Genomic DNA, 115,343 nt, shown 5'->3' on the forward strand with positions numbered 1-115,343 from the left:
CACCCGAGAGTGGCGCTGCTGAAAATGCATTAAGTCACCACGGGTCGCAAAAACGTGCCCGACCCGCCCTTGCGCTAAACGGCGCAGCAAATAGAACAGGCGGAATTTCAAGCTCTTGGCATCTTCATATAAATCAGCGCCCCAAACATGCCAATAGACCTGCTGTGGCTTGATTTTCCCACTTAACAACGCCAGCCATAACGTGGCATTAAACTGCCCATGCCAGAAAAAGCGCGTATTTCTGTCTGCTTGTGCACGGGCGATCACCGCGTCAGCCAAGGTTTTTTTATTGCCGTGGATTTCGATATCCAACAGCGGGAAAGACGAAAATGGTGCAGTTTCTTTTGCTGCTACCATGAAGTGCTGCACCTGTTCAGCGGGCACTTGCGTGCTTAGCACGTCATTAAAGAAGCGCAATACAGTCAGATTATGGTGCGGGATATCAGATCCCAATACATGAATCAGGGTTGTCATTTTTTTCTACTGTAAAGAGTGTCTACGGTGATGAATGTCTACGATACATAATGAATACGCAGCTACAGAGCGCAAAATAGACGATATAAGTGGCCATATAAGCCTGTGCCGCGCCCAGTGAGCCATTTAAAGGGATCAGCCAATGTGCAAATCCGGTCAACAGTAAGAACTGACTCACTTCCGTCAAAATGTAAAAACGTAAAGAGGCTTTGGCAATCACCAGATAACCAAAGACATACGACCCAACTTTCAGTACGTCACCGACCAGTTGCCAGGCGAAAAGATCACGCATCGCGATAAATTGGTGCGAGAATAGCAGCCAGATGGCGAAATCACGTAATAACCACACGACCAAGCTTGCGGTGGCAACCGCTGGCAACACAAATTTCAGTGAGCGCAGAATTTCACGGGAAATGTCTGCTTTGGCTTTGAGCCTTGAAAGTGTCGGCAGTAGATAAACCGTAAATGACGCTGTAATAAATTGTAGATAAGCATCTGAAATGCTGCTTACCCCTTGCCAAATCCCGACAGCATCCCAACCATAACGATCAGCCAGCAGGTTACGCATCATCACATAAGCCACTGGTAAGGTCACCGAAGTAATCAGCGCCATGATGGTAAACTTGCCTAAATGACTGGCCAGCGCTTTATCCCAGCTAAGTTTAAGATAGCTTAACGGAATGGTTTTGCGCCAAATTAGCATCACTGCCGCAGGAATAACCACCAGCGCAGGAACTAATGCCAGGCCCACCAGCGCGCCGGGATAACCGCCGAAGCGGAAACAAATATAGTACGCCACCACACCAATCAGGCTGCCGCCAATCACCGCCAGCGCATTCCCCATCGCATCGCGATAACCTTTGAGAATAGCCAGGAATAGATTGGCGTAGGCAATTCCCATCTGGATAAGCGCCACTGCCCGCACCACATTCTGGTAATCAGCATGGCCAAATAATGCGATGCTGACCGGCCTGGCCGCCAGCAGGAAGATCAGTGCCAACAGGGTTGAGAAACCCAGCACAATCGCCGATGAAGTTCCCAGCACGGCTCGCAAACGTTCAGGTTGCTGATGGTATTCAGCAACATATTTAGTAATGCCGTTAAAGATACCCGCGCCAGAGAGCACGCCTAATACCGTAATTAGCTGGCGGAAATTACCCGCCTGCCCAACACCGCTAGGGCCAAAGGTCACCGCCAGCAGTTTAACCACTAACAGCCCTACGCCGATCTTAATCAGCGTAGAGCCAGCAGTCCAAATCGATGCTTTTGCCAGAGACATATCAGGCGAAGAAACTCAGAACAGTGTTAATCACCGTTCTCTGATTCACATCAGTCAGGTTATAGAAGATAGGCAAACGCACCAGACGCTCACTTTCCTTGGTGGTAAAGCGGTCTTCACCCGCCATACGGCCAAATGCCTCACCTGCCGGGCAACCATGCAACGGAATATAATGGAATACCGCCATAATCTCAGCTTCTTTTAAGTAGCTGATAAAATTAGAACGATCGTCAATATCGCGCAGTTTGATATAAAACATATGCGCATTTTGCACCACATCACCGGGGATCACTGGCAAATCGATGCGCCCGGCATCTGCCAGTGGCTTGAACGCATTGTAGTAGGTGTGCCACAGCGCCAAACGACGTTCATTAATTTGTTGTGCTGCTTCCAACTGCCCCCATAGATATGCGGCTTGTAAATCGGACATCAAATAACTGGAGCCAATATCACGCCAGGTATATTTATCAACCTGACCACGGAAGAACTGGCTGCGGTTAGTGCCTTTCTCGCGAATAATTTCTGCCCGATCAATCAGTGACGGGTCATTGATAAGTGTCGCCCCGCCTTCACCGCCCGCGGTGTAGTTTTTGGTTTCGTGGAAGCTAAAGCAGCCAATATGACCAATCGTGCCCAGCGCTTTACCTTTGTAAGTCGACATCACGCCCTGCGCGGCATCTTCCACCACAAATAAATCATGCTTTTTCGCCAGCGCCATGATGGTGTCCATCTCACAAGCTACGCCTGCATAATGAACCGGTACAATAACCTTGGTTTTATCGGTGATGGCGGCTTCAATCTTGGTTTCATCAATATTCATGGTGTCCGGGTGAATATCAACGAACACCATCTTGGCACCACGTAGCACAAAGGCATTGGCGGTCGACACAAAAGTGAAACTTGGCATGATAACTTCATCGCCAGGCTGGATATCCAGCAGCAACGCGGCCATTTCCAGTGAGGCAGTGCAAGATGGCGTCAATAATGCTTTTGGACAGTTGAAGCGCTGCTCCATCCACTGCTGGCAGCGATGGGTAAAGCCACCATCGCCACATAATTTACCGCTGGTCATAGCCGCCTGCATATAACCCAGTTCTGTGCCTACTACCGGTGGAGCGTTAAATGGAATCATCTCATCCCCTGCATAACCAATACGCGGTGCTCTCAATCGAAGCACCACTGCGAATATAGAGGCGCAAAGCAGCAATATTGCTCATCTGTGTGGCTACCCGTAACCGCTGTAACCCATGATGCTGGCACCACTGCTTTGCCGCCGACATTAATAATGAACCTATGCCTTTACCCTGTGCGTCAGGAAATACCGCTAATAGGCCAATACGCGCGCTGCCATCTTGCAAGTCGCGTAATGTCACAAACCCCGCAGGCTGACCACATACATCCATCACCAACAAGCATTGATGGTCAAAAGTACCCAGCACAGCCTTTTCAGCCCATAAGGCATAAAATCGTCCGCTGTCCTGTGGGTCATACCACGGCGCACGAAAACGGCTTAATGCAAAGGTGCGAGCAGCCACGCTGCGCAGAAGCGGGATATCGGCGGTTGTTGCCAGCCGCTGTTGATAGGTTCCACTATCTGTCTCAGATGTAGCATTTTTCGTGCCAACTACAGTCTTGCCCTCAACTGGTAGCGCCAGATCAACCTCACCTTCAACTAACTTGAAACCAAGCTGGCCGAGGGAGTCAATGAGGTCAAGGCGATGGGTCGGGACTTTGGCTTGGGTAAGGGTAAAAGTATCCAACTCAGCCGGGTTAAGTTGCGGGGCTGAGTCGGAGAAATGAAGTTTTGCACTGTGGCGCTGGAAAAATTCACTTTCCCAGGCCAGCGGCTCAATACTGGCGTGGACGGGCATGGAGCAAGTCCAACAGATATTTGCCGTAACCGGTTTTCGCTAACGCCGTGGCAGCACGTCTTACACCGTCGTCGTCTAACCAGCCATTGCGCCAGGAGATCTCTTCCAGACAGGCTATCTTGAAACCTTGACGTTTTTCAACGGTTTGCACAAAGGTACTGGCTTCAATCAAGCTGTCATGAGTGCCGGTATCCAGCCAGGCAAAGCCACGGCCTAATAATTCCACCGTCAGTTCACCACGCTCTAAATACATCTGATTGATGCTGGTTATTTCCAACTCACCACGGGAAGATGGTTTAACTTGTTTTGCAAAGTCAACCACTTGGTTATCGTAAAAATAAAGCCCGGTAACTGCCCAATTAGATTTTGGCTGACTCGGTTTTTCTTCGATAGATAGCGCGCGGAAGTTGTCATCAAACTCCACTACGCCAAAACGCTCTGGATCCATAACCTGATAGCCGAAAACAGTCGCACCTTGCTTACGTTCCACAACAGTTTTCAGTTTCGGGCTAAAGCCCTGACCGAAGTAGATATTATCACCAAGCACCAAGCAGCAAGGTTCATTACCGATAAACTCTTCACCGATGATAAAAGCCTGCGCTAGCCCATCTGGACTCGGTTGCGCGGCATAACTCAGATTGATACCAAACTCATCACCATTACCCAGCAAGCGCTGGAAGGACGGCAAATCCTCAGGAGTAGAGATAATCAGGATGTCACGAATTCCGGCCAGCATCAAAACTGACAGCGGATAGTAAATCATCGGTTTATCATACACCGGAAGCAGTTGCTTAGAGACGCCACGGGTGATGGGGTGCAGCCTCGTACCGGAGCCACCTGCCAGAATTATGCCTTTCATTCGATCTCCTGAGACATACAATGTCTTGAAAACATCATGCAAAATATTGAATGATGCCATCCCAATGATTAATAAACTTCGAACCTATCGTCAATCACCCAACGAAATACGCTATAGATTTCAAGGTGCAGGAAAGCGGCAAGCAAGGAAATCCCGATGAGCTGACATAAGTCAGTGATTCGAGTGACCGAGCGCAGCCAACACATCTGCAACTTGAAAGATGAAGAGTATCAGTCACTCAAGCCCAGACGCTCACCGGCGTAAGAACCATCCTGAACACGCTGCCACCAAGATTTATTATTCAAATACCATAATACGGTCTTGCGGATGCCACTTTCGAAGGTTTCCTGTGGCCGCCAGCCCAGCTCCCGCTCAATTTTGCTGGCATCGATGGCATAACGCATATCGTGGCCTGGGCGGTCTTTGACAAAGGTAATCAAGTTGCGATAGTGAGCAATGCCTGCCGGTTTTTCCGCAACCAATTCATCCAATAACGCGCAGATGGTTTCCACCACTTCAATATTCTTGCGCTCGTTATGGCCGCCAATATTGTAGGTTTCCCCCACCACACCTTCGGTCACCACTTGGTACAAGGCGCGGGCGTGATCTTCAACAAACAGCCAATCACGAACCTGCGCGCCATTGCCATAGACTGGCAGCGGTTTGCCCGCCAGCGCATTCAAAATCACCAGTGGGATCAATTTCTCAGGGAAATGATATGGGCCGTAGTTATTGGAACAATTGGTCACCAAAGTCGGTAAACCGTAAGTTCGCTGCCAGGCGCGCACCAGATGGTCACTGGATGCCTTAGAGGCTGAATAGGGGCTACTTGGTGCATAAGGGGTTGTTTCAGTAAACAGGTCATCCGTACCATGCAGATCGCCATACACTTCATCCGTTGAGATATGATGGAAGCGAAACGCCAATTTTTTCTCAGCATCCAGCGGTTGCCAATAATGGCGCGCGGCCTCCAACATCTGGTAAGTACCGACCACGTTGGTTTCGATAAAAGCAGCCGGGCCATCTATAGAGCGGTCAACATGACTTTCTGCGGCCAGATGCATTACCACATCTGGCTGATATTGCGCAAAAACACGATCCAGTTCAGCACGATCGCAAATATCAACCTGTTCAAAAGCGTAGCGCTCACTGTGAGCGACAACCGCCAGTGACTCCAGATTGCCAGCGTAGGTGAGCTTATCCACCACCAACACGCTATCTGAGGTGCCATCAATAATATGTCTTACCACGGCGGAGCCGATAAAACCGGCTCCGCCGGTGACCAGAATACGTCTCAACGCCATACTCCTTTGGTGTCAACAATCCAGGATTGCTTCACATCTTCAGGTTTGATTGCTTTAAATTGGCTATGATCCACCAGCATCACCAGCACATCCGCTTGCTGCAAGGCAGTGGCGGTATCTTTTAGGGTGACATGGCCTGCCAGCGACTTCGGCAGTTGTTCCACATTAGGCTCAACCACCAATGTTTCACCGGTGTGCCATTCTGCAATCAGATGGGCGATTTCAACCGCTGGGCTTTCACGCAAATCATCAATATTAGGTTTGAATGCCAGGCCGAAACAGGCAATTTTTACTTCAGACGCACGTTTATCAGTGGCTGCCAAACAATCAGCAACGGCCGCTTTAACACGATCTACTACCCACAGCGGTTTGCCATCATTCACCAAACGAGCGGTGTGAATCAGGCGAGCCAGTTGTGGGTTTTGCGAAACGATAAACCACGGATCAACCGCGATACAGTGGCCGCCAACACCCGGGCCTGGCTGCAAGATATTGACGCGTGGATGACGATTCGCCAGGCGAATCAGCTCCCATACATTGATTCCTTGCTCATCACAAATCAGCGACAGTTCGTTGGCAAAAGCAATGTTAACGTCGCGGAAGCTATTTTCAGTCAGCTTGCACATCTCAGCGGTGCGGGAGTTAGTCACCACACATTCGCCTTCGAGGAAGATTTTGTACAACTCACTGGCGCGGGCAGAGCACTTCGGCGTCATCCCACCGATAACACGGTCGTTTTGAATCAGTTCAACCATCACCTGGCCTGGCAATACGCGCTCAGGGCAATAGGCGATGTTGATATCGGCCTCTTCACCGGCGTTCTGCGGGAAACTCAAATCAGGGCGAGCTTCAGCCAGCCATTGCGCCATTTGTTCAGTGGCACCCACAGGAGAGGTGGATTCCAGAATGACCAGGTCACCTTTTTTCAACACCGGAGCGATAGATTTAGCGGCTGATTCGACATAAACCATATCCGGTTCGTGATCGCCTTTAAACGGTGTCGGTACGGCAATAAGAAACGCATCTGCTGCCAGTGGTTTGGTTACGGCTTGTAGGTAGCCGCCTTCGACAGCAAGCTTCACCACTTTATCTAAATCCGGTTCCACAATATGGATGGCACCGCGATTAATGGTTTCAACTGCATGGGCGTTGACGTCCACACCAACGACTTTCTTCTTACGCGAGGCGAAAGCAGCAGCCGTTGGCAGGCCAATATACCCAAGACCGATAACAGAAATAGTTTCAAAACTCATAGCGTCACCTGATGATTCTTTAAAGCTTCAAGGATGCGTTGACAGGCCTGGCCGTCACCGTAAGGATTATGTGCCCGTGTCATCTGATGATAGGCAGTTTCATCAGTCAGCAAACGGGTCACTGCATCGACAATTTTATTAATATTAGTGCCAACCAACAAAACCGTACCGGAATCGACTGCTTCCGGGCGTTCAGTGGTATCACGCATCACCAGTACCGGCTTACCTAACGAAGGGGCCTCTTCCTGAATACCACCGGAATCCGTCAGGATCAGGTAAGCGTGGTTCATCAGATAAACAAACGGCAGGTAATCTTGCGGGTCGATCAGAATAATATTATCGATACCCTTCAGAATACGATTGACCGGCTCACTGACATTCGGATTGAGATGCACCGGATAAACCACCTGCACATCAGGGTGTTTAAGGGCAATTTCAGCTAACGCACTGCAAATTCGCTCAAAACCACCGCCAAAGCTCTCACGACGGTGGCCGGTAACCAGAATCATTTTCTTATTGGTGTCGAGGAACGGATAATTCTGTGCCAGGCTCGCTTTTAGATCTGGGTTATTCATCACCCGATCACGTACCCAGAACAGCGCATCAATCACCGTATTGCCGGTAACGAAGATGTGGTTATCCGGCACCATCTCACGCAATAGATTTTGGCGCGAATTCTCGGTCGGAGCAAAGTGGTACGTTGCCAGGTGACCGGTCAACTGGCGGTTGGCTTCTTCTGGCCACGGAGAATAGAGGTTCCCGGTACGTAAACCCGCTTCAACATGACCAACAGGAATGCGGTGATAGAATGCGGCCAGACTGGTCGACAACGTGGTCGTGGTATCGCCATGTACCAAGATGACATCCGGCTTAAACTCCGCCAAAACAGGCTTTAACCCTTCCAGAATACGGCAGGTTATTTCCGTCAAATCTTGTCCCGGCCTCATGATATTCAGGTCATAGTCCGGTTGAATCTCAAATAAACGTAATACCTGATCCAACATCTCACGATGTTGAGCGGTTACGCAAACTCTTGATTCAATGGCTTCATCCTGAGCCAAAGCATGCACCAGAGGAGCCATTTTAATGGCTTCAGGCCGGGTGCCAAAAACAGTCAACACTTTCACAGTGAATCTCTTTAGGTCAGTTAGCCGCAGACAACGCCTGCAAGTGGGTACACGATGTACCCATACTGTAATTTATAGAATGCGCCCGATTACGATTGTATCGCAGTGCGACGTGCCAACACTACACCAGCACCGACCAAGGCTCCAATCGCGCCCCACATAATCAGCAGGAAAACACGACGTGGGCTATCACGCGTTACCGGGTCTTCCGGGGTACGTAAATAGCGATAAGCCTGGAATGTTTTATCCAGTGTCGGGCCGACGTTCAAAGTTGCCAGCATGGCGCGATTCTGATCGTAATCAATATCAAAACTCGGGCCAGTCGCCTGTAATGTTTCCAGGCGGGCTTCAAGCATCGGTTTACCCAACATAAACATTTTAGAATCAGGCAACTGCTCCGCAGGGGTATCCGTTTGATTGCGGTTAATCCCTTGCTGCCCTGCCACTTTCAATGCCTGCGTCACCGCAGCGACTTCACGGTTGAATACCGCTTGGGCCACCGCTTCCTGCCGCTTGACTTGGGCTTTCATTGACTGAGTACGAGCAGCCCATGCGCCTTGAATTTCATCATTCAAATGGCTGGCCGCACGTTGACTGGCAAAATCGATGTAACTACGCAGTAGTTTATTTGAATCAGAGGCGGTTTCCGCCGTCAACTTAATGCTGTCGTTCAAAACTTTTTTATCATCGCGCGGCGTGAAAACAATATTGTTCACCAACTCATCCAGTAATGCCGCATCGGCTTTAGCATCACCTTCCAGACGTTGCTTGTAGTAATCAGTTTGTAGCCAAAAATCACGACGGGTATCGTAAGCCGCAAGTTGGATAATAAACTCACCATAGGCTTCATCAGCAATACCTGGCTGCTCGCTGGCAACGCCGCTATTAATGCGGGTGTCCAAGTTACGCAAGAATTGCTGCTGGGAATAATAGCCGCCCAAATTATTGACGGTTGGCCTGTCAGTAATAGCCGCCGCGCTCCACTGCTGTTTCACCAGGTAGGAAACACCCAGCGCTATTGCAGCAAAAAGAATTGCCATCCCGATAATCCACACCTTGCCACGCCAGAGGGTGCGAAACAGGCTACGGATATCTAACTCGTTATCCACAGCAGGCTCATTATGGGTAGATCCTGTTTTATCAGTCGACATAGATTCTGGTTTCATCACTGCCTAAAAGCCTCAGGTTAAGATTCATGCTTATTTTGCGATGCCCGGCGCATCCGACGTTTGATACGCTTGATAAAACGTGCGACTCGCCATGCCCGTTTTATGCAGTAGCCATACAACAGAAATGCAAGCAAGAATAATGCCAACATGACCCATTCAGGGATAAATGTTAGTCGTTCACCGATAACACCAACAGCGGCCAATAGGGCGGCGGCCAGCGTAATCAAGACAAAAGCCTGCCGTGAGGTAAAACCGGCACGCATGATAAGGTGATGAATGTGCTGGCGGTCAGGAGAGAAAGGGCTCATCCCTTTGCGCAGACGCCGATACATGATGGCAATCATATCCATCAAAGGAATGGCAATAATCCATAAAGCGGTAACCGGATTAATAGGGCGTGAATTCCCCTGCGTCGTTTGCAACAGCATCCAGATTGCCGTAAAACCAATCAAAGTACTGCCGGCATCACCCATAAAGACTTTATATCTGCGCCCTAACAACCCGAGATTCAACAAGATATAAGGCAGGATGGCGGCAATCATGGCAAAACACCATAACGCCAGAGCCATCTGCCCGCCCTGATACAGTAAAATCCCCATTGCGCCGAAAGAGACGCAAGATAAACCGCCCAGTAAGCCATCAATACCATCAACCATGTTGAAAGCATTTATCGCCGCCCAGACTGCAAACAGTGTGACAACATAGCCAAATGGCCCCAACACCATCTCCCACGGACCGAAGGCGTGCCCCAAACTGTGTAGGTAAAGCCCTCCGATTACCATCATGGCAATACCAACTAGCGCCTGAACAAAAGCACGAATTTTTACGCTGATATCGAAGCGGTCATCTAACGCACCCACAAACACTAATAGACCCGCGCAACCGAGATAGAGGCGGAAATGAGGAATTTGTTGATTAGTAATCAGAAAAGTAAAACAGATACCTGCAAACACAGATATTCCACCCACTAATGGGATCAAACCTTGGTGACGTTTGCGATAATTAGGTTTATCAACTAATCCAATTTTCTTGGCAACCTTGCGAGCAATAAATAAAAATGCCAGAGAAAACAGGAAAATAATAAATATTTCAGTACTCATAGTGAGTAAGTTCACGTTTAACCGCTCTCTGCAAAAAGATATGACAGCTTAACATGTGGTTTGGCACTTACCATGCCCGCCACACGCTTTCAGTTATTTCTGAATATGATGACAGCCTTATTTGTTATTCCCAACTCTATTTTGATATTTTCTCTCCGGTGTTGAGAATGGATACCAAAATAAGCATCGGTTGGTGCTGTTGCCCACTTAATGGATAACAAACTCCGCTATCGTATAGCCCAAAAACAAAAAACGCCACGGCTAAGCGTGGCGTTTTTTTCTGATTTTCTAAACTTACGAACGTCTCATGTTATCAAAGAACTGATCGTTAGTTTTTGCTGTCGCCAGCTTGCTGATAAGGAACTCCATCGCATCAATTTCACCCATTGGGTGAAGAATTCGACGCAGAATCCACATTTTTTGCAATTCTTCAGTGGTGGTCAACAGCTCTTCTTTACGCGTACCAGAGCGGTTGAAATCGATGGCTGGGAACACACGTTTTTCGGCAATTTTGCGCGATAAATGCAGTTCCATGTTACCGGTACCTTTAAATTCTTCATAGATAACTTCATCCATTTTAGAACCGGTATCAACCAACGCGGTGGCAATGATGGTCAGACTGCCGCCCTCTTCAACATTACGTGCAGCACCAAAGAAGCGTTTTGGACGATGTAAGGCGTTAGCATCAACACCACCGGTCAATACCTTGCCTGAAGCCGGTACCACGGTGTTGTACGCACGCGCTAAACGGGTAATAGAGTCCAGCAAAATAATAACGTCTTTTTTATGCTCAACCAGACGTTTTGCTTTCTCAATAACCATTTCAGCGACCTGAACGTGACGCGATGCCGGCTCATCAAAGGTAGAAGCGATAACTTCGCCTTTAACCAGACGCTGCATCTCAGTCACTTCTTCCGGACGCTCGTCAATCAGCAATACCATTAATACGCAATCAGGGTGGTTATATGCGATGCTGGTTGCAATGTTCTGCAACAGCATGGTTTTACCCGCTTTTGGCGGTGCCACAATCAAACCGCGCTGGCCACGACCGATTGGCGAGGCCAAATCCAGCACACGGGCCGTTAAGTCTTCTGTCGAACCATTACCTCGTTCCATGCGCAGACGAGAGTTGGCATGTAATGGGGTTAAGTTTTCGAACAGGATTTTGTTACGGGCGTTTTCCGGCTTGTCGTAGTTAACTTCGTTAACTTTCAACAGTGCAAAATAACGCTCACCCTCTTTAGGCGGACGAATCTTACCGGCAACGGTATCACCAGTACGGAGGTTGAAACGGCGAATTTGGCTTGGGGATACATAGATGTCGTCGGGACCGGCGAGGTAGGAGCTGTCTGCTGAACGGAGGAAACCAAATCCGTCCTGCAATATCTCCAATACACCGTCACCGAAGATATCTTCTCCACTTTTGGCATGTTGCTTCAAAATAGAGAAAATAATGTCTTGTTTACGCATCCGGGCCAGGTTTTCCAGCCCCATATTTTCGCCAAGTGTTATCAGATCAGAAACCGGCGTGTTCTTTAATTCGGTAAGATTCATAATGGTGGGTTCTTAAACTCGGGGTATGTCTCGAACTATGGTCGTGAATGGTATGGCAGCGTCATACGTGCCTGTTTAATGGGACATTCAATCACCGGCCTTAGACAAGCTACGTAAGTAATGACTTACGCCAGATTGCGCGACACAACGGTAAAAAGATTGAAGGTGCCTTAGACTGATTTTGTAAAGCCGTCAGACTGTCAAAAAACCGATTGAGTTCATAATCATTCTCAACACACATTATTTCGACATAGAGTAAAACGTTAGATTCAAACTATTAAGATGCTACAGACTATTTCTTAGGTACTAAAGAATAAGCTAGATGCTACAAACCCGGACTCAATACACAGGAATGTTCTATACGCAGTGAAGTAAACTTAACACGCTTCTTTGCAGGCGTCTAGCGGTCAGTGTGAGAAATCACAACTGCCGCTAAACATACCCTACGGCCTTGAAGCCACAGCTGTGTTAGCGACTCTTACTCACCCGAATCACTGACCTGAGTCAGCTCATCGGGATTCGCTCGTTTGCTGCCTTGCTGCAGCTTCAATGACTTTGGGTATTGTGACGGCTAACGCCGCTTACAGATTTGCATCCAAGAATGCTTTGAGCTGACCTTTAGATAAGGCACCTACCTTGGTGGCGACAACTTCACCGTCACGGAATAACAACAGTGTAGGGATACCACGGATACCGTATTTTGGTGCCGTGCCCTGATTGTCATCGATATTCAGTTTAGTGATAGTCAGTCTGCCTTCATACTCGTCAGCAATTTCATCCAAAATCGGAGCAATCATCTTGCACGGACCACACCATTCAGCCCAGAAATCGACCAGAACCAGGCCGCTGGCTTTTAGCACGTCAGTGTCGAAGCTGTCGTCACTCAGGTGAATAATTTTATCGCTCATGTTCTACTCCAAAGGATTGTGTCTACCTCGTTGGTGTAGCATTAACCAACAATAGGATGACTTTATTTCACCGGATACGCTTTCGTAAAGCAATAGTTAGCTGATATTCTACCACACTATGAGCAAAACACACTTGACCGAACAGAAGTTTTCCGACTTCGCCCTGCACCCGCAAGTTATTGAAGCCCTTGAAAACAAAGGATTTCAGTATTGTACGCCGATTCAGGCGTTAGCATTGCCACTCACCCTCTCGGGGCGTGATGTAGCGGGTCAGGCGCAAACAGGAACCGGCAAGACGCTGGCATTCTTAGCGTCTACATTCCATTATTTGCTTTCTCACCCGGCTGAAGAGGGTCGTCAGACCAATCAACCGCGCGCGTTGATTATGGCACCGACACGTGAATTAGCAGTGCAAATTCACTCCGATGCTGAATCACTTTCTCAGATGACTGGCCTGAAATTAGGCTTGGCTTATGGCGGCGACGGCTACGACAAACAGCTTAAAGTGCTGGAAAGTGGCGTCGACATTCTGATCGGCACAACAGGCCGTTTAATCGACTACGCAAAACAAAATTACATCAACCTTGGTGCGATTCAGGTCGTGGTATTGGATGAAGCGGATCGGATGTACGATTTAGGCTTTATCAAAGATATCCGCTGGCTGTTCCGCCGGATGCCTTCCGTTGATAAACGTTTGAATATGCTGTTCTCTGCCACTCTCTCGTATCGGGTACGTGAATTAGCATTCGAACAAATGAACAACGCCGAATATGTTGAAGTGGAACCGTTACAAAAAACTGGCCACCGCATTCAGGAAGAGCTGTTCTATCCTTCAAATGAAGAAAAAATGCGTCTGCTGCAGACGTTGATTGAAGAAGAGTGGCCAGACCGCTGCATTATTTTTGCTAATACCAAGCATCGTTGTGAAGAAATCTGGGGCCATCTGGCTGCCGATGGTCATCGTGTTGGCCTGCTTACCGGCGACGTTGCACAGAAAAAACGTCTGCGCATTCTGGAAGATTTCACCAAAGGCGATTTGGATATTCTGGTTGCCACCGATGTGGCTGCACGCGGCCTGCATATTCCGCTGGTCACCCATGTCTTCAACTATGACCTGCCAGATGACTGCGAAGATTATGTTCACCGCATTGGCCGTACTGGTCGTGCTGGCGAAAGTGGTCACTCCATCAGCCTGGCTTGTGAAGAATATGCGTTAAACTTACCGGCGATTGAAACCTATACTGGTCATAGCATTCCAGTAAGCAAATATAATAGCGATGCGCTATTAACAGACTTGCCGGCACCAAAACGTTTGGCCCGCACCCGCACCGGGAATGGTCCACGACGTAACTCTGCCCCACGTCGTAGTGGCGCACCACGGAATAACCGTAAGCGACCGAGCTGATAAAACAATGCTAAGTTCCACCTCACTTTATGCTGCCATCGATCTTGGCTCCAACAGTTTCCACATGTTGGTGGTACGTGAGGTGGCAGGCAGTATCCAAACGTTGGCTCGCATTAAACGAAAAGTTCGTTTGGCTGCCGGTTTGGATAGGCAGAACCACTTATCGCAAGAAGCGATGGAGCGTGGCTGGCAATGCCTGAAACTTTTTTCAGAACGTTTGCAGGATATTCCTTTGGATCAGATCCGCGTGGTGGCAACAGCAACCCTGCGTCTAGCTTCCAATGCTGACGAGTTCCTGCGCACAGCAACAGAGATCCTCGGTTGCCCCATCCAGGTGATCAGTGGTGAAGAAGAAGCACGACTAATTTATCATGGCGTGGCGCATACCACTGGCGGGCCAGAGCAACGTCTGGTGGTCGATATTGGTGGCGGCAGTACAGAACTGGTGACGGGCAACGGCGCTCAAGCCAATATACTTGTCAGTTTATCAATGGGTTGCGTTACCTGGCTGGAGCGTTATTTCAGTGACCGCAATCTGGCAAAAGACAATTTTGAACGCGCTGAACACGCCGCCCGCGAGATGATCAAACCGGTCGCGAAGCGTTTTCGTGATCACGGGTGGCAAATTTGTGTCGGAGCATCTGGCACTGTGCAAGCTCTGCAAGAGATCATGGTCGCTCAGGGTATGGATGAACTGATCACGCTGGCCAAGTTGCAGCAGCTCAAACAACGAGCAATTCAGTGCGGCAAGCTGGAAGAGCTGGAAATCCCCGGTTTAACACTGGAGCGAGCACTGGTTTTCCCCAGCGGCCTATCTATTTTGATCGCCATATTCCAGGAACTGGCAATTGAAAGCATGACGTTAGCTGGCGGCGCACTGCGCGAAGGGCTGGTGTATGGCATGTTACATCTGCCGGTTGAGTTGGATATTCGCAGCCGAACAGTACGTAATTTGCAGCGCCGTTATTTGCTGGATACTGAGCAAGCCAAGCGTGTCAGTCAACTGGCTGATAACTTTTTACTGCAAGTGGAGAAAGAGTGGCATCTCGATAACCGATGTCGTGAGTTACTGCGAAATGCCTGCTTAATCCATGAAATTGGTTTAAGCGTCGATTTTAAGCGTGCTCCGCAACATGCGGCCTATCTGATCCGCAATCTGGATTTACCCGGTTTCACTCCCGCTCAAAAACTACTGCTCTCTGCTCTGCTGCAAAATCAAAGCGATACGCTCGATTTATCACTATTAAACCAACAAAATGCCTTGCCAATGGCAATGGCACAACACTTGTGTCGTTTACTGCGTCTGGCGATTATTTTCTCCAGCCGCCGCCGCGATGACACTCTGCCAGCGATCAGGCTGCGGGCCAAGGGTGAAACACTGACTGTTTTGCTGCCGCCAGGCTGGTTGCAACAGCATCCATACCGTGCTGAAGCGCTAGAGCAAGAAAGTCACTGGCAGAGCTATGTCCAGTGGCCACTATTATTAGAAGAATTTAACTAAATTCTTTGCTGTTGGGCGGCCAAGGCCGCCCCATCTCCCTCCTTCGCACTGAAATTCCGATAAAACTATCAGACTGTAATCGCCCCCAGTCTTACAAATAAACATCGTATGTATTTTTATAAGATGATGTTTTTTAAAGGGATGACAGTGCATGTACTGCTTCAACACCTCTATACCGCAGGTATACTGGCGAATCTGGAAAATCATAATGTGGTTGCCAACGAATTGATCCACCAAACATATGATGCAAATAACGTCTTTGATACCGGCGACGGCTGCATTAACTTCGCTGCCCGTTACTGTTTCTTTGCATTCGCTAGCTGGGCACGAATATTGGCCAGATGACTCTGGCCTTTTTGCATCCGCTCTTCCGGGCTGACCGCTTTGCGCTCGTTTTCCCAATTAAGATCATCCTGCGGCAGTTCCATCAGGAAACGGCTGGGTTCTGGCCGAATCAGCTCGCCGTATTGCCGCCGCTCTTTGCATAAAGTGAAAAATAACTCACGTTGAGCGCGGGTAATACCCACATAAGCCAAACGCCGTTCTTCATCCACATTATCTTCATCAATGCTACTTTGGTGCGGCAACAACCCCTCTTCCATTCCGACTAAGAAAACATAAGGGAATTCCAGCCCTTTCGAGGCGTGCAGCGTCATAAGTTGCACTTGATCTAACTCCTCGTCACTTTCTCCCCGATCCATCATATCGCGCAGGGTAAAACGCGTAACCACTTGAATCAGTGTCATCGGTTCATTCAGCTCAGACCCTTCCAACATCTCGGTCATCCAACTGAATAATAGATTCACGTTCTTCATGCGCATTTCAGCGGCTTTCGGGCTGGGAGAGGTTTCGAACAACCAGCTTTCATAATCGATACCGTGGATCAAATCCCGTACCGCAGCCACTGGTTCACGTTCCACTAACCGAATAATACCGTCCATCCAATGGGTAAAGCGCTGTAACGACTCCAGACCACGGCCTTTGAGATGTTCGCCCAACCCTAAATCAAAACTGGCTCGAAACAGGCTTTTATTACGCACATTAGCCCATTCACCCAGTTTTTGGATCGTTGCTGAACCAATCTCACGTTTTGGCGTATTCACAATACGTAAGAATGCGCTGTCATCTTCCTGATTGGTCAACACCCGCAAATAAGCCAGTAAGTCTTTGATTTCTGGCCGCGAGAAGAACGAATCACCACCAGAGATACGATAAGGGATGCGGTTTTGCATCAGCAGCTTTTCGAACAACCTTGACTGATGGTTACCACGATACAAAATGGCATAATCGCCGTATTGAGTCTTTTTGACAAAGTGATGCGCGATCAGCTCGCCAACCACCCTTTCCGCTTCATGATCTTCATTATTGGCGGTAATAACTTTCAACTCATCGCCATATTCCAGCGCTGAAAACAGTTTCTTTTCGAAAACATGCGGGTTATTGGCGATCAGGATATTGGCCGCTTTCAGGATTCGGCCAGATGAGCGGTAATTCTGCTCCAGCTTGATCACTTGTAACTGTGGGAAATCTTCATTCAATAAAACCAGGTTCTGTGGACGCGCACCGCGCCATGAATAGATGGATTGGTCATCATCACCCACCACGGTAAAGCGCGCCCGGCTGCCCACCAACAACTTAACCATATGATATTGGCTGGTATTGGTATCTTGGTATTCATCCACCAGCAAGTAACGCAAGCGATTCTGCCAACGCTCACGCACTTCGAGGTTTTTTTGCAGCAACAGCGTCGGTAGCGAGATCAAATCGTCAAAATCCAGCACGTTACAGGCTTTCAGATGAGCATCGTATAAACCGTAGCAATGGGCGAATAGCTTATCGCGCTCAGATCGTACCTGTGCCGCAGCACTCGCCGGATCGAGCAGATCATTCTTCCAATTGGAGATCTGGGATATTAACTGTTGCAGTAACGTTTTATCGTCTTCCAACCACTTGTGGGTCAAATCTTTCAATAAGCCCAGTTGATCCTGCGCATCAAACAGGGAGAAGTTCGATTTCATCCCCAGCGCTTTGTACTCTTTTTTGATGATTTCCAGCCCCAAAGTATGGAAAGTGGCAATCATCAAGCCCCTGGCCTCTTTGCGACCGAGTGTTTGAGCCACACGCTCTTTCATCTCGCGCGCCGCTTTGTTGGTAAAGGTGACCGCTGCGATATGTTTAGGCTGATAACCACACTGGCGGATCAGATGGGCAATCTTGTTTGTAATGACTCTGGTTTTACCCGATCCTGCACCGGCCAACACCAGGCAGGGTCCGGTGACAAATTCGACGGCTTGTTGTTGGCTGGGATTTAATTGCATGGCACTCGGAAACTCTGTGGGTGGACGAGGGGAACAGGATTGTAGCAGAAAGCCGCCAGTGAAAAAAAACTGCCTGCGCTTTTGATTTGTAAAACTCTAACAAGAGTGGCACTCATTGCCACCAAAATACGCTACACTGACGCGCTTCAAGGCCACCTTGAAAATAACCTTCGTTCAAATAACCCTAATAGACCCTATCAACGGGTGGTAATCGTGACTATGGCAAACAAAGCTTCTGCGCTGCACATTCTGGTTGATGATGAAAAGCAGGCAAACGATATTCTGGCACAGTTGAATAACGGTGCAAATTTCCAAGAGTTAGCGAAAAAGTTCTCTAACTGCCCGTCAAAACGTAACGGTGGTGATCTGGGCGAATTCAATAAAGGGGATATGGTTCCAGCATTTGATAAAGCTGTGTTCAGTTGCGAATTGCTGCAACCTTATGGCCCGGTAAAAACCCAGTTCGGTTACCACATTATTAAAGTGTTATACCGTAACTAAATCAGTCGTGCGCCACCTTTAGGCGGCGCAAATAATTTAGTATTATGCCTATCGGTTATCATTTTATGTTATCCACATCAGATTAATGCTTTCAGTTACAATAGTATAAACACTATTGTAACAGTTATTTCTATATCTTCACATTTCACTAAAACGAATAATACACCCGAAAATAACATTAGATAATTCTTACTCCAGGCATCAGAAAATATTAACTAAAACGAGTATTTCAAAAAAAAACAACAAGAAAGATCTCATTAGCAATTCTAACGTTAATTTAAATTATAAATAAAACAATGGCTTAAATTAGTTTTGCTGCGGTATTATTTTTCGTAGGAATTATCCTACACAAATCAGTTAGTTTATCCTATGTAAAGTTAAGACAGAGTTCTATATTCTCTCAGCATCAAGTAATGGATGTGGAAAAATAGACACCATTAAATGACTTAATTAAAGAACATGTGGAAAGCTGACAAGTATAATCGAATAACATTCGCACATATAGTCATTACCCCACTTCATATTAATTAAACTAAATATTCAGTCGTATTTCAATATGACTGAGTATTTGGCTGATTTCTAATTATTATATTGGAGTTTTAAATGAATAAGATCACTTTGGCTATAGCGTTATTCTCTGCGTCCACGACTGCTGCACTGGCAGCCAGTAATAATACGATTACTTTCCAAGGGGAAGTCACAGCACAAACTTGCTCTGTAACTGTCAACGGACTTAATGCAAACCCAATGGTATTGCTGCCAACAGTATCGAGTGGCGAATTGAATACCTCAGGCAAAACAGCAGGTAAAACCACCTTTACGCTGGGCGTATCTGGCTGCACAATAGGCCCTGATGATCTTGATATAAAAACAGTTTTCGTTGGTAGTCAGGTAACAACTTCCGGTAACTTAAAAAATACGGGCACTGCCACGAACGTTGAACTTCAGTTACTGAAAGACGCAACAACAATAGCCGGCATCGATTTGAATAGCGGCTTGCCACAAGATGGTATAGTGTTAAAAGCAGGCGAAACAACAGCAGAGCATGATTTTGCGGTTCAATATTACTCAACCGGAATAGCAACTCCTGGTTCTGTGATTGCCTCTGTACAATACGCAGTTTCTTATCTGTAATATCTACCCTCCCAGAGTAGATATACTCTAATTAATTGACGCTGCAATCAGGCAAAGTTGTCAGAACTCGATAAACTTAGCAGTAAGTGAGTCGGATGACCTTCATAGCCCGCAGCGTCAAGTACCGACAAAAAGAACCATTCGGCCAGTTTCCTTTAGAGGACATACCCATCATGCTTAATATACAAAGCTACAGTTCTCGTTATCTGTTAATCACTTTATTAATTTTTATGGGTATATCTTCTGCCAAAGCCAGCGTGGTCATGAACGGCAGTCGTATTATATATTCGGCGGGGGAAAAAGAGCACAGTGTGCAATTGACCAATAAAGATAACTTCCCTAATGCTGTTCAGGTCTGGCTAGACAGTGGCGATGCCCAATCAACGCCAGAGACGGGTAAAGCGCCCTTTATTGTCACCCCTCCATTCTTTCGTATTGAAGCAAATGCGGGGCAAACATTGCGGCTGAAATATACCGGTAGCGGCCTGCCAACTGATAGAGAGTCTGTGTTCTACCTTAATTTTTTACAGGTACCTCCCGTCAATAAAGCAGAGAAAAATAATAAAATGTTAGTGCTGATGCGTAATCGCATTAAGATATTTTATCGGCCCGAAAGCATTACTGGTCGTATTGACCAGGTATCCAACGCACTGACTTTTAGTGTGCGCCAACAAGGTAAAGATGTTGTTATTACGGGAAATAATCCGACAGGTTTCTATGCCACCATCGCCAGTGGGGAAGTCGTTGGGGCAGGTAAAAAACTTAAAATGAAATCAGAGATGATCCCTCCGATGTCTCAAGCCAAGTGGGTTATTCCAAACTCATCTGCACCTTTTAAAGCTGTTGTTAATTTCCTGATAGTGAATGATTTCGGTGGACAAGATAGCGGCAGTTATACCCCATAGATTTCAATATGCAGGAACACGGCAAATGAGAGGCAAATCGGACAGAATCCGATTTTAAAGCATTTATGCTACCTCGCAGAGATGAGGCTCTCATTGAGCTAGAACCACTGATATCATTAAGTGATTCTATTTATTAAGTACAGCCAACACATCTGCAACTTTAAAATTGATAAATATGCCGTGTTTAGTAGTAACTTTCCGGTAAAGGAAGATCTATGGAGTTCGCACGCGTCGTTGCCAAAAAAGAATTCTCTGCCCGTAAGAAAGCATTAACATTATGTATTACCTTAATATTACATGTTGACGTTGTTCTGGCTCAAGAAGAACCACAAAGCCTCGAATTTGATGAGTCTCTCTTTTTAGGGACAAATTTTGCCTCAGGTTTGAATCAGCTTAATAAAGAGAATTCGGTTACCGCTGGCAATTACGAGGGCGTAGATGTCTTAGTTAATAACAAACAGTTTAAACGCACGGCCATTAAATTTGTTAAGAATGCGGATTCATCCGAAGTTTACCCCTGCCTGAGCGATGAGTTCTTAACGTCAATGGGTATTGAACTGATTGACAAGAACAGTACCGACACCAACGAACCCAGCCTCCAAGAGACAGAGCCAGTCTCAGATTCTGCTGCCGCGACATCTACAGAACAATGCGGGCCATTGGCTGAGCGGGTAAAAGGGGCATCTTTTCATTTTGATCAGGCAAAACTGCGCTTAGAACTGGCAATTCCACAAGCTTTGCTGCAAAACCGGCCCAGGGGCTATATCGAGCAGAGTGAATGGCAGGAAGGTGAAAAACTCGCGTTTATTAACTACAGTTCCAACTTTTATCGTAGCGACACTCAGTCGCAACAAAATAGCACCTCTGACTACGGCTTTATTGGCCTAAAAAGCGGCCTTAATCTTGGGTTATGGCAACTACGCCAACAATCAAACGTGCGTTATACCAGTAATAGTAATAACAGTGATACCCAATGGAATAATATCCGCACTTATATACAGCGCCCTATCCCACAATTAGATAGTCAATTAACGCTGGGCGAAACGTTTACCGACAGTACCCTATTTGGCACTATGTCATTTCGTGGCGTTAAAATGGCAACCGACCAACGTATGTGGCCAGAGTCAATGCGCGGTTTTGCGCCTGAAGTGCGTGGTGTTGCCAGCACCAATGCCAGAGTTGTTATTAGCCAGAATGGGCGTGAAATATATGAAACTAACGTTGCTCCTGGCCCATTTGTTATTAATGATTTATATAGCACCACCAGCCAGGGTGACCTCAATATTGAGGTTATTGAGGCAAATGGTAGCCGTTCGACATTTACTGTGCCATTCAGTGCCGTGCCGGATTCAATGCGCCCAGGAGTGAGCCGTTATAATGCCGTGGTCGGGGAATCTCGTGATTTCACTAATATTGATACCTATTTCACTGATTTCACCTATGAGCGTGGCCTTACCAATCAGTTAACGGCTAATAGTGGCCTTCGTTTAGCGCAAGACTATACGGCATTACTCGCCGGTGGTGTATTGGGTACGACAGTTGGTGCGTTTGGCCTTAATGCCACCTATTCTTATGCCAAAGTTGAAGATGACCAAACACAAGATGGCTGGCGGCTACAAGCCACCTATAGCCAGACATTTAGTGACACTGGGACGACATTATCATTAGCCGGATATCGCTATTCAACCAAAGGATATCGCGATTTAAATGATGTTTTCGGTGTGCGTTCAGTGCAACAAAATGGCGGTACCTGGGATTCATCGACCTATAAACAACGTAGCCAATTCACCACCACAATAAACCAAACTTTGGGTGGTTATGGGCAACTCGCAGCTTCCGCATCGACCAGTGATTATTATAACGATACGCAGAGAGATACACAGTTACAGCTAAATTATTCAAATAGCTACCGGGATATCAGTTATAACGTAGCAATCAGCCGCCAGCGTACTATTTATACATCTACCCAGTTTAGTTGGGAGGATGAGGATGCTAATGAGACAACAACACGCTATGGCGATACTGAAAACATTGCATCATTAACTGTGTCTATTCCTCTGAATATTGGCAGTAGGAATCAATATTTATCAATGTCTGCCAACCGTAACCCGAAAAGTGGCAATAACTATCAGACGTCATTATCCGGTACTGCCGGTGAACGTAATACGTTGAACTATTCTGTGAATGCTGGCTATGACGACAGCAATATCAGTGGCAGCTCAAATAATTGGGGGGCAAATATACAAAAACAATTCCCTAATGCGACTGTCAATGGCAGCTATTCTCGTGGCAATAATTATACCCAATATGGTGCTGGCGCTCGCGGAGCGGCAGTAATACATCGAAAAGGCGTGACCCTCGGGCCATATCTCGGCGAAACCTTTGGTTTAATTGAAGCGGATGGCGCTCAAGGTGCGACAGTACGAAATGCGCAAGGCGCGAGAATTGATAGTAACGGTTTTGCCCTAATACCGGCATTAACACCTTATAATTACAATACGGTTGGCTTGGATACCAAAGGCATTAATCGCAACACGGAGTTGAAAGAGAATCAGGGGCGCGTCGTCCCTTATGCCGGAGCCGCGGTGAAAGTGAAATTCGAAACCTTGACCGGCTACGCGGTATTAATCCAAACCCAGACCGCCGAAGGTGAAGGATTACCACTGGGCGCAGATGTGTATACCAGTGAAAATGAAATTGTCGGCATGGTAGGCCAAGGGAATCAGATCTACGTACGCGTGAAAGAGGACAAAGGTTCGCTCCATGTTCGCTGGGGTGAAAACAGCAACGAACAGTGTGAATTACCTTATGCTTTGGGTAGCCAGGATACTGAGCAAGAGATCATCCATATCACAGGCAGTTGCCGCCGTTAACAATTATGAGAACAATAATGTTAAGACCAACAGAACAACTCATATCTTACGACACCTCACGGCTAACCAAGTCTTGCCGTTACCACCGCGCGCGCACGGTGGTAAGCATGATATTACTTATTGGGCTATTTAGCCCATCAGCATGGTCAGCTTGCACTCGAATTACAGCACAGAATCAGCTAGGTGCAGGTGATGGTACGGCAGGTACGTGGGCCGGCTCCCTGGATAACAATAATGGATCACTCGGCTTACCGGGTGTTATTGACCTTAGTACTGCGGCCAATTTTCAACCCGACGGCACATTATTAGCCGCTGCGACATCTGACTTTACCACCTTTGCACTGAATACCGGTTATGACCCTGATCGGGTACTGTTCCGCTGTGCCGCAGCCGACGTCGATCAGCTTTTCGAGATGTATGCCACTAACGGGGATAACGATTTTGGCGGCAAGAATGAAGATGGTGCGATTGCAGGCAATGTACCCTCCGGCTTTGCGACTTATGTCCGTAATGTGGTTATCAGGCTGACTAACCTGTCCACGGGTGAATATTACTCACGCCTCTGGAAAGGCCGACGCTTAACCGGGTTGGATACCGACAGCACTGGCCGTATTTTGGTCAAAGCTAAGAACTTTAGTAACCTATATACCGAGCTATTCCGTATCGATTATGCCCGTTCCAGCACCAACAATGCCGCATCTTATACCTATGCTTACACTCAGCCAAATGCCTATATCGCCTTTAAGGGGCCGGGTGTTAGTGGCCCGATTGAAGGAACTGACTCGGTATCAAACTGGCCCGGTTGGTATTCGACCTGGCCTGCCTCTATCGGGTTGTACAATTATGTGACTTTTCGTCGCACTACAATTTGCGCGGTAACCAACTTTACGCCAACCGTCATATTACCCAGGATTTCTGTCGCAGAACTCAATAACGGCAATACCAGTTCGGCTGAGTTTAATGTGGATTTCCAATGCCAGACCGGTATCACCTCCGGCGTTAATGCAGGCGCTGTAGCAATGGGCTTTCTGGTGCCGGCAGCGAATGCGGCCAAAGCGCAGGCTTTGGGATTAATGAACGGCAGTGGTGGTATTAGCCATTTGGTATCAGATAATTATGGCACCGCGGGTATGGCAAGTGGCGTGGGGATACGTATCTACCGCAACAATAACCCGATTTATCTGCTATCAAAGAATGTGACTCAAACCGGAAATAGCGGTGGCTGGTATGGTATCTTCCAGGGCGCACAGCAGTTAACCGGTACGGTGAGTGGCGGGAACAGTTACACTGAGAACTTTCGGGCTGAGTTAAGCAAAATCAGCGGGCAAACCGTGACGCCAGGAGCAGTGAATGCACATGCGCAAGTGGTTATACGTGTCCAATAATCGCTTTTTCAAACGTGAAAGTCGCAAGTTTAGTGGCTTGCTGCTTTGGCTAATGATGGCCTGTAGTGTACCGGCGCAGGCAAGTGTGATTGCGGAAAAAACACGCGTTATCTTCAGTGAAGGCAACACTGAAGAATCACTGCAACTGGTTAATAGCAATAGCTATCCGGTGGCGGTACAGGTTTGGGTGGACGACGGCGACTTGATGGCAACACCGGAGAAAGCGATTTCTGCCGTATTAGTGTTACCTCCACTGTTTCGATTACAACCACAGGCACAACGCAGCCTACGATTAATTTTGTCGGGTGCCAGTAAATTACCGGTGGATCGGGAATCTGCATTTTGGCTCAATGTTTACGAGATCCCACCTAAAGCGGCACCTAAAGCCGAAGATGAATCTTTCGTTACGCTGGGCTTACGGCTGCAATATAAAGTTTTTTACCGGCCTAAAAACCTACCAGCACCGGGAAATACTCTTGGTACAGCGTTAGCTTTCACGCTTGAACGTAGCGGCGACACCACCTTGGTTAAGGTTAATAATCCGACCCCTTATTATGCGTCGTTAGCGTCTTTAACATTCGGTTCCGCTGAAGGGCTACCGGATATGGTTGCCCCCTATTCAAAGCTCGACTTTCTGCTAAACAGCTCACCAGTCCCAGGCAGTAAAATCGTCAATTTTGTTTTAATTGATGATTTAGGTAACCGTAAACCTTTTAGTTACGAGCTGAAGTAAAAAATTCATCAAAATCGACCGTCCAGAAAGGCGGTCTATATTATTACTCTCAATATTATTTATTCCTTAAACCCCGGCTTACCATTTTCGGCTCGCCATTTTTTATTTCTTTAACAAGCCCTTCTGGAGTATCTTCCTGATTAGAATTAGGGTAAAAAATTATATCAGTACCATCTGGATGTTCTGATAACCGAACAAATTCGCGCACAGCGTCATCGGCTTCGACTTCAGTTTCATAATCAACATTACATATTTTACAAGCGAATGCTAAAAACTCAGCCTCAGTATAATCTTCCAGCTTATTTTTACGTCAATTTTACTCTCTTCCTTTATATGAATGGATTTTAATATGTAACTTAGGTGTTACTATACGTAGATTGTCCATATCGTAAACTTCTCCGCCGTCTTTAATTGGGACGACATGATGAAGCTCAAATTTAGTCCTTCCACCTACCTGACTTTTCCCCCTGAGGATATGGTGCATAACCTCGTTTAAGAAACGTAATGTTACGTAAGCTAAACTGCCCAGACAGCTCAGACAGCTCAGACAGCTCAGGATCATTCGCCACCGCACGCCAAAACGCTTCCCTGAATCTATCAAAACTACTGAATTTCATGCCACGTAATTTATCCGCAATCTGTGCAGAAATGGCAGCTCCCTGCCCTCTACCTGCTTTCGCCAGCCAAATTCCAAAAATCCATTCGCCCTGACCTGTTACCTCACCCGGCTCATCCCGTGGGCTTTTAAAATAAACATACACCGGCTCCAGCCCCGACTCTGCTGGGAACCAGATGATGTAATCGTGGAAACTCACCTCCTCATGGGCAAGGAAAGTCAGCGTTCCCCTCGTCGCCAGAATCTTGATATCAGTGCCGGTATGCTGCGGGAAAACGGGTGTACTGGCAGGCTGCGGCATGGCCGAACTGATAACCGTGCCGGGGTAAAGGTGAAAGTACGTGGCGGCAGAGTGTCGGTGGTAAAAGTATAAACACCGTTACGAATGACGGCTTCGACTTCAATTTGGGCAAGCACGCCACAACTGGGGTCCACTGTTTCTACTGCTCGCTATCGCTCTGCTGCAAAGGTAGCTTCTATTGCCATCCGGGCAAGTGAAGACGTTGACTGACCGCGCACAATAAGCTCCAGCTCTTTTTCTCTTGAAGTTCGTTGTAAATTACCAATGATATTATCAAGCGCTAATCCGTCATTATCACAGCAAGAAGCAGCAACCTTGCCTCCTGCCACCAACCCCTTAAACCCATTGGCAATATGCGGATAATTAAGATGGGAACTCTCTCTGGCCCAAATACCCCATCGGGCCAGAGTAGTTTGAATATCACTCATTACTTATCTCATTTTATATTTAAAATCCTTCTCATGATGAGATTAATATCAGACAGAGTAATTTCATAAAACAAAAAGGCCTCACTAATTAGCGAGGCCTATTTATTATCAACAAAATTATTTTGTAATTCAGAAAATCAAAAAGCAGACATTATTGGTGAGGTGTTTAACCACGATTAGCACTTTGCAAGAGTTTATCGGGCCGTGATAGCATTAATTTACGAAATATCCCCCTGACCGAAACGCAGTTAATCTGAAATAAAAAAGCCCCCCGTTACTGGGAGGCTTAATATCAAATAACACACTACAGTCGGTTATTAGCCGGCAACCGCGATACGTTTCATATCGGTCATATAGCCACGCAGCTTATGGCCTACAGCTTCAATTGGATGATTACGAATAGCTTCGTTTACATCGCGCAGTTGGGCATTATCTACCGCTGTTCCGGCAACACTTTTGCCTAAATCGCCCGCTTGCAGAGAATCCATAAACTTACCTTTCAGCAATGGCACTGCTGCATTGGCGAATAGATAGTTACCATATTCTGCGGTATCAGAGATAACCACATTCATTTCATACAGGCGCTTACGGGCAATGGTATTGGCGATTAATGGCAGTTCATGCAAGGATTCGTAATAAGCAGATTCTTCAATGATACCTGAATCAACCATCGTTTCGAATGCCAGTTCAACGCCCGCTTTGACCATAGCAATCATCAATACGCCGTGGTCGAAATATTCTTGTTCAGAGATTTTGCCTTCAAACTGGGGCGCGTTCTCAAATGCTGTTCTGCCGGTTTCTTCGCGCCAGTTCAACAGTTTAACGTCGTCTTCCGCCCAGTCTGCCATCATGCCACTGGAGAAAGCGCCGGAGATGATGTCATCCATATGTTTTTGGAACAACGGAGCCATAATCGCTTTCAGTTGCTCAGATAACGCATAAGCCCGCAGTTTAGCTGGGTTAGACAGGCGATCCATCATCAGCGTAATCCCGCCTTGTTTCAGCGCTTCGGTGATGGTTTCCCAACCGAATTGAACCAGTTTCTCAGCGTAAGCGGCGTCAGTACCTTCAGAAACCAGTTTATCGAAACACAGCAGTGAACCGGCCTGCAACATACCACACAGAATAGTCTGCTCGCCCATCAGGTCTGATTTAACTTCCGCAACGAAAGAAGATTCCAATACACCGGCACGGTGGCCACCCGTTGCTGCTGCCCACGCCTTGGCAATCGCCATGCCTTCGCCTTTAGGGTCGTTTTCCGGGTGAACGGCGATCAATGTCGGCACACCAAAACCACGTTTATACTCTTCACGCACTTCCGTGCCAGGGCATTTTGGCGCAACCATCACCACGGTGATGTCTTTGCGCACTTGTTCACCCACTTCTACGATATTGAAACCGTGGGAATAACCCAGTGCCGCGCCCTCTTTCATCAGTGGCTGAACAGCCTTAACGACGGCGGAATGCTGTTTGTCTGGCGTCAGGTTAACCACCAAATCTGCTTGCGGGATCAACTCTTCGTAAGTACCTACTTTAAAACCGTTTTCAGTTGCTTTACGCCATGAAGCTCGCTTCTCGGCAATGGCCTCTTTACGCAGGGCGTAAGCCACATCCAGACCGGAGTCACGCATGTTCAAGCCTTGGTTCAAGCCTTGTGCGCCACAGCCGACGATCACCACTTTTTTCCCTTTCAGGTAGCTTGCTTCATCGGCGAATTCGTCGCGGGTCATAAAGCGACACTGACCTAATTGCGCCAACTGCTGACGCAGGTTCAAGGTGTTGAAATAGTTAGCCATGATATTACTCCGTTCGGGTTCTGTTTTATGGGTGCAGCTATTTATTCTAGTTACTGCCAGCGAATAATGTGTTTGCGTGACGAATATTGTGTTTGTTAATAGCTATTGTGTGTTGCTGTTTTCTCACATCCCCTGTCGGTGTCGGGGATTGCCTTGAACTCACTATATGACAGGAAACTCATTGCTGAAATTGATATATTAACAATGTGATATTGCAGATTCTGCAATGTGGGCTATTTTTCGAACAATACACTGCATCTTCTCACCCCAGAGGCACTCTGTTATGGATTTACGTGACCTGAAGTTGTTTCTACATTTGGCTGAAAGCCGCCATTTTGGTCGCACCGCCAAAGCGATGCATGTGAGTCCATCCACCCTATCGCGCCAAATCCAGCGTCTGGAAGAGACTATCGGCCAACCGCTGTTTTTACGCGATAATCGCACAGTACAGTTGACGGATGCCGGTACTCAATTGAAAGCCTTCGCTCAGCAAACATTGCTGCAATATCAGCAATTGCGCCATGCCTTGGGCCAACATGGGCCATCGCTGAGTGGTGAGCTACGGCTATTTTGTTCGGTGACCGCCGCCTACAGCCATTTGCCGCCGATTCTCGACCGCTTTCGGGCGCGCCATCCGTTGGTTGAAATCAAGTTGACCACCGGTGATGCCGCCGATGCAGTCGATAAAGTGCAATCTAATGAAGCTGATCTGGGTATCGCTGGCCGCCCTGAAGTGCTACCGACCACCGTGTCCTTTACTCAAATTGGCGAGATACCGCTGGTTTTGATTGCTCCCGCACTGCCTTGTGCAGTGCGCTCACAGGTATCAATTGAACAACCCGATTGGGCCACTATTCCATTTATTTTGCCCGAGCACGGCCCATCGCGAAAACGCATTGATTTATGGTTCCGCCGCCAGCGCATCAGTAACCCATTGATTTATGCTACTGTTTCCGGCCATGAGGCCATTGTCTCGATGGTGGCACTAGGGTGTGGGGTGGCGCTTATTCCATCGGTGGTGGTAGATAACAGCCCGGAACCGGTGCGTAATCGCATTTCTCTGTTAGATGATGTTTCGCTGGTCGAGCCATTTGAGCTGGGAGTTTGCGTGCAGAAAAAGCGGCTCAATGAACCGCTTATTGACGCATTTTGGAGACTATTATAGTTTCCATAATGAATATCTCTTAGCAAAGAGGGCATCTGCTAATGAGGTGAAACATAATTCATAACAGGGATAAGACTTCTCTTCCCCAGAGTAGCACTAATAATAGTTTCCTCAGGGGCTGGTGTTTTCTCTTGAGTAGGGAAACTGCTGATTGAATCGGCCAACTGGCGGGTATCACTAAGCGAGTTATTCGTAATATTTTTATCAATCGGCCTATATTTTGTTTCGTAACTTATTTCATTATTTTCTTCAATCGTGCGAATCATATTACCATTAGTATCAAACTCATCTACGACCTTTTTAGTGATCTCACCAGTAGAATCAAATACTTCTACAATCTTTCCAGTTATCTTACCCATAGTAGAGAAATTCAGTTCAATCTTACGCGTTAAATTGATACCATCTTTATAATACTGAGTAATACGTTTACTCCCTTTGCCATTAGCATGAATATATTGCTCTGTACTTTTCTTTAGTATTCCATCCATAGAATAATTTAATTCTGTCTTCTTAATTAGTTTACTATTGGTAACATCGTATTCTTTCTCAATGCGTTGACGAAGATTACCGCCAAATGAATACTCATCATTGATTATTTTACTCACTTTACCATTAGAGTAATGACGTGATTCAACATCTTTGGCATTCTTGCTATTGTAGTTTATTTTACCAGACCAGGATAACTCACCATTTTTATGGTAACCAAACTCCTCTTTACTCGTTAAATCACGGTTACTATTGAAAATCAATTTTCTACACAGCCCCTGCCCTCTACTCTTATACTCAAATACCGTTCTTTCAATAAGGCTACCGTCTGAATTACATTCATCACTTTTAATAACACGGCCGCTGAAGTCATAATGTAATTTAGTTCTTGAATTAATGTCTCCATTTAGGTTGTAGATCTTTTCATCTATTACGGAGCCATCGGCTTTATAGCTGAAACTTTCAGACTTTATTAACTTGTCACGAATATTAAATTGCTCTTTCTCTGTTTTCTGACCGAGAGGGTTGTAGGTAGACTTTGTGCGCCCAGTAAATCTATCCCCCGAATATCTAAACGACTGGCTTTCGATTAACTTGTTGTCTAAGCCATATCTGAAGTAGCTAACTACTTTAGTATTATTTTTGTTCACAGAGATAAAGTAAATTATATTACCGGCAGAATCACTCGCAGAAATGGAGTCCAGATCGACTGTCTTTTGCATTTTACTAAAACGAGTGTAATATCCCGAATCTTTATTCTCTTTAGTTGCCTGAGTGACTTTTTGAGTGAAACATCTTGTTTCACCGCTAAAAGGCGTATCATCAGCATGGGTCTGAAAGATGCTTCCGGTAGTATTATGATAAATATCATCCCAATAAAAGTATGACAAGCCAGCAGGTATAGAGGCTCGAGGCTGTACTAATAACTCACTCATAGATAAACTCCACTGTATTATTTTAAGTTTGGATGATTCAATAAAAATTAAATCATTCAATCACGCAATATTAACTACGACATCATTCATCAGTATTAACAATGTCGATAATTATATTACGCTGCAATAACACAGCATTTTATTTATAATACTTATTTTTGAGAGTATATAAGAAGATAAATATAATTAAATTACCAATAAAAAACTCAGAGAGCTTCACTCTGAGTTTTTGTCGACAATAATATGTATTTACAGCCATATCACGGTCTAAGGCTTAGCCCGCTAAGAAGAATTTAAACGCCGGATTGTTAGTTTCATCATGACAATCGTAACCCAAGGCGGTCAGATGCTGTTCAAATTGCGGTTCAGAATCCGATAACTCAAACCCTGCCAGCACCCGACCAAAATCAGTGCCGTGGCTGCGATAATGGAACAAAGAGATATTCCAATGCGTGCCCAAAGTGTGCAGGAATTTCAGCAATGCGCCCGGTGATTCTGGGAATTCAAAACTGAATAAGCGCTCACGCAGCGGCTTGGAAGGACGCCCACCCACCATATAACGCACATGCAGCTTGGCCATTTCATCATCAGATAAATCTACCACCTGATAACCTTTATCCTGTAGCTCGGACAGGATCTCCGCCCGTTCAGCATAACCGCGCGTTAAACGCACCCCAACGAAAATACAGGCATTATCGGCATCAGCATATCGGTAGTTAAACTCGGTGACCGAGCGGCCCCCCAGTAATTCACAAAATCGCAGGAAGCTGCCTTTTTGCTCAGGGATAGTCACGGCCAGCAAGGCTTCGCGCTGCTCGCCTAACTCGCAACGCTCTGATACATAACGTAATCCGTGGAAGTTGACGTTAGCACCCGAAAGCACATGGGCCAGACGTTCGCCCTTGATATTATGCTGCTGGACATATTTTTTCAGCCCCGCCAGCGCCAAAGCACCTGATGGCTCAGCAATAGCGCGTACATCTTCAAATAAGTCTTTGACTGCCGCACAGATAGCGTCACTGTCGACGGTGATCACCTCGTCCAGATACTCCTGACACAGGCGGAACGGCTCGTCACCAATACGCTTAACCGCAACACCTTCAGCGAACAGCCCAACACGGGCCAGATCGACGGGTTGCCCTGCATCCAATGCGGCACGTAAGCACGCTGAATCCTCGGCTTCAACCCCAATCACTTTAATCTGCGGCATTAGCTGTTTAATCAGTACCGCCACACCGGCCACCAGCCCGCCGCCACCGACCGGAACAAACACCCGGTCAAGATGCGCGTCTTGCTGAAGAAGCTCCATCGCCAGCGTCCCCTGCCCGGCGATAACGGCCGGATGGTCGAATGGCGGCACAAAGGTGTAACCATGCAACTGAGACAATTCGATAGCTTTGCCTTTGGCTTCGTCGAAATTGGCACCGAACAACAGCACCTCACCGCCAAAACCGCGCACCGCGTCCACTTTGATGTCAGCGGTTGCCACCGGCATCACGATCAGCGCCTTGATCCTCAACTTGCTGGCGGAGAGCGCCACCCCCTGCGCATGGTTACCGGCAGAAGCGGTAATCACGCCACAGGCTTTCTGCTCTTCTGTCAGGCCAGCCAGCATCGCGTAAGCGCCACGCAGTTTAAAACTGTGCACCGGCTGCCGGTCTTCACGTTTCACCAAAATGGTGTTACCCAAGCGGGCGGAAATTTTTTCCATCACTTGCAGCGGGGTGACTTGCGCCACCTCATATACCGGCGCGCGTAATATCGCCCGCAGATATTCGGCCCCACAAGGGGCAGCAGATAAGGGTTGTGATACCGCCATGAGAATTAGCCTCCCAGCTTACTTTTGTCGCGCACCGCACCTTTATCGGCACTGGTTGCCAGTAAAGCATAAGCACGTAGCGCATAAGAGACCTGACGTTCGCGAGCTTTAGGCGACCAGGCAGCATCGCCACGAGCCTCTTCTGCATCACGGCGGGCAGTCAACTCAGACTCACTCACATCCAATACAATGCCGCGATTTGGAATATCGATATCGATAAAATCGCCATCTTGTACCAAGCCAATCAGACCACCACTGGCCGCTTCCGGCGAGACATGGCCAATCGACAACCCAGACGTTCCGCCGGAGAAACGGCCATCAGTCAGCAAGGCACAGCTCTTGCCCAATCCCATCGATTTTAAATAGGTGGTTGGATAGAGCATTTCCTGCATCCCCGGCCCGCCTTTCGGCCCTTCGTAACGAATAACCACCACGTCGCCCGCCACCACTTGGCCACCAAGAATCGCGGCTACTGCATCATCTTGGCTCTCATAGACTTTTGCCGGGCCACGGAAGGTCAGGCTCTCTTTGTCCACACCTGCCGTTTTAACGATGCAACCATTTGCAGCAATATTGCCGTACAGCACGGCTAAGCCGCCGTCTTGACTATAAGCATGTTCGCGAGTGCGGATACACCCCTCTTCACGGTCAGTATCCAGCGATGGAAAACGGCAATCCTGCGAGAAGGCTTTAGTGGTACGAATACCCGCCGGACCTGCGGCATACATCTGCTTGACGCCTTCATCGCGGGTCAGCATCACATCATAGGCTGCCAGCGTTTGTGTCAGATTCAGCCCCAACACGTTGCGCACTTCGCGGTTAAGCAAGTCGGCCCTGTCCAGTTCGCCTAAAATCCCCATCACGCCACCCGCGCGGTGCACGTCTTCCATATGGTATTTCTGCGTGCTCGGTGCCACTTTGCACAAATGAGGCACCTGACGCGATAAACGGTCGATATCGCTAATATCGAAATCAATATCACCTTCTTGCGCCGCAGCCAGTAAGTGCAACACCGTGTTAGTCGAGCCGCCCATCGCAATATCCAGCGTCATGGCGTTTTCAAATGCGGCTTTGTTGGCAATGCTGCGCGGCAAGGCGCTGACATCATCCTGTTCGTAATAACGTTTGGTCAACGCCACAATATGCTTACCGGCATCGAGGAACAGTTGCTTACGGTCAGCATGGGTCGCCAACAGTGAACCGTTACCCGGCAACGCCAGTCCCAGCGCTTCATTCAGGCAGTTCATCGAGTTGGCAGTAAACATCCCGGAACAGGAACCGCAGGTTGGGCAGGCAGAACGTTCAATCTGATCACTGTCGGCATCGCTGACATTAGGATTTGCACCCTGAATCATGGCATCAACCAAATCCAGCTTGATGATTTTATCGGATAATTTGGTTTTACCGGCCTCCATCGGGCCGCCGGACACAAAGATAACCGGAATATTCAGGCGCAGAGACGCCATCAACATCCCTGGGGTAATTTTGTCGCAGTTAGAGATACAGACCATCGCATCCGCGCAATGGGCATTAACCATGTACTCAACCGAGTCGGCAATTAATTCACGCGAAGGCAGTGAATAGAGCATACCGCCGTGGCCCATCGCGATCCCATCATCCACCGCAATAGTGTTGAACTCTTTCGCCACACCGCCAGAGGCTTCAATTTGCTCTGCAACCAGCTTGCCTAAATCGCGCAAATGAACGTGGCCCGGAACAAACTGGGTAAATGAGTTAACTACTGCAATAATCGGTTTGCCGAAGTCATCATCGGTCATACCGGTTGCGCGCCACAACGCGCGGGCACCAGCCATATTGCGGCCATGAGTGGTGGTATGGGAACGGTACTTAGGCATTGTCTCTTCACTCCAATGTATTCTGTGTTGCAGGTGGCGAACGAACCACCTGCTGATTCTGTCTGTCAGTTTTTATTTATTATTGATTGATTGGGTCCAACCAACCGTACTTATCTTCAGTTGCACCGGTGAACAAGCCAAAGAACGCTTGTTGAATTTTGGTCGTGACTGGGCCACGTTTACCAATACCCACCTGAATGCCATCAACGCTGCGTACCGGGGTAATTTCTGCCGCAGTACCGGACATAAACACTTCATCGGCCAAATAGAGAGATTCACGCGATAGCACCTGCTCACGCACTTCCAGGCCCATATCTTTCGCCAGTTTAATAATTGCATCGCGGGTAATACCCGGCAAAGCAGAAGAGGTAAACGGCGGCGTGAACAGAATGCCATCTTTGACTTCGAACAGGTTCTCACCGGCCCCTTCAGACAAGAAACCATGAATATCCAGTGCAATCCCTTCCTGATAACCGTGACGGCGTGCTTCACTGCCCACCAGCAAGGAAGAGAGATAGTTACCACCGGCTTTAGCCGCTGTTGGAATGGTGTTGGGTGCCACACGGTTCCATGAAGAAACCATCGCATCAATACCTTGCTCCAGTGCTTCAGCCCCCAGATAAGCCCCCCACGGGAACGCCGCGATAATCACGTCAGTTTTATAGCCATCTGGCGGGTTCACACCCATACCGACATCACCGATAAACACTAGCGGGCGGATATAAGCGCTGGTCAGATTGTTTTTGCGCAGCGTTGCGCGGCAAGCTTCCATCAGCTCATCAACGGACTGAGAAACTGGCATACGGTAAATTTTAGCGGAGTCGTGTAAACGCTGCATATGTTCGCGATGGCGGAAAACGACCGGCCCTTTGTGGGAGTCGTAGCAACGCACACCTTCGAAGACTGACGTGCCGTAGTGTAACGCGTGAGACATCACATGAACTTTCGCCTCTGCCCACGGAACCATTTCACCGTTAAACCAAATAAAATCAGCTTTCTTCGTCATTCTTTTCTTTCCTTGTGGCGCATCAGGCGCGTATCTGTAATGAATTAGGTTGTAAGATCTCGACGCAGGCGACATCCATAAGCTTACTCAGCTGAGAAGACAGTAAATCGACAGGTCGCCCGCTGGCAACGGTCAATTCAATATTAACATTTTCGTAGTCAATCATTGGCGACATATTCATAGCACAAACCTGAAAACCGCGGTGCCGCACAACCCGCAAAACACGCTCTAACATCTCAGGGCGGAAGCGGGCTTGGATAGAGATTTGATGTTGGATAGAGGGTTGATTTGGCATCATGAGATTTTCTCCAGCATGGTTTCATTGCCTGCGCCTGGCGGCACTAACGGCCAAACATTTTCGAGTTCATCGATGGAAACCTGGAGCAGATAAGGGCCTTTGCTGTTAAACAGCGCATCCAGGGCGGCATCGACTTGGTCTTTACGGGTAATACGTTGGCCGGGGATGTTAAAAGCACTGGCCAGTGTGATAAAATCGGGGTTATCAGAAAGATTGGTTTCGCTATAACGTCCATCAAAAAACAGTTGCTGCCACTGCCGAACCATACCCAATCGCTGGTTATCCAATAAAACGATTTTCAGCGGTAACTGTTTTCGTTTTATCGTGCCCAGCTCCTGAACATTCATCATAAACGAGCCATCACCAGAAACGCAGATAACCATGTCATTCGGGCGGGCCATTTGCGCGCCAACAGCAGCGGGGACGCCAAAACCCATGGTGCCCAAACCGCTAGAGGTGATGAAGTTCTCAGGGCGGGTAAAACTCATATGCTGCGCCGTCCACATCTGATGTTGACCGACATCGGTAGTCACTATGGTCTGCGGCGCTTTACGTTCGGAAATCTGCTTGAGTAATAACGGAGCATAAATTGCCTGACCGGGGTGATCATAACGCCAGCGATGCTGTTGTTTTAATGCCATAACCTCATCACGCCACGGCTGGATATTCAGTGGCTGCTGCAACGCAGGCAGCAATACATTCAAATCCCCCTGCAACGCGACATGCGCCTGACGCAATTTACTCAATTCAGCCGGATCGATATCCATATGGATAACTTTGGCTTTCGCGGCAAATGTATTCAGCTTACCGGTTACGCGGTCATCAAACCGTGCGCCAACGGCTATCAATAAATCACAATCCTGCACCGCAAAGTTGGCGGCTTTAGTGCCATGCATCCCCAGCATTCCCAGGTAAAACGGGTGATCCGTATCCGGTGCGCCCAAACCTTTCAAGGTAGCCACCGCAGGAATACCGGTCACCTCGATAAACTTGCGTAACGCCGGAACGGCCTGCGCCATACCAACCCCGCCACCGACATACAACATCGGTTTTTGCGCGGTTGCCAGCATCTCTTTGGCTTGCTGCAACTCGGCGGCGGAATCCACCAGATGCTCTTCAACGGGCATCAAGTGCGGGGTCAATTCTCCCACAGCCAACTGAATATCTTTTGGAATATCGATTAATACCGGCCCAGGGCGACCGCTGGTAGCGATAGCAAAGGCTTCTGCCATGATACCCGGCAGTGCATCTAATGATTCGACCAGAAAACTGTGTTTGGTACAGGCCAGAGAGAGACCCAAGACATCAATTTCCTGAAAAGCATCAGTGCCGATTAACGCGGAGCCGACCTGACCGGTGATGGCGATAACCGGTACAGAATCAAGTAAAGCATCAGCCAAACCAGTGATCAGATTGGTGGCTCCGGGGCCGGACGTGGCAATACATACCCCGACTTTACCGGTTGCCCGCGCATAGCCAATCGCAGCAATGGCAGCGCCTTGTTCGTGGCGACAGAGCAGATGCTCGACACCACCATCATACAAAGCATCGTAGACGGGCATGATCGCACCACCTGGGTAGCCGAATACCGTACTAACTCCCTGCGCACGCAACGCTTGAACTACCCACTGAGCACCATTCATAGTTATTTCCCCGACCTTTCCCGCAAGGAGCAGCATTTTATTCTGTTGTGCATTTTATGTTCCTCACGTCGTTTAACGTACCAATAAAAAAACCCCCGAACCTTTCGGTGCGGGGGTTTTCTTGAGATTAAGGCTTGATTTTTATGCCTTTATTCGTCCAAGTGCAGCCCCGCACGGTGGGATAATAATCACCACCACGCTAATTAGGACTAGGTTAATCACTTGGAAAATCGCTTTCATAATTAGGTTGTTCATCTGTCTAGTGTCGAACGAATACCTACAGAGTTATCACAGTTATCGGTTGTCTGACAATATTTATTTAAAAGATTATTTTGTAATCCCGCACACGAAACGCCACAAATATATTAATTATCAATCATTAAAACCCGCACTGGCAGTTTGCTTTTTTTGCAATCCCCTGCGCAACTTTCAATTGCACGGCATTTATTGCAGCGAAACTTCTCATGAACGCTCGCAATCTCATCATTCTTTTCTGCACTGAAAAGAGGCGTGAGGCACCCTGTTGCGGCTATCACCCACGGCCACCTCAACTGGCGGCAAGGACGCATCACGACAAAGGGAAGCATCATGTCATTGGCAATTATCCATACCCGCGCAACCTTGGGTATTCAGGCACCACCGGTTACGGTAGAAGTGCATATCAGTAACGGGTTACCAGGGCTGGTATTGGTTGGTTTACCCGAAACAACGGTTAAAGAAGCGCGTGACAGGGTTCGTAGTGCATTAATTAATAGCGGCTTTACCTTTCCAGCCAAACGAATCACCGTCAGTCTGGCACCGGCAGACTTACCCAAAGAAGGCGGGCGTTATGATCTCCCTATCGCGTTAGCGATATTGGCGGCCTCAGAACAGATCCCTGCCGATCAATTAGCGCAATATGAGTTCTTGGGTGAGTTAGCACTTTCAGGAGCACTAAGGCGGGTTTGCGGCGCAATTCCAGCGGCACTCGCCAGCAGCCAGGCCAAACGTCAGTTAATTCTCCCGTCCGCCAACAACCTGGAAATTGGCCTGATCCCACAAGGTGATAGCTGGGTCGCGGACCATCTGCTTGCCGTGTGTGGTTTCTTACAGGGTGAAAATACGCTCGCCCAAGGTCAGGTGCTAGCCCCCTCCCAATCATGGGATAACAGCCTTGACCTACAAGATATTATCGGCCAGTCACAAGCCAAGCGCGCGTTGGAAATTGCCGCGGCGGGGGGGCATAACTTATTGCTACTTGGGCCACCAGGTACCGGTAAAACCATGCTGGCCAATCGCTTAACCGGGTTATTACCTCCTTTGACAGATCAGGAGGCACTGGAGGCAGCCGCAATCAATGGCTTGCTACACAGTAACGAACGCCCCGCTCAATGGCGCTGTCGGGCCTTTCGTGCTCCACATCACAGCGCATCGATGGCCGCACTGGTGGGCGGTGGAACAATCCCTCGCCCTGGTGAGATATCTCTGGCACATAACGGTGTGCTATTTCTCGATGAACTGCCTGAATTTGAACGACGGGTATTAGATTCGCTGCGTGAACCGCTGGAGTCAGGCGAAATTATCATTTCCCGTGCCGCAGCTAAAGTTTGCTTCCCTGCTAAAGTACAACTTATTGCTGCTATGAATCCCAGCCCCAGTGGGCATTATCAGGGAGTTCATAACCGAACACCGCCACAACAGGTTCTGCGCTATCTGGCAAAACTGTCTGGGCCGTTTCTCGATAGATTTGATATATCAATAGAAGTCCCTTTACTGCCTGCTGGGATGCTGCGCGCGCAGAAAAACCTAGGGGAAAGTAGCGAAATCGTCAGGCAACGGGTATTACAGGCAAGAAGAACGCAATTAGAACGGGCGGGGAAGATCAATACACAGCTCGGTAGCCATGAAGTGACGGAATATTGTTATTTAGCACCTGCGGATGCGGCTTTTCTTGAACAGGTATTACTGACGTTAGGTCTGTCAGTACGAGCCTGGCATCATATTCTGAAAGTCGCACGGACCATTGCCGACCTTGCTCTGGAGAAAAACATTCAAAAAAATCACCTAGCGGAAGCACTAAGCTATCGTTGTATGGACCGCCTACTGGCGCAGTTACACAAAAACCTGATGTGAAATAGGAGGCAAAACCTCCTATTTTTAACCACTATTCGTACCCGGTCGTACCCGGAATCATTGAAGTTGCAGACAATAGAATCCCTCTGCAACTTCAAGTACGGCAGATATTAATCGTCACTGTCAGTATAATCTTCCACGGCATCCATCTGCGGTTTGCCGCCAGACAAGGTGTGGAAGCGCTTAGGCCGACGAGTGTGGGTCACATATTTGGACCACACCTTTTCCTCAGCACTGACCGGCTCACGTTCGCCGCGACAAACAGCAACAAATAGTTGCTCTTCTTCAGTAGCAGGTTCACGTTTACCTAAGTCGAGTTCGTTGAAGGCGTAGCCGTGGCGCTCTAGTAATTGCGCCTCTTTAATGGTGAAATCGCCGTGACGCGAGAACCCGCGAGGATAGTGTTTATTATCAAAAAAACGATTGGTCGTGATGAAGCTATCCGCCATCTGACACGCTCCTAATTCTCTCATGGTCGTGCTGTTTATGGCGCGGAGTATTAGATAGGCTTGACATCGTGTAAAACAAAACATTTAAATCTTAACGACAAAATAAATTGGAGATAGGTTTGGATACCGAATTACTGAAAACCTTTTTGGAGGTCAGTAGAACCCGCCACTTTGGGCGCGCAGCTGAATCTTTGTACTTAACACAGTCGGCGGTGAGTTTTCGTATCCGTCAATTGGAAAATCAGTTAGGTGCAAATTTATTCACTCGCCATCGCAATAATATTCGCCTAACACCTGCGGGTGAACGGTTGGTTCCCTACGCAGAATCGCTGATGAGTACCTGGCAGTTGGCAAAAAAAGAGGTTGCACACTCGCTACAGCACGCCGAGTTATCCATCGGTGCAACCGCATCGCTATGGGAGGCATATCTGACGCCGTGGTTACAACTACTCTATAAACAGCGTGAAGCATTGCGCCTTGAAGCACGAATAGCGCTCAGACAGTCACTGGTCAAGCAGTTGCACGAACGGCAACTGGATTTATTAATAACAACTGAACCACCGAAAATGGACGAACTGGCCAGCCAGCTACTGGGGCATTTTTCTCTACGGCTGTATTCGATGATTCCGCTTGATTCATCACAAGAAGTAACAGCGCCTGTTGCGCATAATAATGCAAATGAAGCGCCCTATATCAAACTTGAATGGGGTGCTGACTTCCATCAACAAGAAAATAGATTGCTCAACAGTGAACAAATGCCCGTATTAACCACCACCTCCGCACAGTTAACCCGACAACTGCTGGAAAGCACTGGCGGTTGCGCCTTCCTACCAGAACATTGGCAAAAAGAATATCCCCAGCTCATTATCAATGCTGACGTTCCACCTGTTGTACGACCACTGTATGCAGTTTGGTTACAAAACAGCGACCAGCAAACATTGATCCGGCAACTCTTAAAAACACCAATAAATAACACAACCCAAAGCGCTACACCGGATTAAGTGGCGGCGACTTAGGGTGTGCCCGACGATTTAGATAAAAAGCGCTCATCGCCTTCTGAATGGCAATAAAACTAAATAACAGAATACCAATGACAATCTTGGTCCACCATGAACTAAGCGTGCCATCAAAAGTGATATAACTCTGGATAAGCCCCTGAATCAGGACGCCAAATAGAGTACCAAAAACGGTGCCAATACCGCCGGTGAGCAACGTACCACCGATAACCACAGCAGCAATCGCATCCAGCTCAACACCACTGGCGGCTAAGGCATAACCGGCAGACGTGTAGAGAGAAAAAACAATTCCAGATAACGCGGCTAGCGTGCTCGACAGCATATAGATTTTTATCGTCGTTTGTCTGACCGGAACCCCCATCAAGCCGGCAGAAACGCTATTTCCCCCAATGGCATAGACGTTATGACCAAAACGTGTTCGATGAGCCAAGAGAATGCCAAATGCCACAACTATTAGCATGATAAAAGCTAATAAAGTGAACCGCCCCCCGCCGGGGACTTTCCAGGCGAAATTTGCCAACGTGGCATAAAGTGGATGATCAATGGGTATCGACTCTTCAGACACAATAAAACTCATGCCACGCACAAAAAACATCCCAGCCAGGGTGATGATAAATGCAGGGAGTTTCAGGGAATCAATAATCCAACCCATCAGAGCGCCAAACATCGCCCCCATAATCAATGCAATGGCAAAAGCATACATAGGATGAATGCCATAGGTTCCGATTAGCTTCGCCAGCAGCACGCCAGTAAACGCAATAACTGAACCGACAGATAAATCAATACCGCCGGATAAAATAACAAAGGTCATACCTACAGCAACAATGCCCAAAAAAGCATTATCTGTCAGTAAGTCACACCAAACACGAGAGGAAGAAAAACTGGGAAACTGACTGAGACAAAAGGCATATCCCAGAATAAAAACGGCGATAGTCATCAGCAAAGGAATATTACGCTTTAACATTATTTTCGCCTCCGGAAGATATGGCTCAATGAGATCATCGGTGACTGCACCACCAATACAGCTAACACCACAATGGCTTTAAGAACCAGATTGAATTCCGGTTGGTAGCCAGAAAGCAAAATCCCAGTATTCATACCCTGAATAATCAAAGCACCAATCACTGAAAGCAAAAGATTAAAACGCCCACCCATCAAGGATGCACCGCCAATGACCACCGCCAAAATAGCATCCAACTCCAACCATAAACCGGCATTATTAGCATCTGCACCACGGATATCGGCGGTCACGATAATGCCCGCAACTGCCGCACAGACACCACAAATGACATATACCGATATCAGCACCAAACGGGTATTTACCCCCGCATTACGTGCTGAACGCAGGTTGATACCAACAGACTCAATAAACAACCCCAGTGCCGTTTTGCGCGTCAATAGCCACACAATAATCAGCATACTAAATGCGATGACCACAGACATTGGCATATACATCAAGGTGCTGCTGCCTAACTCTGCCAACCCTCCGCTATCAAATGTGACAATCTGGCCTTCGGTAATCAGTTGAGCTATACCTCGCCCTGCAACCATTAACATCAAGGTGGCAACAATCGGTTGAATTTGTAATACCGCGACCAAAAACCCATTCCATAAACCGCATAACGCACCGACAGCAAGTGCTGCGATCAATACCACCAATAAGGGATATCCTGCGCTGGTTAATGTGGCCGCAGTCGCACCGGCTATCGCCATCACCGCTCCAACTGATAAATCGATGCCTCCGGTTGCGATCACTAACGTCATTCCCAGTGCCAATAACGCAACGGGAGCACCCCAGTTTAAGATATCAATCACACTGCCAAACAGCCGACCATCCTGAATATGAATTGAAAAAAAGTGTGGTGCGACCAAACTATCAATCAATAAAATGACCGCCAGAGCACCAAATTGAGTAGCACCGCTCGGCAAGACCCATTTAACTTTACGCGGCCTTTGCGGCATAGATAGGCTCCTGTTTCCCATGAGGTAACTCCTTATTGCACCGCGATCGCCTGCATAATGGCAGGAACAGAAATCTCATCGTGACCGAGTTGTGCAATATGGCGACGATCTCGCAAAACAATGACGCGATCGGCGTAACCTGCCAATTCCTCTAATTCGGAAGAGATAATGAGCAGTGCTAATCCTTCATCACATAACTTTTCAATTAACCGAATGATTTCAGCATGAGCCCCCACATCAATGCCCCGAGTCGGTTCATCTAAAATCAGAAAGCGAGGTTTTGTGGCCAACCAGCGGGCTAACAAAACTTTTTGCTGGTTTCCGCCGGAGAGGTACTGAATTTGCTGTTCAGGGCCAGGAGTTCGAATACCCAATTGCTGGATAAAATCCTCTGCAATTTGGGTTTGTTCACGTATAGAAATTGGCCTCAACCACCCGCGTTGAGCCTGTAGGGCCAAAATAATGTTTTCTCGTACCGTCGCGGCCCCCACAATGCCGTCAGTTTTACGATCTTCCGGGCAATAGCCAAAACCATATTTCGACGCTTTCCGTGGCGTTCTAATCTTAACCGGTTTGCCCTGAATTTTGGCTTCGCCAGTATCAGGTGTGGTGACACCAAAAATTAACTGCGCTGTTTCCGTGCGACCCGAGCCTAATAGCCCGGCCAGACCGACAATTTCTCCGGGAGAAACAGATAAATCGAAGTTCTCTACCACTCCTCGCCGACTATAGTTTTTGAATTCAACTAATGGGTTACTTACCGCAATATTATGTTCACCACGTTTTAATAATTGTTCGTCAAAGCTATGGCCTAGCATCATCTGAACCAATTCAATGCGGGGGAGTTCTGTAGTGTTTTTTGTGCCGACGAGCTTGCCATTACGCAAAACGGTAATACGATCGCTGATCCGATAAACCTGATCGAGGAAATGTGTCACGAAAACCATACCAATACCTTGATCACGCAGCTGTCGCAAAATATCCAATAACATACTGACTTCTTTAGCATCCAAACTTGCCGTCGGCTCATCCAGAATCAATACCTTAGCAGATAGATCAACTGCCCGAGCAATCGCGACAATCTGTTGTATTGCAATAGAGAAATCAGCCAAAGGCCGCTGAACATCCAACTCCAGGCCATAGCCTTTCAGTAATTTTGTTGCTTGTTGATTCATCGTGCGATGATCAATTAATCCCCAACGCAATGGTTCACGGCCTATAAAGAGATTTGCTGCAATAGAGATATTAGGGAGTAAATTGACCTCTTGATAAACTGTACCAATACCCATTTTTTGGGCATCTGCTGTATCAATAGGACAAATGGCTACACCATCTAAATAGACTTCGCCGGTGGCCCGCTTATAGACCCCGGTTAATGCTTTAATTAACGTCGATTTTCCTGCACCATTCTCGCCCAGCAAAGCCACTACTTCACCGCGTTGCAAAGAGAAATCAACAGAATCCAATGCTTTAACACCAGGAAATTCAACTGACAAGCCACGGACTTCTAGCAGTGTTTCCATCAGATGTACCCATGTTCAAAAACGACTCAGATATTGCCTAAATACAGGTGACGAAAGCAGGCGGGACAAATCCCGCCTTTTAAATCAATAACCCAAGCTCTTCTTGGATTCATATTCCTGCTTAGCGGTATCGGGCTGTAATAAACGTGATTCTGTCTGGATAAACTTAGGTGGCTGAGTGCCGTCCTTCTTCAATGCAATTAATGCATCAAAAGCTGGGCCGGCCATATTCGGTGTTAATTCAACGGTGGCATTAGCTTCACCACTGCTCATTGCTTTGAAAATATCTGGCACACCATCGATAGAAACAATTTTGATTTCGGAGCCAGGCTTCAGGCCCGCTTCTTTAATAGCTTGAATGGCACCAATGGCCATATCATCGTTATGTGCATAAACAGCACAGATATTTTTGCCGTTTTGCTCTGCTTTGATAAAGCTCTCCATAACCTCTTTGCCTTTACTGCGTGTGAAATCCCCTGATTGAGAACGAATTATTTTCACATTAGGCGCAAAGGCAATTCCATCAGCAAAACCTTTTTTGCGGTTAATGGCCACACTGGAACCGACAGTGCCTTGGAGTTCAACCACATTACAGGGTTTGCCTGCTACATCTTTCAGCAGCCATTCACCTGCAACTCTACCTTCATATACGCTGTCCGAAGCCACTGCTGCGGTATATAAAGAGGGATCATTCACTTCAATCATACGGTCAAGCAGGAATACCGGGGTTTGGGCTTCTTTTGCTTCCTGTAAAACCGGTGTCCAACCGGTAGCAACCACCGGGGCGATAAAGATGGCATCAACACCTTGGGCGATAAACGATCTTACTGCTTTGATTTGGTTTTCTTGTTTTTGCTGAGCATCCGCGATTTTTAATGTTATTCCGCGTTTCTCCGCTTCTTGCTTAGAAACTTTGGTTTCCGCAGAACGCCAACCGGACTCGGAACCTATTTGAGAAAAACCTACAACTAATGGAGCTGCTTGGACTGCACTACACATTGCTGCTGTCACAGCAGCCGCTAACAGTAAACGCCTGTACATATTTATCTCCTCACTTGCCATCGTCGAGCCGCTGACTCATTACTATTCTAAAGAACAGTTAATATGATCATTCAGGACATTGATTGCGCTGAATTTCGGCCAATTTGCAGAGAATGTTATTCTCAAAATATATGATGTTTTTTAAGGTGAGCTTCCTGATAGCTAAAAGGCTAATTAGTTTTAGTACATTTCGTGAAAGTAATAATGAGCAACGTCACACCATAGAATAACAATCATTTTGTACATAAATTCAGCTAAATAGACATGGATTGGGAACGTTACCCTTATATGAGGCAGTTGGATCTTAATAAAAAACATGACTAATAAGAGTTGTTAGTGGAGTAATGGTCATTTGTGAGTTGACAGGATAAATGGGGATTTATGATGTGAACAATTTGAATAGATGTTAGCTAAACGGGGAATAATACGTAAAAAGAGGCAGACGAACTGTATGAAAATAGAACTAAATAGTTACTTTTGACATAAAAAAACCCTTCGCTTTCACGAAGGGCTATTTATATGGCAGGGGCGGAGAGATTCGAACTCGCGACACCCGGTTTTGGAGACCGGTGCTCTACCAACTGAGCTACGCCCCTAAATAATGCTTAACATTATGCCTGCTAAGATAAGCAGGCATAATTTAAATAAGTGGCGGAACGGACGGGGCTCGAACCCGCGACCCCCTGCGTGACAGGCAGGTATTCTAACCAACTGAACTACCGCTCCACCGATTCTTTTACGTTTATCTTCCTGATACTTATCCTTTACAGGACCAGCGCTCCTCGCTGTGCAAAACCGCTCGTGGCGATTTTGTCTGTTTACCAGATGTCACTCTGATAACGCGTGTTTGATGCCTGGCAGTGTCCTACTCTCGCATGGGGAGACCCCACACTACCATCGGCGCTACGGCGTTTCACTTCTGAGTTCGGCATGGGTTCAGGTGGTGCCACCGTGCTATGGCCGCCAGGCAAATTCTGTTTCAATTAACTCGCTCGGTATTTCTACCCAGCCAGCCAATCCAATCTCGGAACTTCGCTGAAAATATCTCTCTCAAACACAAAACACCTTTGGTGTTGTAAGGTTAAGCCTCACGGATCATTAGTACTGGTTAGCTCAATGCATCGCTGCACTTACACACCCAGCCTATCAACGTCATAGTCTTTAACGTTCCTTCAGGGGGCTTAAAGCCCCAGGGAAGACTCATCTCGAGGCAAGTTTCCCGCTTAGATGCTTTCAGCGGTTATCTCTTCCGAATTTAGCTACCGGGCAATGCCATTGGCATGACAACCCGAACACCAGTGATTCGTCCACTCCGGTCCTCTCGTACTAGGAGCAGCCCCTCTCAATCTTCCAACGCCCACGGCAGATAGGGACCGAACTGTCTCACGACGTTCTAAACCCAGCTCGCGTACCACTTTAAATGGCGAACAGCCATACCCTTGGGACCTACTTCAGCCCCAGGATGTGATGAGCCGACATCGAGGTGCCAAACACCGCCGTCGATATGAACTCTTGGGCGGTATCAGCCTGTTATCCCCGGAGTACCTTTTATCCGTTGAGCGATGGCCCTTCCATTCAGAACCACCGGATCACTAAGACCTACTTTCGTACCTGCTCGAGCCGTCACTCTCGCAGTCAAGCTAGCTTATGCCTTTGCACTAACCTCACGATGTCCGACCGTGATTAGCTAACCTTCGTGCTCCTCCGTTACTCTTTGGGAGGAGACCGCCCCAGTCAAACTACCCACCAGACACTGTCCTCACCCCGGATCACGGGGCCGAGTTAGAACATCAAACATTAAAGGGTGGTATTTCAAGGTTGGCTCCATGCAGACTGGCGTCCACACTTCAATGCCTCCCACCTATCCTACACATCAAGGCTCAATGTTCAGTGTCAAGCTATAGTAAAGGTTCACGGGGTCTTTCCGTCTTGCCGCGGGTACACTGCATCTTCACAGCGAGTTCAATTTCACTGAGTCTCGGGTGGAGACAGCCTGGCCATCATTACGCCATTCGTGCAGGTCGGAACTTACCCGACAAGGAATTTCGCTACCTTAGGACCGTTATAGTTACGGCCGCCGTTTACTGGGGCTTCGATCAAGAGCTTCGCCTTGCGGCTGACCCCATCAATTAACCTTCCAGCACCGGGCAGGCGTCACACCGTATACGTCCACTTTCGTGTTTGCACAGTGCTGTGTTTTTATTAAACAGTTGCAGCCAGCTGGTATCTGCGACTGGCTTCGGCGCCGGGAGCAAGTCCCATTACCTAACGCCAGCGTGCCTTCTCCCGAAGTTACGGCACCATTTTGCCTAGTTCCTTCACCCGAGTTCTCTCAAGCGCCTGAGTATTCTCTACCTGACCACCTGTGTCGGTTTGGGGTACGATTTAATGTTACCTGATGCTTAGAGGCTTTTCCTGGAAGCTTGGCATCAACTACTTCATCACCGTAGTGACTCGTCATCACACCTCAGCGTTGATAAGCAACCGGATTTACCAAGTCGCTCCGCCTACATGCTTAAACCGGGACAACCGTCGCCCGGCTAGCCTAGCCTTCTCCGTCCCCCCTTCGCAGTAACACCAAGTACAGGAATATTAACCTGTTTCCCATCGACTACGCCTTTCGGCCTCGCCTTAGGGGTCGACTCACCCTGCCCCGATTAACGTTGGACAGGAACCCTTGGTCTTCCGGCGTGCGGGTTTTTCACCCGCATTATCGTTACTTATGTCAGCATTCGCACTTCTGATACCTCCAGCAACCCTCACAGGTCACCTTCAACGGCTTACAGAACGCTCCCCTACCCAACAACGCCTAAGCGTCGCTGCCGCAGCTTCGGTGCATGGTTTAGCCCCGTTACATCTTCCGCGCAGGCCGACTCGACCAGTGAGCTATTACGCTTTCTTTAAATGATGGCTGCTTCTAAGCCAACATCCTGGCTGTCTGTGCCTTCCCACATCGTTTCCCACTTAACCATGACTTTGGGACCTTAGCTGGCGGTCTGGGTTGTTTCCCTCTTCACGACGGACGTTAGCACCCGCCGTGTGTCTCCCGTGATAACATTCTTCGGTATTCGGAGTTTGCATCGGTTTGGTAAGTCGGGATGACCCCCTAGCCGAAACAGTGCTCTACCCCCGAAGATGAGTTCACGAGGCGCTACCTAAATAGCTTTCGGGGAGAACCAGCTATCTCCCGGTTTGATTGGCCTTTCACCCCCAGCCACAAGTCATCCGCTAATTTTTCAACATTAGTCGGTTCGGTCCTCCAGTTAGTGTTACCCAACCTTCAACCTGCCCATGGCTAGATCACCGGGTTTCGGGTCTATACCTTGCAACTAGACGCCCAGTTAAGACTCGGTTTCCCTACGGCTCCCCTATTCGGTTAACCTTGCTACAAAATATAAGTCGCTGACCCATTATACAAAAGGTACGCAGTCACCCAACTAGTAGGCTCCCACTGCTTGTACGTACACGGTTTCAGGTTCTATTTCACTCCCCTCGCCGGGGTTCTTTTCGCCTTTCCCTCACGGTACTGGTTCACTATCGGTCAGTCAGGAGTATTTAGCCTTGGAGGATGGTCCCCCCATATTCAGACAGGATGTCACGTGTCCCGCCCTACTCATCGAGTTCACAGAATGCGTGTTTTGGTGTACGGGACTATCACCCTGTACCGTGCGACTTTCCAGACGCTTCCACTAACACACAAACTGATTCAGACTCTGGGCTCTTCCCCGTTCGCTCGCCGCTACTGGGGGAATCTCGGTTGATTTCTTTTCCTCGGGGTACTTAGATGTTTCAGTTCCCCCGGTTCGCCTTGCATGGCTATGTATTCACCATGCAATAGTGCAACGAATTGCACTGGGTTTCCCCATTCGGGTATCGTCGGTTATAACGGTTCATATCACCTTACCGACGCTTTTCGCAGATTAGCACGCCCTTCATCGCCTCTGACTGCCTAGGCATCCACCGTGTACGCTTAGTCGCTTAACCTCACAACCCAAAGGTGTTTTTCGTTATTGGTGTGGCTGTGAACACACTCTGCTATGTTGTGCAGTGCGCGCAATCCTCATGAACGTTAAGTTCACTCCGGTTGCTGTGCGCTGTACGCCTTGCTGAGTGTCTTCTCGCTCACACTGCAACAAGGATTAACCCATTGGCATTGCGATTATTTGAGAGACTCTAATACAGGGTAATCCTTATCTCAGTACATCTACGGAGAGATAAGTTTCAGCTGTATTGTTTCAATTTTCAGCTTGTTCCAGATTGTTAAAGAGCAATATTTCACAACCCACTGTGTCTACGACCGCAGTACGTTTTGAAATAGTTTTTTTATATGGTGGAGCTAAGCGGGATCGAACCGCTGACCTCCTGCGTGCAAGGCAGGCGCTCTCCCAGCTGAGCTATAGCCCCATATAAAAAGCAAAATACCTTATCGGCATAACTCATTCTCAGACAAGACGCAGTCACGCGACGTTTATGGGTATAACCGCGTGTGTCTGTAACGCAGTATGAGGATGAGTTGGTGGGTCTGAGTGGACTTGAACCACCGACCTCACCCTTATCAGGGGTGCGCTCTAACCACCTGAGCTACAGACCCAACAAGGTACTAAAGCCCGACTAATCTCTCAGCCCGGCCTTATTTGCTCGTTACTTTCTATCAGACAATCTGTGTGGACACTGCGCAATGCGTATCGTTTAGGTAAGGAGGTGATCCAACCGCAGGTTCCCCTACGGTTACCTTGTTACGACTTCACCCCAGTCATGAATCACAAAGTGGTAAGCGCCCTCCCGAAGGTTAAGCTACCTACTTCTTTTGCAACCCACTCCCATGGTGTGACGGGCGGTGTGTACAAGGCCCGGGAACGTATTCACCGTAGCATTCTGATCTACGATTACTAGCGATTCCGACTTCATGGAGTCGAGTTGCAGACTCCAATCCGGACTACGACAGACTTTATGTGGTCCGCTTGCTCTCGCGAGTTCGCTTCACTTTGTATCTGCCATTGTAGCACGTGTGTAGCCCTACTCGTAAGGGCCATGATGACTTGACGTCATCCCCACCTTCCTCCGGTTTGTCACCGGCAGTCTCCCTTGAGTTCCCACCATTACGTGCTGGCAACAAAGGATAAGGGTTGCGCTCGTTGCGGGACTTAACCCAACATTTCACAACACGAGCTGACGACAGCCATGCAGCACCTGTCTCACAGTTCCCGAAGGCACCTAAGCATCTCTGCTAAGTTCTGTGGATGTCAAGAGTAGGTAAGGTTCTTCGCGTTGCATCGAATTAAACCACATGCTCCACCGCTTGTGCGGGCCCCCGTCAATTCATTTGAGTTTTAACCTTGCGGCCGTACTCCCCAGGCGGTCGACTTAACGCGTTAGCTCCGGAAGCCACGCCTCAAGGGCACAACCTCCAAGTCGACATCGTTTACAGCGTGGACTACCAGGGTATCTAATCCTGTTTGCTCCCCACGCTTTCGCACCTGAGCGTCAGTCTTTGTCCAGGGGGCCGCCTTCGCCACCGGTATTCCTCCAGATCTCTACGCATTTCACCGCTACACCTGGAATTCTACCCCCCTCTACAAGACTCTAGCTTGCCAGTTTCAAATGCAGTTCCCACGTTAAGCGCGGGGATTTCACATCTGACTTAACAAACCGCCTGCGTGCGCTTTACGCCCAGTAATTCCGATTAACGCTTGCACCCTCCGTATTACCGCGGCTGCTGGCACGGAGTTAGCCGGTGCTTCTTCTGCGAGTAACGTCAATCAACCGTGCTATTAACACGACTGCCTTCCTCCTCGCTGAAAGTGCTTTACAACCCGAAGGCCTTCTTCACACACGCGGCATGGCTGCATCAGGCTTGCGCCCATTGTGCAATATTCCCCACTGCTGCCTCCCGTAGGAGTCTGGACCGTGTCTCAGTTCCAGTGTGGCTGGTCATCCTCTCAGACCAGCTAGGGATCGTCGCCTAGGTGAGCCATTACCCCACCTACTAGCTAATCCCATCTGGGCACATCCGATGGCGTGAGGCCCGAAGGTCCCCCACTTTGGTCCGAAGACGTTATGCGGTATTAGCTACCGTTTCCAGTAGTTATCCCCCTCCATCAGGCAGTTTCCCAGACATTACTCACCCGTCCGCCGCTCGCCGGCAAAGTAGTAAACTACTTCCCGCTGCCGCTCGACTTGCATGTGTTAGGCCTGCCGCCAGCGTTCAATCTGAGCCATGATCAAACTCTTCAATTTAAGATTTGTTTGATTTGCTATGAGTTAACATAGCGATGCTCAAAGATTACTTTCTGCAAATATGCATTCGAACCGAAGTTCAAATGTGTACTGCTTTGGTCACTCTTCAAGACTTTGATATTTCTTCTGCCTGCCGAAACAGGCGTCGATATCGTCTTGCGAGTGCCCACACAGATTGTCTGATAAATTGTTAAAGAGCGTTCGTTACCCGTTTGCCTTGCGGCGAATCTTACGGTAACGCGGGAGGCAGATAATACGCTTTCCCGCTGAAGAGTCAAGAGTTTATTTGGTTTCTTTCGAAGTCAAACTCAATCATTTCTCTTCCTGACCCGGCGAAGTGTGTTTCGTTGTTCCCGGTCAGTGGAGGCGCATTATAGGGAGTTCCTGACAGCCTGCAACCCCTAATTTCAAAAAACTTTTCAACCGCTGAATCTTTAGTCAAAACGCCGTTAAATTGGCAGTTTTTCCAGCGTTGGAAAGCCATACCCCTGTAATACGGGCAATAAAGCATCAGTATCCGCGTTCAATGCCATGCAATAAGCGATGTTCTCATCCTGAGAAGAAACGACATTTTCTTGAGAAGAGATAAGCCAGGCAGTACGGCGGGCAATTGCTGCACCAGAATCGACCATTCGGGTGCCTTCTGGCAATACTTGCGCTAACTCTTCAGTTAATAGAGGGAAATGGGTGCAACCTAAAACGATGGTATCTGGCGGTTCACGCATGGCGAGCCACGGATGAAGGATTTTCTTTAATGCTTCCTTCGGAACAACACCACCATGCAACTTGGTTTCCGCCAGCTCCACCAGCTCAGATGATCCCAGTAACTCAATTTTGCAGTCTGTCGCAAAGCGCTCTATCAAATCACGAGTATAAGAAGCATGAACTGTGCCACGGGTCGCCAGTAAACCGACCACGCCATTACGGGTTAGCCGCACCGCCGGTTTGATAGCAGGGACCACACCGACAACAGGAAAAGCAAAACGCTCACGTAAAGCAGGAAGGGAGACGGTGCTGGCGGTGTTACAGGCGATGACCACAATTGCCAACGGGTGGCGCTGCTGTACGGCAGTGACAATTTCCACGACCCGCTCAATGATGAATTCGCCCGACTTTTCCCCATAAGGGAACGCGACGTTGTCGAAAGCATATATATAGTGGAGATCCGGCAGCAATTGCCGAATCTCCTGATAGACAGACAGCCCACCAACACCTGAGTCGAAAATCAGCGCTGTCGGGCGAGGAGCAGTATCAGCCTTAGAAGTTGTAACTTCCTGTGAGGTAATACTCTCGTCCAGCGGTTTTATAGCCATAAGCCGTTTCGTAATCTTTATCAAACAGGTTAGCAATTCTACCACGAACTGTTAGATGAGAAGTAACCGGATAAGCCGCTGAAACATCTACCGTGCTATAACTCGGCAATTCACGCTGAGTCGAGCTATAAGCAGAGGTACTATTGTCATAGCGTTTACCGTAATACTGATACGAAACGTCCATATCCAGTTTGAACATCGTCCAATCCAACTGATACTTGGCTTGCTGTTTAGAACGGCGGGCTAATACTTCGTTATTCTTATCATTACGTGGGTCCATATATTGTAATGTGACCTGATGATTGAAAATGCCGGTATCGAAGTTGCCCGTCCATTCAACACCTTTTATTGTTGCCGAATCGACATTGTAATACTGCCCCTTGTAAGTATTTGGGTCAGAGTAGTAATCAATCAGGTTTTCAATTTTGTAGTGATAAGCAGACAAGCGCCAATTAAGTGGCCCAGTCAGCCCTTCCAAGCCCGCTTCCCATTGGCGAGATTCTTCCGGCTTAAGGTCACTGTTGGATATGATCTCAAAGCGCTGCGAGCCATATTGCTGACCCAAGGAGGGTGCCAGGAATCCCGTGCCATAAGACACAGTCGCGCGATAGTCGGGAACAAACTCCCAGCCTGCCGCTGTTTGCCATGTTTCATGCCAGCCAAATTGCTCATCTTTGTCTGCACGGCCAGAGGCTTCTAGCGTCACGTTATCGAATTTCTGCTGCCCACTGAGATATAAACCGGTGTTATCGCGTTTATAAGTATCAGAGATAGTCTGGCTCGATGAGGTCAAACGCTGTTGCTGCCAGTCGAGTCCCCCGCTCAGCGTCCCACTTTCAAAGCTGTAAGTGTTACCCCATTGCACGTTACGTTGGTCCATATTGTCCAGCGTGGTAGCCACACCATAACGGCCATATTGGCGACTAAAGTTGTAGTCTTTATATTTCTGATAGCTACCGATTAATTGTGAGGAGTAGGCCCCCGAGGCGTAACGCAACCCAGCATCATAGGTGTGGTTATAGAGCCGCTCTTCATCACCGCTGTAAGCTGGGCTGAAAGGGATGCTGCCCACATCGTAATCCGTATTGTTAGTGTAACCATAGCCTCTGACGAAACCGGATACCTCTTGATTGAACTGGTGCTCCAGCCCGGCCCAGAAATTTTTATTACGAAAACCGTCCCGATCGCTATCGACTGGATTGGGTGAGTCAGGTTTGATATTAAAACCGTTGGTGGTTTGATAACCGCCCGCCAGCGTTGCCAAAGTATCACCAAAGCGCTGACGAACACTGCCATCATATTGCTGGTAACCTTTAGAACCAACGCCCGCATTAATCTGTGCGCCCTCTTGATCTGTCTGTGTGATGACGTTAATGACGCCACCAATGGCACCCGAACCATATACCGCAGAACGTGGTCCACGGATATATTCAACCCGTTGCACCAAAGAGATAGGGATTTGATTGAAGTTAACAGTATTGACAATACCGGTACGCGCAAGGGGAATACCGTCAATTAATACCAGCACATGGCGGGCTTCAGTACCACGGATATACATAGAAGAACCTTGGCCTAATCCCCCGGTTTGCGCTATATCAACGCCAGGCAACCGGCGCATCACTTCATTGAGGCTTTTTGCCTGCCAGCGGTCAATATCGTCGCGAGTAACAATATCGGTGGGTGCCAACACGGTAGAAACCGGTTGTTTGAATCGGCTGGCGGTAACCACCATTTCATCTTTATTACTTGTTGCGGTACTGTCCTGCGCCCATCCAGAAAAGGCTGTCACAGAAAGGGCTGTGAACAGCGTATATTTTTTAATTGTCATTAGAAAAGCATCCAAGCTTAATTAGCGGATGCCGCAGTGCCGTGGCCGGTGGTACGCGACGACCACGAATATTGCGACGTTATACCGGCAGGTTTTCGGGCTTGGGATCTCTGTTATCTGACTATGAATAAAACAGAGCGGGCGATGACTTCCCATCCTTACGGACAGTGTCTGGTTGAAACCTATCGCCGTGACTTCCCCTTACCGCTGCGCGTCAGCTCCGGATTTACACCGGATTCCCTTTTAACTCTTAAGTGTTTAAGTAACAGCATGAGGCCGGACCGCAATGCTACGATCAAGTAAAATAGATATCTAGACTTCCATTATTGTTACGCTGAATAAATACGACAAAACTGGACATCACTCCCACTTTCCCTACAATCCGCAGCAGTAACCCTTTCTTATAATGCCCAGACGAGAAGAAACATGACGCCCGACATCCTGCCGACCGACAGCTACGACCAACAACTGGCAGAAAAATCTGCCCGTCTTCAGGCGATGATGTCGCCGTTCCAGGCTCCTGCTGCGGAAATATTCCGTTCTCCGGTAGAACATTACCGCATGAGAGCCGAGTTTCGGGTTTGGCATGATGAAGACGATCTGTACCACATCATGTTTGACCAGCAGACCAAGCAACGCATTCGGGTTGAGCAGTTTCCGGTAGCGAATTTGCTGATTAATCGTTTGATGAGCGTACTGATGACCGCTATTCGTGCGGAGCCTCTGTTACGACGAAAACTGTTCCAGATTGATTACTTATCGACGATGAGCGGCAAGCTGATAGCTTCTTTACTGTATCACCGCCAATTAGATGAGGAGTGGCAACAGAAGGCGCTGGTGTTACGCGATCAGCTACGGGCGCAAGGCTTTGACGTGCAATTGATCGGGCGGGCAGCAAAAACTAAGATCATGTTGGATCACGACTATATAGATGAGGTGCTGCCGGTTGCCGGGCGCGATATGATCTACCGTCAGGTAGAGAATAGCTTTACCCAACCTAATGCTGCGGTGAATATCCATATGCTGGAATGGGCAATTGATGTTACCCAGAACGCCAGCGGTGATTTGCTGGAGTTATACTGCGGTAACGGCAACTTCTCACTGGCGCTGGCGCGTAACTTTGAACGGGTATTGGCAACAGAAATTGCCAAACCGTCGGTGGCAGCAGCGCAATATAATATTTCGGCTAATAATATCGATAACGTGCAGATTATCCGTATGTCGGCTGAAGAATTCACCCAAGCGATGCAAGGAATACGCGAGTTTAACCGCTTGAAAGGTATTGATCTGAGCAGTTATAACTGCGAAACCATTTTTGTCGATCCACCACGCAGTGGGCTGGATGACGAAACGCTCAAAATGGTACAAGGTTACCCGCGTATTCTTTATATCTCCTGTAACCCAGAAACGCTGTGCGCCAATCTGGAACAGTTACAGCACACGCATAAAATCAGCCGGTTAGCGCTATTTGATCAGTTCCCTTATACCCATCATATGGAGTGCGGGGTATTGCTGGAAAAACGCGACTGACGGGAAGCTAAAATACCAAAGGGCAACGCTCTGTTGCCCTTTGTCATGATGATGGTATATCACTTTCTGAAACAGACCGTTTTTAAGTCATTACGACGGTGGATTATCCGAACACCCGGTGTCCACCTCAGTCTGTGCCGATTTGCGGGTTTTTAGTTTGAAGATGATCCAGAACACCAGCACGACACTGAGGATCGAAGGGACAAAGTTAGAACCCATCGCTGGATGCTCAACCCGAACAATCGCGCTGTAGAGCAAGATCCCGAGCAGAAAACACGCCGATGCCAGCACCGGTATCCCTTGCGGCATAGCAAAATTAAGATAGCGCTGATGCAGGCAATAGATTGCCAATATTAATGTCAGCAGCGGAAAAATAGAAAAAGGCACAAAGGCGCTGAATAACACGTTAAATGAACCGTTTATTGCCAACCCGGTAATTAGTGCCAGTAGCAACGTGCCCATTTCGCGGTGAGGTTGTTTTTCCGAGAAAGATTGTTTTTTAGAGCAAGATTGTTCCATATTTTCCTTACCTTATTAAACGCGGGATGCAGCGAGCTTCTCCTGCTCGCGACGATACCAATAATAAGCTCCCTTCGAGATCATCCGCAGTTGTAACACCAGCCGTTCCTCTAACTGCCGCCGTTGTTCGGCATCAACGTCCAGCGCTTCTGCACCCGCACTGAAGACAATGGTGACCATCGCCTCTGCTTGCGCCTCGGTGAAACTGCGCGGCATGTGATTCTCCAGTTCGAGATAATCCGCCAGTTCAGCGATAAAATGCTGAATTTCACGCGCAACCGCCGCACGGAAAGCCGCTGAAGTCCCGGAACGCTCACGGAGCAACAAGCGAAATGCATTAGGATTATTGCCAATAAATTCCATAAAGGTGGATACTGACGTGCGAATAACGCTGCCGCCCTTGGCAATCCGTTGACGAGCCTGACGCATCAGTTGGCGCAACATCAGGCCGCTTTCATCGACCATTGTCAGGCCAAGTTCGTCAACATCTCGAAAATGCCGGTAAAAAGAAGTCGGCGCAATACCCGCCTCACGAGAGACTTCGCGCAGACTCAGGCTGGCAAAACTCCGTTCAGCGCTCAATTGGCTAAACGCCGCCTCGATAAGGGAACGACGAGTCCGCTCTTTTTGTTGTGCTCTGACGCCCATAATCGTACCCAAGGGATATCCAAACTCTCAATCTAAGACATATAGTCAACAATATACCAAACTTTATAGTAACAACCGTTATACAACCGCATTTTCACAACACTGAATTGTGGCTTTACAGCACACATCACGATGATTTACCTATTGTTGGTTGGGTTATAGTCGGGACAATGTTAATATCGCGTTGTAATTTTGTATAAAAATAGGTCTCTCCTACATGCAACAGCACTCCCATTTTGATGCCATTGTTATTGGCTCGGGTCCTGGCGGTGAAGGTGCCGCTATGGGGTTGGTCAAGCAAGGTGCCCGCGTTGCCGTGATCGAACGGTACAACAATGTGGGCGGCGGATGTACCCATTGGGGCACCATCCCATCCAAAGCTTTACGCCACGCCGTTAGCCGAATTATTGAATTCAATCAAAACCCACTTTACAGCGACAATGCCCGAACCATCAGTTCTTCTTTCGCTGATATTTTAAACCATGCGGACCGCGTTATTAACCAGCAAACCCGTATGCGTCAAGGCTTTTACGATCGCAATCACTGCCAGATGTTCTCCGGTGATGCCAGTTTTATAGATGCCAATACCATCAATGTGCGTTATGCCGACGGCACCAGCGATACATTGCGCGCTGACAACATCGTGATTGCCACCGGTTCACGCCCCTATCGCCCAGCAAACGTTGATTTTACCCACGAACGTATTTACGACAGTGATACCATCTTGCAACTCAGCCATGAACCACAGCATGTCATTATCTATGGCGCAGGAGTGATTGGCTGCGAATATGCTTCCATTTTCCGTGGCTTGAGTGTCAAAGTTGATTTAATCAATACCCGCGACCGTCTGCTGGCATTCCTCGATCAGGAAATGTCCGATGCCCTCTCTTATCATTTCTGGAATAACGGCGTGGTTATCCGCCATAACGAAGAATTTGAGCAAATTGAAGGGACGGTTGATGGGGTTATTGTTCATCTAAAATCAGGCAAAAAGGTCAAAGCGGATTGTTTGCTGTATGCCAATGGACGCACCGGTAATACCAGTGGCTTAGGCTTGGAAAAGATTGGGCTGGAAGCGGATAGCCGTGGTCTGTTGAAGGTCAACAGCATGTATCAGACAGCGCTTTCCCATGTGTATGCGGTTGGGGATGTGATTGGCTACCCAAGTCTGGCCTCTGCGGCTTACGACCAAGGGCGAATTGCAGCACAAGCGATGATCAAAGGCGAAGCGAATACTCACCTGATTGAAGATATTCCAACCGGTATTTACACCATTCCTGAAATCAGCTCGGTCGGTAAAACCGAGCAGGATCTGACAGCGATGAAAGTGCCTTACGAAGTGGGCCGCGCGCAGTTTAAGCATCTGGCGCGAGCACAAATCGTCGGCATGGATACCGGCAGCTTAAAAATCCTGTTCCATCGGGAAACTAAGCAGATTCTGGGTATTCATTGCTTTGGCGAACGTGCGGCGGAGATTATCCACATCGGTCAGGCCATCATGGAGCAAAAAGGTGAAGGTAATACTCTCGAATATTTCGTCAATACTACCTTCAACTACCCGACGATGGCTGAAGCCTACCGAGTGGCAGCACTCAATGGCTTAAACCGCTTGTTCTAACGTTTCGGTTATAGCTGCCTGACTCATACGCGGTTGCATGTGCTCACGTATCGCCTCGGCCAGTTGCTCATAGCGGCCACGCAATGGGGAACCAGGGCGATACACCAATGCAATAGTACGTTTAGGCACAGGTTTGTAGCACTCCAGATAACATACACCGTCACGCTTTCTTTCATTCGGCACCGCCAGCGATGGCAGTAGAGTAATGCCGCTCCCGGCTGCGACCATATTGCGCAGAGTTTCCAGACTTGTGGCGCGGAAATGGGTATCTTCATCAGCACCGGCCTGGAAACAAAAGCCCATCGCCTGATCGCGCAAGCAGTGGCCGTCTTCCAGCATCAATAACTTCTCGCCCGCCAGTTCGTGCATTTGCACCCGCTCACGATCCGCCCACGGATGATCGGCATAAATAGCCAGGCTCATCGGCTCATCAAAGAGTGGGACTTCGATAAAGGCTTCTGTCTCTTTGACCAGCGCCAGAATAGCGCAATCGAGTTTACCGCTGTCTAACTGAGCCAAAAGATTCTGCGTTTGTGCTTCATGCAGGTACATCTCCAATTTCGGGAAGGCCCGATGCAGCATAGGGATGATTTGCGGTAACAAATAAGGTCCGACGGTAGGAATAAGCCCAATATGCAACGGGCCAGACATACTTTCGCCCTGCAAGCTGGCCATCTCTTTAAGCACTTTCACTTCGCGCAAGACGGTTCTGGCTTGCTCCACCAGCAATAACCCGGCTTGAGTAAACAGTACTTTACGGCTGGTTCGCTCTAACAACATCACGCCCAGTTCATCTTCCAACTTGCGAATCTGGCCGCTTAATGTGGGTTGGCTGACGTGGCAAGAGTCGGCGGCACGCCGGAAATGCCTGAATTCAGCCAGCGCCACCAGGTATTCTAAATCACGAATATTCATCGGTGCTCCGCTTTATGATAGCCATTGACGATAGATAAGATAGCAATCAGTGATTAGAACTATCAAGTGATAAAATGAATAATGTGTCCCAACGAAGCGATACCCAGAAGAATCTGAATATTTCATTTTTCAATTAAGGAGTTACAGATGTTTACCCGCCAAGAAGGTAAAAAAATCCCACAGGTGACATTCCATACCCGTCAGGGCGACCAGTGGGTTGACGTAACCACCGACGAGCTATTTAGCAACAAAACAGTGATTGTTTTCTCACTGCCGGGTGCCTTTACCCCGACTTGTTCCTCCAGCCATCTGCCGCGTTATAACGAGCTGGCCGGTGTATTTAAACAGCACGGTGTTGATAGCATTTTGTGTGTCTCCGTCAATGATACTTTCGTGATGAATGCCTGGAAGTCTGACCAACATGCTGAAAATATCACCTTTATTCCTGACGGTAATGGCGAATTCACCAAAGGCATGAACATGCTGGTTGAAAAAGCTGATCTGGGCTTTGGGCCACGCTCATGGCGCTACTCCATGCTGGTGCGTAACGGCGTGGTTGAGAAAATGTTTGTTGAGCCAAATAAGCCAGGCGACCCGTTTGAAGTGTCCGATGCCGATACCATGCTGAAGTATCTGGCCCCTGATTTTAAAGTACAGGAATCTGTATCTGTCTTTACTAAACCAGGCTGCCCATTCTGCACCAAAGCAAAACAGATGTTGCAAGAACGTGGGATTCAGTATGAAGAGATCGTGCTGGGTAAAGATGCAACTACCGTCAGCCTGCGCGCAGTGACAGGCCGTGGAACCGTACCACAAGTGTTTATCGGTGGCCGCCACATTGGTGGTAGTGATGATTTAGAGAATTACTTATCCGCTTAATAATATTAATAGAATGAAAATATAGTGATTTAACTTGGTAGGCTTCGGCCTACCTTTTTTTCCTGTTATGGAGCAGACATGAAAACCTTAAACGTTGATGTCGCCGTGATTGGCGGCGGCACCGCTGGGCTTGGCGCTTATCGCGCTGCCAAACTATCAACCCCTAGCGTGGTAATGATTGAAGGCGGCGAGTACGGTACTACCTGTGCCCGTGTCGGTTGTATGCCATCCAAACTACTGATTGCGGCGGCTGAAGCGGCGCATCAGATTGAAAAAGCCCACGAGTTCGGTATTCACCCACAAGGCAGTACCAAGATTGATGGCGGTGAAGTAATGGATCGCGTAAAACGCGAGCGTGACCGTTTTGTCGGTTTTGTATTGGAAGGTGTCGATAACATCCCTGCTACTGACAAAATTAAGGGGTATGCCCGTTTTATTGATGATAACACTCTACAAATTGATGATAATACACGCATTATTGCACAGCGCATTGTGATTGCTACCGGTTCTCGCCCAAGCTGGCCCGCCGCCTGGAATGAGCTGGGTGACCGTCTGATTGTCAACGATGATGTCTTTAACTGGGATGAGCTGCCAGAATCAGTGGCTATTTTCGGCCCCGGCGTTATCGGGTTGGAACTGGGTCAGGCACTGCATCGGTTAGGCGTTCAAGTCAAAATGTTCGGTGTTGGTGGTGGTGTTGGCCCTCTGACCGACAGCATTGTACGCAATTACGCAGCAAAAACGCTGGGTGAAGAGTTCTATCTTGATCCCGATGTGAACGTTGAAATCATGCAGCGCGAAGGGGACAAAGTCTTTATCCGTTATCGGGATAAAGCCGATAAATCACAAGAGATTATGGTGGATTACGTTCTGGCCGCCACCGGTCGCCGCCCAAATGTGGATAAGTTAGGTCTGGAAAATACCTCACTGACCCTTGATGAGCGCGGTGTGCCGCAAGCTGACCGGTTGACGATGCAAACCAGCGTGCCACATATCTTTATTGCCGGTGATGCCAGCAACCAATTGCCGTTATTGCATGAAGCCAGCGATCAGGCTCGTATTGCCGGTGTGAATGCCGGTGGATTCCCCGAAGTCGTACCCGGTTTACGCCGCAGCCCAATTTCCGTGGTGTTTTCTGATCCGCAAATGGCAATGGTAGGCTCCACTTTCCGCGAATTGGCACAAAAATTCAGTGCCTGCGGGTGCTTTGAGATTGGTGAAGCCTCTTTTGAAGATCAGGGCCGCTCGCGTGTCATGCTGAAAAATAAAGGTATTTTGCGAGTTTACGGTGAACAAGGTACCGGCCGTTTCCTTGGCGCTGAAATGATGGGGCCAGGTGCTGAGCATATCGCGCACCTACTGGCATGGGCGCATCAGCAACAAATGACGGTCGATCAAATGTTGGATATGCCGTTTTACCATCCGGTGATTGAGGAGGGTTTACGTACTGCGCTGCGCGATTTGCAGTCCAAATTACGATTAGGTGCTGATGAAGCTGAACGCTGCCTACGTTGCCCAGGTGAATAATCCGGCGAACTGGCATTTCTGACTGACCAGACCGGGTTTTATACCCGCTCACGGCGAATCAGTCTTGCAAGGTGAAGATAGGCGGGGAGTAAAGCGCCCGCGCCAAGGATGGCGCGGCGCGAACCTACATGAACGTATTTATGGCGTCGTTGCGAAAGCCCTCTGTTTAGTAAAACCAGAAAACACTCTCAGCGTGTATTTTTAATATTAAAATCAATCGGTAAGGTTATTTTCACTTGCCCGTGCGTTAACATCTCGGCGGGCGGTTTAGGCAAAGGTTGGGCGCGCTGAACGGTAGCCAGTGCCTCGCGATCCAAAATCGCGGTTCCGCTACTATTAATCAGTTGAACCGAAAGAACATGCCCATCTTTATTGACCACAAAACGAACAGTCGCTGACCCCTGCCTGCGCTGCTTTCTGGCACCCGGTGGATAACGTTTGAAGTCTAGTAGGTGCCCTTGTAGACGGTTTCTCCAGTTTATTTTAGCCTGCCGATTGTGCGTTGAATCGCTGTTTACCGCAGCGGCAACGTGGTGACTTTCACCTGACAGCGTAGCGCTGCTTGCCACTGCGGGGGGAGATGGCTTACTCGGATTCTGCTGTTTTTTCTCAACCACCGGTTTGCGCGCTTTCACCGCTTCCTGTTGAGGGCGGTCAGCCTTTATCGGCTCTTTTTTAGCAACAATCAATAGCGCATCAGGCTGTTCTGGCGCAGTGAGAGAGTCGTTCACCTCTTCTGGCTGGCTTTCCTGTTGTTCAATCTCTGGCTCACTAAAATCCTGAGATAGCCCCACAGCAGGAGTTTGCTGAGAATTAGGGGTAAACTCGGGGTCGCTCGACAACATCAGCATCACAGCAGCAGGGAGATCTTCTGTTAGGATAACGGGTACAAAGGGTGCACTCAGCAACCAAAGTAAATAGATATGAACTCCCCCAGTGCAGAATGCACTCCCCCACCAAAGCCTAATGTTGCTACTGTTTCGTAGTAATCTGTTCATCAATAAAATCACTGAATTCCTTTATATTTCAATCAAATTAAACACGCTAACCTGGATTCCTACTCTTCAGCTAATGCCATATGCAAACGATCAGTTAGAGGTTTAAACAGATAATTGAGCAGCGAGCGCTCGCCGGTACGAATGAAAACATCGACAGACATACCAGGGCGAATTGCCAGTGCAGTTTGAGCGATATCAATCGCGACGGTGAGAGGATAGTAGGGCTGCAAGGTCTGTGGATGCTGGATGCGGTCAGCGCCAACATGTAAAACAGAACCCTGCAATTTAGGGGTATTACTCTGATTAAAAGCAGAAAAATTCAGATCAACGGGTAAACCGATCGCCACCTTGTCAATTAGCTCAACGGGTAACTGGGCTTCAATTAATAACGGCTGCCCACTGGGAACCAACTCCATTAATGTCTGCCCGGTACTGACCACGCCCCCAATGGTATGCTGAGCAATCGCGATGACGACCCCGCTGACCGGTGCATAGAGACGAGTATTCTCCAATTCATATTCCGTAATGCTCAAACGCTGGGCGAACTCTTGTGTACTTTGCTGCGCTTTAGCCAATTGCTCGCGGTTTTCACTTTGATATTGCTCATGTCGCTGTGAAATATGTTGCTCAGTTTCATCGATCAGCTTATGAGTCTCCGCAATATCACTGGTGTCCTGATCTATCTGTGCATGTAGTGAAAGAGCCTGACGCTCCATATCCAGCAACTGATTTTTGGCAACATGACCATTTTTCGCCAGCAATTGGATACCTTGTAGTTGGCGTTGGAATAAGTCGGATTGGCGCTGATTATTACTCCGCATCACCTGCAAACCCTTGAGCCGATCCTGGTATCGAGTAATTTGTGCAGATAATCGGGCGATCTCGCTTAGTTGAGCCTGACGGCGATGCTGGAAAAGCTGCCGCTGCAACACAATGTTACGCTCAACCAAAGAGTGCTCAGGATGATCGAGCAATATCTGAGGGAAACTAATTTCAGCCAGTTCATTCTGCTCCGCGGCTAAACGGGTTTCCTGTGCCAACGCACTCAGATACTGATGCTGTAGATTATCCCGCTGGTTACGTATCACCGTATCATCCAGTGTAATCAGTAACTGACCCGCAATAACCTCATCCCCCTCCACGACATGTAACTGCTGGATTCGCCCCCCTTGCAGCGACTGGATCACTTTGCGGTTTTCCGCGACCACCACCTTTCCCATCACGGCAATCCCTTTATCCAACGGTGCCAAACCTGCCCAAAGTAAAAAACCCACAAAACCCGCCAAAACCATGACACCGCCAAGACTGAGGTAAGCCGCACTATTGGTCTGAAGCCGAGGTGCCCTTCGCTGCTGGGGTGTCGAATGACCTGAATCAGGTAACATCATTTATCTCCGTCCGTGGTTTTTATGATTATGATTTTTGTGATGCAGTGCGGATGGGGGCAACACCATATGACATGCCGCTCCCCCACGTTTTACGCGTGGCCTCAGCAGGAGCTACCGCCTTAGCTTTAGTCTGAGAGCTTTGCAATATCGTTTGAGTGCTACCGAATAACTCCATTTGGCCATTTTTCAAAAACAGCAAATAATCGCTACCCGATAACAGTTCTGGTTTATGGGTTACCATCACAATGGTACTGCCTTGCTGTTTTAATTGGCTGATACTGGCTAATAAGGCGTCTTCGCCAATCTTATCCAGACTGGCATTGGGTTCATCAAGCACGATAAGCCGTGGCATACCATACATGGCCCGCGCCAATGCAATTCGCTGCCGCTGCCCCCCAGATAGTCCCTCGCCGTCATCCCCTAACGGGGTGTCATAGCCTTGTGGCAGATGTAGAATCAAATTATGCACATCAGCCCGTTGTGCGGCCGCGATAACTTTTGCAGTATCAATCGGGCCAAAACGCGCAATATTTTCAGCGATCGAGCCACGAAATAGCTGGATATCTTGGGGCAGGTAACCAATAAATTCCCCTAAATGACTTTTATCCCACTGAGAAAGATCCGCGCTGTCCAGACGAACCGAACCACTGAACGCGGTTTGGCTCGCGACTAACAGTTTTGCCAGCGTGGTTTTACCACTGCCTGACGGCCCCAACACCCCCAGAACATCACCCGGTTGCAGTTCAAAGTTGATAGATTGCAGAACCGGGGTATGCGTGCCCGGCTTGCAAACGGTAAGTTGTGTCACGCTCAATCTCCCCTGAGGCGGCGGCAGAATCATACCGGTCACGGGCAGAGGGTGTTGCGCTAGCAGAGATGAGAGACGTTGGTAAGCCAACCGCGTGTGGCTCCACTGTTTCCACACCGCAATGAGCTGGTCAATTGGCCCGAGCACCCGGCCAACCAAGATAGAACCAGCAATCATCACGCCAGCGGTAATCGCCCCATCGATTACCAGCAGCGCTCCCAGCCCTAGCATCATGGATTGCAACGCCTGACGGCTGGATTTAGATAACGCCGTCACCCGGCTACTTTTATCGCTGGCAATATTTTGCTGGTAGAGAAAATGTGAATGCTGCTTCAACCAGCGCTCACGCAACGCTTTTAGCATCCCCATCGCTTGAATGGCATCCGCGTTTCGCAGATTCGCATTCGCCTGTTGCGTCGCTTGTGAGGTGATGGTTGAGGCTTCCTTCAATGGTTTTTTGCATATCACATGGTTGATCCAGGCAAGGAAAACCAGTAGAACCGCGCCCAGCCCCGCCAATACACCAAGCCAGGGGTGAAGAATAAAGATCACCAGCAAATAGAATGGGAACCACGGGGCATCAAAGAAGGCGAACAGAGCATTGCCAGTCGCAAACTGCCGCAGAGTGGTCAGGTCGTTCAACGCTTGCGCAGCCTGCACTTTTTGTCCATTGAGGTTAGAAGCAAATGCCGCATTAAAAACCTGCTGATTCAATTGCATATCAATACGTGTTCCCAAACGGATAACCACGGCGCTGCGCACCCATTCTAATAAACCAATAAATGCAAATATGGCTAGCACAAGAATAGTTAGCATTAGTAACGTCATAGTATTTGCCGAAGCCAGAACACGGTCATAAACTTGCAGCATATAAATAGCCGGTGCCAGCATCAGCAAATTGATGACAGCAGTAAATAGGCCGATGCCCCAAAGGCTTTTCTTATGATGAGCCAGAGCCGAAATAAGTGTTGGTGATACCAATGAAGAACTGGCGTTTTTACTTGATTCCATGACATCCATTTCCATACTGAAAGCAGTATTATTATAAAAACTATCGTGGCTGACTTTCACTTGTGAGAATTGTTTTATTCACCAGAACACAATAATTTTCAGGACAATTTTATTTTCAGATAAATAACCACGTAACCACCGCTGTAGTGGGTAAGTAATAGAGCAGCGGTGGTATTGTTTATACAACCAGAAAATCATTTTCTGGCCACCTTTATTATGCAGCTAATAATGAGTCACTCCCGTCAGTTGCCCCTACAGTATCAATGACAGGCACATCAGCAATAGCATCAAACTGGCTGGCAATCGCCATATCTTTGAGTGGTATATTTATATCAATACCTTGGGCGGCAAGAGCCTCCAACAAGATTTCATCAGTAGTCCCATTTTTATTTTTCAAACTGGATATAAACTGATGTATGATGTTCTGCTGATTTTCGGTGGTTGATTTTAAATAATCATACTCAGCGACAATGTTTAATTCGTTTATTTTTAATTGCGGCTCTACCAGTTGTTTTGTGAGTACATTTTCATTACCTTCATGCTGAGTAACCCCGCCAGCACCAAACTCCAGACTTTCTATCTTGCCATAGTGAGTCATGTGACACAGTAGAAAGTTAATCTCACCGCTAAGAATTATCCCTGTATTATCCCCAGTACTTGCACTATTAACATTAGAGTATTGTTTGTACTGCCCCCTTACAGCGTCATTATAATAAATATTGACAAAATGACGGCCTGTTTCAGTCGGCTGAATAAAACTATCCAGCCATTTTTGGCTATATGATGCAATAGTTTCATCTTTTATATTTTCATGAAATTCGATAGTCACTGTCATAATAATATCCTTTTAATTGACGATTACGCTATAACTCATCATTGAGTCGTATTGACTACCAAGTGAATTATTCGATTCACTTGAACATCTTTATATTTAACAGACTGATTATATAGAAAATTAAGCAACTAACGATATGTCACTGTTATCAACCACACCAACCGTATCAATCACAGGTATTGGCACATCAGTAATAACCTCACTGCTGGCGAACTGGCTGGCAATCGCTAAATCTTTAAGCGGTATATCCACATCAATACCTTGAGCCTTAAGGTGTTCCAACATCGCACCTGCTTTACCTCTTATCAAGCTGTATGTGCCATGATCTATTCCGCCCTGATAGGGCTTACCGGGGTCAGAATTCAATGCACGGGATATCGAACACAGTGAATAACCAAAGTCGCCTTCAATATTTAAGCCTTCAAATTTCAGTTGTACCTGCTCAAGCTGTTTAGCCTCATTAGTGTTACCCGCATTAGCGGGTATCACCGACACACCAAATTCCAAAGATTGAATATAATTATCTTTATAAATAGCGCCTCCATCGCTACCAAATAAAGTTCCGCTAAAAATTATGGCTGTATTGCTACCCTCAATGGGGCTTTCAAATTCAGCAGAGATGATTCTATTATTATAATCAAGACTACCAGAAAAAGTACCGTAATATCTGGTAGTATGAGCAACCTCAATCAGATCACCAAAATCAGTGGCCCACTGATGAGTATAGGTAGAGATAGTTTCATCTTTAATTGATTTATCATATTTGATAGTTATTGTCATAATAATATCCTTTTAATTGACCATTACACTATGACTCATCATTGAGTCATATTAACTACCAAGTGAACTTTCATCTTCACTTGAATACGCTTATATTTAAAATTCAAAGACTGATGCTGTTATAAATTAGGCAACTAACAACATATCACTGTTATCCATGCCGACAGTATCAATAACTGGCGTATCGGTAGTCATCTCCAACTGGCTGGCAATTACCATGTTTTTTAGTGGTGTATCCACATTAATGCCTTGGGCTTTCAGAATATTGAGTAGCGGGTTCGCGTTACCTTTTAACAAATTATATATTCCCAGCTCATTACCTCCCTGATAGTAAATATCCTGCCATAAGGCATAATCCAGGGTAGGCATAGAACTTTCAACATCAGCCCGAATATCTAAGCCACTGATATCCAATTGTACTTGCTGCAATAGAAGCTGATGTGGTTGTTTACTCATGCCATCATTAACAATAGGAACCAACGTTTCGCCGAACTCCAAACTGACGCTGATACCCACAGTGGGTTGTTGGTCATTCTCTTCAACTTTTTTAAGTGCTACCACTATTGCAGCGTTACTCGCGGCCTGATTATGATGGGTACTTGCAGCGACATATTTTATGCTATCCGCAGGTGGAATAGAGTAACCAGAAGCATTAAATGTGTAATCAACTTCGGTCGTCCAAAGAATGTTACCAAAATTGGTGGCCCACTGGCTGGTATAAGAAGTGAGTGTTTCATTAGCTATTTTTTCATGATATTTAATAGTTATTGTCATATTAACATCCCTTTAATTGACGATGACTTATCTTTAAGTTAGTAATTAATTAAACGCCTAATAATATCTCGCTCCCCACAGTTGAACCTAAAGTATCAATGATTGGTGCATCAGAAATAACGTCAAACTGGCTGGCTATCGCCATATCCTTAAGCGGTGTATTTACATCAACACCTTGAGATTTAAGGACCTCGAGTAGAGGTAAAGCGTTGCCTCTTAGTAAATTGTAAATACTAAGATTAGGGTTACCTTGATGGTTATCATCCATCAACATTGCATAAAATATCTCGATATTCGACACATCAATATCATTTGAAATATCTATCCCACTAAATTTAAGCTGTACATTCTGAAGCTGGAGCTGATGAGACTCAGGATCTGCAATACCGACATCAGAAATAGCAATTAAACTATCACCAAACTCTAAACCTTCATTTCCTGGAATCAGGGGGGAATCTTCAAATACGTCAATTCCTTTCGATTTCATAATCTCGGCCGATTTAATTCCCTTAGATTCCATCACGATGGCTGCTTTACTGCTTTGAGTTTGAGAATGGCTATTTTTTTGAATAGCTAACTTAACGCCAGCATTAGGGTAATTAGGGCCTGCCGAGTAAATATCATATTGACATTCACATGATTGCTGAACTATATCACCAAAATCAGTGGCCCACTGCTGGGCATAAGAAGAAATAGTTTCATCTTTAAATTTCTCCTGATATTTAATAGTGACTATCATATTAAAATCCTTTTAATTAACGATATGAGTTATTGTTAATCCATATCCATCTGAAAGTAATCTAATAATCTCGCCTGGACAATTTAATTAATGTTTGAATATATTATTTTGATATGAACCGTCATGAACCACCGCCGTAATCATAATGTGACCAGAGTACAGCGGTGGCGCACTTACACTAAATATTACAAACACACTAACACTTATTACACAACAGCCAGAGCTAACCAGAAAATCCTTTTCCGGTCATCTTACTTAAGCAGCTATCGGCGTCAGCATATAGCTGCTTTCAGCTATCCCAACGATATCAATCATTGGTGCATCTGATGCCATAACCTCGAACTGGCTGGCAATCGCCATATCTTTAAGTGGGGTATTTACCTCAATACCTTTAGCCTGAAGTATTTCCAAGAATGGAGTTGGATTACCACACATCAAGCCATAAGTTGTTTTATGCATATCACCCTGATGGTTCTGCTCTTTAGTCTGGGCAGAGTTATATTCACCAGTAATATCTAAGCCGACAAATTCTACTTCCACTTGGTCAAGCTGTTTGCCCCCCTCTGGATTATCGCTCAAGGATTCACCCAACTGCAAGCTTGTTATTTTGCCGTAGAAAGTATGATCGAACATAAATGAGTAGTGTAAATCACCAGTTACAACCATTGCCGTACCTGTCTGGTGGGAACTGATAACGGCATATTGAGTACCATTAAAACCCAGTCCACCAAAGAAATCCCCATACTGCTTGACGAATCCCTTATCTTGAGCCTCTCTTATATCACCATTTCTGGCTGCCCATTGCTGGGTATAAGAAGTCAAAGTATCATCAGCGTATTGGCTATTATATTTAATACTTACTGTCATCATATTTGAGTTTACTGTCATCATAAATTTCCTTATTGTTAACAACAATTATATGACTCATCATTGAGTCACCGCGACTACAGGTGAAGTTATAACTCAACCTGAAGATTAAAATTAAATACTAATATTTAGCATATTTACCCATGCTGTTTTAATATTAATAACTAAAATTTATATTCAAAACCACCCTGAATAGTTCTACCACGATTAGGTGCAAATGAAAGTGAATCACCGTAACTGACCAAATATGCACGATTAGTTATATTTTCTATTGAGCTTCGCAAGATAAAATTATTCGTCAGCTTATAACTGGCATAGAGATCAAATAGAGTGTACTTGGGCCAATCTGCAACATAAGCGGTATTGACTCCGCCATATTTATTAATAACTGAGCGATCTTGATGACCTTTGTTATAGCGAATAACAGTGCCGAAATCCAGCTTTTTATCAAAAATTCTTCCACCCAAAGTTAAACTACCGCGATCACCGGGTAAATAAGCAGAAGAGCTAAATAAACTACTTGTCGCACGGCAATCAATCAGATCATTTATCTTATTATTCTCAACAATATACACACCCCGTTTATTATATCCAGATTTCTGCACCCCCCCTAACCAAGCTTTTTTTGAACAAATAGTATTGATACCAATCATTCTGGTATAATTTAAACTGGTATAAAACACCCCCATATCATAACTTAATTGATATTCCAGACCGCGAAATCGGGTCGCTAATAAATTATTAATATAAGTGGCATTAGCAAAAGAACTTCCGCCTCGCCGTGGTTTTATTTTGGATAACTCAAGATTGATATAATCAGTGACGCGGGTATCAAAGTAGGCCAGTTTGGCGACCAGGCGATCTTCTTCACTAAACAGATTGCTTTGTTGGATATTAATACCTGCTTCCCAGGCTTTGGAATGCTCTGCCGCCAAAAAAGGATTGGGCAGAATCCAGCCGTGGCCATGTGCGCTGCCAGTAGCCAGTACCTCAGTAATCGCCGGTGGCCGCCAGGATTTACCGTAGTTGGCAAAAAACTCCAGCCATTGCACCGCGGGTTTGATGCCGATGGCCAGCGTGGGTGAAAGCTGCTGTTCACGGCGATCCACCTGCCAGGTCATTTTTTGATGAACGTTGGATGAACAGCGCGTTTGTATCGTTTCAGATTGCTCATGTATCTTTTTGTTGCACGGATTTTCACTGTTATAAGCGGCGCGGAACCCACTCGTCAACATCCAGGTATCGCCTTGTAAATGGAATTGATCGTAACGCAGGCCACCTTCCAACCGCAGCCAGTCGTCATAATTGTAGTTAAGTTGGGCAAAGGTGCTGGTAATGGTGCGTTTACCGGGTGGGGTGATACCAAGTTTTGATTCGTGGTCAAACATCGATTTATGGGTTGATTTGCCAGTGGAGCGGTCACTAAACCACTCAAAGCCATATTTAATTTGTAATTGATGGTGGTCGGCGAGGGTAAATAAACTGGTGTTTTGTAGTTGTAAACCACGGGTGGTTAAGCGGGTTTGCGTCCAAAACTTTCTGCGGAAGACTACACTGGCATTATGAGTATCAGTTTTATCGTCGGTATCAACGTAATAGATTTTTGCCGTCGCATCCAGCCAGGTAATATGCTCCGGCTTGAGGCTATAATCCAGCCCAATATTGCGATTCATCACATCACTAACACTGCTACTTACCCAACCACGTCTGCCTTTTCGTGGACCCTCTTTTATATCAGTCAAAAAACCGGCATTAGGGCTGTGTATTTTAGTTTGCAGATAGCTGAGTTCCAATCGTTGATCAGCAGGCAAATTCCAGCCCAGCTTGACCAGTTGCGACAACATTTTATAATTGGTAAATGCCACTTTATTATTCGTAATATCGTAAGTAAATATATCTGCGCCGCTACCAAAACGAATATCACCTAACGTCCCTTTATTACCCGGCCAATAATCGCTTAAATTTCGCTCGCTAGCGGCGATGAATATATCGCCATATTCATTACCCAGAGCCAATGCAGCACTGCCAATAAAATTAGTGCCGTTATCGCCGGTCATGGCACGTAATTGTCCACCGAGTTCTTTTCCCGGTTCAAGGAAGTCGCTGGCATTAATGGTATTAAAGGTGGCGACCCCACCAATGACACCGGCACCACCAATACCACTGGTGGCCCCTTTTTCAATCACGACATTACTCAATATTTCCGGGTCGATATACATCACACCGTGGCGCTGACCATGACCACTTTTCATAAAATTCTGACGCATACCATCAATATTCATATTGACGCGGCCATAATCTTGTATGCCACGGATATTCACTGAAAGCGCAGGGTCTTGCTGACTGACGCTGGAATAGACGCCGGAGGTCTGTTCCAGTATATCTGCCGCATGGCGGGCGGGGCGATTATCCAACTGCTCTCGGGTAATTTCACTGACCGAACGCGGTTCATCATAGACCCAATCATCATCATGATAGTTACCACTCCCCTCAACTTTGAGTGGATCTAACACCACATCACTCTCAGCAGGTACTACTGATGTTGCTGCTGCCGTTATCTCCGCAAACACCCTCCCTGAATACCCTTGTGCTGCCAGTGCTAATAATATACCTATTGCAACCTTATTCATTGAGACTATTATTCTTCTTTTATCTCTACCTGTATTATCCATTTATGAGATTTCATCCTTAGGAATATAATTAACCAGTTAACTGTATAATATTACTTGAATGGCATACCTTGCAGCAGCCAGTAATAAAATCAATCCTGAACAATCCGAGGCGTTGGTTAATTGTAGAATGTGAAAATCTCTATTAACGTAATGAGTTACGTTTTTTAGTAAAAATAAGTGCAATTATAAATACAATAGCCGCCCTGCCACTTTATTAATAAATAAAGTAACGTGTGAGGAAAATAGAATCATGACTATTTCCCATAGGGAGAAAAATTTATTTTTAATCTTAGTAGAGGTTTCACTACAACGCCAGCAGTTGATAATGCTTATCATAATCATTAAGGGGTACAAACTCAACGTGATATTAAAATAAAAACCTTATAATCCTGAAAATATTGGTTTTAATAGTAATAAACAAATCAGTAAATAATCATTACTGTAACGTGATTAAAAATAGAAGAGTCAGAAAAATAACAAAAAAATTATTTTAACTACCTTTATAGGTAAAACGGGCCACTATAAAAGTAGCCCGTTCCCAATATTAATACCCGACGAACTAAGACAGCCGTATTTTCGCTTCAGTAATGGCTAAAGCGACCTGCTGTGGCGAAACACCGCCTTTAGCAGCCCGTTTATCCAGGCAAGATTGCAGGGCCAGAATCGGATAGACATCATCACCAATCACCGGACTGAATTTTTGTAAATCAGCCAGCGATAATGCTTCCAGCGCTTTACCCAGACGAATGGCTTCAACCACCGCTTCACCGACAATATGATGCGCTTCGCGAAACGGTATGCCCTTAGCGACCAGATAGTCCGCCAGTTCGGTGGCGTTGGCATAACCTTGTTCCGCTGCCTCTTTACAACGTGGGCGTTTTACCTGAATGCCATCTAACACCAGCGCTGCCATATGCAAGCAATCGAGCCAAGTATCGAGCGCATCAAACAGCCCTTCTTTGTCTTCCTGCATGTCTTTGTTATAAGCCAGAGGCAAGCCTTTTAGCGTCATCATCATCCCGGTCAATGCACCTTGTACGCGGCCACATTTTCCACGGATTAATTCCAGTGCATCCGGATTTTTCTTCTGTGGCATCAGGGAAGAGCCTGACGTAACACGATCAGATAAATCGACGAAAGCCGCTTCACCACTGTTGAAGAAAATCAGATCTTCAGCGAAACGGGATAAATGCACCATGCCGATACTGGCATCAGACAGTAATTCCAGCACATGGTCTCGGTCTGAAACGCTGTCCAAACTGTTACGGGTGGCGGAAGCAAAACCTAACCAACCCGCCAGTTGTTCGCGATCAATCGGATAAGCAGTACCGGCCAGTGCGCCGCTACCTAATGGGCTAACATCCAAACGTTTCAATGTATCTTGCAGACGACTTTCATCACGCGCCAGCATTTCGACATAAGCCAGACACCAGTGCGCGAAAGTCACCGGTTGGGCGCGCTGCAAATGGGTATAACCCGGCATCACCGCATCCTGATTGGCTTCGGCAGTGATAACCAGCGCTTGTTGCAATTGCTGCACGGCGGTTTTTAATTCGGTTATCTGGAATTTACACCACAACTTTAGGTCAGTCGCCACCTGGTCGTTACGGCTGCGCCCGGTATGCAGTTTTTTGCCTAAATCACCAACTTTATCAATCAGTTTGGTTTCTACCCAACTGTGAATATCCTCGGCATCACTGTTCAAAATAGCCTGTGGATCGGCCTGAACTTCCTCTAATAAAACAAAGAGCGCCTGCTCAAGTTGTTGCTGTTCGGCAGCCGTTAAAACGCCCACGGTCACCAGTGCCTTCGACCAGGCCACAGAACCTATAATATCCTGCTCTGCCAGTCGGTAATCAAACCGTAGGGAATCGTTAAATTGCTTAAAACGCTGATCTGCCGCCTGACTGAACCGTCCGCCCCACAATGCCATAATCTTGCTTCCCTAATGTCTGAATAAATACCCTTTGTATTTGAAGCCGCAGCGGTGTTAGCTACGCTCACGCACCCAAATCACTTACTTGAGTAAGCTCATTGGGATGAGTCCACTTGCTGCCTACCTGCAACTCCAACTACTTTGGGTTTAACTTTATAGTAAATAATATTAGGCCGAAATACGTGTACCGATCGGCTCACCATTAAACAATGCAGGTAATTGGTCTGCATGACGCCAACTGGCGATATCTACCGGGCGGCCCAATGTGCGCGCTGCATCCAGTGCTGCATTCACTTTAACCACCATGCCATCGGTGATAATACCTTGTGCGATGAGTTGCTCGGCTTTTTGCGCCGTCATTTCAGCAATGCGCTGGCCTTTACCATCTAAAATCCCGCTGACATCCGACAGTAAAATTAAATCTGCTGCCAATGTCGCCGCCAAAGCCGTCGCCGCCTGATCAGCATTTACATTCATCAGACCACCCTCTTTAGTAATGCCAATAGAGCTGATGATTGGCATGTAATTTGCGGCCAGTAAGGTTTGTACCAGAGCCGGTGAGCCAGCTTCGGCTTTGCCCACATGCCCCAGCTCAGTATCCAGCGGGGTGACCGACACGGTATTACCATCGCCTAAACATAAGCCAACAGCATTGATATCATGCTTCACCGCCCAAGCCAGCAACGTTTTGTTGGCAGTTCCTGCTAATGCGCCGGTGATAATGTCAATTTGATCGGCTGGCGTCACACGCAGGCCGTTTTTCTTCACCACCGGCAACGCGAGTTTTTTCATCAAATCGTCTACCAGACAGCCACCACCGTGCATAATCACCAGCGGGCGCTCATGCTTCTCACGATAGGTCACCAATGCAGTAAACAGACGCTCCAGCGCTTCTTCGCTGTCTAGCAACACGCCACCTAATTTAATGACCAACGGGTTCATCATGTTTCGCCTCAATATAATTGGATAAAAATGTCAGTTCCGGCCCTGTTGCTTAGCGTTTTATTGCTTACAGCAGGGATTGGGTTTCCGCAAAGCCAAAACGTATATTCATGCACTGCACAGCCTGGGCCGCCGCGCCTTTCAGCAGGTTATCTTCGGTTGCGACAATAATTAAATGCTCACCTTGTACAGCGAAACCGATATCACAGAAAGGTAACCCGACCACCGCTTTCAGTGCCGGAACACCTTGTTTATACAGCCGTACCAGTGGCTTATCCTGATAGGCATTATGGTATGCCTGAGCAATATCCTGTGCCGTCACACCCACGTTTAAACGGCAGGTGATGGTCGCCAAAATACCACGAGCGAAATTCCCCAAGTGCGGGGTAAAAATCACTGGCGTACCAAGATGGGCGACAATTTCCGGCTGATGACGATGATTAAACAAACCATACGGCTGCAAACTCACTTCACAGAAACTGTTGCCGATGCTGGCTTTACGCCCCGCACCACTAACACCGCTGACCGCGTTGATCACCGGCCACTGTGCTTCATTCAATAATTTATTATCAACCAACGGTTTAAGCGCTAGCTGGGATGCGGTCGGATAACAACCAGGCACCGCTACCAATTGAGCCAGCTTAATTTCTTCGGCTTGCCATTCAGCTAGCCCATAGACCGCTTTATCCAACCAATCGGCATGTTGATGCTCAAAACCGTAATATTGACTATAAAACGCCGCATCCTGCACCCGGAATGCACCGGAGAGATCAAACACCACACAACCCGCTGCCAGGAATTGTGGCGCTAAATCATGGCTGACCTCATGAGCGGTGGCGAGGAAGACGACATCAACGCCTTTTGCCGCTTGAGCCACATCCACCAAGGGTTGCAGCGGAAGATCAATAATGCCTTTTAGTTGCGGATGAAGATCAGAAAGTAATTTTCCTGCATCTGCACTTTGCGCTGAAACCGTTAAACCGGTTATGTTCATATGTGGGTGACGATTTAGGTAAGCCGTAAGCTCCGCTCCGGCATAGCCGCTGGCACCAACAATTAGCGTATTTAACATGGGTTCCGTTTATACCTTCTGAGTATTCTTACCGAGATATATACCTCATTATGAATATGGGTATAACAACATAAGTAGTCAAAACCAGTAGTTGGGTTCTCAGCAAGGTTTTACTGTTCCCCAATATGATTGAGCATTGACATTTTCGTAAATTTAAGGGTGTTTTTCAGTTCCCTTACGCTCAAGCTTAATGTATTTTTATTCACAATAAATGCATGAATATTGATACTACCCTAACCAAAGGCTGTCAACAGTGAAGATGAAATTACCTCCATTTATTGAGCTGTATCGGGCGCTAATCGCCACGCCATCGATCAGTGCGACCGATAGCGCCCTTGATCAAAGCAATGAGGCGCTAATCAACTTGCTGGCCGGATGGTTTGCTGATCTGGGTTTTCGCGTCGAAATCCAACCAGTACCGGATACACGCCACAAATTTAATCTACTTGCCAGCATCGGAGAAGGTCGCGGTGGCTTACTGTTGGCAGGCCATACCGATACCGTGCCTTTTGATGAAGGCCGCTGGACTCGCGACCCTTTCACTCTGACCGAGCATGACAATAAATTGTATGGTCTGGGTACTGCCGACATGAAAGGCTTCTTTGCCTTTATTCTTGATGCGATGCGCGATATTGATGCCAGTACATTGAGCAAGCCGCTCTATATTTTGGCCACTGCTGATGAAGAGACGACGATGGCAGGCGCGCGCTATTTTGCCGCGTCCACCCAATTACGCCCTGACTTTGCCATTATCGGTGAGCCAACATCGCTGCAACCAGTACGCGCGCATAAAGGGCATATTTCCAATGCGATTCGTATTACCGGTCAATCGGGGCATTCCAGTGATCCGGCGCGCGGTGTTAATGCCATTGATTTAATGCATGAATCGATTACCGAGCTAATGAAGCTGCGTACCACCCTGCAAGAGCGTTATAACAACCCGGCATTTGCTATTCCTTATCCGACAATGAATTTCGGTCATATCAATGGGGGTGATGCGGCAAACCGTATCTGTGCTTGCTGTGAATTACATATGGATATCCGCCCGTTGCCGGGGCTGACATTAAGTGATCTGGATGAATTGATGACCGAAGCACTGGCACCGGTCAGTGCCCGCTGGCCGGGTCGCTTGAGTATTGACCAACTGCATCCACCGATTCCGGGCTATGAATGTCCGACAGATCATCATATGGTCGGGGTTATCGAGGAATTACTGGGTGAGCGCACGGCAGTGGTGAACTACTGCACCGAAGCCCCGTTTATTCAGCAAATTTGCCCGACATTGGTGCTGGGGCCAGGTTCCATCAATCAGGCCCATCAGCCGGATGAATTTATCGATATGGCCTTTATTGAGCCAACTCGTGAGTTGATTGGTCAGTTAGTGGATCATTTCTGCCAGCAATAGTTACCTCTTAGGGGGTAGGTGATCAATTTTGCCCATTAGGAAGACTGATAACCTGCCTCTGGTAATTAAATTTCAGCAATCTCCCTAAAATTGATGTTTTTTTGCTAAAAATAGTGTCAATTGGGGTATGGAATTGAACGTAGCGAGTGGATTTGTCCAGCTCTGCTTCTTGGGTGAAATTAATTTACATACTCATCAAGTTACGAAGGGTACTAAAAGAAATCATATGAACGAACAATATTCCGCAATGCGAAGTAACGTCAGTATGCTCGGTACGCTACTCGGGGACACCATCAAAGAAGCGCTCGGTGAACACATCCTTGAAAAAGTAGAAACCATCCGTAAATTATCCAAATCTTCGCGTGCTGGTAATGAAGCAAGCCGTCAGGAACTGCTGACCACGCTGCAAAATTTATCCAATGACGAGCTGCTGCCGGTCGCCCGTGCGTTTAGCCAATTCCTCAATCTGACGAATACAGCAGAGCAATACCACAGCATTTCGCCGCACGGTGAAGCCGCCAGTAACCCGGAAGCTCTGGCCCAACTGTTCACCCGCTTAAAAGACAAAAAGCTGAGTGAGCAAGACATGCGCAGCGCGGTTGATGAGCTATCCATTGAATTGGTATTGACCGCTCACCCAACCGAAATTACCCGCCGCACCCTGATTCATAAACTGGTCGAAGTGAATACCTGCCTGAGCCAGTTGGATCACAATGATTTAGCCGATTACGAACGCAACAAGATCATGCGTCGTTTGCGCCAATTAGTCGCACAATCATGGCATACCGACGAAATTCGTAAAATCCGCCCTTCCCCGGTGGATGAAGCCAAATGGGGCTTTGCGGTGGTTGAAAACAGCTTATGGGAAGGGGTGCCAGCTTTCCTGCGTGAATTTAACGAGCAGTTACAAAACTCGCTCGATTACCGCTTGCCGGTAGAAGCGGTGCCGATCCGTTTCACTTCATGGATGGGCGGCGACCGTGACGGTAACCCGAATGTCACCGCTGAAATTACCCGCCATGTGCTGTTACTCAGCCGCTGGAAAGCGACCGATTTGTTCTTGCGTGATATTCAGGTATTGGTATCAGAACTTTCGATGTCGGAATGTACACCAGAACTGCGTGAACTGGCCGGTGGTGATGAGGTGGTCGAGCCTTATCGCGAGCTGATGAAACAGATGCGTACCCAGTTGACCAATACCCAGACCTATCTGGAGGGCCGCCTGAAAGGTGAACGTGTGTTGCCACCAACGGACTTGTTAGTGAGCAATGACCAACTGTGGAACCCTCTGTATGCCTGTTATCAATCCCTGAAAGCCTGTGGCATGGAAATTATCGCCAACGGCCAGTTACTCGATACCCTGCGCCGTGTGCGCTGTTTTGGCGTGCCATTGGTGCGTATCGATGTGCGTCAGGAGAGCACCCGCCATACCGATGCCATTGCTGAGCTGACCCGCTATCTGGGCTTGGGCGATTATGAGAGTTGGTCTGAAGCGGACAAACAAGCCTTCCTGATCCGCGAACTGAATTCAAAACGCCCACTGGTGCCACTGAAATGGGAACCCAGTGCAGACACCCAAGAAGTGTTAGAAACCTGCCGGGTGATTGCCGAAGCGCCAGAAGGTTCTATTGCCGCTTATGTGATTTCTATGGCGAAAGTGCCATCGGATGTGCTGGCGGTGCATTTGCTGCTGAAAGAAGCCGGCTGCCCATTCACTCTGCCAGTCGCACCATTGTTCGAAACACTCGATGACCTGAACAATGCGGACGACGTGATGACCCAGTTACTGAATATCGACTGGTATCGCGGCCTGATCCAAGGCAAGCAGATGGTGATGATTGGCTATTCTGACTCAGCGAAAGACGCCGGTGTAATGGCCGCATCCTGGGCGCAATATCGCGCGCAGGATGCATTAATCAAAACCTGCGAGAAGGCCGGTATCTCCCTAACACTGTTCCACGGTCGTGGCGGTTCTATCGGCCGCGGTGGTGCACCCGCCCATGCCGCGCTGCTTTCTCAGCCTCCGGGCAGCCTGAAAGGCGGCTTACGTGTCACTGAACAAGGCGAGATGATTCGCTTTAAGTTTGGTCTGCCGGAAGTCACCATCAGCAGCCTGGCGCTGTACGCCGGGGCGATTCTGGAAGCGAATCTATTGCCGCCGCCTGAGCCGAAGAAAGAGTGGGTTGAGGTGATGGATATTCTGTCTGATGCCTCCTGCGAGATGTATCGCGGTTATGTACGTGAAAATCCGCAGTTCGTGCCTTACTTCCGTGCCGCCACCCCCGAGCTGGAATTAGGCAAGCTGCCATTGGGTTCACGCCCGGCCAAACGCCGCCCGAATGGCGGGGTGGAAAGCCTGCGTGCTATTCCGTGGATTTTCGCCTGGACGCAAAACCGCCTGATGCTACCCGCCTGGCTGGGTGCCGGTGCTGGTTTGCAGAAAGCTATCGATGCCGGTAAGAAAGACGCATTAGCCACCATGTGCCGCGACTGGCCATTCTTCTCAACGCGCATCGGCATGTTGGAAATGGTATTTGCCAAAGCCGATTTGTGGCTGGCTGAATATTACGATCAGCGTCTGGTGGATAAATCATTATGGCCATTGGGCCAGCAATTACGCGACCAACTGGCAGCCGATATTAAAGTGGTACTGACCATTGCTAACGATGACCACTTAATGGCTGATTTGCCGTGGATTGCCGAGTCGATTGCGCTGCGTAACGTCTATACCGATCCATTAAACGTGCTGCAAGCGGAGCTATTGCACCGTTCACGTCAGCAAGAACACCCCGATGCCCGCGTTGAACAAGCATTGATGGTGACTATTGCCGGTGTCGCGGCGGGAATGCGCAATACGGGTTAGCCACCAGTAGAATTATCGTGACTAAAAAGACAAAACGGGCCAAGTGCCCGTTTTTTATTGCTAAATCAATGGGTCACACTCGCTCAATTAATAATCTGTAACTTTAGAGTCGGTTTATGCAAGATTGTTATGACCTGCAGATTCATTATTATTCCTTATAAAACCATTTTTATTAAAATTATTAGGAGTCAATATGCAAATCTCAAGATCAACCCAAGACAGTATAGTAAAGGCATTTAGACACAGCGAAACGCGAGTTCATTTCGTCGATTTATCAAAGCTGAAAAATGCACTGACGAATATAAAGAATGATAGCAAATCATTAGGTCAGATTCCCACTTCAGGAGCACAAGAAAAGTTAGTATGGGTAGAAAAACAACTCACAAAAATGCAAACCACACTTGAGAGTCAGGGTTCAAAAAAATTGGAGGCTAAGTCTGAGAAAATTAGCAAATTGATGACACAAGTGAATAATCTACTTAAAGAAGAGGGTGTTATTGAATCAAATAATAGTCAACCGCAGGATATAGGTAGAACTAGACAAGAACGTGATACTACAAAAGCCGATCTAATGAAAACTTATGAAAATCACACATCTGGTTTTGGCTTCTCTGCTACCACTTCATCTAATCGACAGGATACGGGCCTGTAAAACCTATTTCAGATTTATATAACAAACCCGCCAACTGGCGGGTTTAACCTATCTAAACTACGGCCTGACCCCTAGGGTATGGCAAATCGCATAACTTAATTCTGCCCGATTTAAGGTATAGAAATGGAAGTCCTTCACCCCTTCGCGACTTAAAATCTTCACCATGTCCATCGCTACTGATGCACCGACCATTTTGCGCGTCTCAGGGTCGTTATCCAGCCCTTCAAATATACTGGTCATCCAGTGTGGCACCCGTACATTGGTCATGGTAGCGAAGCGCTGGAGCTGCTTAAAGTTAGATACCGGCAAGATACCCGGTACAATTTCAACATCAATACCGGTCGCTACACAGCGGTCGCGAAAACGCAGGTAACTCTCCACATCAAAAAAGAATTGAGTGATAGCGCGGTTAGCTCCGGCATCAATCTTGCGTTTCAGGTTAATCAGGTCAGCCTGCGCGCTTTTGGCTTCTGGATGCACTTCTGGGTAAGCTGCCACCGAGATATCAAAATCACCGACATCTTTTAATAAACCCACCAAATCAGAAGCATACATTTCCGGCTTGCCGCTATCGGGTGGTAAATCACCGCGCAACGCCACGATATGACGGATGCCACTGTTCCAGTAATCGGTGGCAATCTCACGTAACTGAGTCGGAGAAGCATCAATGCAAGTCAGATGCGGCGCGGCTTCAAGGCCGGTGCGCTCTTTAATGCCTTTGATAATGCTGTGGGTACGATCACGCTCACCGGAGTTGGCACCATAAGTCACTGAGACAAACTTTGGTTTCAGGGTGCTTAGGCGGTCAATCGAACTCCACAGAGTCTCTTCCATCTCGCTGGTGCGTGGCGGGAAAAACTCAAAAGAAACATTAATCTGACCCTGTAACTCCGCCAGACTTTGATTCAGCGCTTCTCGCTGGTTTGCGTGGAAAAAACTCATACCCTGTTACCCCATTGTCGTTACAACGACTTATGTTATCTGTTACCGCTCACTCATGAGCGTCTATACGTTTAGACGTCTAAATAGAAAATGACCGAAGTTAGCTAAAGAGTCAACTTTTAAATAAGTTAGAGGCGATGATTAATCTTCACATGCAATACGCGGAAAATTCATGTATCGCTCCGTTTAAAACAGTTCCTTATTTATCAATGCATTATAATCATAGTTATTTCACTGCGGCGTTTAAGCATCTCCTTTATTGAGGCTAATTACTCGCTCTATACTCGTTTTCTTATATTCACGAATACTGGCCATATGTAATGCTGGAATACTACTATGGATTATTGGATATATTTAAAGGAAGTAATCATGAACGTTAGAGAACGTATTAATTTCTATAATAGTCTTGCAACATCTTCACCGGTAATCGATCAAAAAAATAAAGTGCCAGATAAAAGGCCAGAAGCTCGATTCCGCTTATCTGAAGGGATAATTAAAATTTGTGGTAAATATAATATTAAACCGGTTATGCGGAATAACAATGAAGACATAAACAAAAATGCAGCAGCAAAAAAAATCCAATCTTACTTTCGTGATCATTTAGAGAAACTGGAAAACATGGACTCTAAAGGCCTCAGGAATAATAAAGGATTTATAAAGACAACATATCATGGCAATAAAGTAGATTTTCACAATATACAATTTTATCACCATAAAGAACATAGCTCCGTACATATGCCGAATAAGAAATGCGATGGCACTGAAAAAGGGAGTTTTAAACAACTCACCAGAAAAGATGACCTTTTTGTCGCGCTAGAGCCAACCGAAAAAGATGATCTATTCGCAACAACAAATAATTTTAACGATATAAAGGGTGCACACCGCGTCAAACCTGGCCTGGCTGTTAGCACAACGCTTATTATTGCCCGCAATGCGGGAATGTGTGTATTTGACTATATACAGGATGAAAAGAAAGACCCCATTCCTATTAGTGCATTTGAAAATGCAGCAAATGACTTAAAAATATTACATAAAATAAATACTTACCTCAGAGACATAAAACCAGAAAATACGGCTTATGATGGCAAAAACATTAATTTCATTGATGTTGATGACAGAGTATCAGACAATGCTCGTGGGAAAGACCCTAAAGTAAAATTCACACTTCATGGTGCGCCAAAAATATTCACATCAGCATATATCACTAATAATCTAAAAGATAAAATCTATAATAATGGTTTTAGACTTTCAAATAATGAGAATATTGTAAACTATCTAAAGTCTGCTGATGAATATGCATTCTTACTAACAATCATAGCCACAACAACCACATCAGATGCACTCAGAGATAATATTATAAACTCTGTCGATACCGATATTAGTACTGATAGCAGTAGTAGTAGTAGTAGTAGTAGTAGTAGTAGTAGTAGTAGTAGTAGTAGTAGTAGTAGTAGTAGCGTAGGGATGAGCTATTCTGAAAATAGAGATGAACTCACAACATGGATTAACACGCATGTCAAACCTGAGCACAAATCCAAGGTAGATTTATTGCTATCCGCCCCTGATAAACATGCCGAATTAAAAGATAAGGTCTATTTATCTGATATGTTACTGTTTTCTGGCAAAAACAACCATACTACTAGAATTAAAGGAAATTACTTTGAATAATACAGTAGTTGTTAAATTCAATAATACTTCATTGCGTTTATCTCATTCCAGAATAGACAAAATCAATAATGCTCCGGATAAGAAAGCAGCACTCCAGATGGGGTTTGTAAAGAAAATACAGTATATCTGTATGAATAAAGGAAAAAGACTGAGTGACTTATACGACTTTACACATAACCATAAAAACGGAGAGAAACTATTCATACAATCAAATGGCTGCATTCAGGAGAAATTAACATCAGTTATTAATGAAAAAATGCCTTCGCTAAAAACGGTTGAAATAGATAACAGTGAAACTGTAGAAAAAGAATTACAGAAAATACTTAAAGAAAAAGTAATAAACTTGAAAGACAACATATTTACAGAAATAGTTTATTTTGAAGATAAAGAGGATACCACAGGGAGAACTTATTATATCAGTAAGAATTCCCCCCCCAGTTTATAAACCAAATATCCCCTATGTTCATCCTAAAAATGAACAGGGAACCTCAAAGTATGTTGTTAGTAAAGATGATAATTTCGTCGCTTTAGCACCTACTAAAAAAGAAAAATTTAGCACGGAAAATAATTTCCATGACCTGAAAGGTCTAAATAGTATTAAAACCGGACTAGTTGTCGCCCCGGATCTAATGATTTCACACAATGCAGGGACCTGTTTAATTGATCATCTAAATAATAACTCCCCTCTCCCACAGAGCGTTTTTAAAAATGCAGTAAATGACTTAAAGCAACTGCATAAAAGACGAACTTATCTAAGAGATATAAAACTAGGGAATATGGCTTATGATGGTAAACAAGTTAACTTTATTGATGTTGATGATAGGATTAGCGTAAATAAAAGAGCAAGACTTTTCGATCCAGTATTTAATATATATGGCAAGGAGGTTATACTTACGCCTAAATATATAACCCAGGGTTTAGTTAACCATATTTATGGGAGTGACCCTACAACTCCGGAAAAAACAATTTTAAAACAATTAGTTATAACTTACGCCCATAGAATTGCTGATGAATATGCTTTTCTTATGACAATGATCGCTACAACAACTAAAGATAACGCGCTTAAGTCTTCTATCAAGAATGCAAAAGTTGATATCATGGGAGTTGGAATTATTAATAGAATAAACAATGATATAGACCAATGCAGCGACAAACAGAAAAAATATAAATTTATAAAAAAATTAATTAAAACCCAAGAAGAATATAATAACACAGGTATAATGAATAAGAGTAACAAAAGATACTTCACCTCGTGGCTGAAGGGGAATATAAAACCCGAGCACCATAAATCCGTAGAATTACTATTAACCGACCCAGCCAGGTATGCGGACAGCGCACCAAAAACTCATTTGGCTGATATGTTATTGTTCAAGTAACAAAGCCAACAAACGCCCGATTAATTACCTCGGGCGTTTGTTTATCTCCGATTAATATCGCGTTCGCTATAGCAACTGGGACAGACGGTTTAAATCAGACTGAATGGCACCGGCAGTCACATCACGCCCTGCCCCTGGACCACGAATAACCAATGGGTTATCGCGATACCAACGGCTTTCGATGGCAAAAACGTTATCGCACGGCAGCAAAGAGGCCAATGGATGGTCAGCACGTACCGCTTCAACGCCCACCCGCGCCTTACCATTAGCATCAAAGCGCGCGACGTAACGGAGCACCAGACCCATTTCATTGGCGGCTTCTAAGCGCTGAATCATTTGCTGATTCAATGCTTCGCCATTCTCAAAAAATTGATCTACGGAACCAACATCGGCACCCGCAGGTACTAGCGATTCTACCCGCACCTGATTCGGTTCGATGTCGTAACCGGCTTCACGGGCCAAAATCACCAACTTGCGCATCACATCTTGCCCTGAGAGATCGACACGCGGATCGGGTTCGGTCAAGCCCTGTTGCCAGGCTTGATCCACCAGCTCAGTAAAAGGCACCGTGCCATCAAATTGCAGGAACAGCCACGATAAGGTGCCAGAGAAAATACCGCTGATCGCCAGAATACTGTCGCCGCTATCGCGCAAATCGCGCACGGTATGGTTAACTGGCAAACCCGCGCCCACGGTGGCGTTATACAACCAGTGGCGGCCAGTTTTGGCAAAAGCATCACGGATTTGGCGGTAATTATTGCTGCTGGAGGCTCCGGCTAATTTATTGGCACTGATAACGTGGAAACCATAGCTGGCGAAATCCAGATACTGTTCGGCAAGTGACTCACTGGCGGTCACATCCAGCACCACCAAATCATCAAATGGATGCGCGCGCATCCATAAGAACAAGGATTCTTCATCCTGCTCTCTGGCTTCATCATCGTAAAATGCCAGCGTCCGGCTAGCGTCCAGCCCGTCATAACTCAACAGACTGCGGCGGCTATCCACCACCCCCGCCAGTACGAACTCAAAACCACTGCGAGCTGAGATATTCTTCTGCTCGCGGGCAAATAGCTCTAACCAGCGTGCGCCGATATTACCCTTGCCGAATAGCATCAAGCCAATGCGTTTTTCTGCGCGGAATAGCGACTGATGCAAGCCCTGAATCAAGTGCTCAGTCGGCCCAAGGCGCAAAACAGCCACCAGGCTGATGCCGTCCTCTGCCTGCCAGATAAACTCGACTGGCTGATCTTTCAGTTGTTGATAGAAACGGTGGCTATGCAATGGGTTCTTGCTGACCCCAGCGCCGACCAAAGCGACCAGAGCCAACCCCTCGCGCAGAGATAATCTCCCCGGCAACGTGGCATCTTCCAGCACTCTTAATGCGCTATTGACCACTTCTGAGGTATAGCAAAGTTGCAATAGGTTGCGGTCAGGGTGAATACCAGTGGCCAGCGGCTTGATTTGCGCACGTTTGAGCAGCAAATCGATCTCTTTCTGTGCCAGCGAGAAATCATGGTGGCTGGCAATCTGTAATTCGATCAGGCAGACATCATCGTGGCTGGTAACGATTTTCGCGCCCAAGCCAGAAGCCAGCACTCGCTCAATGCGGGTTGACCCCTGTTCTGGTTGATAACTACAGCGCAGTTGTAAATCGATATCGCTGCCGGAAACCGGCTGCAATGTGCGGGTGTGCAGCACCGGAGCGGCCAAACGAGCCAGTTCACTGGCTTCGTCTAAACGCAATAACGGTAGCAGGCAGGCATCTTTCACTTTGCGCGGGTCGGCACTGTATACCCCCGCCACATCACTCCAGATAGTGACACGTTCGACCCCCGCCAGCGCACCGACCTGGGTGGCCGAGTAGTCACTGCCATTGCGCCCCAACAACACCGTTTCGCCGGTGTTATTACGCGAAATAAACCCGGTCACTACCAAACGTTGGTGTGGATGTTGTGCCATTAATTGCTGCAACAACGGATAAGAACGGCCTTCGTCGATTTGTGGCTGTGCCGCACGCTCAGCGCGCAGGAAGCTGCGAGCATCAAGCCAGGTGGCATTCATATCAAGTTTATTCAACACCGCAGACATCAAGCGGGCAGACCAAATCTCACCGTGACCGACCACTTCGGCATAAATTGCCTCGTCGACGTTGTTATCCAGCAGGCCAGCCAGACGTTCCAAGTCATGGATAAACTCACTAATCAGCGGTTCCGCCATTTCTGGCGACAATAAACCGCTAATCAGGTCATGTTGATAACGACGCAGGTTTTGCTGCACCTGATGGGCAGAAAGACGATCAGTTTGACTGAGTTTCAACCAGCTAATTAGCTGGTTAGTGGTGCTACCCGCCGCAGACACCACCATAAGGTCACCGGGATGACTGTAGTTGGCCATAATATTGGCCACCCGCAGGTAACACTTCACATCCGCAAGACTACTACCACCAAATTTATGCAGTTGACGGCCGGTCACCGCCGCTGCTACCGCTGTTGCATTCATACTTACCTCGGTCTCGCCAACTGGAAAGCATTTTCCAAATCGGCAATCAAATCTTCGCTGTCTTCGATACCCACAGAAATTCGCAATAAACTATCAGTAATACCGGCGGCAGTGCGCGCTTCCGGTGCCATACCGGCATGGGTCATGGTTGCGGCATGGGAAATCAGGCTTTCAACGCCCCCTAAAGACTCTGCCAGGGTAAATAATTCAAGGGCAGAGAGGAAACGACGCAATACCTGCTCATCACCATCAAGCTCAAAACTGAGCATCGCACCAAAACCTGACTGCTGACGGCGAGCAATTTCGTGGCCGGGATGGTGTGGCAGAGAAGGATGATACAGCTTTTTCACTAAAGGCTGTTGCTCTAAATAACGGACAATTTCATCTGCGTTACGCTGCTGTTGAGCCATACGCGGTGACAGCGTGCGTAACCCACGTAATAACAAGTAGCTGTCAAATGCCGCACCGGTCACGCCGATATTATTCGCCCACCATGCCAGCTCGACAGCCAACTCAGGATCTTTGGCAATCACCGCACCGGCGACCACATCGGAATGACCGTTCAGATATTTGGTGCAGGAATGCACCACCAGATCTGCCCCTAAAGCCAGCGGCTGCTGTAGCGCTGGGCTAAGGAAAGTGTTATCACAAACTGTTAATGCGCCGACGGCATGAGCGGCTTTGCAGATAGCGGCAATATCCACCACTCGTAGCAGTGGGTTACTTGGGGTTTCAATCAAAACCAGCTTGGGTTTTTCAGCCAATGCCTGACTTAATGCGACTTCATCGCCCTGGTCAACAAACAGAACCCGATAGGCTCCGCGTTTGCTTAAGCTATCGAACAGACGGTAGCTGCCGCCGTAACAGTCATGCGGAGCAACCAGCAGATCGCCAGGTTTAAGGAAGGTGGTACAAACCAAATGAATCGCCGACATCCCGCTGCTGGTCATTACCGCACCTGCGCCCCCTTCCAGTTCAGCCAATGCCCGCTGCACCACATCACGCGTCGGATTACCACGACGTGAATAATCATGTGCGCGTGGCTGATTAAAATCGATAAAATTATAGGTACTGGAGAGGTGAATCGGGGGGACAACGCAGCCGTATTGCTCGTCATCGTTCAACCCGCTACGGACTGCTATGGTTGCCTGTTTACGCGTCATATGGATTTCCACCAACCGGATATCGAGAAAATGTTACGCCAGAGTAGACGCACAAATTACGGACGTCAATACATCTGGACATCTAAACTTCTTTGCGTATAGATTGAGCAATGGGATAATAACCGCTAAAATTATAGAGGTTTTAAATATCCTTATGATGTCAGACAGGTTTCAGTGGTGCTTTGTTTCACCACAAAAGTGGCATAGAAAGGTAATAGCTATCAATAAATAGCAAAAAAGGTTATTTCAGTGACATTAGTCTAGTAAAATCGACATTTATTTAGTGAGAACAGCGAAGATCGGGCATAATCGGCCGGTTTTCAGAACTTGGTATTTTTCCGACAAATTTAAGGTGTCCCATGGCTGAGTGGAACGGCGAGTATGTCAGCCCTTACGCTGAACACGGCAAGAAGAGCGAGCAGGTCAAAAAAATTACGGTATCCATTCCGCTGAAGGTGTTAAAAATCCTCACCGATGAACGGACTCGCCGTCAGGTAAACAACCTGCGCCACGCAACTAACAGTGAGTTGCTGTGTGAAGCCTTTTTACATGCATTTACGGGCCAGCCGCTGCCGAATGACGAAGACCTGCGCAAAGAGCGCAGCGATGAAATCCCGGAAGCCGCGAAGATCTTAATGCGTGAATTGGGTGTTGATCCCGATACCTGGGAATATTGATTTCCAGCAACTACTCGGTTCACGGCCCAACGTGGGCCTGAAGAGTAGACATGAAAAAAGGCGCCCAAGGCGCCTTTTTCGTCTGACGGGCAGTAATTACTTCGTAGCACCCGGCACGCTGAAACGCTTGTTGAAGCGGTCAACACGGCCACCGGTCGCAACGTCACGCTGCTTGCCAGTGTAGAACGGGTGGCATTCGCCGCACACGTCCAGATTCAGGTCGTGACCAACAGTAGAGTTGATCTTGATAACATTACCGCAAGAGCAAGAAGCAGTAACTTGTTCGTATTTAGGGTGGATACCTTGTTTCATGGAAACCTCTATATTAGGCCGTGTCGCTATCCAGCCCTGTTCCGCCAGACACCACACGATTAGAAAATAACAAGCGTTGATAAAACAAACAACGGCTGTTAACAGGATTTGATATCAAATTATACCAAAGGCGGCGAATAATACAGAATTTGACCAAGCCACGCAATCGAATCCGCACATTTCGCCGCTTGCGGTGTAAACTATTCAATCTTTAATTAGACCGTTTTATTTATACCCTAAATAATTCGAGTTGCGGGAAGGCGGCAAGCGAGTAAATCCTCAGGAGCTTACATAAGTAAGTGACTGGGGTGATTGAGCACAGCCAACACACATGCAGCTTGAAGTATGACGGGAATATCAGGATAAAAACACATGTCCGTTGTTCAAGTGGCATTACCCGTTCCGCTGGCTCGCACCTTTGATTACCGTCTGGACAACACAATGGCCTGCCCGGTAGTGGGTGCTCGCGTCAGTGTGCCGTTTGGTAAGCGTAAAGCCATCGGGATCGTGGTGGGTATCAGTGATACCAGCACCTTCCCCCTTGAACAACTGAAAGCCATTGATGCGGTTCTGGATAACGACAGCCTTTTCCCACCCAGCCTGTGGCGTATTTTGTGTTGGGCTACCGAGTATTACCACTACCCCATCGGGGAAGTGCTGTTCCACGCGTTGCCCATTTTATTGCGCCAGGGGAAGCCTGCGCAATCCGCCCCCTTGTGGCAATGGTTTGCCACCGAACAGGGCCGTGCCACACCGCCGGAAAGCTTAAAACGCGCGCCCAAGCAGCAACAGGCTCTGGCCGCATTATTGCAAAAACCGGTTTATCGTCATCAAGTTAACGAAATGGCATTAACCGAAAGCGCACTGCAAGCATTGCGCAGCAAAGGGTTGATTGACCTGCGGGCACAAGAAGTAGCAACCACTGACTGGCGTAATGGCTTTTCGGTGCTGGGTGAACGCCTGCGGCTCAATACCGAGCAGGCAACCGCTGTGGGTGCGATTCGCAGTGAAGATACTCAGTTTGCCGCCTGGTTGCTGGCCGGGGTGACTGGCTCGGGTAAAACAGAAGTGTATCTGAGCGTGCTGGGAAATATTCTGGCGCAAGGCCGTCAGGCGCTGGTTTTGGTGCCTGAAATCGGCCTAACACCACAAACGATCGCCCGTTTTCGCGAGCGCTTCAATGCACCAGTTGAGGTGCTCCATTCCGGTTTAAATGACAGCGAGCGTTTATCGGTCTGGCTACGAGCGCGTAACGGTGAAGCCGCCATTGTTATCGGCACCCGCTCCGCACTGTTCACGCCGTTCTCCCGTCTGGGCGTCATCATTATTGATGAAGAGCATGATAGCTCCTATAAACAGCAAGAAGGCTGGCGTTACCATGCCCGCGATTTAGCGGTATTCCGTGCGCGCGAAGAAGGTATTCCTATCGTGATGGGCACGGCAACACCGGCGCTGGAAACCTTACATAACGTGCAAATGGGCAAATACCGCCAACTAACGCTATCGAAACGAGCGGGTAATGCTAAATTGGCACTACAGCACTTGCTTGATCTGAAAGGGTTACCGTTAAAAGTGGGGCTGTCTCAGCCGTTACTCAAACGGATGAAAACCCATTTGCAGGCGGATAATCAGGTGATTCTGTTCCTCAACCGCCGGGGTTATGCGCCCGCATTGCTGTGCCATGAGTGTGGCTGGATTGCGGAATGCCAGCGCTGTGACCACTATTATACCCTGCATCAGAATCACCGTCAGTTGCGCTGCCATCACTGCGATAGCCAGCGCCCAGTGCCACAGCAATGCCCCAAATGCGGCACGACGCATTTAGTTTCTGTCGGCGTAGGGACTGAGCAATTAGAGAACGAGCTGGCCCCACTGTTTCCGGATACGCCGATCACCCGTATTGATCGCGATACCACCAGTCGCAAAGGCTCGCTGGAGCAGCATCTGGCAGATGTTCATCAGGGCGGCGCACGCATCTTGATTGGCACCCAAATGCTGGCGAAAGGGCACCACTTCCCCGATGTCACGTTGGTGGCGTTGCTGGACGTCGATGGCGCACTGTTTTCGGCTGATTTCCGTTCGGCAGAGCGCTTTGCGCAGCTTTATACTCAAGTTTCAGGCCGCGCAGGCCGGGCCGGTAAACAGGGTGAAGTCATTTTGCAAACTCACCATCCTGAGCACCCCTTGCTGCAAATTTTATTACAGCAAGGCTATGACGCCTTTGCCAAACAGGCATTAGAAGAGCGCAAAAGCGTATTTTTACCGCCTTACACCAGCCATATCATCGTGCGCAGTGAAGATCACGATAACCAGCAATCGGCGCAGTTTTTGCAACAATTACGTAATTTGCTGGAAGCCAGCCCACTCAAAGATGACGCTCTGTGGATTATGGGGCCGGTGCCCGCATTGCAGGCCAAACGCGGCGGGCGTTTCCGCTGGCAATTATTGTTGCAACATCCCTCACGGCAATTGCTGCAACGGCTGATTAAAACGTCTCAACCACTCATTAACACATTGCCACAAGCGCGTAAGGTTAAGTGGACGTTGGATGTCGATCCCATAGATAGCTAACCTCCGCCATGCTCTGATATAAAGGTAAGTTATTGTTTGAGCTGTGCCACAAGGCAATCGATTACCCTGCTTTCTGCGAGCCAGTTCGAAAAAACCTACTTATGTCACACTTTTCATGCAAATTAGGTAACAAATTACCCCCACTATCTGTATAGAATGAGGTAAAGCCTGCATTAAGCATCGGTGCAGGCTAGGAGCCAGAGCAAGGAGAAAGGCGTTGGAACATAAGAAAGAATTTACGATGGCCACCATGAAAGACGTTGCTGAAATGGCAGGTGTTTCTACTGCAACGGTGTCACGCGCATTAATGAACCCGGAAAAGGTTTCAACGATGACCCGGCAGAAAGTTGAACAGGCTGTACTGGCAGTTGGCTACTCTCCCCATGCTTTGTCCCGCAATATTAAACGTAACGAATCGCGAACTATTCTGGTTATCGTGCCAGATATCAGTGACCCGTTCTTTGCCGACATCATTCAAGGCATTGAGTTCGCCGCAGCGCAGCAGGACTATCTGATACTGATTGGCGATTGCGCGCAACAAACTCAGCAAGAACGCACTTTTGTCAATCTGATTATCACCAAACAGATAGATGGCATGTTGTTGCTCGGTTCCAATCTGCCTTTTGATGCCAGCAAAGAAGAGCAACGTAATTTGCCGCCGATGGTGATGGCTAATGAGTTTTCGCCTGAATTAGAATTACCCACCGTCCATATCGATAACCTGACTGCCGCCTTTGAAGCGGTTGATTATCTACACAGATTGGGGCATGAACGAATTGCGTGTATTGCCGGGCCGGAGAGTTTTCCATTGTGCCAATATCGACTACAAGGGTATATCCAGGCACTACGCCGTAATGGTATTGCGGTTAACAGCGACTATATTGTCCGTGGTGATTTCAGCTATGAAGCAGGGGCTGAAACCTTTATTAAACTGATGGCGCAGTCTCCCGCACCCACTGCAATATTTTGTCACAATGATGTGATGGCGATAGGCGCTATGTGGCAGGCAAAGAAAATGGGGCTACGCATCCCGCAGGATGTCTCGGTGGTGGGCTTTGACAATCTGAAATTATCGCAATATTGCGATCCTCCCTTGACCACCGTGGCACAACCACGTTATGAAATTGGCCGGCAAGCCATGTTACTATTGCTTGAGCAGTTACAAGGGCATCCAGTACAAAGTGGCTCCCGCTTATTAAGCACCGAGTTAATCATCAGGGAAAGTACTGCTGCGCCTAAACGCTAGGCAAATATTCAGAGGTTCAGTAACATGACGGACTTATTCCATCATTACGACGCAGCGAAACGATAGTGGCACAAAGAGATTATGTAAGCCGAGGGCGCTCAGGAGCGCGGCGCAAAAGCACTAGCCGGAAAAAAAGCAGTGCTCCAGCAGTATCTAAAACCGTGATAGCACTGGCTGTCGCGCTATTAGTGGTATTTGTTGGTGGCCTCTATTTCATCACCCACAATAAGCCGGGTGAACTTCCGCTACTTCCCAGTCATGATCCACGTACCGGTAATGGGTTACCCCCTAAACCGGAAGAACGCTGGCGTTATATTAAAGAACTGGAAAATCGCCAGATTGGCGTTCAGACACCCACTGAGCCTTCAGCGGGTGGTGAAGTGAATGCTAAAACACAACTGACCAATGAGCAGCGCCAACTGCTGGAACAGATGCAGGCGGATATGCGTCAGCAGCCAACGCAACTGTCAGAGGTGCCGTATAACCAAGGGATGCCAGTACCGCGATCTGCGGTGACTATCAAACCACCGGTCACAACGATGCAGCAGCAACCGTTAACGCCACCACGTCAGGCACTCACACCGGTGCAAACGCAGGTGCCAGCACAGACACCAGCACCAAAACCGGCACAAGTGCCACGTACAGCACCAACTGCACCGGTAACACAGGCGGTTACGCCACCTAAAGCGGAAAAAGAGAAAGAACAAACCCAGCGTTGGATGGTGCAATGTGGCTCATTCAAGGCTGTTGATCAGGCCGAATCTATTCGAGCGCAGTTAGCATTTGGAGGGATCGAAAGCCGCATTACCTCTGGTGGTGGCTGGAATCGCGTGGTGCTCGGCCCCTACAGCACCAAGGCTGCCGCAGATAAAACCTTGCAGCGTTTGAAAAGCGCAGGCCAATCAGGATGCATTCCCCTCGCTGTTGGGGGTTGAAAAGTAGCAATCCTCCCCCATTTATAAACTCAATATACCCCGTACTGTTTTTTGACAGACAGGCGGGGACTCATTCAGTCCGCAACGAGGGTCCGCTCGTGACAACAATTGTAAGTGTACGCCGTAATGGTCATGTCGTTATAGGTGGTGATGGCCAGGTCACTCTGGGTAATACCGTAATGAAGGGCAATGCCAGAAAAGTACGCCGCCTTTATAACAATAAGGTCATTGCCGGTTTTGCTGGCGGTACTGCCGATGCCTTTACCCTGTTTGAGCTATTTGAACGCAAACTGGAAATGCATCAGGGTCATCTGACTAAAGCTGCGGTTGAGCTAGCCAAAGATTGGCGCACTGACCGCATGTTACGCAAACTTGAAGCGCTGCTAGCCGTGGCCGATGAAACGGCATCACTTATCATTACCGGTAACGGTGATGTGATTCAGCCTGAAGATGATCTGATTGCTATCGGCTCCGGCGGGCCTTATGCCCAATCGGCTGCACGCGCATTGTTAGAAAATACTGATTTAGGTGCCAAAGATATCGTGGAGAAATCTTTGAGCATTGCGGGGGATATCTGTATCTACACCAACCGCACCCAAACCATCGAAGAATTAACGTATAAAGCGTAAGGATAGAGTGACATGTCTGAAATGACCCCACGCGAGATAGTCAGCGAGCTTGATAGCTATATCATCGGCCAGGATAAAGCCAAGCGAGCAGTGGCTATCGCCCTGCGTAACCGCTGGCGTCGGATGCAGCTTAACGAAGAGCTGCGCCATGAAGTTACTCCGAAAAACATTCTGATGATCGGCCCAACTGGTGTAGGTAAAACTGAAATTGCCCGCCGTCTGGCGAAACTGGCCAATGCGCCGTTCATTAAAGTTGAAGCGACTAAATTCACCGAAGTGGGCTATGTTGGTAAAGAAGTGGACTCTATCATCCGCGATCTAACCGATGCGGCGATTAAAATGGTGCGTCAGCAGTCAATTGAGAAAATGCGCTATCGTGCTGAAGAACTGGCCGAAGAACGCATTTTGGATGTGCTGATCCCACCGGCCAAAAATAACTGGGGCCAGGCGGATGAAACACAAGAGCCATCGGCCACCCGTCAGGCTTTCCGCAAAAAACTGCGTGAAGGTCAGTTGGATGACAAAGAAATTGAAATTGATTTGGCAGCGTCACCGGTAGGGGTTGAAATCATGGCACCTCCGGGCATGGAAGAGATGACGAACCAGTTGCAATCCATGTTCCAGAATATCGCCGGTCAGAAACAAAAACCGCGAAAAATCAAAATCAAAGAAGCTTTCAAACTGCTGATTGAAGAAGAAGCAGCGAAACTGGTTAATCCAGAAGAGCTGAAACAGCAGGCGATTGATGCCGTCGAGCAGCACGGGATCGTATTTATCGACGAAATCGATAAAATCTGTAAACGCGGCCAGACGTCAGGCCCAGATGTGTCGCGTGAAGGGGTGCAGCGTGACTTGCTGCCACTGGTGGAGGGGTGTACCGTTTCAACCAAACACGGCATGGTGAAAACTGACCATATTCTGTTTATTGCTTCTGGCGCATTCCAGGTATCCAGCCCGTCAGACCTGATTCCAGAGCTACAAGGTCGTTTGCCGATCCGTGTTGAGTTGCAGGCGCTGACCACCGATGATTTCGAACGCATCTTGACTGAGCCGAGTGCATCATTGACCGAGCAGTACAAAGCATTGATGGCGACCGAAGGTGTCACCGTTGATTTTACCCGTGAAGGTATCCGTAAAATCGCTGAAGCCGCATGGCAGGTGAACGAAAGCACCGAGAATATCGGCGCACGTCGTTTACATACGGTACTGGAGCGTCTGATGGAAGATATCTCCTATGACGCCAGCGAAAGTAATGGTCAATCCATCACTATTGATGCGGAATATGTCGGTAAGCATCTGGATGAGTTGGTAGCAGATGAAGATTTGAGTCGTTTTATCCTATAATTCGCTTTATATGCCTTTGCTGGATAAAATGGTTCGCCAATTTAAGAGTGGGAGGCATCGCCTCCCACTCTTATTTTTATTATATGATGGTTTTAACTCGCCGATATGGGCGGCCCAGACTCCTATACAATGAAGCAGAACATGAGCCAATCAACTAATACCCGCTTAACCAGCACCAGCCAGACCCAGGCTTGGCTGGAAAGCCTACGGCCAAAAACACTGCCACTGGCCTTTGCCTCTATCGTTACCGGTTCAGCTCTGGCTGTCTGGCTTGATAGTTTTAAGCCGGCAGTCGCATTGCTCGCCTTATTAACTGCCGGACTGTTACAAATTTTGTCCAATCTCGCCAATGATTATGGTGATGCCATTAAGGGCAGTGATACCGAAGAACGTATCGGGCCATTGCGTGGGATGCAGAAAGGGGTGATTAGCCGCCAACAGATGAAAGTGGCACTGATAATCACCGTAACCCTCACCGTGCTTTCTGGGATAGCACTGATTGGCGTGGCTTGTGAAAAACCCAGTGACGTCCTCGGCTTCCTGCTACTCGGATTAATGGCCATTCTCGCAGCCATTACCTATACAGTGGGGAGAAAACCCTATGGCTACATGGGGTTAGGTGATATCTCGGTATTGGTATTTTTCGGCTGGCTCAGTGTCGCCGGGACTTATTATCTGCAAGCCGGGCATTTCGACAGTATCGTCATGCTACCAGCGACCGCCTGTGGTTTACTGGCAACTGCTGTGTTGAATATTAATAATTTGCGCGATATCGAAAATGACAAAGCCAACGGTAAAAATACGCTAGCAGTGCGTTTAGGCCCGGTAGTCGCACGTTATTATCATACCCTGCTGATTGTCACGGCTATCTTCTGCCTGACATTATTCACTATTCTTTATCTGCATAATTGGGCGGGTTGGCTCTTTATTCTGGCCATTCCCTTGTTGGCCAAACACGTCGGACTGGTATTGCATGACCCCACAGCAACGGGTATGCGCCCAATGCTAGAGCACATGGTCAAAGCCGCCTTGCTGACCAATATCCTGTTCGCCGTAGGTTTGGTCTTCAACTAAGCCCTGTCCGTTCGCGTTAAAATACTCGCCGGGTGGCTGCCAATAAGGCTGCCCGGATGAATTTAACAATTGATGATTTTGCAAACAGTAGGCAGAAAGGGATATACTTACCATCCCAGCCGCAACCAGACGTTAATCCTATGAAATATGATACTTCCGAACTCTGTGACATCTATCATGAAGAGGTAAATGTGGTAGAACCTCTGTTCTCCAATTTTGGCGGACGTACTTCATTTGGTGGCAAGATTACTACCGTAAAATGTTTCGAAGATAACGGCTTGTTGTTCGATTTACTCGGAGAGGGCGGTCTTGGCCGTGTTCTGGTCGTTGATGGCGGTGGTTCAGTGCGCCGTGCATTAATTGATGCTGAATTGGCACAGCTGGCATTAGAGCACAATTGGGAAGGCATTGTTGTTTATGGTGCCGTGCGTCAGGTAGACGATCTGGCTGAGTTAGATATCGGTATTCAGGCAATGGCTGCCATTCCGGTCGGTGCAGCCGATGAAGGTGTGGGCGAGAGCGATATCCGCGTGAATTTCGGCGGTGTCACCTTCTTCTCCGGCGATCATCTGTATGCTGATAACACCGGGATCATCTTGTCAGAAGAACCGCTGGATATTGAATAACATCCCTCTGGCTTATAGATAATTCCGATTAGAAAGGGCGATATTGATATCGCCCTTTTTGCCTTTCGTACTCGAAGTGGCTGCGTGACTAGCGGCTTTCAACAACGTACTGATGATGCTTTAGCCAACTGGCACTCAGACCTCTTCCATCTTTCCCAACAGTGCCCGCAGACGATCCTGCCACACATGCTGCTCTTGTTTCAGTTGCTCATTTTCGCGCACTAACGCTTCACGGCCACCAGCAGCATCCTGAACTTCTTGGGACAAGGTGTTATTTTTCTCTTTCAGCTCTTCAATTTCCATCTGTAACAGCGTGATGGTGTCAATCGCCTGCTGAACTTTTACTTCCAATTTCTCAAATACTTCAAATGACATTCTTCGGTCCCCTTATGAGTCGCAAGGCGTACATCTTTTGGTCGCAGCCATCATGATTTACTAAAGTCATTGTATGACCTAAAGCAACAATCGACAGATAAAACTGCAGTGAATACTTATCGCGCTATATATGCATCAAACTCGTGTAACAAGCGCTATGCTCAACACGTTCCATCGCAAAGGCGACACAGCTTAAGGAAGTGATGCTCTTATTGAACTGATTGTATGTAGCCAGCCCCCCCCTGTCTAGCGGCATACCGGTACAAACCACACTCTGTAGCAATTTCGTTTCCGTAACTATCAGCAAAAGCCGAAAATCCTCCGCTCCTATCTTTTAGATTTATACATGGATTTAACAACCCAATGGGAAAACACTGGTCTGATCACACTTTGAAAGTACCTTAATCACTGCGGATAACGCGAAAGCGCTCATTTTTATGACAGACCACACACATTTTGATTTCGCTATTTCTCGTTTGTGCTCGTTAACGATAAATTTACATCACTCCCCTGATTACTTGAGGGGCAAAAATAAGAAATACCCTATAAATCTCTGTCTGTAGGACACAACTATGAGCCAAACCGCTAGTTCTACCTTAAAGGGCCAATGTATCGCAGAGTTTCTCGGTACCGGTCTGCTGATCTTTTTTGGTGTCGGCTGTGTTGCCGCACTGAAGTTGGCAGGGGCCAGTTTTGGGCAGTGGGAAATCAGTATCATTTGGGGCCTGGGCGTTGCTATGGCCATCTATTTGACAGCAGCCATCTCGGGCGCACATCTTAATCCGGCCGTAACCATCGCATTGTGGTTATTCGCCTGCTTCGATCGCCGTAAAGTTATCCCTTACATTGTGGCGCAGGTTGCCGGTGCATTTTGTGCCGCAGCGTTAGTCTACGGCCTGTATTACAACCTGTTCGTTGATTTCGAACAAACCCACCAGATGGTGCGTGGCAGTGCCGAAAGCCTCAATTTGGCCGGTATCTTCTCTACTTACCCGAATCCACATATTTCTGTTTTCCAGGCTTTCCTGGTTGAAACTGTGATTACCGCTATTTTGATGTGCCTGATTCTGGCCCTGACCGATGATGGCAACGGCATTCCCCGTGGCCCACTAGCGCCACTGTTGATTGGTATTCTGATTGCCGTTATTGGTGCATCAATGGGGCCACTGACTGGTTTTGCCTTAAACCCAGCGCGTGATTTTGGTCCAAAAGCATTTGCTTATTTAGCGGGTTGGGGCGAAATCGCCTTCACCGGTGGTCGTGATATTCCTTACTTCCTGGTTCCTATCTTCGGCCCTATCGTTGGTGCGCTGTTAGGCGCATTTGGCTATCGCGCTCTGATAGGCCGCCATTTGCCGTGTGATGTGTGTGTTGCAGAGGAAGAAGAAACCACGGCAACGACCACAGAACGTAAAGCATAAATAATAGATACTACCCAATAGATTTACGAAAACTTATAAGTAGGCTAATTATGACAACTGAAAATACTACTCAAAAGAAATACATTGTCGCGCTTGATCAGGGAACAACCAGTTCCAGAGCCGTGGTGTTAGATCATGATGCCAATATCGTGAGTGTTTCTCAGCGTGAATTCACTCAAATCTATCCCAAAGCCGGTTGGGTCGAACATGATCCGATGGAGATCTGGGCGACACAAAGCTCCACCTTGGTTGAAGTGCTGGCGAAGGCGGGGATCAATTCTGACGAAATCGCCGGTATCGGTATTACCAACCAACGTGAAACCACCATTGTTTGGGATAAAGCGACCGGTAAACCGGTGTATAACGCTATCGTCTGGCAATGTCGCCGTACCGCCGATATCTGTGAGAAACTAAAAAAAGAGGGGCTGGAAGAGTACATCCGCTATAACACCGGCTTGGTGGTTGACCCTTATTTCTCCGGCACGAAAGTAAAATGGATTCTCGATAACGTAGAAGGTGCCCGTGAACGCGCTGAACGTGGCGAGTTGCTGTTTGGTACCGTAGACACCTGGCTGGTGTGGAACATGACTCAAGGCCGTGTACACGTAACGGATTACACCAATGCGTCGCGTACCATGATGTTTAATATCCGCACCAAAGAGTGGGATGAGCGCATGCTGAAAGCGCTGAATATCCCGCGCTCAATGCTGCCTGAAGTTCGCCCATCGTCAGAAATTTACGGCCAGACCAACATTGGTGGTAAAGGCGGGACACGTATTCCAATCGCAGGTATTGCTGGTGACCAGCAAGCCGCGCTGTTCGGCCAGCTTTGTGTACAACCGGGGATGGCAAAAAACACCTACGGTACTGGCTGCTTCCTGCTGATGAACACCGGCACGGAAGCGGTTCAGTCCACACATGGCTTGCTGACCACCATCGCCTGCGGCCCACGCGGTGAAGTTAACTATGCGCTGGAAGGCGCGGTATTCATTGGTGGTGCCTCCATCCAGTGGCTGCGCGATGAGCTGAAACTGATTAGCGATGCCGATGACTCTGAATACTTCGCCACCAAAGTGAAAGACAGCAACGGCGTGTATGTGGTGCCTGCCTTCACCGGCCTCGGTGCGCCGTATTGGGACCCGTATGCGCGTGGTGCTATTTTCGGCCTAACCCGTGGTGTTAACAGCAACCACATTATCCGTGCAACACTCGAATCTATTGCTTATCAGACGCGTGATGTACTGGATGCCATGCAAGCGGATTCCGGTGCGCGCCTCAAATCGCTACGTGTTGATGGTGGTGCGGTAGCGAACAACTTCCTGATGCAGTTCCAGGCAGACATTCTGGGCACGCGCGTTGAGCGCCCTGAAATCCGTGAAAGTACTGCACTGGGTGCTGCGTTCCTGGCGGGTCTGGCGACCGGCTTCTGGAATGATTTAGACGAAGTGAAGAGCAAAGCCACGATTGAGCGTGAATTCCGCCCAGGGATTGAAACTACCGAACGTGATGTCCGCTACCGTGGCTGGAAGAAAGCCGTGGCCCGTGCTCAAGCGTGGGAAGATCACGAAGAGTAACAGACCGCCTGTTGTCAGTTCTCAAAAACGCGCCATCGCCCCCCGATGGCGCGTTTTTTATTAACCCACATAAGCCAAATAACCAGCACCACTAACCTCCTACGACTTCAAGTACGAAGAGTGATAGAATTCTCGCCCATATCCAACTCCTCCATTGTGCAATCAACAGGTCTAACCATGAAACGTGAACTAGCCATCGAGTTTTCCCGTGTCACCGAAGCTGCTGCACTAGCAGGTTATAAGTGGCTGGGTCGGGGCGATAAAAATGCCGCTGACGGTGCTGCCGTACATGCCATGCGCATTATGCTCAATCAGGTCAATATTGATGGGCAGATTGTTATCGGTGAAGGTGAAATCGATGAAGCCCCGATGCTGTATATCGGCGAAAACGTCGGTACCGGCCACGGTGATGCAGTGGATATCGCGGTAGATCCGATTGAAGGCACCCGCATGACCGCAATGGGTCAGGCCAATGCGCTCGCAGTGCTGGCGGTGGGGGATAAAGGCACATTTCTACATGCGCCTGATATGTATATGGAAAAACTGGTAGTGGGGCCGGGAGCCAAAGGTACTATCGACCTAAACTTGCCACTGGAAAAAAACCTGCGCAATATCGCCACTAAACTCAATAAGCCACTGACAGACTTAACGGTTATTACGCTGGCGAAACCGCGCCATGACGGCATCATCGCCGAAATGCAGCAACTGGGTGTCAAAGTGTTCGCTATTCCGGACGGCGATGTCGCAGCCTCGATTCTGACCTGTATGCCAGAAAGTGAAGTCGATGTGATGTACTGCATCGGTGGCGCACCTGAAGGGGTCATTTCTGCTGCGGTTATTCGTGCACTGGACGGAGATATGCAAGGCCGATTATTACCACGCCATCAGGTGAAGGGTGATAACGAAGATAACCGTCGCATCGGTGAAGCAGAATTGGCACGCTGCAAAGCGATGGGCATTGAAGCAGGCAAAGTGCTGCTGCTGGGTGATATGGCACGGAATGATAATGTGATTTTCTCTGCCACCGGAATAACCAAAGGTGACCTGCTGGAAGGCATTTATCGCAAAGGAAACATGGCAACCACGGAAACACTGCTGATTCGCGGTAAATCCCGTACCATCCGCCGTATCCGTTCGACCCACTTCCTTGATCGCAAAGACCCGGCACTGCATGAGTTCTTGCTGTAATTCGGCTCACGAATTATTTAGCAAAAAAGTTAAAATACTGGCGGCTGATATAAAGTTAAACGAAGGGGAAGCGCCCCCAGGTGCGTTAACCCCGTCGTTCACAAAATAGCGGTTAAACCCGATGCTCTTGCGGTTGCATCCGATGGGAGAGTGGCCACCAGCACAGCAATATCACTACCGCCATAGCAAACATCAGCAATCCCAGGCTGAATTGCCCGGTTTGCGGCAACATGGCAGACAACCATGTCGCCAGCCCTGACCCTATATTCTGCAACCCACCGACCAAGGCACCCGCCGCACCGGCCAGATAAGGGAATGGCTCCATCGCTCCTGTGGTGGCGAGTGGGAACAACATGCCTGCGCCAAAGAAAAACAGCGCCGCCGGTATCACCAGCGTCCAGATATTCATGATGCCAAACCAGCCGGGAACCCACATCATCAAGCCCGCTAATAAGCAACTGATCACTGAGTGCCACATCAGGTTATGGAAGGAGTTACCGTCACGACCGGCATACCATGCACCAAAAAACGCCGCAGGTATTGGTAGGATGAATAAAATACTCACTGTAACCCCACTTAGCCCCAGTACGCCGCCCATCAGCACACCCGCACTGGCTTCAAATACCGCAATCCCCGCCAGCGCCCCAACCAGCATCACCATATAGCAGCTAAACGCGCCATCGGATAGTAGCAGGCGAAAGCTGGCCAGCATTGGGCGTTTTTCTGTTTGCTGTGGCCGAGTTTCCGGTAACCAGCGGAACATACAAAATGCTACACAGCCGCATAAAAACAGCAGAAATGCATAGCAGGCCCGCCAGCCAAATAGACTTGCCAATAACCCACCGATAACCGGTGCCATGAGCGGGCTGACCAAAATCCCCATGTTCAGCATACTGTTGGCATAACGTAACGCAGTACCTGCATATAAATCTCGCGGCATGGTGCGCGCCATCACTCCGGCCACGCCGGTGCCCATCCCTTGCAGGGCGCTGGCTGCCACCAGCATAGTCAGGCTGCCCGCCAGCCACGCACCGAGCGCCCCCAACATGAATATCATCATACCGGCCAGAATCACCGGGCGACGCCCGACGCGGTCTGATAGCGGTCCATAAATCAGTTGTGAAAAACCATAGGTCAGTAGATACGCCGCCATGACGCGCTGTACCACTCCGGTGCGAACCGATAAATCGCGGGCGATATCCGCAATCACCGGCACATAAATGGTTTGTGCCATCTGACCAACCGCAACCAACAGAATTAACATTACCAGCAGGTGGAAATTCTCTATTTTTCTCATTGTCTTAACTAATTGATTAGCCGCAATACGTGCCACGCCGAGATCAAAAAGTGGCACACCTCACTATCGGCGCATAAGCTAACAAATTTGGAAATTTTAGCGAGCCAGCACGACATATTGCCAAATGACCGACTGGCAGATAAAACCACCACCGCCGTAAAGTAAACTGTCCATACTGTGTAACAACGGCAGAACGAAGGATGCACACGTAATCGATAATTTTTTTCTACCAAATGCCCTAAAATACCGTCATCGCTTTGGGTACTACTTTCGATAAGTATTTGAATAAAGGGAATCAGAATTATGGCTGAATGGGTTAGTGGCAAGATTACTCACATCGAACACTGGACAGATTCGTTGTTTAGTATTCGGGTCAATGCGCCAATTGATCCCTTTACTGCCGGTCAATTCGCCAAGCTGGCATTAGATATTGACGGTGAGCGAGTGCAGCGGGCTTACTCGTACGTCAATGCGCCGAGCGATGATAATCTGGAGTTCTATCTGGTCACCGTACCGGAAGGCAAACTCAGCCCACGGCTGGATCAACTGCCGGTGGGCGGCGAAGTGATGATCACCAAGCAAGCCGCAGGCTTTTTTGTGTTGGAAGAGATCCCCGATTGCGAGACGCTGTGGATGCTGGCAACCGGCACGGCGATTGGCCCTTATCTGTCGATTTTACAAGAAGGGCGTGATTTGGAGCGCTTCAAAAATGTGGTGTTACTCCATGCGGCACGTTTTACCCGTGATCTCAGTTATTTACCACTGATGCAACAACTTGAGCAGCGCTATAACGGCAAGTTACGCATCCAGACCGTGGTCAGCCGTGAAGAGTCACCCGGCTCGTTAACCGGCAGGGTGCCAGCACTGATTGAGAATGGTTCACTGGAAGCGGCGGTCGGCCTTAAAATAGATGCACAAGACAGCCATGTGATGCTGTGTGGCAACCCGCAGATGGTGCGTGATACCCAGCAATTGCTGAAAGAACAACGTGAGATGCGTAAACACTTACGCCGCAAACCTGGTCATATGACCAGCGAACAGTATTGGTAAACACACCGTGACGGGGGTGAACACTTTGGCGGTTCACGGCCCTAACGGCGTGTTTACCCGTCGATTAAGCGTAAGGGAACTACTGCGCTTTCTCTGCTAAAAACTTAACTGGCTCAGCTTCTGGGCCAAAACGGTTATCTCCTTCGCTCCCGACAAACGCACCACAATCAATAAACATCATGACAATAATCAGTGTAGGGATAAAACGCCCGACACCCCATTGCCAAACAGGTGCCATCATCTGCCAGTTACCAGCCATCAGCATCCAGGCCAGAACCACTAATAGCGCCCACCAGCCCGCTTTATTGCGGTCATGTAGCCGTTTGACCACCACTGCCGCCGTTGGCCACAGTAAAAAAACGATAGCAAAAGCCGCGGTTTGAATAGGCAGAACATCCTTGCCCGCCAAGGTGAAAACAACCAGCATGGCCGCGAGCCACAGGCCCATCCAGATCCAAAAATCTCGCCGCCCGATACGGCCTTTAAATGAGAAACACCACTGCTGTATTGTCATTAACGACCCGATCCATTTACCTTATATTATTTCGACCAAAGTGTACCTCAAGGCACTAACTAACCTATAATCTTTGCAGTGAATTTTGACAATCACCCCCTATAACCGCTTTAATCCCCTACACACACACCTAACGACGGCGTAGTCATGAGAAAAAAAAGAGTCGCAATGCTGACACTACTGCTGCTAATAGCAACAGTTAGTCGCGCTCATGCCGATCCTGCTGATGACAGCGGCCAGCCAGTCGAAGAGGCTCAGCCAACCGCGCCTTATCTGCTTTCCGGGGCACCGACCTTTGATTTGACGCTGGTAAAATTCCGCGAAAGCTACAACCGAGCCAACCCAACACGGCCTATCAGTGAGTTTCACGCAATTACGCTACAAGATGACTTACCGCCGCTGACGCGCGCTGCCAGTAAGATTAATGAGAATCTCTATGCTTCCACTGCACTGGAAAAAGGCACCGGTAAGATTAAAACCATACAGATCACTTATTTACCAATAAAAGGCAGTGAGGAGAAAGCCGCCAGGCTGGTGGCGGTCAATTATATGGCGGCTCTGATGCGCCAGTTTGAACCGACACTAACGCTACAACAAAGTCTCGATAATGTGCAAAGCCTGCTGGCAAAAGGCAAAGGGTTACCTTTCCACGTTAATACGGTCGGTGCGATTCGCTATGTTGTGGCAGACAACGGTGAAAAAGGGCTTACCTTCGCGGTTGAACCGATTAAGCTGTCACTATCTGATTCGTGATGTCGTTGCAATTAATGACGAAAAGCAAAGCCATTGCCACTGATCATCTCTATACTGTTGGACAGGTAAACTGCCTGTCGGCAGTCATTATTATTGACCCTCGCGTCCCTTGTTGGAGGAAGTAACATGCGTCATCCATTAGTAATGGGTAACTGGAAGCTGAACGGTAGCACTCACATGGTTAACGAGCTTATCGCTGGCCTGCGCAAAGAATTGAGCATGGTTGACGGCTGTGGCGTTGCCATTGCCCCACCGGCTATCTATCTGAATCAGGCTAAACATGAGCTGGCGGGTAGCCGTATCGCTCTGGGTGCACAGAACGTTGACGTGAACCTGTCTGGCGCATTTACTGGTGAAACCTCTGCTGAAATGCTGAAAGATATCGGTGCGCAATACATCATCATCGGTCACTCTGAGCGTCGGACTTATCACAAAGAAAGTGATGAATTCATCGCCAAGAAATTTGGCGTACTGAAAGACGCAGGCTTGATCCCGGTATTGTGCATCGGTGAGTCCGAAGCAGAAAACGAAGCAGGTCAAACTGAAGCGGTATGTGCCAAACAACTGGACGCGGTGCTGAATACTTTGGGTGTGAAAGCGTTCGAAGGCACGGTTATCGCTTACGAACCCATTTGGGCGATCGGTACCGGCAAATCAGCCACCCCTGCTCAAGCGCAAGCGGTTCACAAATTTATCCGTGACCATATTGCCAAGCAAGATGCGGCAATTGCGCAGCAAGTTATCATTCAGTACGGCGGTTCTGTTAACGACAAAAACGCCGCTGAACTGTTCACCCAGCCTGATATCGACGGCGCGCTGGTTGGCGGTGCATCACTGAAAGCCGATGCTTTTGCCGTTATCGTGAAAGCGGCTGCAAAAGCTAAAAAAGCCTAATTAATGCTTTAAGCTATTGTTAAGCGTTATAAAACCGGGGTGAAATCACCAGCCCCGGTTTTATTGTTTTTGTGCGGCTAAAGATTATCGCTTACTTATTTCATCAAAGGTGCCACCCGTCGCAAAATGTGTCTGCTGTGCTTTAGTCCAGCCGCCGAAGACGTCATCGATAGTAAACAATTTTAGTTGCGGGAATTCATTGGCAAATTTAACGGCGACTGCCGGATCTCGTGGGCGATAATAGTGCCTGGCCGCTATAGTCTGGCCTTCCGGTGAGTACAGGTATTTCAGATATGCATCAGCGACGTCACGGGTGCCGCGCTTATCGACCACCTTATCAACCACCGATACCGTCGGTTCCGCTAAAATAGAAACGCTTGGCGTGATGATATCAAACTTATCTTTACCCACTTCATTGACTGCCAGCAGAGCTTCATTCTCCCAGGCAATCAATACATCGCCAATCCCACGTTCAACGAAAGTGTTAGTAGCACCACGCGCGCCAGAATCCAATACTTCCACATTCTTATATAGCGTTTTAACAAATTCCTGCGCTTTGGCCTGATCGTTATTATTATGCTCTAGCGCATAACCCCACGCCGCCAGATAGTTCCAACGCGCGCCACCCGAGGTTTTCGGATTAGGTGTAATGACCGAAATTCCTGGTTTCACTAAATCTGACCAGTCATGAATCTGTTTAGGATTACCTTTACGCACCAGAAACACGATAGTCGAGGTATACGGTGCGGAGTTATCCGGTAGGCGCTTAATCCACTCTTTATCAATACGACCACGCTCAGCAATAGCATCGACGTCATAAGCCAGCGCCAGTGTCACCACATCAGCTTCAATACCATTAATCACCGAGGTCGCCTGCTTGCCAGAACCACCATGCGATTGACGCACCGTCACTTTGTCACCGGTTTGCGCTTGCCAATGCTGACTAAATGCCTGGTTATATTCTTGATAAAACTCACGCGTCGGATCATACGACACATTCAGCAATTGAATATCTTTTGCCATCGCACCTGATGCCAACAGCAACAATAACAAACCTACACCCCATTTACGCATTGATCCGCTCCCCAGATTTGTTGTTATAAACTTAAAGGGCTATTAACCACGTTAGTTAGCTTGAGACTGAGCGTGCCAGAAACTTTTCATCCAATTAAAGAATAAAAAAGTTTTGATTATATCAATATGAAATATACCACCTGCTAAACGCAAAAAGCCCCCGCGAACGGAGGCTTTTTTATCGAATGACTGGCTGTTTTAGAACAGTTTTTTCGCTGTATCGTACCAATCTTCTTTAAATTTACTTTTCTTATTCTCTGGCGCGATACAAACGGAGATTAATTCATGCACCATTTTCTCGTTTTGTACGCCGACGCAGAAACCACCTTGCGTATAGTCGCGGTCTTCCAGCAGCAGATCAACCGCATAAGCCCCCATGCGGGAAGCCAAAATACGGTCATAGGCTACCGGAGCACCACCGCGCTGGATATGGCCTAACACTGTGCCACGAGTTTCACGGCCTGTTTCTTTCTCGATGTATTTAGCCAGCTCATCGATGTCATCCAATTTTTCAGTGATGGCGACAATCGCGTGCTTTTTACCTTTAGCGATGCCCGCTTTAATTTCAGCAACTAAATCTTCACGTTTGAACGGGACTTCAGGAATAGCGATAAACTCGCAACCCCCGGCAATGGCAGCCGCCAGTGTCAGGTCGCCACAATAACGGCCCATCACTTCTACGATAGAGATACGTTGATGTGAAGACGAGGTATCACGCAGACGGTCAATCGCTTCAACCACCGTTCCCAGAGCGGTGAAGAAACCGATGGTATAGTCAGTGCCTGCCACATCGTTATCAATGGTGCCCGGCAAGCCAACACAGTGAATACCACCTTCTTTAGTCAGCAAGTCTGCACCGGCATAAGAACCGTCACCACCGATAACTACCAAGCCATCAATGCCACGCTCTCTCATGTTCTGTAGAGCAACTTGACGTTTTTCCGGGTCACGAAACTCTGGAAAACGCGCAGAACCCAAGAAAGTACCGCCGCGGTTAATCATGTCTGACACGCTGTAGCGGTCCAGTTTTCTCATGCGATTTTCATACAAGCCCAGGTAGCCATCTTCAATACCGTAAACTTCCAACCCTGCTGACAAAGCGGCACGAACCACCCCACGAATGGCTGCGTTCATTCCTGGCGCGTCACCGCCGCTTGTTAGTACACCGATTTTCTTGACCATGACTACCTCTGAACTTGTAGATGCGATTTTTTAAAATTCTTTATCTGCCGATTATGTCTTGCACATGGGTCAGTACAAAAAATCAGCTTTATGAGCTTAATATCGGATATTATAGCAAAAACACCAAGCTGAATTGATTCAAGTCATGCCATCTAGCGGAATTTTCTTCGTGGCCTAACCATAATGTAACCACAATTTACCCGCATTTGATGAATCAATTATAACTCCCAATGTGCATGACGCTCTTTTGGCACGACAGAGCAGGGGTCCTGATGGATAAGAACATCCGCGCCGGGGAAACGATGCAGCAAGGCACGTTCAACTTGCTCAGCCAAAATATGAGCCTCCATCAAGGGCACCATATCTTCCATCTCAAGATGAAGCTGAATAAAACGTGTTGGCCCCGACTGGCGAGTACGCAGATCATGAGCGCCAATCACTCCGGGCCATGAGGTCACGATATCAATAATTTCCTGCCGCTCGTCATCGGGTAATGCACGATCCAGCAAGGCTTGCACCGCTTCATAGCCCATACGTAACGCGCTATAAAGAATATAAACCCCAATCCCCAATGCAAACATCGCATCAGCGCGGTGAAAACCATACCAACTGAGTGCCAACGCAATAAGAATAGCACCATTCATCAGCACATCAGATTGATAGTGCAGCATATCGGCACGGATAGCCTGACTCTGCGTTTTTCGCACCACCCAGCGCTGAAATGTGACTAATATCATTGTACTGAATAATGCGACTAACGTGACGCCGATACCTACACCTGGGTCTTGCAACGGCTCCGGTGAAGCCAAATGCTGAAAGCCGGTCAGGAACAGAAACAGTGCAGAACCGGAGATAAACATGCTTTGCGCCAACGCGGCCAGTGACTCCGCTTTGCCATGACCAAAAGTATGCTCTTCATCGGCGGGTTGCAGGGAGTAACGCACCACAAAAAGATTGGTCATCGAGGCGGCCAGATCCACTAAGGAATCGACTAATGCCGCCAACAAACTCACCGATCCGGTATGCAACCAGGCAAAAATTTTAATAATCAGTAAAATTGACGCCAACACCGTAGCACTAAGCGCGGCAGCTTTAACCCAGCGCCCGTATTGCGGATCCATAACTCATTCCAAATGATATTTAAGGATTGTTAGTATAACGGAAATGGAATAAAAAAAGCCCTCCATCATGGAGGGCGAAAGACAGGGATGGTGTCTATGGTAAGGAAAACAGGGTATTACAGGGTACTACTTACTTCTGGGCAGAAGAGGGTTGCGCTGCTGGCATCTGTTGCATTTTCTCAATGCGCTGCTGATGCTTTTGGTTCAAGACAGCTTTTTGCTCTGGCGTGAGCAAGTTAAACATTTGGTTACGAACTTTGGCCATTTCGACCTGACGATCAATCTGCTGCTTAGACATTTTTTCAGCCTGTGCTCTTACAGCAGCTTCGTCGAATTTATCGGCCGTAACCAGTTTGTGCATGGCTTCACGGTCGGCCATATCAAGACGAGGCTGATCTTGGCGAGACTGACGCATCAGGTCACGCATTTGCTGGCGCTGTTGCTCAGTCAGATTGACGCCGTCAAACATGTTATGGTGACCGCGACCGTCTTTCTTATTCATCATCGCACCATCACCGTGGCACCAACCCTCAGTGTCCGCGGCCTTATCGATGGCGAAGGCGGCTGATGAGCCGAGAACTAACATTGACGCCATGATTAACGTTGATACTTTAGTTGCTTTGCGCATCATTTAACTCCAGGGTTCTGAGTGCTGTTCAATTCGCTGCAATGCGATTCAATGAGAAGCAGTCTATCTGCCCGGCTGCAAACAAGCGTCAGTGGATGTAAAACTGGAGTCAGGGCATGTAAAGCTAAGTAAAGTCATGGAATACCGGCAATTGATAACGTATTTTGCGTCAAGAGGAGAAATAATCATGCATAAAATCCTATTAGTTGATGATGATCGTGAACTGACGTCGCTGTTGAAAGAATTGCTGGAAATGGAAGGTTTTAATGTTGTTGTTGCCTATGATGGCGAACAAGCATTAAACCTGCTGGACAGTTCTATCGACTTGTTATTACTTGATATTATGATGCCGCGTAAAAACGGGATCGAAACGTTAAAAGAGTTACGCCAACACCATCAGACACCGGTGATAATGCTGACTGCCCGTGGCAGCGAGCTGGATCGGGTGCTGGGTCTGGAGTTAGGCGCTGATGATTATCTGGCAAAACCGTTTAATGACCGCGAACTGGTGGCGCGCATTCGCGCCATCCTGCGCCGCTCCAATTGGAGTGAACAGCAGCAAAATGTCGATCAGGGTGCGCCAACACTGGAAGTTGATTGCCTGCAATTGAATCCGGGCCGTCAGGAAGCCAGTTTTGAAGGGCAGTCTCTGGAACTGACCGGAACTGAATTTACCTTACTCTACCTGCTAGCCCAGCATCTTGGTCAGGTGGTATCACGCGAGCATCTCAGTCAGGAAGTGTTAGGGAAACGGCTGACACCATTTGACCGCGCGATTGATATGCACATTTCAAACTTACGCCGTAAATTACCAGACCGCAAAGACGGGCTACCGTGGTTTAAAACCCTGCGTGGCCGTGGATATTTGATGGTATCTGAAACATGATTAACAGTTTAACGACGCGAATTTTTGCTATTTTCTGGTTCACCTTAGCGCTGGTTCTGATGCTGGTGTTGATGGTGCCCAAGCTCGATTCGCGTCAAATGACCACTCTGCTCGACAGCGAACAGCGTCAGGGAACGATGCTGGAGCAACATATCGCAGCAGAACTGGCCAGCGATCCTGCCAATGACCTCATGTGGTGGCGCAGACTTTACCGCGCCATCGAGAAATGGGCACCGCCGGGCCAACATCTCATATTAGTGACCACCGAAGGCCGCGTTATTGGTGCCCAGCGTCACGAGATGCAGATTGTACGGAATTTTATCGGCCAATCGGATAACTCGGATCAGCCGAAAAAGAAAAAATATGGCCGCGTCGAGATAGTCGGCCCCTTCTCTATCCGCGATGGAGAAGATAACTATCAGCTCTATCTGATTCGCCCGGCCAGCAGCCCACAATCTGATTTTATTAATCTGATGTTTGACCGCCCGTTGCTGCTGCTGATTGCCACCATGCTAATTAGTGCGCCGCTGCTATTGTGGCTGGCGTGGAGCCTGGCGAAACCGGCGCGCAAGTTGAAAAATGCCGCCGATGATGTGGCGCGAGGCAACCTGAAACAGCATCCTGAATTGGAATCTGGGCCGCAAGAGTTTTTAGCTACGGGAGCCAGTTTTAACCAGATGATCAGTGCGCTTGATAGGATGGTGGTGGCCCAGCAACGGCTGATTTCCGATATCTCTCATGAGTTGCGCACTCCGCTGACCCGCTTGCAACTGGCGACTGCGTTGATGCGCCGTCGTCATGGTGAAGGGAAAGAGCTGGAACGTATTGAAATGGAGGCACAGCGGTTAGATAGCATGATCAACGATTTGCTGGTGTTATCCCGTAGCCAGCATAAAAATGAGTTACATCGTGAACCCATCAACGCTGACGAATTGTGGTCAGATGTGTTGGAAAATGCGCAATTCGAAGCCGATCAGATGGGTAAAACGCTAGAAGTGACCGCACCGCCGGGGGCGTGGACCTTATTTGGCAACCCAGCGGCCCTGGACAGCGCGTTGGAGAATATCGTGCGTAATGCACTGCGTTACTCCAATCACCACATCGCGGTAGCATTCAGCTCGGATAATCAGGGAATCACAATCATTGTTGACGATGATGGCCCAGGCGTTAGCCCGGAGGATCGTGAACAGATATTCCGGCCATTCTATCGCACTGATGAAGCGCGTGATCGGCAATCAGGCGGTACTGGCTTGGGATTGGCGATTGTCGAAACTGCCGTAAACCAGCATCGAGGATGGGTGCGAGCCGAAGATAGCCCGCTCGGTGGTTTGCGTCTTATCATCTGGTTACCGCTACATCCGCTAAAAGCTTAATGCGTCATCTGCTACTCGATCATTACCGATCGAGTAGCACGCTGGCCCTCAAGCTTTTTTCGCCTCTTTCTCCAACAGCCGTTTCTT

Annotated in this window: 94 protein-coding genes, 4 tRNA genes, 3 rRNA genes, 2 pseudogenes and 1 riboswitch (2 of these 104 running past the window's edge); of the genes and pseudogenes, 37 read left to right on the forward strand and 66 right to left on the reverse strand. The window is 47.8% G+C overall.

The genetic code is table 11. From position 1 onward, the window contains the following. The 12 genes from AT01_RS11295 to trxA all read right to left on the reverse strand — a co-directional run. Positions 1-474 carry the 5' portion of a TDP-N-acetylfucosamine:lipid II N-acetylfucosaminyltransferase gene (locus AT01_RS11295; RefSeq protein ID WP_042547219.1) on the reverse strand. It extends 612 nt beyond the left edge of the window, so only the first 474 of its 1,086 coding nucleotides appear in the window; its start codon is at positions 472-474; the stop codon falls past the left edge of the window. 22 nt (positions 475-496) lie between these two features. Further along, entirely contained in the window at positions 497-1,753 is a 1,257-nt protein-coding gene (gene wzxE / locus AT01_RS11300; protein ID WP_042547220.1) for a lipid III flippase WzxE, read from the reverse strand. A 1-nt stretch (position 1,754) separates the two neighbouring features. Then, positions 1,755-2,885 (reverse strand): dTDP-4-amino-4,6-dideoxygalactose transaminase, encoded by a 1,131-nt coding sequence (rffA, locus tag AT01_RS11305; RefSeq protein ID WP_042547221.1) that lies wholly within the window; start codon positions 2,883-2,885, stop codon positions 1,755-1,757. A 1-nt stretch (position 2,886) separates the two neighbouring features. Next, positions 2,887-3,624 (reverse strand): dTDP-4-amino-4,6-dideoxy-D-galactose acyltransferase, encoded by a 738-nt coding sequence (rffC, locus tag AT01_RS11310; RefSeq protein WP_042547222.1) that lies wholly within the window; start codon positions 3,622-3,624, stop codon positions 2,887-2,889. Beyond that, entirely contained in the window at positions 3,602-4,483 is an 882-nt protein-coding gene (gene rfbA, locus AT01_RS11315) for a glucose-1-phosphate thymidylyltransferase RfbA (RefSeq protein ID WP_042547223.1), read from the reverse strand. The genes rffC and rfbA overlap by 23 nt, the downstream gene beginning before the upstream one ends. Before the next feature lie 230 nt (positions 4,484-4,713). Continuing rightward, positions 4,714-5,787, reverse strand: coding sequence for a dTDP-glucose 4,6-dehydratase (gene rffG / locus AT01_RS11320; protein ID WP_200889090.1), 1,074 nt, complete (start codon positions 5,785-5,787; stop codon positions 4,714-4,716). Further along, entirely contained in the window at positions 5,778-7,040 is a 1,263-nt protein-coding gene (gene wecC, locus AT01_RS11325; protein WP_042547224.1) for a UDP-N-acetyl-D-mannosamine dehydrogenase, read from the reverse strand. The genes rffG and wecC overlap by 10 nt, the downstream gene beginning before the upstream one ends. Then, a complete protein-coding gene (gene wecB, locus AT01_RS11330) occupies positions 7,037-8,167 on the reverse strand; it encodes a non-hydrolyzing UDP-N-acetylglucosamine 2-epimerase (RefSeq protein ID WP_042547225.1) in 1,131 nt (376 codons plus the stop codon). Before wecB ends, wecC begins: the two co-directional genes overlap by 4 nt. A gap of 89 nt (positions 8,168-8,256) precedes the next feature. After that, on the reverse strand, positions 8,257-9,333 hold the full coding sequence (gene wzzE, locus AT01_RS11335; protein ID WP_042547226.1) for an ECA polysaccharide chain length modulation protein: 1,077 nt from the start codon (positions 9,331-9,333) through the stop codon (positions 8,257-8,259). Between the two features lie 20 nt (positions 9,334-9,353). After that, complete coding sequence (gene wecA / locus AT01_RS11340) at positions 9,354-10,451, reverse strand: UDP-N-acetylglucosamine--undecaprenyl-phosphate N-acetylglucosaminephosphotransferase (RefSeq protein ID WP_082039593.1); 1,098 nt, start codon at positions 10,449-10,451, stop codon at positions 9,354-9,356. A gap of 279 nt (positions 10,452-10,730) precedes the next feature. Continuing rightward, positions 10,731-11,990 (reverse strand): transcription termination factor Rho, encoded by a 1,260-nt coding sequence (rho, locus tag AT01_RS11345; RefSeq protein ID WP_004704159.1) that lies wholly within the window; start codon positions 11,988-11,990, stop codon positions 10,731-10,733. A 581-nt stretch (positions 11,991-12,571) separates the two neighbouring features. Then, positions 12,572-12,898, reverse strand: a complete 327-nt coding sequence (trxA, locus tag AT01_RS11350) for a thioredoxin TrxA (protein ID WP_004704160.1) — start codon at positions 12,896-12,898, stop codon at positions 12,572-12,574. Between the two features lie 118 nt (positions 12,899-13,016). Here trxA and rhlB point away from each other — a divergent pair, with 118 nt between their 5' ends. After that, entirely contained in the window at positions 13,017-14,303 is a 1,287-nt protein-coding gene (gene rhlB / locus AT01_RS11355; RefSeq protein WP_004704161.1) for an ATP-dependent RNA helicase RhlB, read from the forward strand. A gap of 7 nt (positions 14,304-14,310) precedes the next feature. Further along, entirely contained in the window at positions 14,311-15,804 is a 1,494-nt protein-coding gene (ppx, locus tag AT01_RS11360; protein ID WP_004704162.1) for an exopolyphosphatase, read from the forward strand. Between the two features lie 296 nt (positions 15,805-16,100). On the opposite strand, the gene rep is transcribed toward ppx, so the two are convergent. Next, complete coding sequence (gene rep / locus AT01_RS11365) at positions 16,101-18,122, reverse strand: DNA helicase Rep (protein ID WP_004704163.1); 2,022 nt, start codon at positions 18,120-18,122, stop codon at positions 16,101-16,103. 219 nt (positions 18,123-18,341) lie between these two features. On the opposite strand from rep, the gene ppiC reads away from it, so the two are divergent. The 6 genes from ppiC to AT01_RS11395 all read left to right on the forward strand — a co-directional run bounded on the left by ppiC (position 18,342) and on the right by AT01_RS11395 (position 25,653). Next, complete coding sequence (ppiC, locus tag AT01_RS11370; RefSeq protein ID WP_004704164.1) at positions 18,342-18,623, forward strand: peptidylprolyl isomerase PpiC; 282 nt, start codon at positions 18,342-18,344, stop codon at positions 18,621-18,623. A gap of 603 nt (positions 18,624-19,226) precedes the next feature. Then, positions 19,227-19,757, forward strand: a complete 531-nt coding sequence (locus AT01_RS11375; RefSeq protein ID WP_042547228.1) for a fimbrial protein — start codon at positions 19,227-19,229, stop codon at positions 19,755-19,757. 173 nt (positions 19,758-19,930) lie between these two features. Next, entirely contained in the window at positions 19,931-20,662 is a 732-nt protein-coding gene (locus AT01_RS11380; protein WP_042547229.1) for a fimbrial biogenesis chaperone, read from the forward strand. A gap of 215 nt (positions 20,663-20,877) precedes the next feature. After that, positions 20,878-23,535 carry a fimbria/pilus outer membrane usher protein gene (locus AT01_RS11385; protein WP_042547230.1) on the forward strand — a complete coding sequence of 886 codons (2,658 nt, stop codon included), beginning with the start codon at positions 20,878-20,880 and terminating at the stop codon, positions 23,533-23,535. Between the two features lie 107 nt (positions 23,536-23,642). Continuing rightward, positions 23,643-24,920, forward strand: coding sequence for a fimbrial usher protein StbD (stbD, locus tag AT01_RS11390; protein WP_042547231.1), 1,278 nt, complete (start codon positions 23,643-23,645; stop codon positions 24,918-24,920). After that, the gene (locus tag AT01_RS11395) at positions 24,886-25,653 is read left to right on the forward strand and encodes a fimbrial biogenesis chaperone (protein WP_042547232.1); all 768 of its coding nucleotides are present in this window, start codon (positions 24,886-24,888) and stop codon (positions 25,651-25,653) included. The genes stbD and AT01_RS11395 overlap by 35 nt, the downstream gene beginning before the upstream one ends. 59 nt (positions 25,654-25,712) lie before the next feature. On the opposite strand, the pseudogene AT01_RS20795 reads toward AT01_RS11395, so the two are convergent. From AT01_RS20795 to ilvC, 5 genes and pseudogenes are all read right to left on the reverse strand, one after another. Continuing rightward, a pseudogene (locus AT01_RS20795) lies at positions 25,713-25,951 on the reverse strand (bacteriocin immunity protein). A gap of 18 nt (positions 25,952-25,969) precedes the next feature. Then, a complete protein-coding gene (locus tag AT01_RS22490) occupies positions 25,970-26,137 on the reverse strand; it encodes an HNH endonuclease signature motif containing protein (RefSeq protein WP_327212956.1) in 168 nt (55 codons plus the stop codon). Continuing rightward, a complete protein-coding gene (locus AT01_RS21320; RefSeq protein WP_042547233.1) occupies positions 26,091-26,570 on the reverse strand; it encodes an S-type pyocin domain-containing protein in 480 nt (159 codons plus the stop codon). The genes AT01_RS22490 and AT01_RS21320 overlap by 47 nt, the downstream gene beginning before the upstream one ends. 182 nt (positions 26,571-26,752) lie before the next feature. Next, positions 26,753-26,998 (reverse strand): annotated as a pseudogene (locus AT01_RS11405) (antiterminator Q family protein); the annotation flags it as partial. A gap of 317 nt (positions 26,999-27,315) precedes the next feature. Beyond that, positions 27,316-28,794, reverse strand: coding sequence for a ketol-acid reductoisomerase (gene ilvC, locus AT01_RS11410; protein WP_042547234.1), 1,479 nt, complete (start codon positions 28,792-28,794; stop codon positions 27,316-27,318). Positions 28,795-29,077: 283 nt separating this feature from the next. Here ilvC and ilvY point away from each other — a divergent pair, with 283 nt between their 5' ends. Next, on the forward strand, positions 29,078-29,959 hold the full coding sequence (gene ilvY, locus AT01_RS11415) for an HTH-type transcriptional activator IlvY (RefSeq protein ID WP_042547235.1): 882 nt from the start codon (positions 29,078-29,080) through the stop codon (positions 29,957-29,959). Between the two features lie 38 nt (positions 29,960-29,997). On the opposite strand, the gene AT01_RS11420 is transcribed toward ilvY, so the two are convergent. From AT01_RS11420 to ilvL, 7 genes are all read right to left on the reverse strand, one after another. Beyond that, positions 29,998-31,380 carry a hypothetical protein gene (locus AT01_RS11420; protein ID WP_042547236.1) on the reverse strand — a complete coding sequence of 461 codons (1,383 nt, stop codon included), beginning with the start codon at positions 31,378-31,380 and terminating at the stop codon, positions 29,998-30,000. Between the two features lie 274 nt (positions 31,381-31,654). Then, entirely contained in the window at positions 31,655-33,199 is a 1,545-nt protein-coding gene (gene ilvA, locus AT01_RS11425) for a threonine ammonia-lyase, biosynthetic (protein ID WP_042547237.1), read from the reverse strand. A gap of 5 nt (positions 33,200-33,204) precedes the next feature. Next, complete coding sequence (gene ilvD, locus AT01_RS11430) at positions 33,205-35,055, reverse strand: dihydroxy-acid dehydratase (RefSeq protein WP_042547238.1); 1,851 nt, start codon at positions 35,053-35,055, stop codon at positions 33,205-33,207. A 79-nt stretch (positions 35,056-35,134) separates the two neighbouring features. Continuing rightward, the gene (locus tag AT01_RS11435) at positions 35,135-36,061 is read right to left on the reverse strand and encodes a branched-chain amino acid transaminase (protein WP_042547239.1); all 927 of its coding nucleotides are present in this window, start codon (positions 36,059-36,061) and stop codon (positions 35,135-35,137) included. A gap of 22 nt (positions 36,062-36,083) precedes the next feature. Next, positions 36,084-36,356, reverse strand: a complete 273-nt coding sequence (ilvM, locus tag AT01_RS11440) for an acetolactate synthase 2 small subunit (protein ID WP_042548600.1) — start codon at positions 36,354-36,356, stop codon at positions 36,084-36,086. Next, a complete protein-coding gene (gene ilvG, locus AT01_RS11445) occupies positions 36,356-38,002 on the reverse strand; it encodes an acetolactate synthase 2 catalytic subunit (RefSeq protein ID WP_042547240.1) in 1,647 nt (548 codons plus the stop codon). The genes ilvM and ilvG overlap by 1 nt, the downstream gene beginning before the upstream one ends. Positions 38,003-38,143: 141 nt before the next feature. Next, positions 38,144-38,242, reverse strand: a complete 99-nt coding sequence (gene ilvL, locus AT01_RS20810; RefSeq protein WP_071777720.1) for an ilv operon leader peptide — start codon at positions 38,240-38,242, stop codon at positions 38,144-38,146. Positions 38,243-38,590: 348 nt separating this feature from the next. On the opposite strand from ilvL, the gene AT01_RS11450 reads away from it, so the two are divergent. Continuing rightward, on the forward strand, positions 38,591-40,114 hold the full coding sequence (locus tag AT01_RS11450) for a YifB family Mg chelatase-like AAA ATPase (RefSeq protein WP_042547241.1): 1,524 nt from the start codon (positions 38,591-38,593) through the stop codon (positions 40,112-40,114). A 110-nt stretch (positions 40,115-40,224) separates the two neighbouring features. Here the strand turns inward: AT01_RS11450 and AT01_RS11455 are convergent, their stop codons facing one another. Further along, the gene (locus tag AT01_RS11455) at positions 40,225-40,563 is read right to left on the reverse strand and encodes a DUF413 domain-containing protein (RefSeq protein WP_004704181.1); all 339 of its coding nucleotides are present in this window, start codon (positions 40,561-40,563) and stop codon (positions 40,225-40,227) included. Positions 40,564-40,682: 119 nt separating this feature from the next. Here AT01_RS11455 and hdfR point away from each other — a divergent pair, with 119 nt between their 5' ends. Next, entirely contained in the window at positions 40,683-41,564 is an 882-nt protein-coding gene (hdfR, locus tag AT01_RS11460; protein WP_042547242.1) for an HTH-type transcriptional regulator HdfR, read from the forward strand. Here the strand turns inward: hdfR and yjfF are convergent. The 13 genes from yjfF to btuB all read right to left on the reverse strand — a co-directional run bounded on the left by yjfF (position 41,551) and on the right by btuB (position 55,483). Then, positions 41,551-42,543, reverse strand: coding sequence for a galactofuranose ABC transporter, permease protein YjfF (gene yjfF, locus AT01_RS11465; RefSeq protein WP_042547243.1), 993 nt, complete (start codon positions 42,541-42,543; stop codon positions 41,551-41,553). The two genes, hdfR and yjfF, sit on opposite strands and share 14 nt — an antisense overlap. After that, entirely contained in the window at positions 42,543-43,541 is a 999-nt protein-coding gene (gene ytfT / locus AT01_RS11470; protein WP_042547244.1) for a galactofuranose ABC transporter, ATP-binding protein YtfT, read from the reverse strand. Before ytfT ends, yjfF begins: the two co-directional genes overlap by 1 nt. 32 nt (positions 43,542-43,573) lie before the next feature. Then, the gene (gene ytfR, locus AT01_RS11475; RefSeq protein WP_042547245.1) at positions 43,574-45,064 is read right to left on the reverse strand and encodes a galactofuranose ABC transporter, ATP-binding protein YtfR; all 1,491 of its coding nucleotides are present in this window, start codon (positions 45,062-45,064) and stop codon (positions 43,574-43,576) included. Positions 45,065-45,148: 84 nt separating this feature from the next. Further along, the gene (ytfQ, locus tag AT01_RS11480; RefSeq protein WP_042547246.1) at positions 45,149-46,105 is read right to left on the reverse strand and encodes a galactofuranose ABC transporter, galactofuranose-binding protein YtfQ; all 957 of its coding nucleotides are present in this window, start codon (positions 46,103-46,105) and stop codon (positions 45,149-45,151) included. Between the two features lie 520 nt (positions 46,106-46,625). Further along, a tRNA-Trp gene (locus AT01_RS11485) sits at positions 46,626-46,701 on the reverse strand. A gap of 53 nt (positions 46,702-46,754) precedes the next feature. Continuing rightward, positions 46,755-46,831: transfer RNA gene (locus AT01_RS11490), tRNA-Asp, on the reverse strand. Between the two features lie 126 nt (positions 46,832-46,957). Next, positions 46,958-47,073, reverse strand: a 5S ribosomal RNA gene (rrf, locus tag AT01_RS11495). Positions 47,074-47,182: 109 nt separating this feature from the next. After that, positions 47,183-50,089, reverse strand: a 23S ribosomal RNA gene (locus AT01_RS11500). A 344-nt stretch (positions 50,090-50,433) separates the two neighbouring features. Then, positions 50,434-50,509 (reverse strand) — tRNA-Ala (locus tag AT01_RS11505). Positions 50,510-50,619: 110 nt separating this feature from the next. Next, positions 50,620-50,696, reverse strand: a tRNA-Ile gene (locus AT01_RS11510). Between the two features lie 103 nt (positions 50,697-50,799). Beyond that, positions 50,800-52,342: ribosomal RNA gene (locus AT01_RS11515) — 16S ribosomal RNA — on the reverse strand. The 16S, 23S and 5S rRNA genes sit together here with 4 tRNA genes alongside, the layout of an rRNA operon. 449 nt (positions 52,343-52,791) lie before the next feature. Beyond that, the gene (murI, locus tag AT01_RS11520; RefSeq protein ID WP_042547247.1) at positions 52,792-53,655 is read right to left on the reverse strand and encodes a glutamate racemase; all 864 of its coding nucleotides are present in this window, start codon (positions 53,653-53,655) and stop codon (positions 52,792-52,794) included. Continuing rightward, on the reverse strand, positions 53,600-55,483 hold the full coding sequence (gene btuB / locus AT01_RS11525; RefSeq protein WP_042547248.1) for a TonB-dependent vitamin B12 receptor BtuB: 1,884 nt from the start codon (positions 55,481-55,483) through the stop codon (positions 53,600-53,602). Before btuB ends, murI begins: the two co-directional genes overlap by 56 nt. Positions 55,484-55,552: 69 nt before the next feature. Further along, positions 55,553-55,779: riboswitch (cobalamin riboswitch) on the reverse strand. 130 nt (positions 55,780-55,909) lie between these two features. Here btuB and trmA point away from each other — a divergent pair. Further along, entirely contained in the window at positions 55,910-57,013 is a 1,104-nt protein-coding gene (gene trmA, locus AT01_RS11530; RefSeq protein WP_042547249.1) for a tRNA (uridine(54)-C5)-methyltransferase TrmA, read from the forward strand. Positions 57,014-57,103: 90 nt separating this feature from the next. Here trmA and AT01_RS11535 read toward each other — a convergent pair whose 3' ends face one another. Beyond that, positions 57,104-57,532, reverse strand: a complete 429-nt coding sequence (locus AT01_RS11535; protein WP_004704555.1) for a YijD family membrane protein — start codon at positions 57,530-57,532, stop codon at positions 57,104-57,106. Between the two features lie 15 nt (positions 57,533-57,547). Beyond that, positions 57,548-58,180 (reverse strand): HTH-type transcriptional repressor FabR, encoded by a 633-nt coding sequence (gene fabR / locus AT01_RS11540; RefSeq protein ID WP_004704556.1) that lies wholly within the window; start codon positions 58,178-58,180, stop codon positions 57,548-57,550. A gap of 217 nt (positions 58,181-58,397) precedes the next feature. On the opposite strand from fabR, the gene sthA reads away from it, so the two are divergent. Continuing rightward, positions 58,398-59,798, forward strand: coding sequence for a Si-specific NAD(P)(+) transhydrogenase (gene sthA / locus AT01_RS11545; protein WP_042547250.1), 1,401 nt, complete (start codon positions 58,398-58,400; stop codon positions 59,796-59,798). On the opposite strand, the gene oxyR is transcribed toward sthA, so the two are convergent. Next, on the reverse strand, positions 59,781-60,713 hold the full coding sequence (oxyR, locus tag AT01_RS11550; protein WP_042547251.1) for a DNA-binding transcriptional regulator OxyR: 933 nt from the start codon (positions 60,711-60,713) through the stop codon (positions 59,781-59,783). The two genes, sthA and oxyR, sit on opposite strands and share 18 nt — an antisense overlap. 147 nt (positions 60,714-60,860) lie before the next feature. On the opposite strand from oxyR, the gene AT01_RS11555 reads away from it, so the two are divergent. Beyond that, on the forward strand, positions 60,861-61,592 hold the full coding sequence (locus AT01_RS11555) for a glutathione peroxidase (RefSeq protein WP_004704558.1): 732 nt from the start codon (positions 60,861-60,863) through the stop codon (positions 61,590-61,592). A gap of 78 nt (positions 61,593-61,670) precedes the next feature. Next, positions 61,671-63,119 carry a dihydrolipoyl dehydrogenase gene (locus tag AT01_RS11560; protein ID WP_042547252.1) on the forward strand — a complete coding sequence of 483 codons (1,449 nt, stop codon included), beginning with the start codon at positions 61,671-61,673 and terminating at the stop codon, positions 63,117-63,119. Positions 63,120-63,307: 188 nt separating this feature from the next. On the opposite strand, the gene AT01_RS11565 is transcribed toward AT01_RS11560, so the two are convergent. The 12 genes from AT01_RS11565 to argC form a co-directional block, all read right to left on the reverse strand. After that, on the reverse strand, positions 63,308-64,117 hold the full coding sequence (locus AT01_RS11565; protein WP_042548601.1) for an energy transducer TonB: 810 nt from the start codon (positions 64,115-64,117) through the stop codon (positions 63,308-63,310). A 59-nt stretch (positions 64,118-64,176) separates the two neighbouring features. Next, positions 64,177-65,502 carry an HlyD family type I secretion periplasmic adaptor subunit gene (locus AT01_RS11570; RefSeq protein ID WP_042547253.1) on the reverse strand — a complete coding sequence of 442 codons (1,326 nt, stop codon included), beginning with the start codon at positions 65,500-65,502 and terminating at the stop codon, positions 64,177-64,179. Positions 65,503-65,530: 28 nt separating this feature from the next. Next, positions 65,531-67,324: a type I secretion system permease/ATPase gene (locus AT01_RS11575; protein ID WP_042548602.1), complete on the reverse strand. Its 1,794-nt coding sequence runs from the start codon at positions 67,322-67,324 to the stop codon at positions 65,531-65,533. A gap of 214 nt (positions 67,325-67,538) precedes the next feature. Next, positions 67,539-68,159 (reverse strand): heme acquisition protein HasA, encoded by a 621-nt coding sequence (locus AT01_RS11580; RefSeq protein WP_042547254.1) that lies wholly within the window; start codon positions 68,157-68,159, stop codon positions 67,539-67,541. 120 nt (positions 68,160-68,279) lie between these two features. Beyond that, positions 68,280-68,939 carry a heme acquisition protein HasA gene (locus AT01_RS11585; RefSeq protein WP_042547255.1) on the reverse strand — a complete coding sequence of 220 codons (660 nt, stop codon included), beginning with the start codon at positions 68,937-68,939 and terminating at the stop codon, positions 68,280-68,282. A 126-nt stretch (positions 68,940-69,065) separates the two neighbouring features. After that, positions 69,066-69,713, reverse strand: a complete 648-nt coding sequence (locus tag AT01_RS11590) for a heme acquisition protein HasA (RefSeq protein ID WP_042547256.1) — start codon at positions 69,711-69,713, stop codon at positions 69,066-69,068. 49 nt (positions 69,714-69,762) lie between these two features. Next, positions 69,763-70,452: a heme acquisition protein HasA gene (locus AT01_RS11595; protein ID WP_042547257.1), complete on the reverse strand. Its 690-nt coding sequence runs from the start codon at positions 70,450-70,452 to the stop codon at positions 69,763-69,765. Positions 70,453-70,707: 255 nt separating this feature from the next. After that, on the reverse strand, positions 70,708-71,319 hold the full coding sequence (locus AT01_RS11600; protein ID WP_042548603.1) for a heme acquisition protein HasA: 612 nt from the start codon (positions 71,317-71,319) through the stop codon (positions 70,708-70,710). A gap of 164 nt (positions 71,320-71,483) precedes the next feature. After that, positions 71,484-73,991 carry a TonB-dependent hemoglobin/transferrin/lactoferrin family receptor gene (locus AT01_RS11605; RefSeq protein ID WP_042547258.1) on the reverse strand — a complete coding sequence of 836 codons (2,508 nt, stop codon included), beginning with the start codon at positions 73,989-73,991 and terminating at the stop codon, positions 71,484-71,486. Between the two features lie 559 nt (positions 73,992-74,550). After that, a complete protein-coding gene (gene argH, locus AT01_RS11610; RefSeq protein ID WP_042547259.1) occupies positions 74,551-75,924 on the reverse strand; it encodes an argininosuccinate lyase in 1,374 nt (457 codons plus the stop codon). Between the two features lie 171 nt (positions 75,925-76,095). Next, positions 76,096-76,872 carry an acetylglutamate kinase gene (gene argB, locus AT01_RS11615; RefSeq protein WP_200889091.1) on the reverse strand — a complete coding sequence of 259 codons (777 nt, stop codon included), beginning with the start codon at positions 76,870-76,872 and terminating at the stop codon, positions 76,096-76,098. Between the two features lie 64 nt (positions 76,873-76,936). Continuing rightward, entirely contained in the window at positions 76,937-77,941 is a 1,005-nt protein-coding gene (gene argC, locus AT01_RS11620) for an N-acetyl-gamma-glutamyl-phosphate reductase (protein ID WP_042547261.1), read from the reverse strand. Between the two features lie 259 nt (positions 77,942-78,200). Here argC and argE point away from each other — a divergent pair, with 259 nt between their 5' ends. The 3 genes from argE (at position 78,201) to AT01_RS11635 (ending at position 82,861) form a co-directional block, all read left to right on the forward strand. Further along, complete coding sequence (gene argE, locus AT01_RS11625; protein WP_042547262.1) at positions 78,201-79,346, forward strand: acetylornithine deacetylase; 1,146 nt, start codon at positions 78,201-78,203, stop codon at positions 79,344-79,346. 226 nt (positions 79,347-79,572) lie between these two features. Continuing rightward, a complete protein-coding gene (gene ppc / locus AT01_RS11630; protein ID WP_042547263.1) occupies positions 79,573-82,209 on the forward strand; it encodes a phosphoenolpyruvate carboxylase in 2,637 nt (878 codons plus the stop codon). A gap of 193 nt (positions 82,210-82,402) precedes the next feature. Next, a complete protein-coding gene (locus AT01_RS11635; protein ID WP_042547264.1) occupies positions 82,403-82,861 on the forward strand; it encodes a hypothetical protein in 459 nt (152 codons plus the stop codon). A gap of 57 nt (positions 82,862-82,918) precedes the next feature. On the opposite strand, the gene metF is transcribed toward AT01_RS11635, so the two are convergent. Then, a complete protein-coding gene (gene metF, locus AT01_RS11640; RefSeq protein ID WP_042547265.1) occupies positions 82,919-83,803 on the reverse strand; it encodes a methylenetetrahydrofolate reductase in 885 nt (294 codons plus the stop codon). A gap of 369 nt (positions 83,804-84,172) precedes the next feature. Here metF and AT01_RS22045 point away from each other — a divergent pair, with 369 nt between their 5' ends. Genes AT01_RS22045 through AT01_RS21745 form a run of 3 tightly spaced genes read left to right on the forward strand, consistent with a single transcriptional unit; the run spans position 84,173 to position 86,847 of the window. Beyond that, the gene (locus AT01_RS22045) at positions 84,173-85,471 is read left to right on the forward strand and encodes a hypothetical protein (RefSeq protein WP_167335161.1); all 1,299 of its coding nucleotides are present in this window, start codon (positions 84,173-84,175) and stop codon (positions 85,469-85,471) included. Beyond that, positions 85,464-85,916 (forward strand): hypothetical protein, encoded by a 453-nt coding sequence (locus AT01_RS21995; RefSeq protein WP_042547267.1) that lies wholly within the window; start codon positions 85,464-85,466, stop codon positions 85,914-85,916. The genes AT01_RS22045 and AT01_RS21995 overlap by 8 nt, the downstream gene beginning before the upstream one ends. Next, positions 85,849-86,847 (forward strand): hypothetical protein, encoded by a 999-nt coding sequence (locus AT01_RS21745; protein WP_162484231.1) that lies wholly within the window; start codon positions 85,849-85,851, stop codon positions 86,845-86,847. The genes AT01_RS21995 and AT01_RS21745 overlap by 68 nt, the downstream gene beginning before the upstream one ends. 66 nt (positions 86,848-86,913) lie before the next feature. On the opposite strand, the gene AT01_RS11660 is transcribed toward AT01_RS21745, so the two are convergent. Both AT01_RS11660 and metB read right to left on the reverse strand, forming a co-directional pair. Then, positions 86,914-89,349 carry a bifunctional aspartate kinase/homoserine dehydrogenase II gene (locus tag AT01_RS11660; RefSeq protein ID WP_042547269.1) on the reverse strand — a complete coding sequence of 812 codons (2,436 nt, stop codon included), beginning with the start codon at positions 89,347-89,349 and terminating at the stop codon, positions 86,914-86,916. Between the two features lie 2 nt (positions 89,350-89,351). Next, positions 89,352-90,512, reverse strand: a complete 1,161-nt coding sequence (gene metB, locus AT01_RS11665) for a cystathionine gamma-synthase (RefSeq protein ID WP_042547270.1) — start codon at positions 90,510-90,512, stop codon at positions 89,352-89,354. Positions 90,513-90,871: 359 nt separating this feature from the next. On the opposite strand from metB, the gene metJ reads away from it, so the two are divergent. Continuing rightward, on the forward strand, positions 90,872-91,189 hold the full coding sequence (metJ, locus tag AT01_RS11670; protein WP_004392248.1) for a met regulon transcriptional regulator MetJ: 318 nt from the start codon (positions 90,872-90,874) through the stop codon (positions 91,187-91,189). A gap of 96 nt (positions 91,190-91,285) precedes the next feature. Here metJ and rpmE read toward each other — a convergent pair whose 3' ends face one another. After that, entirely contained in the window at positions 91,286-91,501 is a 216-nt protein-coding gene (gene rpmE / locus AT01_RS11675) for a 50S ribosomal protein L31 (RefSeq protein ID WP_004704783.1), read from the reverse strand. A 372-nt stretch (positions 91,502-91,873) separates the two neighbouring features. On the opposite strand from rpmE, the gene priA reads away from it, so the two are divergent. The 7 genes from priA (at position 91,874) to rraA (ending at position 99,926) form a co-directional block, all read left to right on the forward strand. Then, positions 91,874-94,072, forward strand: a complete 2,199-nt coding sequence (gene priA / locus AT01_RS11680) for a primosomal protein N' (protein ID WP_042547271.1) — start codon at positions 91,874-91,876, stop codon at positions 94,070-94,072. A gap of 217 nt (positions 94,073-94,289) precedes the next feature. Beyond that, a complete protein-coding gene (gene cytR / locus AT01_RS11685; RefSeq protein WP_042547272.1) occupies positions 94,290-95,318 on the forward strand; it encodes a DNA-binding transcriptional regulator CytR in 1,029 nt (342 codons plus the stop codon). A gap of 65 nt (positions 95,319-95,383) precedes the next feature. Further along, complete coding sequence (ftsN, locus tag AT01_RS11690; protein WP_042547273.1) at positions 95,384-96,253, forward strand: cell division protein FtsN; 870 nt, start codon at positions 95,384-95,386, stop codon at positions 96,251-96,253. Positions 96,254-96,351: 98 nt separating this feature from the next. Beyond that, positions 96,352-96,882: an ATP-dependent protease subunit HslV gene (gene hslV, locus AT01_RS11695; protein WP_004704788.1), complete on the forward strand. Its 531-nt coding sequence runs from the start codon at positions 96,352-96,354 to the stop codon at positions 96,880-96,882. 12 nt (positions 96,883-96,894) lie between these two features. Continuing rightward, complete coding sequence (gene hslU / locus AT01_RS11700; protein ID WP_004704790.1) at positions 96,895-98,226, forward strand: HslU--HslV peptidase ATPase subunit; 1,332 nt, start codon at positions 96,895-96,897, stop codon at positions 98,224-98,226. 141 nt (positions 98,227-98,367) lie between these two features. Beyond that, positions 98,368-99,300 (forward strand): 1,4-dihydroxy-2-naphthoate polyprenyltransferase, encoded by a 933-nt coding sequence (locus AT01_RS11705; protein WP_042547274.1) that lies wholly within the window; start codon positions 98,368-98,370, stop codon positions 99,298-99,300. A gap of 140 nt (positions 99,301-99,440) precedes the next feature. Beyond that, positions 99,441-99,926: a ribonuclease E activity regulator RraA gene (gene rraA / locus AT01_RS11710; protein WP_042548604.1), complete on the forward strand. Its 486-nt coding sequence runs from the start codon at positions 99,441-99,443 to the stop codon at positions 99,924-99,926. A 135-nt stretch (positions 99,927-100,061) separates the two neighbouring features. Here the strand turns inward: rraA and zapB are convergent, their stop codons facing one another. After that, positions 100,062-100,301: a septal ring assembly protein ZapB gene (gene zapB, locus AT01_RS11715; protein WP_004704796.1), complete on the reverse strand. Its 240-nt coding sequence runs from the start codon at positions 100,299-100,301 to the stop codon at positions 100,062-100,064. Between the two features lie 572 nt (positions 100,302-100,873). Here zapB and AT01_RS11720 point away from each other — a divergent pair. The 3 genes from AT01_RS11720 to glpX all read left to right on the forward strand — a co-directional run bounded on the left by AT01_RS11720 (position 100,874) and on the right by glpX (position 104,484). Beyond that, positions 100,874-101,722: an MIP/aquaporin family protein gene (locus tag AT01_RS11720; protein WP_042547275.1), complete on the forward strand. Its 849-nt coding sequence runs from the start codon at positions 100,874-100,876 to the stop codon at positions 101,720-101,722. Positions 101,723-101,772: 50 nt separating this feature from the next. Beyond that, a complete protein-coding gene (glpK, locus tag AT01_RS11725; protein ID WP_004704798.1) occupies positions 101,773-103,296 on the forward strand; it encodes a glycerol kinase GlpK in 1,524 nt (507 codons plus the stop codon). A gap of 177 nt (positions 103,297-103,473) precedes the next feature. Then, positions 103,474-104,484, forward strand: coding sequence for a class II fructose-bisphosphatase (gene glpX / locus AT01_RS11730; RefSeq protein WP_042547276.1), 1,011 nt, complete (start codon positions 103,474-103,476; stop codon positions 104,482-104,484). 112 nt (positions 104,485-104,596) lie between these two features. Here the strand turns inward: glpX and emrD are convergent, their stop codons facing one another. Next, the gene (gene emrD, locus AT01_RS11735) at positions 104,597-105,781 is read right to left on the reverse strand and encodes a multidrug efflux MFS transporter EmrD (protein WP_042548605.1); all 1,185 of its coding nucleotides are present in this window, start codon (positions 105,779-105,781) and stop codon (positions 104,597-104,599) included. Positions 105,782-106,084: 303 nt separating this feature from the next. Here emrD and fpr point away from each other — a divergent pair, with 303 nt between their 5' ends. Continuing rightward, positions 106,085-106,831 carry a ferredoxin--NADP(+) reductase gene (gene fpr, locus AT01_RS11740; protein ID WP_004704806.1) on the forward strand — a complete coding sequence of 249 codons (747 nt, stop codon included), beginning with the start codon at positions 106,085-106,087 and terminating at the stop codon, positions 106,829-106,831. Between the two features lie 79 nt (positions 106,832-106,910). Here the strand turns inward: fpr and AT01_RS11745 are convergent, their stop codons facing one another. After that, positions 106,911-107,345, reverse strand: coding sequence for a DUF805 domain-containing protein (locus AT01_RS11745; RefSeq protein WP_042547277.1), 435 nt, complete (start codon positions 107,343-107,345; stop codon positions 106,911-106,913). A gap of 147 nt (positions 107,346-107,492) precedes the next feature. Here AT01_RS11745 and AT01_RS11750 point away from each other — a divergent pair, with 147 nt between their 5' ends. Further along, positions 107,493-108,098: a DUF1454 family protein gene (locus AT01_RS11750; protein ID WP_042547278.1), complete on the forward strand. Its 606-nt coding sequence runs from the start codon at positions 107,493-107,495 to the stop codon at positions 108,096-108,098. A gap of 126 nt (positions 108,099-108,224) precedes the next feature. Then, positions 108,225-108,992 (forward strand): triose-phosphate isomerase, encoded by a 768-nt coding sequence (gene tpiA, locus AT01_RS11755; RefSeq protein WP_042547279.1) that lies wholly within the window; start codon positions 108,225-108,227, stop codon positions 108,990-108,992. A gap of 84 nt (positions 108,993-109,076) precedes the next feature. Here the strand turns inward: tpiA and AT01_RS11760 are convergent, their stop codons facing one another. The 4 genes from AT01_RS11760 to cpxP all read right to left on the reverse strand — a co-directional run bounded on the left by AT01_RS11760 (position 109,077) and on the right by cpxP (position 112,997). Then, complete coding sequence (locus tag AT01_RS11760) at positions 109,077-110,066, reverse strand: sulfate ABC transporter substrate-binding protein (protein WP_042547280.1); 990 nt, start codon at positions 110,064-110,066, stop codon at positions 109,077-109,079. Between the two features lie 198 nt (positions 110,067-110,264). Continuing rightward, on the reverse strand, positions 110,265-111,248 hold the full coding sequence (pfkA, locus tag AT01_RS11765) for a 6-phosphofructokinase (RefSeq protein WP_004704816.1): 984 nt from the start codon (positions 111,246-111,248) through the stop codon (positions 110,265-110,267). 218 nt (positions 111,249-111,466) lie between these two features. Further along, positions 111,467-112,369, reverse strand: a complete 903-nt coding sequence (fieF, locus tag AT01_RS11770; RefSeq protein ID WP_004704820.1) for a CDF family cation-efflux transporter FieF — start codon at positions 112,367-112,369, stop codon at positions 111,467-111,469. Positions 112,370-112,499: 130 nt separating this feature from the next. Continuing rightward, on the reverse strand, positions 112,500-112,997 hold the full coding sequence (gene cpxP / locus AT01_RS11775) for a cell-envelope stress modulator CpxP (RefSeq protein WP_042547281.1): 498 nt from the start codon (positions 112,995-112,997) through the stop codon (positions 112,500-112,502). Between the two features lie 187 nt (positions 112,998-113,184). Between cpxP and cpxR the strand changes: the two genes are divergently transcribed. Next, entirely contained in the window at positions 113,185-113,883 is a 699-nt protein-coding gene (gene cpxR, locus AT01_RS11780) for an envelope stress response regulator transcription factor CpxR (RefSeq protein ID WP_004876941.1), read from the forward strand. After that, positions 113,880-115,256, forward strand: a complete 1,377-nt coding sequence (cpxA, locus tag AT01_RS11785; protein ID WP_042547282.1) for an envelope stress sensor histidine kinase CpxA — start codon at positions 113,880-113,882, stop codon at positions 115,254-115,256. Before cpxR ends, cpxA begins: the two co-directional genes overlap by 4 nt. Positions 115,257-115,304: 48 nt before the next feature. Here the strand turns inward: cpxA and ada are convergent, their stop codons facing one another. Beyond that, positions 115,305-115,343, reverse strand: the 3' end of a protein-coding gene (gene ada, locus AT01_RS11790) for a bifunctional DNA-binding transcriptional regulator/O6-methylguanine-DNA methyltransferase Ada (RefSeq protein ID WP_082039599.1). 1,032 nt of this gene lie beyond the right edge of the window; only the last 39 of its 1,071 coding nucleotides appear in the window; the start codon falls outside the window, past its right edge; the stop codon is at positions 115,305-115,307.

The sequence above is a fragment of the Yersinia aldovae 670-83 genome (genome assembly GCF_000834395.1).
GTDB classification, from domain to species: Bacteria; Pseudomonadota; Gammaproteobacteria; order Enterobacterales; family Enterobacteriaceae; genus Yersinia; species Yersinia aldovae.

Bases quoted from the DNA above. Each gene is read 5' to 3' on its own strand.
- murI (WP_042547247.1), bottom strand. From the start codon at position 53,655: ATGGCTATAAAACCGCTGGACGAGAGTATTACCTCACAGGAAGTTACA.
- AT01_RS11605 (WP_042547258.1), bottom strand. From the start codon at position 73,991: ATGGATAATACAGGTAGAGATAAAAGAAGAATAATAGTCTCAATGAAT.
- rffA (WP_042547221.1), bottom strand. From the start codon at position 2,885: ATGATTCCATTTAACGCTCCACCGGTAGTAGGCACAGAACTGGGTTAT.
- AT01_RS11760 (WP_042547280.1), bottom strand. From the start codon at position 110,066: ATGCGTAAATGGGGTGTAGGTTTGTTATTGTTGCTGTTGGCATCAGGT.
- metB (WP_042547270.1), bottom strand. From the start codon at position 90,512: ATGACGCGTAAACAGGCAACCATAGCAGTCCGTAGCGGGTTGAACGAT.
- priA (WP_042547271.1), top strand. From the start codon at position 91,874: ATGTCCGTTGTTCAAGTGGCATTACCCGTTCCGCTGGCTCGCACCTTT.
- AT01_RS22045 (WP_167335161.1), top strand. From the start codon at position 84,173: ATGAACGTTAGAGAACGTATTAATTTCTATAATAGTCTTGCAACATCT.
- AT01_RS11375 (WP_042547228.1), top strand. From the start codon at position 19,227: ATGAATAAGATCACTTTGGCTATAGCGTTATTCTCTGCGTCCACGACT.
- AT01_RS11590 (WP_042547256.1), bottom strand. From the start codon at position 69,713: ATGACAATAACTATTAAATATCATGAAAAAATAGCTAATGAAACACTC.
- rhlB (WP_004704161.1), top strand. From the start codon at position 13,017: ATGAGCAAAACACACTTGACCGAACAGAAGTTTTCCGACTTCGCCCTG.
- ppc (WP_042547263.1), top strand. From the start codon at position 79,573: ATGAACGAACAATATTCCGCAATGCGAAGTAACGTCAGTATGCTCGGT.
- rffG (WP_200889090.1), bottom strand. From the start codon at position 5,787: ATGGCGTTGAGACGTATTCTGGTCACCGGCGGAGCCGGTTTTATCGGC.
- argC (WP_042547261.1), bottom strand. From the start codon at position 77,941: ATGTTAAATACGCTAATTGTTGGTGCCAGCGGCTATGCCGGAGCGGAG.
- trmA (WP_042547249.1), top strand. From the start codon at position 55,910: ATGACGCCCGACATCCTGCCGACCGACAGCTACGACCAACAACTGGCA.
- AT01_RS11635 (WP_042547264.1), top strand. From the start codon at position 82,403: ATGCAAATCTCAAGATCAACCCAAGACAGTATAGTAAAGGCATTTAGA.
- AT01_RS11595 (WP_042547257.1), bottom strand. From the start codon at position 70,452: ATGATAGTCACTATTAAATATCAGGAGAAATTTAAAGATGAAACTATT.
- rho (WP_004704159.1), bottom strand. From the start codon at position 11,990: ATGAATCTTACCGAATTAAAGAACACGCCGGTTTCTGATCTGATAACA.
- ytfR (WP_042547245.1), bottom strand. From the start codon at position 45,064: ATGGAAACACTGCTAGAAGTCCGTGGCTTGTCAGTTGAATTTCCTGGT.
- glpX (WP_042547276.1), top strand. From the start codon at position 103,474: ATGAAACGTGAACTAGCCATCGAGTTTTCCCGTGTCACCGAAGCTGCT.
- AT01_RS11565 (WP_042548601.1), bottom strand. From the start codon at position 64,117: ATGAACAGATTACTACGAAACAGTAGCAACATTAGGCTTTGGTGGGGG.
- AT01_RS11455 (WP_004704181.1), bottom strand. From the start codon at position 40,563: ATGGCGGATAGCTTCATCACGACCAATCGTTTTTTTGATAATAAACAC.
- AT01_RS11750 (WP_042547278.1), top strand. From the start codon at position 107,493: ATGAGAAAAAAAAGAGTCGCAATGCTGACACTACTGCTGCTAATAGCA.
- AT01_RS11420 (WP_042547236.1), bottom strand. From the start codon at position 31,380: ATGAGTGAGTTATTAGTACAGCCTCGAGCCTCTATACCTGCTGGCTTG.
- AT01_RS11555 (WP_004704558.1), top strand. From the start codon at position 60,861: ATGTTTACCCGCCAAGAAGGTAAAAAAATCCCACAGGTGACATTCCAT.
- emrD (WP_042548605.1), bottom strand. From the start codon at position 105,781: ATGAGAAAAATAGAGAATTTCCACCTGCTGGTAATGTTAATTCTGTTG.
- argH (WP_042547259.1), bottom strand. From the start codon at position 75,924: ATGGCATTGTGGGGCGGACGGTTCAGTCAGGCGGCAGATCAGCGTTTT.
- metF (WP_042547265.1), bottom strand. From the start codon at position 83,803: ATGAGTTTTTTCCACGCAAACCAGCGAGAAGCGCTGAATCAAAGTCTG.
- rffC (WP_042547222.1), bottom strand. From the start codon at position 3,624: ATGCCCGTCCACGCCAGTATTGAGCCGCTGGCCTGGGAAAGTGAATTT.
- ilvM (WP_042548600.1), bottom strand. From the start codon at position 36,356: ATGCCAAATCAACCCTCTATCCAACATCAAATCTCTATCCAAGCCCGC.
- AT01_RS11535 (WP_004704555.1), bottom strand. From the start codon at position 57,532: ATGGAACAATCTTGCTCTAAAAAACAATCTTTCTCGGAAAAACAACCT.
- rraA (WP_042548604.1), top strand. From the start codon at position 99,441: ATGAAATATGATACTTCCGAACTCTGTGACATCTATCATGAAGAGGTA.
- tpiA (WP_042547279.1), top strand. From the start codon at position 108,225: ATGCGTCATCCATTAGTAATGGGTAACTGGAAGCTGAACGGTAGCACT.
- AT01_RS11395 (WP_042547232.1), top strand. From the start codon at position 24,886: ATGCACATGCGCAAGTGGTTATACGTGTCCAATAATCGCTTTTTCAAA.
- ilvY (WP_042547235.1), top strand. From the start codon at position 29,078: ATGGATTTACGTGACCTGAAGTTGTTTCTACATTTGGCTGAAAGCCGC.
- AT01_RS11575 (WP_042548602.1), bottom strand. From the start codon at position 67,324: ATGGAATCAAGTAAAAACGCCAGTTCTTCATTGGTATCACCAACACTT.
- ytfQ (WP_042547246.1), bottom strand. From the start codon at position 46,105: ATGTACAGGCGTTTACTGTTAGCGGCTGCTGTGACAGCAGCAATGTGT.
- AT01_RS11435 (WP_042547239.1), bottom strand. From the start codon at position 36,061: ATGACGAAGAAAGCTGATTTTATTTGGTTTAACGGTGAAATGGTTCCG.
- wzzE (WP_042547226.1), bottom strand. From the start codon at position 9,333: ATGAAACCAGAATCTATGTCGACTGATAAAACAGGATCTACCCATAAT.
- metJ (WP_004392248.1), top strand. From the start codon at position 90,872: ATGGCTGAGTGGAACGGCGAGTATGTCAGCCCTTACGCTGAACACGGC.
- glpK (WP_004704798.1), top strand. From the start codon at position 101,773: ATGACAACTGAAAATACTACTCAAAAGAAATACATTGTCGCGCTTGAT.
- trxA (WP_004704160.1), bottom strand. From the start codon at position 12,898: ATGAGCGATAAAATTATTCACCTGAGTGACGACAGCTTCGACACTGAC.
- ytfT (WP_042547244.1), bottom strand. From the start codon at position 43,541: ATGCCGCAAAGGCCGCGTAAAGTTAAATGGGTCTTGCCGAGCGGTGCT.
- AT01_RS11600 (WP_042548603.1), bottom strand. From the start codon at position 71,319: ATGACAGTAAGTATTAAATATAATAGCCAATACGCTGATGATACTTTG.
- AT01_RS11580 (WP_042547254.1), bottom strand. From the start codon at position 68,159: ATGACAGTGACTATCGAATTTCATGAAAATATAAAAGATGAAACTATT.
- btuB (WP_042547248.1), bottom strand. From the start codon at position 55,483: ATGACAATTAAAAAATATACGCTGTTCACAGCCCTTTCTGTGACAGCC.
- hslU (WP_004704790.1), top strand. From the start codon at position 96,895: ATGTCTGAAATGACCCCACGCGAGATAGTCAGCGAGCTTGATAGCTAT.
- wecC (WP_042547224.1), bottom strand. From the start codon at position 7,040: ATGAGTTTTGAAACTATTTCTGTTATCGGTCTTGGGTATATTGGCCTG.
- AT01_RS11570 (WP_042547253.1), bottom strand. From the start codon at position 65,502: ATGTTACCTGATTCAGGTCATTCGACACCCCAGCAGCGAAGGGCACCT.
- rep (WP_004704163.1), bottom strand. From the start codon at position 18,122: ATGCAATTAAATCCCAGCCAACAACAAGCCGTCGAATTTGTCACCGGA.
- cpxR (WP_004876941.1), top strand. From the start codon at position 113,185: ATGCATAAAATCCTATTAGTTGATGATGATCGTGAACTGACGTCGCTG.
- ilvD (WP_042547238.1), bottom strand. From the start codon at position 35,055: ATGCCTAAGTACCGTTCCCATACCACCACTCATGGCCGCAATATGGCT.
- AT01_RS11720 (WP_042547275.1), top strand. From the start codon at position 100,874: ATGAGCCAAACCGCTAGTTCTACCTTAAAGGGCCAATGTATCGCAGAG.
- fpr (WP_004704806.1), top strand. From the start codon at position 106,085: ATGGCTGAATGGGTTAGTGGCAAGATTACTCACATCGAACACTGGACA.
- argE (WP_042547262.1), top strand. From the start codon at position 78,201: ATGAAATTACCTCCATTTATTGAGCTGTATCGGGCGCTAATCGCCACG.
- ilvC (WP_042547234.1), bottom strand. From the start codon at position 28,794: ATGGCTAACTATTTCAACACCTTGAACCTGCGTCAGCAGTTGGCGCAA.
- AT01_RS11705 (WP_042547274.1), top strand. From the start codon at position 98,368: ATGAGCCAATCAACTAATACCCGCTTAACCAGCACCAGCCAGACCCAG.
- AT01_RS11660 (WP_042547269.1), bottom strand. From the start codon at position 89,349: ATGAATGCAACAGCGGTAGCAGCGGCGGTGACCGGCCGTCAACTGCAT.
- AT01_RS22490 (WP_327212956.1), bottom strand. From the start codon at position 26,137: ATGCACCATATCCTCAGGGGGAAAAGTCAGGTAGGTGGAAGGACTAAA.
- oxyR (WP_042547251.1), bottom strand. From the start codon at position 60,713: ATGAATATTCGTGATTTAGAATACCTGGTGGCGCTGGCTGAATTCAGG.
- ppx (WP_004704162.1), top strand. From the start codon at position 14,311: ATGCTAAGTTCCACCTCACTTTATGCTGCCATCGATCTTGGCTCCAAC.
- ppiC (WP_004704164.1), top strand. From the start codon at position 18,342: ATGGCAAACAAAGCTTCTGCGCTGCACATTCTGGTTGATGATGAAAAG.
- AT01_RS11450 (WP_042547241.1), top strand. From the start codon at position 38,591: ATGTCATTGGCAATTATCCATACCCGCGCAACCTTGGGTATTCAGGCA.
- fabR (WP_004704556.1), bottom strand. From the start codon at position 58,180: ATGGGCGTCAGAGCACAACAAAAAGAGCGGACTCGTCGTTCCCTTATC.
- ilvL (WP_071777720.1), bottom strand. From the start codon at position 38,242: ATGAAAGCGATTTTCCAAGTGATTAACCTAGTCCTAATTAGCGTGGTG.
- yjfF (WP_042547243.1), bottom strand. From the start codon at position 42,543: ATGTTAAAGCGTAATATTCCTTTGCTGATGACTATCGCCGTTTTTATT.
- cpxP (WP_042547281.1), bottom strand. From the start codon at position 112,997: ATGCGCAAAGCAACTAAAGTATCAACGTTAATCATGGCGTCAATGTTA.
- ilvA (WP_042547237.1), bottom strand. From the start codon at position 33,199: ATGGCGGTATCACAACCCTTATCTGCTGCCCCTTGTGGGGCCGAATAT.
- AT01_RS11560 (WP_042547252.1), top strand. From the start codon at position 61,671: ATGAAAACCTTAAACGTTGATGTCGCCGTGATTGGCGGCGGCACCGCT.
- wzxE (WP_042547220.1), bottom strand. From the start codon at position 1,753: ATGTCTCTGGCAAAAGCATCGATTTGGACTGCTGGCTCTACGCTGATT.
- argB (WP_200889091.1), bottom strand. From the start codon at position 76,872: ATGATGAACCCGTTGGTCATTAAATTAGGTGGCGTGTTGCTAGACAGC.
- fieF (WP_004704820.1), bottom strand. From the start codon at position 112,369: ATGGATCCGCAATACGGGCGCTGGGTTAAAGCTGCCGCGCTTAGTGCT.
- AT01_RS11380 (WP_042547229.1), top strand. From the start codon at position 19,931: ATGCTTAATATACAAAGCTACAGTTCTCGTTATCTGTTAATCACTTTA.
- AT01_RS11585 (WP_042547255.1), bottom strand. From the start codon at position 68,939: ATGACAATAACTATCAAATATGATAAATCAATTAAAGATGAAACTATC.
- cpxA (WP_042547282.1), top strand. From the start codon at position 113,880: ATGATTAACAGTTTAACGACGCGAATTTTTGCTATTTTCTGGTTCACC.
- AT01_RS21320 (WP_042547233.1), bottom strand. From the start codon at position 26,570: ATGCCGCAGCCTGCCAGTACACCCGTTTTCCCGCAGCATACCGGCACT.
- rfbA (WP_042547223.1), bottom strand. From the start codon at position 4,483: ATGAAAGGCATAATTCTGGCAGGTGGCTCCGGTACGAGGCTGCACCCC.
- stbD (WP_042547231.1), top strand. From the start codon at position 23,643: ATGATATTACTTATTGGGCTATTTAGCCCATCAGCATGGTCAGCTTGC.
- ilvG (WP_042547240.1), bottom strand. From the start codon at position 38,002: ATGAATGGTGCTCAGTGGGTAGTTCAAGCGTTGCGTGCGCAGGGAGTT.
- sthA (WP_042547250.1), top strand. From the start codon at position 58,398: ATGCAACAGCACTCCCATTTTGATGCCATTGTTATTGGCTCGGGTCCT.
- AT01_RS11745 (WP_042547277.1), bottom strand. From the start codon at position 107,345: ATGACAATACAGCAGTGGTGTTTCTCATTTAAAGGCCGTATCGGGCGG.
- zapB (WP_004704796.1), bottom strand. From the start codon at position 100,301: ATGTCATTTGAAGTATTTGAGAAATTGGAAGTAAAAGTTCAGCAGGCG.
- rpmE (WP_004704783.1), bottom strand. From the start codon at position 91,501: ATGAAACAAGGTATCCACCCTAAATACGAACAAGTTACTGCTTCTTGC.
- pfkA (WP_004704816.1), bottom strand. From the start codon at position 111,248: ATGGTCAAGAAAATCGGTGTACTAACAAGCGGCGGTGACGCGCCAGGA.
- AT01_RS11385 (WP_042547230.1), top strand. From the start codon at position 20,878: ATGGAGTTCGCACGCGTCGTTGCCAAAAAAGAATTCTCTGCCCGTAAG.